Annotated in this window: 106 protein-coding genes (2 of these 106 running past the window's edge); 73 read left to right on the top strand and 33 right to left on the bottom strand. The window is 68.4% G+C overall.

Annotated elements, in window-relative coordinates:
• A protein-coding gene (locus Q0632_RS12550; protein WP_298930143.1) for an efflux RND transporter periplasmic adaptor subunit crosses the window boundary here: on the top strand, positions 1-602 show its 3' portion. Its footprint begins 559 nt before the window's first position; only the last 602 of its 1,161 coding nucleotides appear in the window; the start codon falls outside the window, past its left edge; its stop codon occupies positions 600-602.
• 15 nt (positions 603-617) lie between these two features.
• Complete coding sequence (locus Q0632_RS12555) at positions 618-3,725, top strand: efflux RND transporter permease subunit (RefSeq protein ID WP_298930700.1); 3,108 nt, start codon at positions 618-620, stop codon at positions 3,723-3,725.
• A gap of 21 nt (positions 3,726-3,746) precedes the next feature.
• Here the strand turns inward: Q0632_RS12555 and Q0632_RS12560 are convergent, their stop codons facing one another.
• Both Q0632_RS12560 and Q0632_RS12565 read right to left on the bottom strand, forming a co-directional pair.
• A complete protein-coding gene (locus tag Q0632_RS12560; protein ID WP_298930147.1) occupies positions 3,747-4,778 on the bottom strand; it encodes a pirin family protein in 1,032 nt (343 codons plus the stop codon).
• Positions 4,779-4,830: 52 nt separating this feature from the next.
• Positions 4,831-5,907: a DUF1989 domain-containing protein gene (locus tag Q0632_RS12565; protein WP_298930152.1), complete on the bottom strand. Its 1,077-nt coding sequence runs from the start codon at positions 5,905-5,907 to the stop codon at positions 4,831-4,833.
• Between the two features lie 187 nt (positions 5,908-6,094).
• On the opposite strand from Q0632_RS12565, the gene Q0632_RS12570 reads away from it, so the two are divergent.
• Both Q0632_RS12570 and Q0632_RS12575 read left to right on the top strand, forming a co-directional pair.
• Positions 6,095-6,871, top strand: a complete 777-nt coding sequence (locus tag Q0632_RS12570; protein ID WP_298930157.1) for a GntR family transcriptional regulator — start codon at positions 6,095-6,097, stop codon at positions 6,869-6,871.
• A 34-nt stretch (positions 6,872-6,905) separates the two neighbouring features.
• Positions 6,906-8,018 (top strand): BMP family ABC transporter substrate-binding protein, encoded by a 1,113-nt coding sequence (locus Q0632_RS12575; RefSeq protein WP_298930162.1) that lies wholly within the window; start codon positions 6,906-6,908, stop codon positions 8,016-8,018.
• 27 nt (positions 8,019-8,045) lie between these two features.
• Here the strand turns inward: Q0632_RS12575 and Q0632_RS12580 are convergent, their stop codons facing one another.
• Positions 8,046-8,522: a peptidylprolyl isomerase gene (locus Q0632_RS12580; RefSeq protein WP_298930167.1), complete on the bottom strand. Its 477-nt coding sequence runs from the start codon at positions 8,520-8,522 to the stop codon at positions 8,046-8,048.
• A gap of 66 nt (positions 8,523-8,588) precedes the next feature.
• Between Q0632_RS12580 and Q0632_RS12585 the strand changes: the two genes are divergently transcribed.
• The gene (locus Q0632_RS12585; RefSeq protein WP_298930171.1) at positions 8,589-9,404 is read left to right on the top strand and encodes a serine protease; all 816 of its coding nucleotides are present in this window, start codon (positions 8,589-8,591) and stop codon (positions 9,402-9,404) included.
• Positions 9,405-9,490: 86 nt separating this feature from the next.
• Positions 9,491-9,724, top strand: a complete 234-nt coding sequence (locus tag Q0632_RS12590) for a hypothetical protein (protein ID WP_298930178.1) — start codon at positions 9,491-9,493, stop codon at positions 9,722-9,724.
• 13 nt (positions 9,725-9,737) lie between these two features.
• Here the strand turns inward: Q0632_RS12590 and Q0632_RS12595 are convergent, their stop codons facing one another.
• Genes Q0632_RS12595 through Q0632_RS12620 form a run of 6 tightly spaced genes read right to left on the bottom strand, consistent with a single transcriptional unit; the run spans position 9,738 to position 17,033 of the window.
• Positions 9,738-12,149 (bottom strand): FAD-dependent oxidoreductase, encoded by a 2,412-nt coding sequence (locus Q0632_RS12595; protein WP_298930182.1) that lies wholly within the window; start codon positions 12,147-12,149, stop codon positions 9,738-9,740.
• 4 nt (positions 12,150-12,153) lie between these two features.
• Positions 12,154-13,011, bottom strand: a complete 858-nt coding sequence (locus tag Q0632_RS12600) for an EamA family transporter (protein ID WP_298930186.1) — start codon at positions 13,009-13,011, stop codon at positions 12,154-12,156.
• Positions 13,012-13,048: 37 nt separating this feature from the next.
• Complete coding sequence (locus Q0632_RS12605) at positions 13,049-13,600, bottom strand: phosphonate degradation HD-domain oxygenase (RefSeq protein ID WP_298930193.1); 552 nt, start codon at positions 13,598-13,600, stop codon at positions 13,049-13,051.
• A 16-nt stretch (positions 13,601-13,616) separates the two neighbouring features.
• A complete protein-coding gene (gene phnY / locus Q0632_RS12610) occupies positions 13,617-15,074 on the bottom strand; it encodes a phosphonoacetaldehyde dehydrogenase (protein ID WP_298930197.1) in 1,458 nt (485 codons plus the stop codon).
• A 14-nt stretch (positions 15,075-15,088) separates the two neighbouring features.
• A complete protein-coding gene (phnA, locus tag Q0632_RS12615) occupies positions 15,089-16,303 on the bottom strand; it encodes a phosphonoacetate hydrolase (protein WP_298930202.1) in 1,215 nt (404 codons plus the stop codon).
• Positions 16,287-17,033, bottom strand: a complete 747-nt coding sequence (locus tag Q0632_RS12620) for a phosphonate utilization associated transcriptional regulator (protein ID WP_298930206.1) — start codon at positions 17,031-17,033, stop codon at positions 16,287-16,289. The genes phnA and Q0632_RS12620 overlap by 17 nt, the downstream gene beginning before the upstream one ends.
• A gap of 189 nt (positions 17,034-17,222) precedes the next feature.
• Between Q0632_RS12620 and Q0632_RS12625 the strand changes: the two genes are divergently transcribed.
• The 10 genes from Q0632_RS12625 to Q0632_RS12670 are packed head-to-tail and all read left to right on the top strand — an operon-like array spanning position 17,223 to position 28,143.
• Entirely contained in the window at positions 17,223-18,260 is a 1,038-nt protein-coding gene (locus tag Q0632_RS12625) for a putative 2-aminoethylphosphonate ABC transporter substrate-binding protein (protein ID WP_298930209.1), read from the top strand.
• 55 nt (positions 18,261-18,315) lie between these two features.
• Positions 18,316-19,368 (top strand): putative 2-aminoethylphosphonate ABC transporter ATP-binding protein, encoded by a 1,053-nt coding sequence (locus Q0632_RS12630; protein WP_298930212.1) that lies wholly within the window; start codon positions 18,316-18,318, stop codon positions 19,366-19,368.
• 8 nt (positions 19,369-19,376) lie between these two features.
• The gene (locus tag Q0632_RS12635; RefSeq protein WP_298930215.1) at positions 19,377-21,089 is read left to right on the top strand and encodes a putative 2-aminoethylphosphonate ABC transporter permease subunit; all 1,713 of its coding nucleotides are present in this window, start codon (positions 19,377-19,379) and stop codon (positions 21,087-21,089) included.
• Positions 21,090-21,111: 22 nt separating this feature from the next.
• Positions 21,112-22,230: a 2-aminoethylphosphonate--pyruvate transaminase gene (locus tag Q0632_RS12640; RefSeq protein WP_298930218.1), complete on the top strand. Its 1,119-nt coding sequence runs from the start codon at positions 21,112-21,114 to the stop codon at positions 22,228-22,230.
• 22 nt (positions 22,231-22,252) lie between these two features.
• Entirely contained in the window at positions 22,253-23,608 is a 1,356-nt protein-coding gene (locus Q0632_RS12645; RefSeq protein ID WP_298930222.1) for a glutamine synthetase, read from the top strand.
• A 7-nt stretch (positions 23,609-23,615) separates the two neighbouring features.
• Complete coding sequence (locus Q0632_RS12650; RefSeq protein ID WP_298930225.1) at positions 23,616-24,119, top strand: GNAT family N-acetyltransferase; 504 nt, start codon at positions 23,616-23,618, stop codon at positions 24,117-24,119.
• Positions 24,116-25,249: an iron-containing alcohol dehydrogenase gene (locus Q0632_RS12655; protein ID WP_298930228.1), complete on the top strand. Its 1,134-nt coding sequence runs from the start codon at positions 24,116-24,118 to the stop codon at positions 25,247-25,249. Before Q0632_RS12650 ends, Q0632_RS12655 begins: the two co-directional genes overlap by 4 nt.
• Positions 25,250-25,307: 58 nt before the next feature.
• Entirely contained in the window at positions 25,308-26,117 is an 810-nt protein-coding gene (locus tag Q0632_RS12660; RefSeq protein ID WP_298930231.1) for a gamma-glutamyl-gamma-aminobutyrate hydrolase family protein, read from the top strand.
• Complete coding sequence (locus Q0632_RS12665; protein WP_298930234.1) at positions 26,114-27,487, top strand: aldehyde dehydrogenase family protein; 1,374 nt, start codon at positions 26,114-26,116, stop codon at positions 27,485-27,487. Before Q0632_RS12660 ends, Q0632_RS12665 begins: the two co-directional genes overlap by 4 nt.
• Positions 27,484-28,143 carry an HAD family phosphatase gene (locus Q0632_RS12670; RefSeq protein ID WP_298930237.1) on the top strand — a complete coding sequence of 220 codons (660 nt, stop codon included), beginning with the start codon at positions 27,484-27,486 and terminating at the stop codon, positions 28,141-28,143. Before Q0632_RS12665 ends, Q0632_RS12670 begins: the two co-directional genes overlap by 4 nt.
• 57 nt (positions 28,144-28,200) lie before the next feature.
• On the opposite strand, the gene Q0632_RS12675 is transcribed toward Q0632_RS12670, so the two are convergent.
• Positions 28,201-28,593: a hypothetical protein gene (locus tag Q0632_RS12675; protein ID WP_298930239.1), complete on the bottom strand. Its 393-nt coding sequence runs from the start codon at positions 28,591-28,593 to the stop codon at positions 28,201-28,203.
• Positions 28,594-28,805: 212 nt separating this feature from the next.
• Here Q0632_RS12675 and Q0632_RS12680 point away from each other — a divergent pair, with 212 nt between their 5' ends.
• From Q0632_RS12680 to Q0632_RS12785, 22 genes are all read left to right on the top strand, one after another.
• On the top strand, positions 28,806-29,687 hold the full coding sequence (locus Q0632_RS12680) for a gamma-glutamyl-gamma-aminobutyrate hydrolase family protein (protein WP_298930242.1): 882 nt from the start codon (positions 28,806-28,808) through the stop codon (positions 29,685-29,687).
• 69 nt (positions 29,688-29,756) lie between these two features.
• Positions 29,757-30,749, top strand: a complete 993-nt coding sequence (locus Q0632_RS12685; RefSeq protein WP_298930245.1) for a tripartite tricarboxylate transporter substrate binding protein — start codon at positions 29,757-29,759, stop codon at positions 30,747-30,749.
• A 2-nt stretch (positions 30,750-30,751) separates the two neighbouring features.
• On the top strand, positions 30,752-32,065 hold the full coding sequence (locus Q0632_RS12690) for an alpha/beta fold hydrolase (RefSeq protein WP_298930248.1): 1,314 nt from the start codon (positions 30,752-30,754) through the stop codon (positions 32,063-32,065).
• A gap of 28 nt (positions 32,066-32,093) precedes the next feature.
• Positions 32,094-32,990, top strand: coding sequence for a LysR family transcriptional regulator (locus tag Q0632_RS12695; protein ID WP_298930251.1), 897 nt, complete (start codon positions 32,094-32,096; stop codon positions 32,988-32,990).
• Positions 32,991-33,075: 85 nt separating this feature from the next.
• Positions 33,076-34,071, top strand: a complete 996-nt coding sequence (locus tag Q0632_RS12700) for a tripartite tricarboxylate transporter substrate binding protein (RefSeq protein ID WP_298930254.1) — start codon at positions 33,076-33,078, stop codon at positions 34,069-34,071.
• On the top strand, positions 34,068-35,000 hold the full coding sequence (locus tag Q0632_RS12705) for a succinylglutamate desuccinylase/aspartoacylase family protein (protein ID WP_298930257.1): 933 nt from the start codon (positions 34,068-34,070) through the stop codon (positions 34,998-35,000). Before Q0632_RS12700 ends, Q0632_RS12705 begins: the two co-directional genes overlap by 4 nt.
• Before the next feature lie 79 nt (positions 35,001-35,079).
• Complete coding sequence (gene atzF, locus Q0632_RS12710) at positions 35,080-36,804, top strand: allophanate hydrolase (protein WP_298930260.1); 1,725 nt, start codon at positions 35,080-35,082, stop codon at positions 36,802-36,804.
• 48 nt (positions 36,805-36,852) lie between these two features.
• Positions 36,853-37,851 (top strand): ABC transporter substrate-binding protein, encoded by a 999-nt coding sequence (locus Q0632_RS12715; protein WP_298930266.1) that lies wholly within the window; start codon positions 36,853-36,855, stop codon positions 37,849-37,851.
• Between the two features lie 5 nt (positions 37,852-37,856).
• Positions 37,857-38,711, top strand: a complete 855-nt coding sequence (locus Q0632_RS12720; RefSeq protein WP_298930269.1) for an ABC transporter permease — start codon at positions 37,857-37,859, stop codon at positions 38,709-38,711.
• Entirely contained in the window at positions 38,708-39,529 is an 822-nt protein-coding gene (locus Q0632_RS12725) for an ABC transporter ATP-binding protein (RefSeq protein ID WP_298930272.1), read from the top strand. Before Q0632_RS12720 ends, Q0632_RS12725 begins: the two co-directional genes overlap by 4 nt.
• Positions 39,529-39,744, top strand: a complete 216-nt coding sequence (locus tag Q0632_RS12730; protein WP_298930274.1) for an AtzG-like protein — start codon at positions 39,529-39,531, stop codon at positions 39,742-39,744. Before Q0632_RS12725 ends, Q0632_RS12730 begins: the two co-directional genes overlap by 1 nt.
• Before the next feature lie 6 nt (positions 39,745-39,750).
• Positions 39,751-41,145, top strand: coding sequence for an AtzE family amidohydrolase (locus Q0632_RS12735; protein WP_298930283.1), 1,395 nt, complete (start codon positions 39,751-39,753; stop codon positions 41,143-41,145).
• Complete coding sequence (gene hpxZ, locus Q0632_RS12740; protein ID WP_298930286.1) at positions 41,145-41,519, top strand: oxalurate catabolism protein HpxZ; 375 nt, start codon at positions 41,145-41,147, stop codon at positions 41,517-41,519. The genes Q0632_RS12735 and hpxZ overlap by 1 nt, the downstream gene beginning before the upstream one ends.
• A 10-nt stretch (positions 41,520-41,529) precedes the next feature.
• Entirely contained in the window at positions 41,530-42,522 is a 993-nt protein-coding gene (locus Q0632_RS12745) for a tripartite tricarboxylate transporter substrate binding protein (protein WP_298930291.1), read from the top strand.
• A gap of 50 nt (positions 42,523-42,572) precedes the next feature.
• Entirely contained in the window at positions 42,573-43,673 is a 1,101-nt protein-coding gene (locus tag Q0632_RS12750; protein ID WP_298930294.1) for a BMP family ABC transporter substrate-binding protein, read from the top strand.
• A 98-nt stretch (positions 43,674-43,771) separates the two neighbouring features.
• Complete coding sequence (locus tag Q0632_RS12755; RefSeq protein WP_298930297.1) at positions 43,772-44,863, top strand: ABC transporter permease; 1,092 nt, start codon at positions 43,772-43,774, stop codon at positions 44,861-44,863.
• On the top strand, positions 44,860-45,780 hold the full coding sequence (locus tag Q0632_RS12760; RefSeq protein ID WP_298930300.1) for an ABC transporter permease: 921 nt from the start codon (positions 44,860-44,862) through the stop codon (positions 45,778-45,780). Before Q0632_RS12755 ends, Q0632_RS12760 begins: the two co-directional genes overlap by 4 nt.
• Positions 45,781-45,791: 11 nt before the next feature.
• Positions 45,792-46,781 carry a formamidase gene (locus Q0632_RS12765; protein WP_298930303.1) on the top strand — a complete coding sequence of 330 codons (990 nt, stop codon included), beginning with the start codon at positions 45,792-45,794 and terminating at the stop codon, positions 46,779-46,781.
• Positions 46,782-46,783: 2 nt separating this feature from the next.
• On the top strand, positions 46,784-47,473 hold the full coding sequence (locus tag Q0632_RS12770) for a cysteine hydrolase family protein (RefSeq protein ID WP_298930306.1): 690 nt from the start codon (positions 46,784-46,786) through the stop codon (positions 47,471-47,473).
• 15 nt (positions 47,474-47,488) lie between these two features.
• A complete protein-coding gene (locus Q0632_RS12775) occupies positions 47,489-49,087 on the top strand; it encodes an ABC transporter ATP-binding protein (RefSeq protein ID WP_298930309.1) in 1,599 nt (532 codons plus the stop codon).
• A 10-nt stretch (positions 49,088-49,097) separates the two neighbouring features.
• Positions 49,098-49,778: a cysteine hydrolase family protein gene (locus Q0632_RS12780; protein ID WP_298930312.1), complete on the top strand. Its 681-nt coding sequence runs from the start codon at positions 49,098-49,100 to the stop codon at positions 49,776-49,778.
• Between the two features lie 12 nt (positions 49,779-49,790).
• Positions 49,791-50,507, top strand: coding sequence for a GntR family transcriptional regulator (locus Q0632_RS12785; protein ID WP_298930316.1), 717 nt, complete (start codon positions 49,791-49,793; stop codon positions 50,505-50,507).
• Positions 50,508-50,511: 4 nt separating this feature from the next.
• Here the strand turns inward: Q0632_RS12785 and Q0632_RS12790 are convergent, their stop codons facing one another.
• The 7 genes from Q0632_RS12790 to Q0632_RS12820 all read right to left on the bottom strand — a co-directional run bounded on the left by Q0632_RS12790 (position 50,512) and on the right by Q0632_RS12820 (position 57,385).
• Positions 50,512-51,609 (bottom strand): DUF535 family protein, encoded by a 1,098-nt coding sequence (locus tag Q0632_RS12790; protein WP_298930320.1) that lies wholly within the window; start codon positions 51,607-51,609, stop codon positions 50,512-50,514.
• A gap of 50 nt (positions 51,610-51,659) precedes the next feature.
• Complete coding sequence (locus tag Q0632_RS12795; RefSeq protein ID WP_298930323.1) at positions 51,660-52,919, bottom strand: FIST C-terminal domain-containing protein; 1,260 nt, start codon at positions 52,917-52,919, stop codon at positions 51,660-51,662.
• The gene (locus Q0632_RS12800; protein WP_298930326.1) at positions 52,916-53,506 is read right to left on the bottom strand and encodes a PhaM family polyhydroxyalkanoate granule multifunctional regulatory protein; all 591 of its coding nucleotides are present in this window, start codon (positions 53,504-53,506) and stop codon (positions 52,916-52,918) included. Before Q0632_RS12800 ends, Q0632_RS12795 begins: the two co-directional genes overlap by 4 nt.
• 65 nt (positions 53,507-53,571) lie before the next feature.
• Positions 53,572-54,039, bottom strand: coding sequence for a copper chaperone PCu(A)C (locus tag Q0632_RS12805; protein ID WP_298930329.1), 468 nt, complete (start codon positions 54,037-54,039; stop codon positions 53,572-53,574).
• A 31-nt stretch (positions 54,040-54,070) separates the two neighbouring features.
• On the bottom strand, positions 54,071-54,631 hold the full coding sequence (locus Q0632_RS12810) for a YcnI family protein (RefSeq protein WP_298930331.1): 561 nt from the start codon (positions 54,629-54,631) through the stop codon (positions 54,071-54,073).
• Positions 54,632-54,642: 11 nt separating this feature from the next.
• Positions 54,643-56,967: a TonB-dependent receptor gene (locus Q0632_RS12815; protein ID WP_298930334.1), complete on the bottom strand. Its 2,325-nt coding sequence runs from the start codon at positions 56,965-56,967 to the stop codon at positions 54,643-54,645.
• A 61-nt stretch (positions 56,968-57,028) separates the two neighbouring features.
• Positions 57,029-57,385 (bottom strand): DUF2946 family protein, encoded by a 357-nt coding sequence (locus Q0632_RS12820; RefSeq protein ID WP_298930337.1) that lies wholly within the window; start codon positions 57,383-57,385, stop codon positions 57,029-57,031.
• A gap of 100 nt (positions 57,386-57,485) precedes the next feature.
• Between Q0632_RS12820 and Q0632_RS12825 the strand changes: the two genes are divergently transcribed.
• Positions 57,486-58,109, top strand: a complete 624-nt coding sequence (locus Q0632_RS12825; protein WP_298930340.1) for a HupE/UreJ family protein — start codon at positions 57,486-57,488, stop codon at positions 58,107-58,109.
• Positions 58,110-58,113: 4 nt separating this feature from the next.
• Here Q0632_RS12825 and Q0632_RS12830 read toward each other — a convergent pair whose 3' ends face one another.
• Both Q0632_RS12830 and Q0632_RS12835 read right to left on the bottom strand, forming a co-directional pair.
• Entirely contained in the window at positions 58,114-58,908 is a 795-nt protein-coding gene (locus tag Q0632_RS12830; protein WP_298930343.1) for an enoyl-CoA hydratase/isomerase family protein, read from the bottom strand.
• Between the two features lie 25 nt (positions 58,909-58,933).
• The gene (locus tag Q0632_RS12835; protein ID WP_298930346.1) at positions 58,934-59,824 is read right to left on the bottom strand and encodes an amino acid ABC transporter substrate-binding protein; all 891 of its coding nucleotides are present in this window, start codon (positions 59,822-59,824) and stop codon (positions 58,934-58,936) included.
• A gap of 81 nt (positions 59,825-59,905) precedes the next feature.
• Between Q0632_RS12835 and Q0632_RS12840 the strand changes: the two genes are divergently transcribed.
• The 4 genes from Q0632_RS12840 (at position 59,906) to Q0632_RS12855 (ending at position 64,377) form a co-directional block, all read left to right on the top strand.
• The gene (locus Q0632_RS12840) at positions 59,906-60,322 is read left to right on the top strand and encodes a VOC family protein (protein ID WP_298930349.1); all 417 of its coding nucleotides are present in this window, start codon (positions 59,906-59,908) and stop codon (positions 60,320-60,322) included.
• Positions 60,323-60,419: 97 nt separating this feature from the next.
• On the top strand, positions 60,420-61,163 hold the full coding sequence (gene otsB / locus Q0632_RS12845; protein ID WP_298930352.1) for a trehalose-phosphatase: 744 nt from the start codon (positions 60,420-60,422) through the stop codon (positions 61,161-61,163).
• Positions 61,160-62,959: a glycoside hydrolase family 15 protein gene (locus Q0632_RS12850; RefSeq protein WP_298930355.1), complete on the top strand. Its 1,800-nt coding sequence runs from the start codon at positions 61,160-61,162 to the stop codon at positions 62,957-62,959. Before otsB ends, Q0632_RS12850 begins: the two co-directional genes overlap by 4 nt.
• Positions 62,959-64,377, top strand: a complete 1,419-nt coding sequence (locus Q0632_RS12855; RefSeq protein WP_298930357.1) for a trehalose-6-phosphate synthase — start codon at positions 62,959-62,961, stop codon at positions 64,375-64,377. Before Q0632_RS12850 ends, Q0632_RS12855 begins: the two co-directional genes overlap by 1 nt.
• 4 nt (positions 64,378-64,381) lie before the next feature.
• Here the strand turns inward: Q0632_RS12855 and Q0632_RS12860 are convergent, their stop codons facing one another.
• The 3 genes from Q0632_RS12860 to Q0632_RS12870 form a co-directional block, all read right to left on the bottom strand.
• Entirely contained in the window at positions 64,382-64,762 is a 381-nt protein-coding gene (locus tag Q0632_RS12860) for a hypothetical protein (protein ID WP_298930360.1), read from the bottom strand.
• An 85-nt stretch (positions 64,763-64,847) separates the two neighbouring features.
• Positions 64,848-66,734, bottom strand: coding sequence for a DUF4214 domain-containing protein (locus tag Q0632_RS12865; protein ID WP_298930363.1), 1,887 nt, complete (start codon positions 66,732-66,734; stop codon positions 64,848-64,850).
• A gap of 240 nt (positions 66,735-66,974) precedes the next feature.
• The gene (locus Q0632_RS12870) at positions 66,975-68,012 is read right to left on the bottom strand and encodes a fumarylacetoacetate hydrolase family protein (protein WP_298930366.1); all 1,038 of its coding nucleotides are present in this window, start codon (positions 68,010-68,012) and stop codon (positions 66,975-66,977) included.
• A 100-nt stretch (positions 68,013-68,112) separates the two neighbouring features.
• Between Q0632_RS12870 and Q0632_RS12875 the strand changes: the two genes are divergently transcribed.
• From Q0632_RS12875 to Q0632_RS12885, 3 genes are all read left to right on the top strand, one after another.
• On the top strand, positions 68,113-68,889 hold the full coding sequence (locus tag Q0632_RS12875; RefSeq protein WP_298930368.1) for an IclR family transcriptional regulator: 777 nt from the start codon (positions 68,113-68,115) through the stop codon (positions 68,887-68,889).
• Positions 68,886-69,908: a DUF3108 domain-containing protein gene (locus Q0632_RS12880; protein WP_298930372.1), complete on the top strand. Its 1,023-nt coding sequence runs from the start codon at positions 68,886-68,888 to the stop codon at positions 69,906-69,908. Before Q0632_RS12875 ends, Q0632_RS12880 begins: the two co-directional genes overlap by 4 nt.
• Positions 69,909-70,016: 108 nt before the next feature.
• Positions 70,017-70,289, top strand: coding sequence for a DUF3567 domain-containing protein (locus Q0632_RS12885; RefSeq protein ID WP_298930374.1), 273 nt, complete (start codon positions 70,017-70,019; stop codon positions 70,287-70,289).
• Between the two features lie 80 nt (positions 70,290-70,369).
• Here Q0632_RS12885 and Q0632_RS12890 read toward each other — a convergent pair whose 3' ends face one another.
• Positions 70,370-71,431, bottom strand: coding sequence for an AbrB family transcriptional regulator (locus Q0632_RS12890; protein WP_298930377.1), 1,062 nt, complete (start codon positions 71,429-71,431; stop codon positions 70,370-70,372).
• Between the two features lie 47 nt (positions 71,432-71,478).
• Between Q0632_RS12890 and Q0632_RS12895 the strand changes: the two genes are divergently transcribed.
• Complete coding sequence (locus tag Q0632_RS12895) at positions 71,479-72,201, top strand: ChaN family lipoprotein (RefSeq protein WP_298930380.1); 723 nt, start codon at positions 71,479-71,481, stop codon at positions 72,199-72,201.
• Between the two features lie 19 nt (positions 72,202-72,220).
• Here the strand turns inward: Q0632_RS12895 and Q0632_RS12900 are convergent, their stop codons facing one another.
• On the bottom strand, positions 72,221-73,552 hold the full coding sequence (locus Q0632_RS12900) for an aminotransferase class III-fold pyridoxal phosphate-dependent enzyme (protein ID WP_298930383.1): 1,332 nt from the start codon (positions 73,550-73,552) through the stop codon (positions 72,221-72,223).
• Between the two features lie 100 nt (positions 73,553-73,652).
• Between Q0632_RS12900 and purU the strand changes: the two genes are divergently transcribed.
• The 5 genes from purU to Q0632_RS12925 all read left to right on the top strand — a co-directional run bounded on the left by purU (position 73,653) and on the right by Q0632_RS12925 (position 81,557).
• On the top strand, positions 73,653-74,501 hold the full coding sequence (gene purU, locus Q0632_RS12905; RefSeq protein ID WP_298930386.1) for a formyltetrahydrofolate deformylase: 849 nt from the start codon (positions 73,653-73,655) through the stop codon (positions 74,499-74,501).
• Between the two features lie 97 nt (positions 74,502-74,598).
• Positions 74,599-75,468 (top strand): LysR substrate-binding domain-containing protein, encoded by an 870-nt coding sequence (locus Q0632_RS12910; protein WP_298930389.1) that lies wholly within the window; start codon positions 74,599-74,601, stop codon positions 75,466-75,468.
• Positions 75,469-75,549: 81 nt separating this feature from the next.
• Entirely contained in the window at positions 75,550-78,723 is a 3,174-nt protein-coding gene (locus Q0632_RS12915; protein ID WP_298930392.1) for a DUF3616 domain-containing protein, read from the top strand.
• 144 nt (positions 78,724-78,867) lie between these two features.
• Positions 78,868-80,931 carry an ATP-binding protein gene (locus Q0632_RS12920; protein WP_298930397.1) on the top strand — a complete coding sequence of 688 codons (2,064 nt, stop codon included), beginning with the start codon at positions 78,868-78,870 and terminating at the stop codon, positions 80,929-80,931.
• On the top strand, positions 80,931-81,557 hold the full coding sequence (locus tag Q0632_RS12925; RefSeq protein ID WP_298930399.1) for a response regulator: 627 nt from the start codon (positions 80,931-80,933) through the stop codon (positions 81,555-81,557). The genes Q0632_RS12920 and Q0632_RS12925 overlap by 1 nt, the downstream gene beginning before the upstream one ends.
• A gap of 31 nt (positions 81,558-81,588) precedes the next feature.
• Here Q0632_RS12925 and Q0632_RS12930 read toward each other — a convergent pair whose 3' ends face one another.
• A complete protein-coding gene (locus tag Q0632_RS12930) occupies positions 81,589-81,729 on the bottom strand; it encodes a hypothetical protein (protein ID WP_298930402.1) in 141 nt (46 codons plus the stop codon).
• Here Q0632_RS12930 and Q0632_RS12935 point away from each other — a divergent pair.
• On the top strand, positions 81,662-82,855 hold the full coding sequence (locus Q0632_RS12935; RefSeq protein WP_298930703.1) for an MltA domain-containing protein: 1,194 nt from the start codon (positions 81,662-81,664) through the stop codon (positions 82,853-82,855). The genes Q0632_RS12930 and Q0632_RS12935 overlap by 68 nt on opposite strands.
• Positions 82,843-83,172 carry a hypothetical protein gene (locus tag Q0632_RS12940; RefSeq protein ID WP_298930405.1) on the top strand — a complete coding sequence of 110 codons (330 nt, stop codon included), beginning with the start codon at positions 82,843-82,845 and terminating at the stop codon, positions 83,170-83,172. The genes Q0632_RS12935 and Q0632_RS12940 overlap by 13 nt, the downstream gene beginning before the upstream one ends.
• Here Q0632_RS12940 and Q0632_RS12945 read toward each other — a convergent pair.
• Positions 83,130-83,657 (bottom strand): Lrp/AsnC family transcriptional regulator, encoded by a 528-nt coding sequence (locus Q0632_RS12945; RefSeq protein ID WP_298930408.1) that lies wholly within the window; start codon positions 83,655-83,657, stop codon positions 83,130-83,132. The genes Q0632_RS12940 and Q0632_RS12945 overlap by 43 nt on opposite strands.
• A 185-nt stretch (positions 83,658-83,842) precedes the next feature.
• On the opposite strand from Q0632_RS12945, the gene Q0632_RS12950 reads away from it, so the two are divergent.
• The 5 genes from Q0632_RS12950 (at position 83,843) to Q0632_RS12970 (ending at position 93,528) form a co-directional block, all read left to right on the top strand.
• Positions 83,843-87,403: an indolepyruvate ferredoxin oxidoreductase family protein gene (locus Q0632_RS12950; protein WP_298930412.1), complete on the top strand. Its 3,561-nt coding sequence runs from the start codon at positions 83,843-83,845 to the stop codon at positions 87,401-87,403.
• A 155-nt stretch (positions 87,404-87,558) separates the two neighbouring features.
• The gene (gene yajC / locus Q0632_RS12955) at positions 87,559-87,891 is read left to right on the top strand and encodes a preprotein translocase subunit YajC (RefSeq protein ID WP_298930415.1); all 333 of its coding nucleotides are present in this window, start codon (positions 87,559-87,561) and stop codon (positions 87,889-87,891) included.
• A gap of 45 nt (positions 87,892-87,936) precedes the next feature.
• Positions 87,937-89,817, top strand: coding sequence for a protein translocase subunit SecD (gene secD, locus Q0632_RS12960; protein WP_298930418.1), 1,881 nt, complete (start codon positions 87,937-87,939; stop codon positions 89,815-89,817).
• A gap of 11 nt (positions 89,818-89,828) precedes the next feature.
• On the top strand, positions 89,829-90,782 hold the full coding sequence (gene secF / locus Q0632_RS12965) for a protein translocase subunit SecF (RefSeq protein WP_298930421.1): 954 nt from the start codon (positions 89,829-89,831) through the stop codon (positions 90,780-90,782).
• Between the two features lie 7 nt (positions 90,783-90,789).
• Complete coding sequence (locus Q0632_RS12970) at positions 90,790-93,528, top strand: DUF1631 family protein (RefSeq protein ID WP_298930424.1); 2,739 nt, start codon at positions 90,790-90,792, stop codon at positions 93,526-93,528.
• Positions 93,529-93,591: 63 nt separating this feature from the next.
• On the opposite strand, the gene Q0632_RS12975 is transcribed toward Q0632_RS12970, so the two are convergent.
• The 3 genes from Q0632_RS12975 to Q0632_RS12985 all read right to left on the bottom strand — a co-directional run bounded on the left by Q0632_RS12975 (position 93,592) and on the right by Q0632_RS12985 (position 96,551).
• Positions 93,592-94,077, bottom strand: a complete 486-nt coding sequence (locus Q0632_RS12975; protein ID WP_298930427.1) for a DUF494 domain-containing protein — start codon at positions 94,075-94,077, stop codon at positions 93,592-93,594.
• A gap of 77 nt (positions 94,078-94,154) precedes the next feature.
• On the bottom strand, positions 94,155-95,276 hold the full coding sequence (gene dprA / locus Q0632_RS12980; protein ID WP_298930430.1) for a DNA-processing protein DprA: 1,122 nt from the start codon (positions 95,274-95,276) through the stop codon (positions 94,155-94,157).
• A 27-nt stretch (positions 95,277-95,303) separates the two neighbouring features.
• Positions 95,304-96,551: a LysM peptidoglycan-binding domain-containing protein gene (locus Q0632_RS12985; protein ID WP_298930433.1), complete on the bottom strand. Its 1,248-nt coding sequence runs from the start codon at positions 96,549-96,551 to the stop codon at positions 95,304-95,306.
• Between the two features lie 167 nt (positions 96,552-96,718).
• Between Q0632_RS12985 and def the strand changes: the two genes are divergently transcribed.
• The 10 genes from def (at position 96,719) to Q0632_RS13035 (ending at position 105,161) form a co-directional block, all read left to right on the top strand.
• Entirely contained in the window at positions 96,719-97,231 is a 513-nt protein-coding gene (gene def, locus Q0632_RS12990; RefSeq protein WP_298930436.1) for a peptide deformylase, read from the top strand.
• 25 nt (positions 97,232-97,256) lie between these two features.
• Positions 97,257-97,745, top strand: a complete 489-nt coding sequence (locus Q0632_RS12995; RefSeq protein WP_298930439.1) for a hypothetical protein — start codon at positions 97,257-97,259, stop codon at positions 97,743-97,745.
• Positions 97,746-97,757: 12 nt separating this feature from the next.
• Positions 97,758-98,732 carry a methionyl-tRNA formyltransferase gene (gene fmt, locus Q0632_RS13000; protein ID WP_298930442.1) on the top strand — a complete coding sequence of 325 codons (975 nt, stop codon included), beginning with the start codon at positions 97,758-97,760 and terminating at the stop codon, positions 98,730-98,732.
• Complete coding sequence (locus tag Q0632_RS13005) at positions 98,732-99,466, top strand: AzlC family ABC transporter permease (RefSeq protein WP_298930445.1); 735 nt, start codon at positions 98,732-98,734, stop codon at positions 99,464-99,466. The genes fmt and Q0632_RS13005 overlap by 1 nt, the downstream gene beginning before the upstream one ends.
• Complete coding sequence (locus tag Q0632_RS13010; RefSeq protein ID WP_298930450.1) at positions 99,463-99,801, top strand: AzlD domain-containing protein; 339 nt, start codon at positions 99,463-99,465, stop codon at positions 99,799-99,801. The genes Q0632_RS13005 and Q0632_RS13010 overlap by 4 nt, the downstream gene beginning before the upstream one ends.
• A gap of 48 nt (positions 99,802-99,849) precedes the next feature.
• Positions 99,850-101,043 (top strand): phosphoglycerate kinase, encoded by a 1,194-nt coding sequence (locus Q0632_RS13015; protein ID WP_298930454.1) that lies wholly within the window; start codon positions 99,850-99,852, stop codon positions 101,041-101,043.
• Positions 101,044-101,122: 79 nt separating this feature from the next.
• The gene (gene pyk, locus Q0632_RS13020) at positions 101,123-102,556 is read left to right on the top strand and encodes a pyruvate kinase (RefSeq protein ID WP_298930457.1); all 1,434 of its coding nucleotides are present in this window, start codon (positions 101,123-101,125) and stop codon (positions 102,554-102,556) included.
• 98 nt (positions 102,557-102,654) lie between these two features.
• Positions 102,655-103,719 carry a class II fructose-bisphosphate aldolase gene (gene fba, locus Q0632_RS13025; protein ID WP_298930460.1) on the top strand — a complete coding sequence of 355 codons (1,065 nt, stop codon included), beginning with the start codon at positions 102,655-102,657 and terminating at the stop codon, positions 103,717-103,719.
• The gene (locus tag Q0632_RS13030) at positions 103,716-104,624 is read left to right on the top strand and encodes a phosphoribosylaminoimidazolesuccinocarboxamide synthase (protein WP_298930463.1); all 909 of its coding nucleotides are present in this window, start codon (positions 103,716-103,718) and stop codon (positions 104,622-104,624) included. The genes fba and Q0632_RS13030 overlap by 4 nt, the downstream gene beginning before the upstream one ends.
• Positions 104,625-104,729: 105 nt before the next feature.
• Entirely contained in the window at positions 104,730-105,161 is a 432-nt protein-coding gene (locus tag Q0632_RS13035; RefSeq protein WP_298930464.1) for a hypothetical protein, read from the top strand.
• 1 nt (position 105,162) lies between these two features.
• Here the strand turns inward: Q0632_RS13035 and trxA are convergent, their stop codons facing one another.
• Positions 105,163-106,062, bottom strand: a complete 900-nt coding sequence (gene trxA / locus Q0632_RS13040) for a thioredoxin (RefSeq protein ID WP_298930465.1) — start codon at positions 106,060-106,062, stop codon at positions 105,163-105,165.
• A 50-nt stretch (positions 106,063-106,112) separates the two neighbouring features.
• Here trxA and purE point away from each other — a divergent pair, with 50 nt between their 5' ends.
• Genes purE through Q0632_RS13060 form a run of 4 tightly spaced genes read left to right on the top strand, consistent with a single transcriptional unit; the run spans position 106,113 to position 109,779 of the window.
• A complete protein-coding gene (gene purE, locus Q0632_RS13045; RefSeq protein ID WP_298930466.1) occupies positions 106,113-106,607 on the top strand; it encodes a 5-(carboxyamino)imidazole ribonucleotide mutase in 495 nt (164 codons plus the stop codon).
• Positions 106,604-107,767 carry a 5-(carboxyamino)imidazole ribonucleotide synthase gene (locus tag Q0632_RS13050; protein ID WP_298930470.1) on the top strand — a complete coding sequence of 388 codons (1,164 nt, stop codon included), beginning with the start codon at positions 106,604-106,606 and terminating at the stop codon, positions 107,765-107,767. The genes purE and Q0632_RS13050 overlap by 4 nt, the downstream gene beginning before the upstream one ends.
• Positions 107,767-108,762: an L-threonylcarbamoyladenylate synthase gene (locus tag Q0632_RS13055; RefSeq protein WP_298930472.1), complete on the top strand. Its 996-nt coding sequence runs from the start codon at positions 107,767-107,769 to the stop codon at positions 108,760-108,762. The genes Q0632_RS13050 and Q0632_RS13055 overlap by 1 nt, the downstream gene beginning before the upstream one ends.
• A 57-nt stretch (positions 108,763-108,819) precedes the next feature.
• Positions 108,820-109,779 carry an SGNH/GDSL hydrolase family protein gene (locus Q0632_RS13060; protein WP_298930474.1) on the top strand — a complete coding sequence of 320 codons (960 nt, stop codon included), beginning with the start codon at positions 108,820-108,822 and terminating at the stop codon, positions 109,777-109,779.
• 82 nt (positions 109,780-109,861) lie between these two features.
• On the opposite strand, the gene Q0632_RS13065 is transcribed toward Q0632_RS13060, so the two are convergent.
• From Q0632_RS13065 to dacB, 3 genes are all read right to left on the bottom strand, one after another.
• The gene (locus tag Q0632_RS13065) at positions 109,862-111,169 is read right to left on the bottom strand and encodes a lipase family protein (protein WP_298930476.1); all 1,308 of its coding nucleotides are present in this window, start codon (positions 111,167-111,169) and stop codon (positions 109,862-109,864) included.
• 129 nt (positions 111,170-111,298) lie between these two features.
• Positions 111,299-111,565, bottom strand: a complete 267-nt coding sequence (locus tag Q0632_RS13070; RefSeq protein ID WP_298930479.1) for a SemiSWEET family sugar transporter — start codon at positions 111,563-111,565, stop codon at positions 111,299-111,301.
• A protein-coding gene (dacB, locus tag Q0632_RS13075; RefSeq protein ID WP_298930482.1) for a D-alanyl-D-alanine carboxypeptidase/D-alanyl-D-alanine-endopeptidase crosses the window boundary here: on the bottom strand, positions 111,562-112,261 show its 3' portion. It continues 698 nt past the right edge of the window; only the last 700 of its 1,398 coding nucleotides appear in the window; its start codon lies off the right edge, out of view — the gene reads right to left on this strand; its stop codon occupies positions 111,562-111,564. The genes Q0632_RS13070 and dacB overlap by 4 nt, the downstream gene beginning before the upstream one ends.

A 112,261-nucleotide genomic window follows, 5' to 3' on the forward strand; every position in this document is an offset into this window, starting at 1 on the left:
CCGGCATCATCTCGGCGCGCATGGCCACCGTGGGCGCGGTGGTGGGCAACGGCACGGAGCTGTTCCGCCTGATTCGCCAGGGCCGCCTGGAATGGCGCGCCGAAGTCACCTCCGCCGAACTGGGCCGCCTGACCGTGGGCACCCTGGCTGAGGTCACTGCCGCCAGCGGCGCGCGCCTGGCCGGGCGCGTGCGCACCATCGCCCCGACGGTGGATGCGCAGACCCGCGCCGCCCTGGTCTATGTGGACCTGACGGCGCTGCCGGGCCCGGCCTCGGGCAGTGCCCGCGCCGGCATGTTCGCGCGCGGCGAGTTCGATCTGGGCGCGGCCCCGGCCCTGACGGTGCCGCAGGCCGCCCTGGTGGTGCGCGACGGCTTCAGCTACGTCTACCGCATCAACCCCGACAGCCGCGTCAGCCAGGTCAAGGTGCAGACCGGCCGGCTGGCCGGCGACCGGGTCGAGATCAGCGGCGGCCTGGCGGCCGACGCGCGCCTGGTGGCCTCGGGCGGGGGCTTTCTCAACGACGGTGACCTGGTGCGCGTGGTTGAAGAGCAAAAACAAGCTGCAGCCCCCGCAAAGCCTGCTTCGGCCGCTAGCAAATAAGGAGCATTCAAGATGATGAATGTTTCCTCCTGGTCGATCAAGAACCCGATTCCCGCGGTGATGCTGTTCGTGCTGCTGACGTTCGGCGGCATGCTTTCGTTCAACGCGATGAAGGTGCAGAACTTTCCCGACATCGACCTGCCCACGGTGAGCGTGACGGCCAGCCTGCCCGGCGCGGCGCCCGGCCAGCTGGAAAACGACGTCGCCCGCAAGATCGAGGACGCCATCGCCACCACCCAGGGCCTCAAGCACATCTACACCAAGGTGCAGGACGGGGTGGTCACCATCACGGCGGAATTCCGGCTGGAAAAGCCCGTGCAGGAAGCGGTGGACGACGTGCGTTCGGCCGTGGCCCGCGTGCGCAGCGACCTGCCCGGCGACGTGCGTGAGCCCATCGTCACCAAGATGGACCTGGCGGCCCAGCCGGTGCTGGCCTTCACCATCTACTCGGCCCGCATGGACGAAGAGGCCCTGTCCTGGTTTGTCGACAACGACATCTCGCGCAAGCTGCTGGCGGTGCGCGGCGTCGGCGCCGTCACCCGCGTCGGCGGCGTCAGCCGCGAGATCCGCGTGGCGCTGGATCCCAACAAGCTGCAGGCCCTGGGCGCGACGGCCGCCGACATCTCGCGCCAGCTGCGCCAGGTGCAAAGCGAAAGCGCGGGCGGCCGCACCGACCTGGGCGGCAGCGAGCAGCCGGTGCGCACCCTGGCCACCGTCAAGACGGCGCAGGAGATCGGCGCGCTGGACGTGGCGCTGAGCAACGGCCGCCGCGTCAAGCTGTCGGAGGTTGCCACCGTCAGCGACACCACGGCCGAACGGCGCGCCGCCGCCCTGCTCAATGGCAAGACGGTGGTGGGCTTCGAGGTGGCACGCAGCAAGGGCGAGAGCGAGGTGACCGTGGGCGCGGCCGTGCATGCGGCGCTGGCCGAGCTCAAGCTCCAGCATCCCGACATCGAGCTGACCCAGGCCTTCGACTTCGTCACGCCGGTGCAAGAGGAGTACGAGGGCTCGCTGCACCTGCTGTACGAGGGCGCCGTCCTGGCGGTGCTGGTGGTCTGGCTGTTCCTGCGCGACTGGCGCGCCACCTTCGTCTCGGCCATCGCCCTGCCCATGTCGGTGATCCCGGCCTTCATCGGCATGTACCTGCTGGGTTTTTCCATCAACGTCATCACGCTGCTGGCCCTGTCCCTGGTGGTGGGCATCCTGGTGGACGATGCCATCGTCGAGGTGGAGAACATCGTGCGCCACCTGCGCATGGGCAAGAGCCCTTACGAGGCGGCGATGGAGGCGGCCGACGAGATCGGCCTGGCGGTGATCGCGACCACGTTCACCCTGATCGCGGTTTTCCTTCCGACGGCCTTCATGAGCGGCGTGGCCGGCAAGTTCTTCAAGCAGTTCGGCTGGACCGCTTCGCTGGCGGTGTTTGCCTCGCTGGTGGTGGCGCGCGTGCTCACGCCCATGATGGCGGCCTACATGCTCAAGCCCATTGTCGGCGGCGAGGGCGAAGACCCGCGCTGGATGAAGATCTACATGGTCTGCGTCAACTGGAGCATGAAGCACAGGGTCAAGACCATGGTCCTGTCCACCCTGTTCTTCTTCGGCTCGGTGGCCCTGATCCCGCTGCTGCCCACCGGTTTCATCCCGCCCGACGACAACTCGCAGACCCAGGTCTACCTGGAGCTGCCGCCCGGCTCGACCCTGGCGCAGACCCAGGCCCTGGCCGAACAGGCGCGCCAGCTGATCGTCAAGGTCGACCACATCAAGAGCGTCTACACCACCATCGGCGGCGGCAGCGCCGGCACCGACCCCTTCGCCTCCTCCGGCGCGGCCGAGGCGCGCAAGGCCACTCTGACCATCTTGCTGGCCGAGCGTGGCGACCGGCCGCGCAAGCAGGGCATCGAGAACCAGATCCGCGCGGCGCTCGAACCCCTGCCCGGCGTGCGCAGCAAGGTCGGCCTGGGCGGCTCGGGCGAGAAGTACATCCTGGTGCTCAGCGGCGAGGACCCGCAGGCCCTGCAGGCCGCGGCCATGGCCGTCGAGAAGGACCTGCGCACCATCCCCGGCCTGGGCAGCGTGGCCTCCACCGCCAGCCTGATCCGGCCGGAGATCGCGGTGCGGCCGGACTTCGCCAAGGCCGCCGACCAGGGCGTGACCAGTTCCGCCATCGGCGAGACCCTGCGCATCGCCACCGCAGGCGACTACGACATCGCCCTGCCCAAGCTGAACCTCTCGCAACGCCAGGTGCCCATCGTGGTCAAGCTGCAGGAAGACGCCCGCAAGGACCTGTCGGTGCTGGAGCGGCTGTCGGTGCCGGGCACCCACGGGCCGGTGATGCTGGGCCAGGTCGCCACGCTGGAGATCACCGGCGGGCCGGCGGTGATCGACCGCTACGACCGCTCACGCAACGTGAACTTCGAGATCGAGCTGTCGGGCCTGCCGCTGGGCGACGTGACGCAGATGGTGCAGCAGCTGCCGGCGGTGAAGAACCTGCCGGCCGGCGTGTTCGTGCGCGAGGTCGGCGACGCCGAGGTCATGGGCGAGCTGTTTGCCAGCTTCGGCCTGGCGATGCTCACCGGCGTGCTGTGCATCTACATCGTGCTGGTGCTGCTGTTCAAGGACTTCCTGCACCCGGTGACGATTCTGGCGGCCTTGCCGCTGTCGCTGGGCGGCGCCTTCGTCGGCCTGCTGATCGCGCAGAAGAGCTTTTCCATGCCGTCCCTGATCGGCCTGATCATGCTGATGGGCATTGCCACCAAGAACTCCATCCTGCTGGTCGAGTACGCCATCGTCGCGCGCCGCTACCTGGGCATGAGCCGCTTCGACGCGCTGCTCGACGCCTGCCACAAGCGGGCCCGTCCCATCATCATGACCACCATCGCCATGGGTGCGGGCATGCTGCCCATCGCCATTGGCTTCGGCACGGCCGACCCGAGCTTTCGCTCACCGATGTCGATCGCGGTGATCGGCGGCCTGATCACTTCAACGGTGCTGTCGCTGCTGGTGATCCCCGTGATCTTCACCTACCTGGACGACCTGGAGCAGTTCATCGGCCGCATGGTGGGCAAGCTGCGCCGCCATCCGCGGCCGGTCACGCCCAAGCCTGCGCCCGACACCCCAGCCTGAGACGGCGCGCGGCCTGGCCTCTCAGGTGGAGGCCGGGGCCTCGCGCTTGCCGCCCGGGTGTTCGGCAAAGCGGGCTGCATCCGCGCCATGCACCGGGGCGCTGTCCTGCCAGGGCCAGCCGCCGAACTGGGTGCGGCGGTAGTCCTGCATGGTCTGCGCGATCTCGGCCTGCGTGTTCATCACAAAGGGGCCGTACTGCACGACGGGCTCGGCGATGGGCTTGCCCTGCAACAGAAGAAACTCAGCGACCTCGGCGCCGTTGACCAGATCGACCGCCACATCAGCGCGCAGCGCGATGGCCACGGGGCCCATGAGCTGCTGGCCGCCAACGGTCGCAGTCGCGCCCTTGAAGAAGTACAGCGTGCGCTGCGTGCCTTCGCCGGCTGCGGCCGGCAGGGTCCATTGCGCGCCCGGCTCCATGCGCAGGGTCCAGATGGCGACGTCGGCTTCGGGCCGTGCAGCCCAGGAGTCGGGTGGCGGCGGCAGCGGCGCGCCTGCACCTGCGAGCTGGCCGGCCACGGTCGACACCACGGTCTTGCGGCCGGCGCTGTCGGTGGCCACCAGGCGCGGGATGTCCTGACCCCAGAACATGGTGAAGTGCGGCTGGGCCATCTTGTTGGCCTTGGGCAGGTTCAGCCAGATCTGAAACAGCTCCAGCGGATTGGGCGCGTTGTCGTCGAGCAGAGGAAACATCTCGGCATGGACCACGCCCTGGCCGGCGGTGAGCCACTGCGCATCGCCCTGGCCGAAGCGCGCCCTGGCGCCCAGCGAATCGGAGTGGTCGATCAGGCCCTTGCGCACCACGGTGACGGTCTCGAAGCCGCGGTGCGGGTGGGCGGGGAAGCCCGGCACGCTGTCGCCGTGGTACATGCTCCAGCCGTCCTTGCGGCTGAAGTCCTGGCCGATGGCGCGGCCGTCCAGCGGCGCGGCCGGGCCCATGGCGCCGTTGCCCTGCGGGTAGGCGTCGTCGTGGTAGGCGCAAAACAGGAAGGGGTCGGCGGTTTCCCAGGGGAAGCCGAGGGGCTGGACGGAGAGCACGGGGCTGTTGGACATGGAAGGCCTTTCTCTCCCGAAGATAAGGCCTGGCCGCCGTGCTTTCAAGCGGCTAAAGGAGGTAGCGCGTCTCCCACCAGCTGAAGAGAACGTCGCGCAGGGCCGCGCCCAGGTCCTCGCCGTAATAGCGCTGCAGGCCGGCGGCCAGCAGGCTGGCGTGCTCTTGCTCGCTCAGCGCCAGCTCCAGCGGGCTGATGCGCAAAGGCACATTGGTGAAGCTGGCCTGGTAGCCGGGGTCGCGGCGCAACGCGCGCTCGGTGCGGATGTTGGGCTGGCGGAAATCCGCAGGCGTGCGCTGGTTGCTGTAGCTGGCCAGGGGCGGCACGCTGGCCAGGTCGCGCTCGCTGGCGCTCCAGATCTGGGCCTTCAGCGGCTTGAGAGAGAAGTTGCTGGTGCGCATGACGTCGGCGCCGCAGACATTGGGCACGGCCAGCACGTCCATCAGGGCCAGCAGGTCGACATGGTCGCCTGCCACCGTGGTCTGGCGCGTGATCTGGCCGCGCCCTTCACGCACCTCGGTGGACATGAAGAGATTGAAGGAGTCGTGCACGTCGTCGGGTGTGAGGCCGTACTCGCGCTGGGCTTCGGCCTGGATGTCGTGGCAGTTGGTGTGCACCGGCATGCCGTAGCTCGACTCGTACAGGTAGGCGCTGCAGCGCGGGAACAGCACGTCGTTGCAGCGCGCCGTGTCCTCCAGGATGTACATCATGGCGCGCTCGCGCGGCGGCGCCGACCACAGGAAGTGGCCGGTGGTGGGCAGCAGGCCATGCACGGTGCGGGTGCGGCCGGTGTGCATGGCCTCCTTGTAGTCGTGCATGTTGAAGCAGTTGAAGTCGGCGCACTGGCCGCCCTCGACCTGCTCGATGCGCAGCAGCTGGCCTTTGAGGACTTCCAGTGCCTTGCCTGTGCCTGGTTCGATGACGTGCTCGGCCAGCAGCGCGCGCTGCGTGGCCAGGCCTTGCAGCTCGGGCGCGGGTGCGGCCGGGCGCGGCGGCGCCGGCAGCTCCCGCTCGGCCAGGGCGCGCCGCACCATGGCGATGCGGTCGGCCGCCGCGCCCTGTGCGATGGCCCTGTCCATCAGTTCGAGTTGCTGCTGATTGAGCAGCAGGGTGACGGTGGTCTGGGGCATGGGAAGTCCTTGTTCGCAATTCTTGTATACGTGATTGGCACAGGAACTACGCAAACTATGTGCCCAGTTTTTCCTGCGCTTCCTCCTGGAAATGCATGGATTTGGTGCAAGAACGGCCGAAAACCGCTGGCACGTCCCTTGCGAGATGTGCGGCCACAGGTATACGTCAACACAGACCCACGCACCCATGCCGCCGCGCACACCGTCCACGCCCGCCCAGAAAGCCGAGCTCGCTTTCAAGGCCATGCACCGCGCCATCCTCGAGCAGGCGCTGGTGCCCGGCACCCGGCTGCCGGAGGACCAGCTGTGCAGCCAGTTCGGCGTCAGCCGCACCCTGGTGCGCGCCGTCCTGGGGCGGCTGGCGGCGCAGGGCCTGGTGGACACGGGCAACAAGCGCACGGCCACGGTGGCCCAGCCCAGCCTGGAAGAAGCCCGTGCCGTGTTCGAGGTGCGGCGCGGCCTGGAGGCGCAGGCCGTGGCCCTGGTGATCGAGCGCTGGCAGCCTGCCATGGGCGCCGTGCTGGAAGGCCATGTGCGCGAGGAGGAGTTGGCCGCGCGTGAAGGCCGGGTGCCGGTCTCGGCCCGCCTGGCCGGTGAGTTCCACACCACCATCGCCCAGCTGACCGGCAACCCGCTGCTGCAACGCTACCTGTCGGAGGTGGTGACGCGCTGCTCCCTGGTGCTGGCCGTCTATGGCCGGCCGCACCAAGCCGATTGCGCCTGCACCGAGCACCACGCGCTGATCGAGGCGCTGCGCAGCCGCGATGCAGTGCGCGCCGCCAGCTTGATGGCGGAGCACATGGACAACATCGAACGCCGTGCCCTGCTGCCCCAGGTGGCGGCGGGCGATGGCGACCTGGCCAGTGTGCTGTCGCGCTATGCCGGCGCGGTTGCCAGCACCACTGCCGGCGTGCCGCTGAAGGTGCGCGTGCCGGCCGCCGCCAGGCGGCGTGCCGCCGGCTGATCCTTTCTTTCACCACAACGCAACGGAGCCCGCAATGAAGAACTTCTCCATCGACCGCCGCCAGTTCCTTGGCCATAGCGCACTGGGCGCGGCCGGCCTTGCCGCGGCTGGCCTGCCCCTGGCCTCACTGGCCCAGGGCAAACCCGTGACCGTCGGCATCATCTATGTCGGCCCGCGCGACGACTTCGGCTGGAACCAGGCGCATGCCGTCGGCGCCGCGGCGCTGCGCCAGCTGCCCAATGTGAAGGTGGTGGAGGAAGAGAACGTGCCCGAGACCACGGCCGTGCGCAAGACGCTGGAGGCCATGGTGCAGTCCGATGGCGCCTCCCTGGTGTTCGGCACCTCCTTCGGCTACTTCGATCCCTTCATGATCGAGTCGGCCAAGAAGTACCCCAAGGTCGAATTCCGCCACCCCACCTCGCTGTGGTCGGCCGACAAGCACCCCATGAACCTGGGCGGCTACTTCTGCTTCCTGGACCAGGCCCACTACGTCAACGGCATCGCCGCGGGCCTGTCCACCACCAGCAACAAGATCGGCTACGTCGCCGCCAAGCCCATCCCCATCGTGCTGCGCAACATCAACGCCTTCACCCTGGGCGTGCGCAAGGTCAACCCGCAGGCCACAGTGCAGCTGATCATCACCGGTGAATGGTCGATGTCGGTGCGCGAGGCCGAAGCGACGAATTCGCTGATCAACGCCGGTTGCGATGTCATCGCCTGCCACGTCGACAGCCCCAAGGTCATCATCGAGACGGCCGAGCGCAAGGGCATCAAGACCGTGGGCCACAACGCCAACCAGGCCAAACTGGCACCCAAGGGCTTCATCACCGGCGCCGAGAACAAGTGGGAGACGGTCTACAAGTCCTTTGCCGGCCAGATCGCCAAGGGCGAGAAACTGCCCAACACCTTTTTCGGCGGCTACGACAAGGACATGGTGGCCAGCACGCCCTTTGGCGCCGGCGCCAGCGACAAGGCGCGCAATGCCGCCACGGCTGCCATCGCCGAGCTCAAGGCCGGCAAGCCGATCTTTGTCGGCCCGATCAAGAGCAACACCGGCAAGGTCGTGGTCGACAAGAGCTACGGTCTGTACGACCCCTTCCTGGACCGCATCGACTTCCTGGTCGAAGGCGTGAACGGCAAGATCTGAGGCCGCGCCCGGCGCCCGGCCTTCGCCTCAGTGGTGGTGGCCGTGCTCGCCGTGCACGTGCTTGTGGGCGATCTCTTCGGCGCTGGCCGCGCGCACGCCCGTCACCTTCAGCGTGAAGCGAAGCTCGCGGCCGGCCAGCGGGTGGTTGCCGTCCAGGTGCACGGTCGCTCCCTTGATCTTCATGACGTGAAAGACGTGGGGATCGCCGGCATCGGTGCGGCCCTCGAGCTGGCCGCCGACCTTGACGCCGGGCGGGAACTCGCTCTTGGGAATGGTGCGCACCAGGGCCTCGTCGCGCTGGCCGAAGGCGTCCTCGGGCTGCAACTGGAGCGTGACCTGGAAGCCCGCCTCCTGGCCGTCCAGGGCCGCCTCGATCTTGGGCAAGGTGTTCTCATAGCCGCCGTGCAGGTAGACCATGGGGTCCTTGCTGGCTTCGATGAGCTTGCCGCTGGCCTCGGCGACCTTGTATTGCAGGGTGACGACGGTGTCTTTTTCGATCTTCATGCGCCCATTTTGCCGCGAACCCGGAACTAGGCGCCGAAGCCGCCGACCGGGCGGGCACAATGGGGCATGCACACAGGCGCCCCCACCCTGCAGGCGCCGCCACCCGCGCCCGCTTCGATTGCCGCACCGGTTGCGGCCCCGGCCCCGACCGCTCCAACCGAACCCTTGCTCTTGACGGCTGCGCGCGTCTGCACCTTTCTGGGCGACAGGCTGCTGACCAATGCCAGCGGCTTCTTTTTCCAGCGCGGCGAGCGGCTGTTCCTGGTGACCAGCCGGCACGTCATGCTGGACGAGCCGAGCAAGCATTTCCCTGACCGCATCGAGATCGAACTGCACATCGACGCGGCCAACATGGCGCGCTCGACCGGCTTTTCCATGCCGCTGTACCGCGACGGCAAGAGCCTTTGGCGCCAGGGCGAGGACAAGGCCGGCGAGATCGACGTGGCCATGCTGGAGATCCAGCGCACGGCCCTGCCCCGCAGCGCGGTCTACAGCGCGTTCACGCCGCAGCACCTGCACGACGGCGTGGCGCCGGTGGAGGTCGGCGCCTCGCTGCTGGTGGTGGGTTTTCCGCTGGGCTTTCACGACACCCTGCACCACATGCCCGTGGTGCGCCACGCGGTGGTTGCTTCCTCCTTCGGCCTGCGCTTCCAGGGCAAGGGCTATTTCCTCACCGATGCCCGGACCCACCGCGGCACCAGCGGCGCGCCGGTCGTGATGCGCGCCCCCCAGGGCACGGCGCAGGGAGGCCTGCCCTGGCTGTTGCTGGGCGTGCACTCGGCCCGGCTGGACGTGGGTTCGCGCGACCTGCAGCTCGATGAGGCCCTGGGCCTGAACTGCGCCTGGTACGCCGACATCCTGATGACCCTGAGCGAGCGCTGAGCACGTCGCGGTCTGTAGCCGAAAGCTGCAACCCGGCCTCGGTTTTGTCCTACAGAACGTTAGCGCTTGCTTGCTAGGCTTGACGCATGAAATCTGTGAAAGACAAAAGCCGCAACACCGCCGCGTCACCCAGCGCGGCGCCGCGGCAGGAATTCGAGGTGGCCTACTTCACCAAGGAGCTGGGCCGCCCGCTGCAGCGCAAGATGCTGGAACGCCAGTTGGCTGCGCTAGGTGAGGGGCACCAGGCGTCTGGCAGCCATGGCGAGGATGCCGGAACCGATGCGGTCCGCGTCCCGCCCCAGGCCGACCGCGCCGGCTGAACGGCGCGGCACATCAGCTGCGCGGCGGCCACTGGTCGTACAGGCGTGCGGCGACCCGCTCCCCCCACAGCTCCAGCTGCGCCGGCGTGCCCCGGTGCACCTGGTTGGCGGCGGCGCCGCGCACATAGCCCAGCGCCACGCAGGCACCGGCCAGCGGACTGAAGCCGCAGGAGCTGATGTCGCCGGCATTGCGGCCGTCCAGCAAGATGGTCTCGCCGCCCCAGGGCCAGGCCCCTACGTCCTCCAACACCAGGCTCACCAGCTTCTTGCGCAGGGGCTGGCCCTGCGCGGCCAGCAACGCCTGTTTGCCGGTGAAGTCCTGCGGCTTGTCCAGCTTGACGCTGAAAGCCAGGCCGGCCTCCCAGGGCGTTTCATCGGGGCCGAGCTCGGCCCCCCAGGCGCGCCGCGCCTGCTCGATTCGCAGTGCGTCCAGCGCGTAGTAGCCAGCGTCGCGCAGGCCCAGGTCCTGCCCGGCCTCATGCAGCGCCAGGTAGACATGGCGCGCCATCTCCACCGGCACATAGAGCTCGAAGCCGGGGCCGCCGACATAGCTCATGCGGGCGGCACGCACCCGGGCGAAGCCCAGGTCGATCTCGCGGGTCCAGGAAAACTTCAAGGCCTCGGGTGACAGGTCGTCGGGGCTGACCCGTGTCAGCAGTTCGCGGGCCTTGGGGCCCATCACAGACAACACACAGGTCATCGCCGACACATCGGTCAGCACGGCGTGCTCGGCTTCGCCGATGTGGCGGCTGATCCAGTCGTGGTCGCGCGTGGCCTGGGCAGAACCGGTGATGATGAGGAAGCGGTCCGCCGCCTGGCGGATCACGGTCAGGTCGCTTTCAAAGCCGCCGCGCGCGTTGAGCATGGCGGTGTAGACCATCTTGTCCACCGGCACGTCCATCTGGTTGGCGCACAGCCGCTGCAGCAAGGACAGGGCGTCGCGGCCTTGCAGCAGCAGCTTGGAAAACGAGCTCTGGTCGTACAGGGCCACGGCTTCGCGCGTGGCCTTCTGCTCGGCCTGCATCCAGGGCAACCAGCCGGGTGTGTCCAGGCTGTCTTCGGGGCGCGCGGCGCCGGCGGGTTTGAAGTAATTGGCGCGTTCCCAGCCGTTCTTGCTGCCGAACTCCGCGCGCTTGGCGGCCAGCAGGTCGTACAGCGGCGAGGTGCGCAGCGGCCGCGCCGTCTGCAGCTCCTGGCGCGGCCAGCGCATCGCATAGTGCAGGCCCAGGGTCTCGCCTGTGCGCTCGGCCAGTGCCCGGCGGTTGCCTGTGAAACTGCCGAAGCGGCGCACGTCCACGTCCCACAGATCGGTCGACGGCTCGCCACCGGTGATCCATTCGGCCATCAGGCGGCCGGCGCCGCCGCTGTTGGCGATGCCGGCCGAATTGAAGCCGGCGCAGACGAAATAGTTGCGCAGTTCCGGCGCCTCACCCAGGATGAAGTTGCCGTCGGGTGTGAAGCTCTCGGGCCCATTGAGCAGCATCTTGACCTCGGCTGTCTCCAGGCAGGGCGTGCGGTGCAGGGCGGCCGTCATCAGCGGCTCGAACTGGTCCCAGTCCTCGCCCAGCAGCTCGAACTGGAACGTGCTGGGGATGGGGTCCATCTTCCAGGGCTTGGCCTGGGGCTCGAAGCCGCCCATCACCAGGCCGCCGACTTCTTCCTTGTAGTAGATGTAGCCGTCCGGGTCACGCATCACCGGTAGCATGGGATGCACGCCGGGGATCTGGCCGGTGACGATGTAGAAATGCTCGGCCGAGTACAGCGGCACGTTGACGCCGGCCAGCTTGCCGAACTGCCGGGCCCACTGGCCGGCGCAGTTGACGATGACATTGCAGCGCACCTCGCCCTGGGCGGTGCGCACGCCCGCAGCGCGGCCCTTCTCGGTCAGCACGCCGCTGACCTCGATGCCCTCGGCGATTTTCACGCCGCGGTTGCGCGCGCCCTTGGCCAGGGACATGCACAGGTCGGCGGGATTGGCCTTGCCGTCGCCCGGCAGCCAGAGCGCGCCCTGCAGGTCGTCGGTGCGCATCACCGGCCATTTCTCGCCTGCCTCGCCCGGTGAAATCTCATGGCATTCCACGCCGAAGCTGCGCGCCATGGCCAGCTGCTTGCGCAGCACCTTCATGCGCTCGGGCGTGCGCGCCACGTTGACGCTGCCGCACTGCTTCCAGCCGGTGGCCAGGCCGGTCTCGGCCTCCAGCGTGGCGTACAGCTCGATGCCGTACTTGCTCATCTGGGTCATGGTCCGGTTGGGGCGCATCTGGCCGACCAGGCCGGCCGCGTGCCAGGTCGTGCCGCTGGTCAGCTTGCCCTGCTCCAGCAGCAGCACGTCGGTGCGGCCCAGCTTGGCCAGGTGGTAGGCCACCGAGCAGCCGGCAATGCCGCCGCCGACGATGACGATGTCAGCATGGGTCGGAAGTGTCATGGTGTCATCCCATTCTCAAGGCCATCACGCCCAGCACGATCACGCCCGTGCCCATGGCCCGGCGCACGGTGAAGGCTTCTTTCAAAAACCAGCTGCCCAGCAGGGCTGCGAACAGCACCGAGGTCTCGCGCAGGGCCGCCACGGTGGCGACCGGCGCGCGGCTCATGGCCCACAGGGCGATGCCGTAGGAGCCGAAGGATGCGACCGCCGCCCCGGCCGCCACCGGCAGGCGGGCGCGCGCATAGGGCCATGCCACCGCGCCGCCGCGGCGCATGAAGACGATGAGGGCAAAGGGCCAGCCGTCCAGCACGAACAGGGCTGCGACGTACTGCAGCGCATTGCCGCCGCCCGTGTAGGAGGCGCGTGAGCCCAGCGCGTCGACCACGGTGTAGACCGCGATGATCACGGCATTGCTCAGTGCAAAGCCCACGGCACGCGGCCGTTCCATGGCGTGGCGCGACAGGCCCAAGGCCAGCACGCCGCAGCTCACGGCCAGCACGCCGGCCCAGGCCAATGGGCTCAGGCGCTCGCCCAGCATCAGGCTGGACGACAGTGCCACGAGCAAGGGCGCGGTGCCACGCATCAGCGGATAGGTCAGGCCCAGGTCGCCGTGCTTGTAGGCGCCGGTCAGCGCGATGTAGTAGCCGATGTGGATGACCACCGAGGCGAGGATGTAAGGCCAGGCCGCCGCCGGCGGCCAGCCGGTGAGCAGCACCAGCGGAATCGCCAGCAGCGAGCCCACCAGGTGGATGACGGCCGTGTCCAGCGCCTTGTCGGGGCTGGACTTGACCAGCGCGTTCCAGCTGGCGTGCAGCAGCGCGCCGAACAGCACGGCCGCGACCAGGGTCCAGGTCAGGCCCATCGGCCTTGCGCAGCTGGCGGGCAGGCGCCGGCGCCCGTCATTGCGCCAGGGCGCAGCGGCGGGCGCGTGCCAGGTAGTGCGACAGCGGCGGCGTTGTCAGGCCGCCCTCCTTGGCCAGGTCGTCCCAGATGCGCACGCGCACGGCCTGGATGGCCCCGGGCTGGCCGATGAAGGTCTGTGCCTGGTCTTCGCTGAAGATGCCGCCTTGCAGCACCAGCGAGCGCTTGGAGTCGGTCGACAGGGCGTCGTAGTAGCCCGGATGGGTGGCGCACAGATAGCGCTTGGCGTCCACATGCAGGCGGATGGGGTCGGTGACGGCGGCGCCGAACAGGCCACGCAGAAAGGGCAGGGCCCGGTACTGGTGCAGGTCGTCCACGCCCTGCAGGGTGGGGTTGGCGCCGAAGTCGTGCAGCATGTGGCCCAGGTCGTGCAGCAAGGCGGCTGTCACCAGCTCGTCCTCAGCGTCCTCGTTCTCGGCAAGCATGGCCGACTGCAGTGCATGCGCGAGCTGTGTGACGGGCTCGCCGTCGTACTGTTCGCCGCCCCGGGTGAGGAACAGTTGCTCGATATCAGGAAGGCTCAGCGCCATGGCGACCTCTTGAAGTTCAGACCCAGGGCAGCGAATAGGTCTTGAGATTGGTGAAGCTTTTCATCGCTTCCTGCACCCCTTCCTTGTAGCCCAGGCCCGAGTCCTTGATGCCACCGAAGGGCGTGAGCTCCAGCCTGTAGCCCGGCACCTCGCGCACATTGACGCTGCCCACATGCAGCTCATTGATGAAGCGGGTGATGTAGTCCAGGCGGTTGGTGCACACCGAGCTGGACAGGCCGTAGGCCGTGCCGTTGGAGATGGCGATGGCCTCGTCAATGGTCTTGAAGCGGATGATGGGCGAGACCGGGCCGAAGGTCTCTTCCCGCGCCACCGTCATCTCCGGCATGACGTTGTCGATCACCGTGGGCGCGTACAGCGCGCCGCTGCGCTGGTTGCCCACCAGCAGGCGGGCGCCCTGGCCCACGGCCTCCTGCACGCGCTCCTCGAAGGAACGGGCCGCCGCCTCGTCGATCACCGTGCCCATCTCGTTGGCCTTGTCCATGGGGTCGCCGAACTTCCAGGCCCGGGTTTTCTCCACCACCTGCTCGGTGAAGCGGCCAGCGACGGCCTCGTGCACCAGCATGCGCTTGACGGCCGTGCAGCGCTGGCCGGAGTTCTTGTACGAGCCCTGCACCGCCAGTGTCGACGCTTCGTCGATGTCGGCGTCCTCCATCACGATGATGGGGTCATTGCCGCCCAGCTCCAGCACCACGCGGCGGTAGCCGGCTTTGGCGGCGATGTACTTTCCGATGGCGACGCCGCCGGTGAAGGTCACCAGATCGACCATCGGGTTGGTGATCAGCTCGTCGGCGATCTCGCGTGGGTCACCCGTCACCACGCTGAGCATCTCGGGCGGCAGGCCTGCCTCGTACAGGATGTCGGCGAACAGGATGGCCGAGAACGGCACCTTCTCCGAGGGCTTGAGCACCATGCGGTTGTTGGTGGCGATGGACGGCACGACCTTGTGCGCCACCTGGTTCATCGGGTGGTTGAAGGGTGTGATGGCGGTGATCACGCCCAGCAGGGGCGAGCGCTGGGTGTAGACGCGGCGCTTCTTGCCGTGCGGCGTCAGGTCGCAGCTGAAGATCTGGCCGTCGTCCCTGAGCGCCTCGGTGGCGCCGAACAGCAGCACGTCGGACACGCGGCCGGCCTCGTAGATGGCGTCCTTGATGCACAGGCCGGCTTCGGCGGTGATCAGGGCGGCCACTTCATGGAGGCGGTCGCGGATGATGGCGGCGGCCTTGTTGAGGATGGCGGCGCGCTCGTAGCGCGTCAGCTTGGGCTGGCAGGCATGGGCGATGGCGAAGGCCTCGCGCACCTCCTCCAGCGTGGCCTTGGGCACGCTGCCGATGGCCTGGCCGGTGTAGGGGTTGCCGACCTCGATCGCGCGTTCACGGCCGGCCCCGACCTTGCGGCCGGCGATGCGCATGGCGTCCAGGCCCTTGTCGCGGATGTAGCTGGAGATGTCACTCATGGCTTGTGCGTGGGTTACTGCGCGTAGTTGAGCGCCAGGTCGAAAGCGTCGAAGTTGCGCAGCCGCCGCTCGCCGTCCAGGCCGGGCAGCGGCCGGTTGACGATCAGGGGCACGCGCTGCTCGCTCATGCCGCCGTGCGAGCGCAGCGGCGCGTCCAGGCCCGACAGGTCGTGTTTGCTGGCCGAGGTGCCGATGACGGTGAAGCGCTCGGAGACGCAGACGATGTCGCCGATGCGGTCGGCCGGCAGCTCGAATTTCGCAGCAGCCTGCTCGCGGGTGAGCACGACCTCCATGCCGTTGCGCTCCTGCAGGCGGGTGACCAGGCCGGCCACGTCGCTGCCTGCCGGCAGGTAGATGGTCGCGAAGGAGCCGAGCGCGCCATGGTGAACCACATAGGGGTCGGTGATGGGCAGGATAACGCGCGCGACGCCCGTGCCCAGCGCCTTGTCGCACCAGTCCTGCAGGTAGATCACGTCGGGTGTGCCGTCCAGCGCCACCTTGGCGTTCATGCCATGGTCGGCGGTGAGCACGATCACGCAGCCCATCTCGTCGAGCTGGGCCAGATAGCCGTCCATCATGGTGTAGAACGCGTTGGCGCCGGGCGTGCCGGGCGCGTGCTTGTGCTGCACGTAGTCGGTGGTCGACAGGTACATCACGTCGGGGCGGCGCGTTTGCATCAGCTTGACGCCGGCGGCAAAGACGAACTCCGACAGATCGGCGCTGTACACGCTGGGCACGGGCTTGCCCACCAGGCCCAGCACATCGGCGATGCCGTTTTCTTCCAGCGTCACCTGGTCGGCCTTCTCGGAGGAAAAGCAGATGCCCTTCATCTTGTGGCCCAGCAGCTTGCGCAGCTTGTCCTTGGCGGTGACCACGGCCACCGACTTGCCGGCGTCGGCCAGTGCCGCCAGCAGGGTGGGCGCGCGCAGCCATTTCGGGTCGTTCATCATGACCTCGGTGCCGCTTTCCATGTCGAACAGGTAGTTGCCGCAGATGCCGTGCACGCTGGGCGGTGCGCCGGTGACGATGGACAGATTGTTCGGGTTGGTGAAGCTGGGCACCACGCAGTCGGCGGTCAGGCCCGCGCCCTTGGCCAGGGTGCGCTTGAGCCAGGGCATGTGGCCGGTGGCCACGGCCTGGGCCAGGTAGTCGGGCTCGCAGCCGTCGACGCAGACGACGACGGTGGGTGCGGCGGGCAGCTTGTAGCTGCGGTTATTGACGTTCAGCACGGTGGGTCTTTCCGGGTTTTGCGCCGCTAGCGGCGTCGTCTTTGGCGCGCGACTGGCGGCGCAGGTCGTTTTCGATCGTGCGGTCCTTGCTGTCCATCACATGGTCGAACATGGCGCGCCCGGCGGCGTCGGCATCGCCCGAGGCGATGGCCTTGAGGATCTGGCGGTGCTCGCTGGCCGAGATCGGCAGCAGCCAGCCGTCGGCCAGGTTCAGGCGGCGAAACAGCGACAGCTCCTTGATCAGCTTGCGGTAGATGGCGGTGAGCTTGCTGTTGCCGGCCATCTCCACCAGCCGGTCGTGGAACTTCAGGTTCAGCAGGTGGTAGTTGTAGGCGTCCGTGGCCTTGACGGCCTTTTCCATGGCGTCGACCAGGGCCTTGAGTTCCTTTTTCTGTGCGGGCGTGCTGTCGCGCGCCAGCTTGCGGCCCACCAGTTCGTCCATGGCCGCGCGCAGGTCGAAGATCTCCACTGCCTCATCGATCGGAATGTCGCGCACGAAGACACCCCGGTTCTTCTCGTTGCGCACCAGGCCGGCTTCCTCCAGCATGCGGAAGGCCTCGCGCACCGGGCCGCGCGACACACCCATTTTTTCCGCCAGCGTGGCCTCGATCAGCTTGCTGCCCGGCGCGTATTCGCCCTGCAGGATGGCGCGCTCGATTTCCTGCTGCACCACGGTGGTGAGCGAACTGGTCTGCAACAGCGCAATGGTGGGATGGGGCACCGCATTCATGCCCCGAATTAAAGCAGCATTCGCCAGATTGTCAACAATCTGCAAAAAACAATTGACAACAATTTGCGTGCGGATTTAAATGAAGTCAGACGCGTGAGGCGAGGGAGGTCGCAACAGACCAGTGCCATCGCGCCGTCATTTCCTGTTCCCGGCATCGACATCTTTTTTGTTCTGAAGAGGAGTTACCGAATGCGTCCGTCTCTTGCACTCAAATCCCTTGCCTTCGCCATCGCCGCCGTATGCGCCGGCGCGGCCTTCGCCCAGAAGACCCAGCTGCTGGTCTACACGGCGCTGGAGACCGACCAGCTCAAGGCCTACCAGGAGGGCTTCAACAAGTCCAACCCGGACATCGAGATCAAGTGGGTGCGCGACTCCACCGGCGTCATCACCGCCAAGCTGCTGGCCGAGAAGGCCAATCCGCAGGCCGACGCGGTGATGGGTGTGGCCGCTTCCAGCCTGGCGCTGCTCGACAGCCAGGGCATGCTCATTCCCTACGCGCCGCTCAACCTCGACGGCATCATGAGCCAGTACAAGGACAAGAAGACGCCGCCGGCCTGGTTCGGCATGGACGTCTGGGGCGCCACGATCTGCTTCAACACGGTCGAAGCCCAGAAGAAGAACATCCCCAAGCCGGAAACCTGGAAAGACCTGACCAAGCCGGTCTACAAGGGCCAGGTCGTCATGCCCAACCCGGCTTCCAGCGGCACCGGCTACTTCGATGTCACCGCCTGGCTCTCGCTGTTCGGCGACGACAAGGGCAAGGGCGGCGGCTGGAAGTACATGGACGGCCTGCACGAGAACATCGCCCAGTACACGCATTCGGGCTCCAAGCCCTGCAACATGGCGGCCTCCGGTGAGTTCGTGGTCGGCATCTCCTTCGAGTACCGCGGCAACGCCAACAAGGCCAAGGGCGCGCCCATCGACCTGGTGTTCCCCAAGGAAGGCCTGGGCTGGGACCTGGAAGCCTTCGCCATCCACAAGGGCACGAAGAAGCTGGAGGCCGCCAAGAAGCTGGCCGACTGGGCATCGAGCAAGGACGCGATGATGCTGTACGGCAAGAACTTCGCCATCACCGCCCAGCCCGGCCTGGCGCCGCCGCTGGCCAACGTGCCCAAGGACTACGAGGCCCGCCTGGTGAAGATGGACTTCAAGTGGGCCGCCGACAACCGCGAGCGCATCCTCGACGAGTGGACCAAGCGCTACAACTCCAAATCGGAAAAGCGCTGACCCGTCCTGAGCCGGCCGCGGCGCTGTGCGCCCGCGGCCTTTGCCGGTTGCCTGCATGACCCACGACCTGTATCTCGACCTGCGCGGCATCGCAAAGGAATTCGGCAGCTTCACGGCGCTGAAAAACATCAACCTGCAGATCCGCAAGGGCGAGTTCGTCTGCTTTCTCGGCCCCTCGGGCTGCGGCAAGACGACGCTGCTGCGCATCATCGCGGGCCTGGAGGTGCAGACGCGCGGCGACATCTTCCAGGACGGCAAGGACATCTCCACCCTGCCGCCCGCCCAGCGCGACTACGGCATCGTGTTCCAGAGCTACGCGCTGTTCCCCAACCTGAGCGTGGCTGACAACGTGGCCTACGGCCTGGTCAACCGCAAGACGCCCAAGGCGCAGGTCAGGCAGCGCGTGACCGAGCTGGTCAAGCTGGTCGGCCTGCCGGGCAGCGAGCCCAAATACCCGGGCCAGCTCTCGGGCGGCCAGCAACAGCGCATCGCCCTGGCGCGCGCGCTGGCGACCAGGCCCGGGCTGCTGCTGCTGGACGAGCCGCTGTCGGCGCTGGATGCGCTGGAGCGCGTGCGCCTGCGCGGCGAGATCCGCGCGCTGCAGCAGCAACTGGGCGTGACCACCATCATGGTCACGCACGATCAGGAGGAGGCGCTGTCGGTGGCCGACCGCATCGTCGTCATGAACCACGGCGTGATCGAGCAGGTGGGCACGCCCACCGAGGTCTACCGCGAACCGGCCTCGCCCTTTGTCGCCGATTTCGTCGGCAAGGCCAACGTCATCCAGGGCGAGGTCAGGGACGGCACCCTGCATGCGGGGGGCTTTCGCTTCGGCGGCTCCGGCGAGAACCGCTCCGTGCGCGTCTACCTGCGACCGGAAGACGTGCTGGCGCGGCCGATCGCCGAGGGTGATCCGCACGTGTTCGACGCCAGCATCGACAAGATCGACTTCCTCGGCTCTTACTGCCACGTCCATGTGAGCACGCCGACGGTCGCGCCCCAGGGGCTGATGGTCTATCTGTCGCTCAACTACCTGGCCGAGCACTCGCTGCAGGTGGGCTCGCCCCTGCGCCTGCGCCTGCTCGAAGAGCGCGTCAAGGTGTTCTGAGCAGGTTCATGACCGTCCTGTCGCAACCCGGCTCCGAGATCCGCCAGAAGGCGCACTGGAGCGACCGTCTCGCCTATGCCGCGCTGGCGGTGGTGGGCCTGGTGCTCATCGCCTTCCTGGCCTTTCCGCTGTTCGCCATCCTGAGCCAGTCGTTCCAGGGCAAGAACGGCGAGCCCGTCGGCCTGGCCAATTTCATCGCCTATGCCCGCACGCCGGACCTGCTGCAAAGTCTGTGGAACAGCGTCTGGGTGGCGGCCATGGTCACGGCCATCGTGGTGCCGCTGACATTCACCTTCGCCTACGCGATCACGCGCTCCTGCATGCGGTTCAAGGGGTTGTTCCGTGGCATCACCCTGATCCCGCTGCTGGCGCCTTCGCTGCTGTCGGCCATCTCGCTGATCTACTGGTTCGGCAACCAGGGCGCGCTCAAGAGCTGGATGCCGGCCCTGGGTCTGGACGGCATCTACGGCGCGCAGGGCATCGTCATCGCCGAATGCTTCGCGCTGTTCCCGCACACGCTGATGATCCTGGTGACGGCGCTGACGCTGGCCGATGCCCGCCTCTACGAAGCGGCCGACGCCATGGGCACGACGGCGGCGCGCAAGTTCTTCACCATCACCCTGCCCGGCGCCAAGTACGGCCTGATTTCGGCGGCGCTGGTGACCTTCACCCTGGTCGTCACCGACTTCGGCATCCCCAAGGTGGTGGGCGGCAACTTCAACATGCTGGCCACCGATGTCTTCAAGCTGGTCATCGGCCAGCAGGACTTCTCCAAGGGCGCGGTTGTCGCCATCTTGCTGCTGGCGCCGGCCGTGTTCACCTTCGGCATTGACTTCCTGATCCAGCGCAAGCAGACCGCCATGCTCGGCGCGCGCGCCGTGCCCTACCGGCCCAGCCCCTCGCGCGGCTTCGACGCCGCGATGACGGCTTACTGCGTGCTCATCGCGCTGTTGATGCTGGCGATGCTGGGCATGGCCATCTTCGCGTCCTTTGCCAGCTTCTGGCCGTACAACCTCACGCCCAGCTTCAAGCACTATGTGTACGGCCTGGTGGAAAACGAAGTGGGCGAGGGCTTCATCAACAGCATCAAGATGGCGGCCGGCACGGCGGTGTTCGGTACCGCCCTGGTCTTTGGCAGCGCCTACCTGCTCGAAAAGACCCGCGGCATGGCGCCGCTGCGCGCCTTCGTGCGGCTGATGGCCATGCTGCCGATGGCGGTTCCCGGCCTGGTCCTGGGCCTGGGCTACATCTTCTTTTTCAACCTGCCGGACAACCCGCTCAACGGCCTGTACCACACGCTCACCCTGCTCACGCTGTGCACCATCGTTCACTTCTACACGACGGGCCACCTGACCGCCATCACCGCGCTCAAGGCGCTGGACCCGGAGTTCGAAGCGGTGTCGGCCTCGCTCAAGGTGCCGTTTTTCAAGACCTTCTGGCGCGTCACCCTGCCGATCTGCACGCCGGCCCTGGTGGACATCGCCCGCTACTTTTTCATCAACGCCATGACAACGATCTCGGCCGTGGTGTTCCTGTATTCGCCGGAAACCAAGGTCGCCTCGATCGCCATCCTGAACATGGACGAGGCCGGCGAGCTGGGACCGGCCGCCGCCATGGCGGTGCTGATCCTGGGCATCTCCTCGGTCGCCACCGTGCTCTTCATGTTGCTGGGCAAATGGGTGGACAAGCGGACCCAGGCCTGGCGCACCACGACCCGTTGAACCCCGACTGACAGAGAACAACATGGACAGAGACAAGATCCTCCTGACGCCCGGCCCGCTGACCACCACGCTGCGTACCAAGCTCGCCATGCTGCGCGATTGGGGATCGTGGGACGCGGACTTCAACGCCGTCACGGCGCGCGTGCGCCAGAGTCTGCTCAAGATCATCCACGGCGAGGACAGCCACGTGGTGGTTCCGCTGCAGGGCAGCGGCACGTTCAGCGTGGAAGCGGCGGTGGCCACTGTCGTGCCGCGCGACGGCCATGTGTTGGTGCTGGACAACGGCGCCTACTGCAAGCGGGCCGCGCGCCTGACAACGCTGATGGGCCGCCGCTGCACGGTGCTGGACTTCGACGAGGCAGCCCCCGTCGATGCGGCGGCACTCGAAGCGGCACTGAAGGCCGACGCCAGCATCAGCCACGTGGTGCTGATCCATTGCGAGACCGGCGCCGGCGTGCACAACCCCCTGCAGGCGGTGGCCGATGTCTGCGAGCAGCACGGCAAGGGACTGATCGTCGACGCCATGAGTTCCTTCGCGGCCCTGCCCATCGATGCGCGCGCGGTTCGCTTCGACGCCCTGGTCGCCGCCAGCGGCAAGTGCCTGGAAGGCGTGCCCGGCATGGGATTTGTCTTTCTGCGCAAGGCCATCCTGGACGGCTGCGCCGGCCGCAGCCAGTCGCTGGCCATGGACCTGCACGACCAGTACGTCTACATGGAAAAGACCGGCCAGTGGCGCTTCACGCCGCCCACCCACGTGGTGGTGGCGCTGGCCGAAGCCATTGCCCAGTTCGAGGAAGAGGGCGGCCAGCCGGCGCGGCTGGCGCGTTACACCCGCAACTACCAGACGCTGGTCCACGGCATGGCCCGGCTGGGCTTCATGCCCTTCCTGGACCCGTCGGTGCAGGCGCCCATCATCGTCACCTTCCATGCCCCGGGCGATGCGCGCTACGACTTCAAGGCCTTCTACGCCGCCGCCCGCGCGCGCGGCTTCCTGCTCTACCCGGGCAAGCTCACACAGGTCGAAACTTTTCGCGTAGGCTGTATCGGCGCGATCGGCAGCGACGAAATGGAGCAGGCAGTCCACGCTGTTGCCCTCGCACTGGAAGACATGGGTATCGCCTCGGGCGAGCCCGCGATCTGAGCCCACCAACCTGAGGAAGACCATGGCCCCCAAAGTCCATCCAGCGCTCGCTGCCGTGCGCAAGTCCGGCGCCAACAAGGTCAAGGTGGCGGTCAGCGACATCGACGGCGTCCTGCGCGGCAAGTACCTGCACAAGGGCAAGTTCGAGGGCGCGGTCGATGGCGGCTTCGGCTTCTGCGACGTGGTGCTGGGCTGGGACATGACGGACACCTGCTACGACAACACTCAGGTGACGGGCTGGCAGCATGGCTTTCCCGATGCTCTGGCGCGGCTGGACCTGTCCACGCACCGCAAGGTGCCCTGGGACAAGGGCGTCGATTTCTTCCTGGGTGAGTTCGTCAACGCGGACGGCACGCCGCATGCGGTGTGCCCGCGCCAAACCCTCAAGCGCGTTCTCAAACGCGCCGAGAAGATGGGCTTCATGCCGATGACGGGGATGGAGTTCGAGTGGTTCAATTTCCTGGAGACGCCGCAGAGCTGGGCCGCCAAGAAGGGCGTGGGCCCGGAACAGCTCACGCCAGGCATGTTCGGCTATTCGCTGCTGCGCATGAACCAGAACCAGGGCTTCTTCAATGCGCTGATGGACGAGATGCAGGCCTTCGACGTGCCGATCGAAGGCCTGCACACCGAGACCGGTCCCGGCGTCTACGAAGTGGCCATAGCCTTTTCCGAAGCTCTGGCACAGGCCGACCGCGCCATCCTGTTCAAGACCGGCGCCAAGGAGATCGGCGCGCGCTTTGGCATCATGCCCAGCTTCATGGCCAAGCCCAACCAGCAGCTGCCCGGCTGCAGCGGCCACATCCACCAGAGCCTGTCGGACGGCAAGACCAATCTCTTCTACGACGCGAAGAGCCCGCGCAAGATGAGCAAGCTTTTCGAGAGCTACGTCGCCGGGCAGGTGGCCTGCATGATGGAGTTCGGGCCGATGATCTGGCCGACCATCAACAGCTACAAGCGCCTGGTTGACGGCTTCTGGGCGCCGGTCAAGCCGACCTGGGGCATGGACAACCGCACGGCGAGCTTTCGCGTCATTGCCGGCAGCCCGAAGGCGACGCGGCTGGAAACCCGCTGCCCCGGCGCGGACGTGAATCCCTACCTGGCCATGGCCGCCGTGATCGCGGCCGGCCTGCACGGGGTCGAGAAGGGCCTGAAGCTGGGCGCGCCCATCACCGGCACCAACGCCGGCGCTGAAAAAATTCCGCGCGCGCCGCGCACACTGATCGAAACCACCCGCATCTTCGAGAAGTCGGCGATCGCCCGCGACTGGCTGGGCGACACCTTCGTCGACCACTTTGCCGCCACCCGCGACTGGGAGTGGCGCCAGTGGCTGGACGGCGTGACCGACTGGGAGTTGAAGCGCTATTTCGAGATCATCTGAGGCCGACATGCAAGTGCGCCGCCTTGCCGCCAGCGATGCCCCGGCTTACCGGCCATTGCGGCTGCGCGCCTTGCGTGAGCACCCCGAGGCGTTCACCTCCAGCCACGAGGAAAACCTCAGCCTGCCACTGGCCGAGACCGAGAAGCGCCTGGCCTCGGCCACCATCAGCATGTGGGGCGCCTTCCAGGCCGGCGTGCTGTGCGGCGCCATCGGCCTGGAGCGCGAAACCCGCATCAAGAACCGCCACAAGGCCAGCCTGGTGGCCATGTATGTCGCGCCCGAACACGCCGGCCTGGGGGTGGGCCGCGCCCTGGTCGATGCCCTGGTCCGTGAAGCACGGACAGAGGGCCTGGAGCTGCTGGTGCTCACCGTCACCGCCGGCAATGCCAGCGCCACCCACCTGTACGAAAGCGCGGGCTTTCGCTCCTTCGGCATCGAGCCGCGCGCCATCAAGGTGGACGGCCAGGCTTTCGCCAAGAACCACATGTACCTTGAATTGAGCCCACGATGAGCATCAACAGCTTTGCCTTTCCCACCGCCATCCAGTTCGGGCCCGGCGCCCGCAAGAAGGTCGGTCCGCACCTGCTCCAGCAGGGCTTCAAGCGCCCGCTGATCGTCACCGACAAGGCGCTGGCCGCGCTGCCGGTGCTGGCCGAGTTCAAGACCCACCTGCAAGGCCTGGATGTGGCGGTTTTCGGCGGCGTCTTCGGCAACCCGACGGCCAGCCAGGCCATGGCTGGCTCGGAGGCGTTCAAGGCGCACAACGCCGACTGCGTGATCGGCTTTGGCGGCGGCGCCGCGCTGGACGTGGCCAAGGTGGTGGGCATCACCGCCACCCATGAAGGCCACATCATCGAATACGCCTGGGACCATCCCCAGGTGCGGCCCATCGCCAAGGAGTTGCCCTATTTCGTCGCCCTGCCCACCACCTCGGGCACGGGCTCCGAGGTCGGCCGCTCCTCGGTGATCAGCGAGGACGACAGCCACCTCAAGCGCATCATCTTCAGCGCCAAGGTGCTGGCCAAGGTGGTCTTTGCCGACCCGGAGCTGACCCAGGGTCTGCCGCCGCACGTGACGGCCGCCACAGGCATGGACGCGCTGACCCACAACATCGAGAGCTACCTGTCGCCGGCCTACCACCCGCTGTGTGACGGCATCGCGCTGGAAGGCACGCGCATCGCGGCGCGCGCCCTGCTGACCGCGGTCAAGGAGCCCGGCAACCTGCAGGCGCGCGGCGACATGATGATGGCCTCGATGATGGGCGCCATCGCCTTCCAGAAAGACCTGGGCGCGGTGCATTCCTGCGCCCATGCCCTGGGCGCTGTCTGCGACCTGCACCACGGCCTGGCCAACGCGCTGATGATCGATGCGGTGCTGGCATGGAATTACGAGGCCGTGCCGGCCAAGTTCGACGAGCTGGCCCATGTCTGCGGCGTGGCCGGCGGCGGCAAGGCCTTTGTGCCCTGGCTGCGCGAGCTCAAGGCCCAGGTGGGCATCGCCGGTGGCCTGAAGGCGCACGGCGTCAAGCCCGAGCACATGGCGCGCCTGGTGGAGATTGCCGTGGCCGACATCTGCCACCAGACCAATCCGCGGCCGGTGACGGCGGCGGACTTCCAGCGCCTGTTCGAGGCGGCAATGTAAAAATGTTGACCCCCACGCTTGATCACTTCGTGTACTGCGCTGCCCCCCGAGCGGGCGTATGCCCGCCTTGGGGCGGCCCAGCGGCGGCATGACCATGGACCGCCTGAAGATCGGCATCAGCGCCTGCTTCTTCCATCCCGACCCGGGACGCAAGGCCGCGCCCAGCAAGACCCTGCAGTTCATCGAGCAGTCCACTGCGCACTGGGTGATGTCGCAGGGCGCCCTGGCCTTCATGGTGCCTTCGCCCAGCGGCGAGACGGCGCGCGGCGACATCACGGTGGCCGACTACGTGCGGGCGCTCGACGGCCTGGTTCTGCACGGCGGGGCCGATGTCTGGCCCGGCAGTTACGGTGAGCAGCCGCTGCGCCCCGAGTGGGCCGGTGACCGGGTGCGCGACGCCTACGAGATTGCCCTGGTGCGTGCCTTCAGCGCAGCGGGCAAGCCGGTGTTCGGCATCTGCCGCGGCCTGCAGCTGATCAACGTGGCCCACGGCGGCACGCTCTACCAGGACATCAGCACGCAAAAGCCCGGGGCACGCGTGCACCGCGACGCTGATGCCTATGACCTGAACTTCCACCAGGTCGACATCCTGCCCGGCACCCGGCTGGCCGGCCTGCTGGGCGGCGCCGGCCGGCACAAGATCAACAGCGTCCACCACCAGGGCATCAAGGACCTGGCGCCCGGCTTTGCGGTGGAGGCGCTGTCGCCCGACGACGGTGTGGTCGAGGCCATCCGCCACACCGGCGGCGCCTGGGTCAGCGCCGTGCAATGGCATCCCGAGTTCCACCGCGCCGAGCTGGGCGTGGTCGATGATTCCCCCTTGTTGCAAGATTTTCTGGAAGCCGCGCAAGCGGCACGCTGCGCATGACCACACTCGCCGTCCACAACCCCGCCACCGGCGCCAAGATCACCGACCTGCCGGCTGACACCGCCGCCAGCGTGGCCGACAAGGCCGCCAAGGCGCGCGCCGCCCAGCCGGCCTGGGCTTCCATGCCGATCGCGCAGCGCATGGCCTGCATCGCCAAATTCCGCGAAGGCGTGGTGCGCGAACTGGAGTCGCTGGCCACGACCATGACGCGCGAGACTGGCAAACCCATCAAGATGTCGCGCAACGAGCTCAACGGCCTGCTGGGACGCATCGACTTCTTCCTGCAACAGGCCCAGGCTGCGACGGCCACCGAAACCGTCTTCGACGAAGGCGGCATGACCGAGCAGATCCAGCGTACGCCGCTGGGCGTGGTGGCCAACATCTCGGCCTGGAACTACCCCTGGTTCGTCGGCTGCAACGTCATCCTGCCGGCCCTGCTGACCGGCAACGCCGTGCTCTACAAGCCTTCCGAGTACGCCGCCATGACCGGCCTGGCCATCGCCCGCCTGTTGCACGAGGCCGGCGTGCCGCAGGACGTGATGGCTTGCCTGGTCGGCACTGGCGAGGTCGGCAGCGCCCTGCTGGCGCAAGACATCGATGGCGTCTTCTTCACCGGCTCGGTCGCCACCGGCCGCAAGATCGCCCAGGCCGTGGGCGGACGCTTCATCAAGCTGCAGCTGGAGCTGGGCGGCAAGGACCCCAGCTATGTCTGCGAGGATGCCGACCCCAAGGCGGCGGCCGAGTCGCTGGCCGACGGCGCCATGTACAACACCGGCCAGAGCTGCTGCTCGGTGGAACGCATCTATGTGCACGAGAAAATCCACGACGCCTTCGTCGCGGCCTTCGTCGAGGCGGTCAAGGGCTTGCAGGCCGGCGACCCGATGAGCGACTCCACCTACATCGGCGCCATTACCCGCGGGCCCCAACTCGATGTGCTCGATGCCCAGGTGGCCGATGCCAGGGCCAAGGGCGCAACCCTGTTGGTCGGCGGCCAGCGCGGCCCTGGCCCGGGCAACTGGTACCAGGCCACGGTGTTCTCCAACGTGAACCATGGCATGGAACTGATGAAGGAAGAAAGCTTTGGCCCTCTCATCGGCATCCAGAAGGTCAGCGGCGACGCGCAAGCGGTGCAGTTGATGAACGACACGCGCTACGGCCTGACGGCCGGCGTCTACACGCCGGACGGGCAACGCGCCCGTGCCCTGCTGGCCCAAGTCAAGGCCGGCAGTGTCTACTGGAATTGCTGCGACCGCGTCAGCCCGCGCCTGCCCTGGAGCGGCGTCGGCGACTCGGGCGTCGGTCTGACCCTGTCGGTGGACGGCATCGAGACCTTCACCCGGCCCAAGGCCTGGCATCTCAGAGCGGCATGAGACTCACGCTCTTCGATCTGGACCACACCTTGCTGTCGGGCGACAGCGATGTGCTGTGGTGCGACTACCTGATGGAGCGCGGCCTGCTGGACAAGCAGGAATTTGCGGCGCGCAACGCCGACATGGCGACGCGCTACAAGGCCGGCACCGTGGGCCTGCAGGAGTTCGCCGACTTCTATGTCGGCACGCTCGCAGGGCTGACGCTAGACCAGTGGGAGCCTGTGCGGCGCGAGTTCCTGGACCGCTGGATCGTGCCGCGCATTCCGCAGGGCGCGCGGGACCTGGTGCAAGAACACCTGGAGGCCGGCGACCTGGTTCTGATGACCACGGCCACCAACCGATTCATCACCGAGCTCACCGCTGCGCACTTTGGCATCGAACACCTGCTGGCGACCGAGGCCGAGCGCAGCGGCGCGGGCTTTAGCGGCCGCACCGAAGGCACGCTCAACATGCGCGAGGGCAAGGTCGCCCGCCTGCACGCCTGGCTGGCGGCGCGCGGCCAGGCGCTGCTGCAATTCAACAGCACGGCTTACAGCGATTCGATCAACGACCTGCCCTTGTTGCGGGCAGTCAAGCATCCGGTGATGGTCGACCCCGACCCCCAATTGGCCGCTATCGGCCGCGATGCCGGCTGGCCGATGCTTAGTCTGCACTAGCGGCGCAGCGTTGGAGAGACGCCGTGGCTGTCGAAGCGGCCACCGCTGCGCCGGGCTTCAGTTCAGCGGCATGGAATACGTGACGGCCACCTTTGGCTCGCCCGCGCGGTCCTTGCCCACGAAAAGAGTCACGCGCTGGCTCACCATCCCGGAGAGCAAGGCGCCGGCAAACGCACCAACAAGGTCCGCCGCCAGGTCCTTGCCCGAGAAGCCGTCCGGATGCTTTGTGCTCTTGTGGTTCGCATCGTAGAGTTCCTTGAGAATGCCTGGCACCAGGGCCATCCCTGTTCCCAGAGCGACCGAGTTCACGTCGGGCGCAATCCGCGCTGCGATTTGCTCACCGGCGATGCCCAGGGCGAAGGACACACCCAAATGCTTTGCCTTGTCGTCTTCCAGCGCATGCGCGCAGGGGGCGAGGGTTAGCAGGAGAGCCAGAGTTTTGAGCTTCAAGTGCATGGTAGGGCCGTTCAAGCAAGATATGAACCAGGAAAGTCGCGTGCGAGGTCACCGTCACCGGGAATTGCGGACCGGACGGGAGTTGCGCCGCCGCAATGGTATTCGACTTCCCCGCATGCGCCGGCCCCGCCCCCGAAGGCTCCAGTGACCCGGAATGCGGTGCTGTCCGACAGCGCAGGCCGCATGGCAGGCGAACAATGGTTCGCATGCCCGCACATCGCCTGAAGATCGGACTGTCGGCCTGCTTCTCGCACGCCGATCCGTCGCGCTCGCTGTTCACCAACAAGACCTTGCAGTACGTCGAGCAGTCCATCGCCCACTGGCTGATGTCGGCCGGCGCGATGGTGGTGATGGTGCCCTGCCCCACGGGCGAGACGGCGCGCGGCGACGTCAAGCTCTCGCACTACGCCGGCTGGCTCGATGGCGTGGTCATGCATGGCGGCGCCGATGTCTGGCCCGGCAGCTACGGCGAGGAGCCCTTGCGGGACGCCTGGATCGGCGACCGCATCCGCGACCTCTATGACCTGGCCCTGGTGGAGGCCTTCGCGCAGGAGGGGAAGCCCATCTTCGGCGTCTGCCGTGGCCTGCAGCTGATCAACGTGGCCTTCGGCGGCACGCTCTACCAGGACATCGCCACCCAGCACGACCACCCCGAGACGCTGCAGCATCGCGATGCCGAAACCTACGACCAGAACTTCCACGAAATCGACATTGTCCAAGGCTCGCGCCTGGGCGGGCTCTACCCCGGCGTGCAGCGCGCCCGCGTCAACAGCATCCACCATCAGGCGGTCAAGGGCTTGGCGCCGGAGTTTGATGTGGAAGCCTGGAGCGTGCCCGACCACATTCCCGAGGCGATCCGGCGGCGTGGTGGTGGCCGCAGCAAGGGCTACATCGCCGCCACCCAGTGGCACCCTGAGTTCTTGAAAGCCGGTGGCAACACGCTGGACGACATGCCCCTGCTGATGGACTTTCTGGCCGCCTGCAGCGCTGCCAAGGCGCGCACCCCGCCACCGCCGCGCAGCCTGCCCGGCCACATCCGTGACCGCGCCGCACGCCTGCTGCGCCAGGCCTTGCTGACCCGGCGCTGAGGTGGGCGCGCGCATGGCGCGCAAATTGCAGTCTGTTTTTCCTTGCTTGAATCCAAGGAGATTTTTGCCATGCGCTCGACCCGCCGCTTCTTCCTGCAAACCGTCGCCCTGCCGCTTGCTGCCTCCAGTGCCGGATTTGCCTTCGCCAAGGACCCCTTTCCCAGCCGGCCCATCAAGCTGCTCGTGGGTTTTGCCGCTGGTGGCCTGACCGATATCGCCGCGCGCGGTCTGGCGCAACGCATGAGCAAGACCCTGGGCCAGAACGTGCTGGTCGAGAACCGCCCGGGCGGCCAGACCATCATCGCCACGGTGGCGGGTGCCCGCGCGGAGCCGGACGGCTACACCCTGACCTTCGCCGGCACCAACGGCATGATCCTCAACCCGCTGCTTTACAACAACCTGCCGTACTCGCAGGCCGACTTCAAGTACCTGGGCTCCATGGGCCGCTCGCCCATGCTGCTGATCGTGCACAACGACCTGGGCGTGAACAACGTGCAGGAGTTCATCGCCCTGGCCAAGAAGAAGCCCGGCGACATCACCTGCGCCCATGCCGGCCACGGCGTCATCAACCACCTGGCGCTGCTGCACTTCCAGTCCAAGACCGGCACCAAATTCACCGACGTTCCCTACAAGGGCAGCGGCCCGGCCCTGATCGACCTGATGGCCGGCACGGTGCAGAGCACATTCGACTTCCCCACCTCCGCGCTGGGCGGCCTGCAGGCCGGCAAGTACAAGGCCCTGGCCGTCACCGCCGACAAGCGCCTGTCCAGCCTGCCCAACGTGCCGACCATGAAGGAGGCGGGCTTGCCCGGCTTCGAGCTCTACACCCGCATGATGATCTCCGGCCCGGCCAAGATGCCGGCGGACGTGGTGGCCACGCTGGAGAACGCCGTGCGCCTGGGCGCGCAGGACCCATCACTGGTGCAGCAGTTTGCCGACCAGGGCGTGACCGTGGAGTTCACCTCCTCGGCCGATCTCGAGAAGGTGGTGGTGCAGGAGTCTGCGCTGTGGCAGCAGGTGATCCAGTCCAACGCGATTCCCAAGACCGAGCTCAAGGGCTGAGCGTGGCGGCGGACAAGCCGACGCTGTCGATCACGCCGCACCGCGCGCTGATCGACGTCGAGCGCAGCATCCAGCTCGAGGGCTTCGCGCCCTACGCCTTCGTCACCGTGACGGCCGGCATGGACATGTGCGGCGCCCACTGGCGGTCGGAGTCCAGCTTTGTGGCTGGCCACGACGGCTGCCTCGACCTGCGAAGAGATGCTCCGGTGGCGGGTTCCTACGAGCGGCCCTCGGCCATGGGCGTGGTCTGGTCCATGGTCTGCACCGAGCCGCAAAAGCTCGTCTTCCCGCCCGACCGCACCGAGGCGCTGGCCGTGCGGTTGCATGCCGCGAGCGGTGGCGCCAGTGTGGAGGCCGGCTTCATCATGGAGTTTGCCGGCGAGGGTGTGACCCACCGCTGCGTGCGCGAAGAGGTCGATGGCATGACGGTGTCGGGCGAGCTGTTCACACCGGCCGGGCCGGGGCCGCATCCGCTGGTGATCTACATGAACGGCTCCTCGGGCGGCGTCAATGCGCCGCGGGCGGCCTTGTTCGCCTCGCGCGGCTACCAGTGCCTGGCGCTGGCCATCTTCAATTACGAGGGCCGGCCGCGTTACCTCAATGACATGCCGCTGGAATATTTTGAGCGCGCCTTGCAGTGGGCCCGCCGGACCCTGGTCCCGCGCGACGGCTTCGTCGCGCTGTCGGGCATCAGCCGCGGTGGCGAGACCGCGCTGCTGGTGGCATCCGAGTATCCGCAGCTGGTCAGCGCCGTCGTGGCCTACGTGCCATCGGCTGCCACGCACGGCGTGGTGAGCGCCGGCGCACCGGGGACCGGGCGCGATGCCCAGGTCTGGACGCGGGGTGGCCAGCCGCTGCCCCACCTGTGGCAGGACAACGCCCATGCCGACTGGGATGCGGCCTACGCCACGCAGCCTCCGTACCGCCAGACCCACGCCTTCCTGAGCGCCACGCGCGATGCGCAGGCGTTCGAGCGCGCGCGCATCCCGGTGGAACGCTTCCCCGGTCCGGCCATGCTGGTGAGCGCTTCAGACGATGGCTTCTGGCCCAGCACCGCTTACTCGGAAATGGTGGTGCGGAGCCGCCAGGCGCAGGGCTTGCCCACGCTGCACCATGTCTGCGAAGGCGCGGGCCACCACGTGCACTATCCCTGGCTGCCCGCCACCCTGATCAGCAAGCCACACGCCATGTCGGGCCTGTTGCTCGATGCCGGCGGCACGGCTGCGGCCAACGCGGCGGGCAACGCGCAGTCGTACCACGCTGTGCTGGCCTTCCTGGAAGAGGCGCGGTCCCTGCAGTCCGGTCAGGCCGGCTGAAGCGTCGCCCGGACTGCATACTGCGGACATGGACCACAAGTGGCTGGAAGATTTCGTCGTGCTCGCGCGCGAACGCAGCTTCTCCAAGGCGGCACTGGCCCGGCATGTGACGCAGCCTCAGTTTTCCCGACGCATCCGCGCGCTGGAAATGTGGGCCGGCGCCGAGCTGGTCAACCGCGCAGGCATCCCGCTCGCATTGACGCCTGCCGGTGAGGAGTTGCTGCCGGTGGCTCGGCGCACCGTGGGCAACCTGAGCGACACGCGCGCCCGCATCCGCCAGACCAGCCAGACCATGGACTGGGTGACGCTGGCCACCGGCCGCACGCTGTCGCGCACCACGGTCCCGGCCTGGATGACCAAAGTACGGCGCGAGACCAAGGGTCTGCGTCTGCGCATTGTCACGGGCTCCATCCATGAAGGCGCCACCCTGCTGGAGCAGGGCGGCGCCGATTTCCTGCTGGCATTCAGCCACCCCCGCTTGCCGCTTCTGCTGGACGACCAGCTGTTCGAAGGCATGGCCTTTGCCACCGACGAACTGGTGCCGGTCAGCGCGCCCCGCAACAACGGCAAGCCGGCGCACGACCTGCCGGGCACGGCCGGCAAGCCGGTGCATACCCTGGTCTATTCGCCCACATTGGCGCTGGCGCAGATCCTCCAGGACGGCCTGACGCGCATGCGCGCTGACTTGCACCTGTACCCGGTGACCGAATCGGACTTTGCCGAGTCCCTGCACGAGCAGGCCCTGGAGGGCGCCGGCCTGGCTTGGCTGCCGCGCGCGCTGGTGGCCAACGACCTGGCGGCCGGCAAGCTGGTGGCCGTGCGGGCGCAGGAGTTCAGCATCCGCTTCGAGATCCGCCTGTTCCGCCCGCGTCAGGCGCGCACCGCACTGGTGGACGGGATCTGGCGCATGAGCGCAGGCGGCTGAACGGCTCGCATGGGTGCATGCGTGATGCGCATGCCGCGGCGCGCGGCCTTGGACAGACTGGGCGCACCTCAACAGGAGCCCTTCGATGCCGACCATTTCACCATCCCTTCGCCGACTTCTCCTGGCCGCCGCCCTCGCGGCTGTCCTGCCCCTGCCGGTCCTGGCCCAGGCCTGGCCCATGGGCAAGCCCATCACCCTCCTGGTGGGCTATCCCGCTGGCGGCAGCGTCGACCTGGTGGCGCGCATCGTGGCCGAACCTCTGGCCAGGCGCCTGGGCACGCCGGTGGTCGTCGAGAACAACGCCGGTGCCGGCGGCACCATCGCCGCGCAGAAAGCGGTCAACGCCGCGCGCGACGGCTTCACCCTGCTGCTCGGATCGGGCAGCGAGATCTCGATCGCGCGCCTGTACAACACTGCCGTCAAGTACAACGGCGAAACCGACCTCAGCCACATCGGCATGATCGGCAGCACGCCCATGGTGTTCGTCGCTGGTCCGCAGGTCGGCGTCAAGACCATGGAAGAGGCCCTGGCCAAGGCCAGGCGCGAACCCAACAGACTCAACTTTGCCTCCTCCGGCGTCGGCACGCCGCTGCACGTCTCGGGCGAGCTGATCAACCTCAAGGCCGGTACGAGCCTGCGCCACGTGCCCTACCGCGGCGCGCCCCAGATGGTGCAGGACGTACTGGGTGGCAACATCGAGTTCGGCATGTTCGTGCTGTCCTCCGCCCTGCCGCACATCGAGGCCGGCAAGATGGTGGCCCTGGGCGTCACCACGCCGACGCGCTCGCGGGCCGCGCCGCAGATTCCCGCGCTGGCCGAGAACGCCCGGCTCAAGGGCTATGACATGAATGTCTGGTTCGGCCTGTTCGGGCCGGCCGGGCTGCCCGCCGCCACGACAGCTCGCCTGAACAAGGAACTCAACGAGGTGCTGCGCGACCAGGCCGTGTGGCAGAAGCTGCAAAAGGCCGGCGTCAGCAACGAGGGCGGCACGCCCCAACAGCTCAGTGCCTTCATCAAGACCGAGACGCAGCGCGTGCGCAGCGTGGTCACCCAGGCCGTGGCCACGGGGTCGTCGCAGTGACGCCGCCCGACCTCTCGGCCTGGGCCGCGGGTTCGGCGGACACGCCCTTCGTGCACGAGCGTGCCGGCGGCAGCCCCGGTCCGCAGGTGCTGGTGACGGCCCTGGTGCACGGCAACGAAATCTCCGGCGCCATCGCCGCCGGCGAACTGCTGGCCAGCGGTTGGCGCCCGGTATCGGGCCGCGTCACCGTGGCCTTCTGCAATACCGAGGCCTTCAGCCGCTTCGACGCGCAGGTGCCCGACGCCTCCCGCTTCGTGGACGAGGACATGAACCGCGTCTGGAGCCCGGACCGGCTGGACGGTGGCGGCACATCGGTGGAGCTTGCGCGCGCCCGCGCGCTGCGGCCTTTCGTGGACCGCTGCACCCACCTGCTGGACCTGCATTCCATGCATGAGCCTTGCGCGCCCCTGCTCATCACCGGCACCCTGCCGCGCAACATCGCATTCGCTCACGGTCTGCGCAGCGCCGGCCGCATCGTCATTGACCGGGGCCATGCGGACGGGACGCGCATGCGCGACTACGAGGGCGGCCCGGCGGGCGGCGGGCGCATCGCCCTGCTGCTGGAGGCCGGGCAGCACCTGGCGCCCGGCGCCGCCGTGGTGGCGCGCGACACGCTGGCCCGCTTTCTGGTGGCGGCGGGAAGCTGCGCCGTGGATGGCGTGCCGCAGGGATGGCTGCAGCCCGCCGCACCCGCCGCCGCGCCCGTCGTTGTCACGCACCAGGTGGTGGCGCGCGGCATGGACTTCCGCTTCCTGGGCTGCTTCAGCGGAGGCGAGGTCATCGCGCGCGCCGGCACGGCCATCGCGATGAACTGCGGCGAGCCGGTCCTCACGCCCTATGACGACTGCGTGCTGGTGATGCCGTCGCTGCGGCAGCTCCGCGCGGGCGTGACAACCGTGCGCCTGGGGCACGCGGCGCAAATGGACTGACGCACCCAAGGCCCGGGCGCCTGGCGGCGCTGGCACGCCCTTTGCATTGCAACTTGGATACAAGTTTGGATGCTCAAAGATGGTGCAAGCCGCAGTTTCCGCCGACGTCGTCTCTTCCGCTGCCGCCGCCCCCGTGCTGGGGCAGGCCTTGGCGGCCTGGATTGCGCGTGCGCCGGCTCCGCTGCGTGAGAGCGCCTCCGGTCCGCTGGACGGCCTGAGCTTTGCCGCCAAGGACAACATCGACGTTGCCGGCCTGCCGACCACGGCGGGTTGCCCGGCCTTTGCCTACGAGCCCCAGGCGCACGCCACCGTGGTGCGCAAGCTGCTCGGCGCCGGTGCGAGCCTGCATGGCAAGACCAATCTCGACCAGTTTGCCTGCGGCCTGAACGGCACGCGCTCGCCTTATGGCGCCGTGCCCAACGCCTTCAACCCGGCCTATGTCTCGGGCGGCTCCAGCTCCGGCTCGGCCTACGTGGTCGCGGCCGGCGAGGTGGACTTCGCCCTGGGCACGGACACGGCCGGCTCGGGCCGGGTGCCGGCCGGCTTGAACAACATCGTCGGCTTCAAGCCCAGCAAGGGTCTGATCAGCACCAGCGGCGTGCTGCCGGCGGCCCAGAGCGTGGACTGCGTCTCCATCTTCGCGCGCACCGTGGCCCTGGCGGCCCAGGTGCTGGAGGTGGCGGCTGGCTTCGACGACGCCGACCCCTATTCGCGCAAGCTGCAGATGGCCGACCGCGCCTTCCCGGCGGCCTTTCGTTTTGGTGTGCCTTCGCAACTGCAGTTTTTCGGTGATGCCCTGGCCGAGGCGGGCTTCCGGGATGCGGTCACGCGCCTGCGCGCCCTGGGCGGCACGCCGGTGCCGGTCAATTACGCCCCGCTGGCCGAGGCCGCGGCCCTGCTCTATGACAGCGCTCTGGTGGCCGAGCGCTACGTCGCCATCCGCGGTTTCTTCGACGGCCACGAAAACGAAGTGGTCGAGCCGGTGCGCAGCATCATCGCCAGCGGCTGGCAGTACACCGCCGCCGAGCTGTTCGAGGCGCAGACGCGCTTGCGCGCACTGGGCCAGCGCGCCGCCGCCATGTGGGACAGCATCGACGTGCTGCTGGTGCCCACGGCGCCCACCCACTACAGCATCGCCCAGATGCAGGCCGACCCGGTGGCGCTCAATCGCAACCTGGGCGTCTACACCAACTTCGTCAACCTGCTGGACTACGCCGCGCTGTCGGTGCCCAGCAGCATGCGGCCCGACGGCCTGCCCTTTGGCATCACCCTGGTCGCCCCGGCCGGCAGCGACTGGCAACTGGCTGAGCTGGGCCAGCGCTACCACCATGCCACCGGTCTGACCCAGGGCGCCACCGGCGCGCCGCTGCCCGCGCCCCAGCCTATCCCGGGTCTGCGGACCGAGCCCAGCGTGCGCGTCGCCGTGGTCGGCGCCCATCTGTCGGGAATGCCGCTCAATGGCCAGCTCACCGAGCGCGGCGCCACCCTGGTGGGCACGCAGCAGACGGCGCCCGACTACAAGTTCTTTGCCCTGCCAGGCACCACCCCGCCCAAGCCCGGCCTGCTGCGTGTGGCGCCCGGCACCGGTGCGCGCATCGCGCTGGAGATCTGGGAGATGCCGCTGCAGCACTACGGCTCGTTTGTCGCCTTGATCGCGGCGCCGCTGGGCATTGCCACGCTGGCGCTGGAGGGTGGCGGCAGCGTGCAGGGCTTTGTTTGCGAAGCGCAGGCCACTGCCGGCGCACAGGACATTTCGCATTTCGCCGGGTGGCGGGCCTATATCGCCTCACTCCAGAAGACCTGAGCCACCGCTGTCCCATCTCTGTTTCTTTCCCTTTCGCAGGAGCACCCCATGACCGACACCTTCAAGACCCCGTCCCGCCGCAAATTGCTGCAAGGCGGCGCCGCCGTCACCGCACTGGGCCTGTTGGGCGCCCCCGCCGTGCGGGCCCAGGCCGGTCCCAAGATCCGTATCGGTTACTGGCCGATCGCCGCCGGCCTGCCGTTCTACGCCGCGGTCGAACTGGGCTACTTCAAGGAAGCCGGTCTGAACGTCGAGGCCCTCAAGTTCGCGGGCGCCCAGCAGATCATGGAGGGCATGCTGTCCGACCGCTGCGACGGCAGCGCCAACGGCACGGGTTCGGCCAACATCGCCATCGGCGAGATCGCCCAGCCTGGCAGCTTCAAGATCTTCTGCTCCAACCCCAGCAACGTGAAGAACGTGCTCGACGAGGTCATCGTGCCGGCCAACAGCACGGCCAAGGTCATGGCCGACCTCAAGGGCAAGCGCGTGGGCTCCGGACCCGGCATCCAGAACGTGACCCTGGCCAAGACCGTGCTCGAGCGCGGCGGCGCCACCGGCGCCACCGTGGTGGAGCTGCCGATCGGCCAGCACGTCGCCGCCCTGGCCGCCGGCCAGCTCGATGGCTGCTACACGCTGGAGCCCACCGGCACCATCGGCCGCCTCAACGGCACGACCAAGGTACTGGAGGCCGGCGTCATCTCCAAATACGTGCTGGGCGACGCGATGGCGCCCTGGTTCGGCGGCTCCGCTTCCCTGACCTCGGCCTTCATCAAGGCCCATCCGGCCGAAGCCAAGAAGTTCATCACCGCTTACGGCAAGGGCGTGAGCTACGTGCGCACCAAGTCCGCCGAGGCGCGCCAGTACCTCAAGGGCTATACCGCCATCGAGGGCGCGCTCACCAGCGAGGTGCCGCTGGCCGCCTACATGATGTACGACGAGTTCAAGCCCGCCGACGTCGCCCACTTCCAGAAGTTCTTCGACCTGTTCTCCGAAAAAGGCATCTTCACCTCGCGCCTGATGGTGGATTCGATGCTCTACAAGGGCTGAACGCCATGGACGCCTCCACCCCCGTCACGGCAGCCGCCGCCCCAGCGGTGGCGGCGCCCAAACCATGGACGCCGCCGGCGGCCAATGCCACCGTGGCGCCGCGCGCGCCCGCCTACGACAAGATCCTGCCCTTCATCGGCCCGGTCGTGCTCTTCATCATCTGGGACCTGGCTGTGCGTGGCGGCTTCATCAAGGCCATCTTGCTGCCGCCGCCGCTGGACGCGCTGGGCACCCTGGTCAGCGGCCTGGCCGGCGGTCCCCTGCTCAAGGATTTCATGGTCACGGTCTGGCGCACGGTCCAGGCCTTCCTGATCGCCGCCGCCGTCGGCATGCCCCTGGGCGTGCTGCTGGGCAGCAACGAGAAGGCCTACCGCAGCGTGGAGTTCCTGATCGACTTCTTCCGCTCCACGCCCTCGTCGGCCCTGATCCCGCTGTTCCTGATGATCTTCGGCGTGTCGGACATCAACAAGGTGGCGATCGCCGCTTTCGGCGCCTTCCTCATCGTGGTGTTCAACAGCGCCTACGGCGTCATCAACGCGCGCAAGCAGCGGGTGATGGCGGCCAAGGTCATGGGCGCCACGCGCTGGCAGGTCTTCAAGGACGTGCTGATCTGGGAGAGCCTGCAGCCCAGCTTCGTCGGCCTGCGTTCGGCCGTGTCCATGGCCCTGGTCATCGTCATCGTCGCCGAGATGTTCATCGGCGCCGACAGCGGACTGGGCAACCGCATCATCAACTCGCAGCAGGTGATGAACGTCAAGGACATGTACGCCTCCATCCTGGCCGCAGGCGCCCTGGGCTATGCCCTGAATATTTTGTTTCTCGTTGCCGAACGCAAGATCGTGCATTGGAGCGGAAGATGAATGCAGTCCTCAATGGCCCGGTCTTCGCCGACGTCCCGGTGCCGGAATTCGTGCCCGGCCCGGCCGGCACCCACATCACGATCCGTGGCCTGACCAAGTACTTCGCCGGCTGGCCGCTGTACGAGAACTTCGACCTCGACATCCCCAAGCACAAGATCGTCTCGGTCTTTGGCCCCAACGGCTGCGGCAAGAGCACGCTGATCAACATGATCGCCGGGCTCATCCCCATCGACAGCGGCGAGATCCTGTTCGACGGCAAGTCGCTCAAGGACACCAAGATCGGCTACGTCTTCCAGAACTACCGCGAAGCGATGTTCCCCTGGATGCGCACCATCGACAACATCGCCTACCCGCTCAAGCTCGAGGGCAAGTCCAAGGCCGAGGTCGACCGGCGCATGGCCGAACTGGTGGCGTCCTTCGACGTCAAGTTCGACCTCAACCGCTTCCCCTACGAGCTGTCGGGCGGCCAGCAGCAGACCGCCTCCATCATGCGGGCGCTGGCGCCCAAGCCCGAGGTGCTGTTCCTGGACGAGCCCTTCTCGGCGCTGGACTTCGAGATGACGCTGTTCATCCGCGAGAAGCTGCAAGAGGTGTTCATGCAGACCGGCACCACCATGCTGCTGGTCTCGCATGACCTGGAAGAGGCGGTCTACCTGGCCGACCAGGTGCTGCTGCTGACCAAGCGGCCCACCCGGGTCGCCGAGATCCTGCCTTATGGCGACGCCCGGCCGCGCACGGTGGACACGCTGTCCGAGGCCAGCTTCATCACCACCAAGAAGAAAAGCCTGGAAATCTTCCAGCGCGAAGTGAGGCGCTGATGAACGAGACCCAGGTCCTGGCCTATGTGAAGGCGGCGGCAGTCGCGCTGGCCCTGCCGCTGGACGACGCGCAGGCCTTGCGCGTGGCAGCGCACTTCGCGCGCAGCGCCGCCATGGCGGCCCAGCTGGAGAACGAGGCGGGTCTGGGCGAGGCCGATGAGCCCGCCCAGGTTTATGTGCCAAAACCCTTTCCAGCCCCCGAGCAAAGGGCCTGATCAGCTATGAAAACAATAGCAGATCCGGCTCTTCTGGCCCATGCCATCGCCAGCGGCGAGCTGTCGGCGCTGGAGGCACTTGAGGCCTGCATCGAGCGCATCGAGGCAACGGATGGTCGCGTCAATGCCTTCACCGGCAAGTGCTATGAGCGCGCCCGCAGCGAGGCCAGCGCCATCGACGCGCGGCGCGCCCGCGGAGAGACCTTGCCGCCGCTGGCCGGCGTGCCCTATGCGGTGAAGAACCTGTTCGACATCGCCGGCGAGGTCACCCTGGCCGGCTCGAAAATCAACGGCGAGAACCCGCCAGCGCGCGAGGACGCCTTCCTGGTCCAGCGCATGCAAGCGGCCGGCGCGGTGCTGGTGGGCTCGCTCAACATGGACGAGTACGCCTACGGCTTCACCACCGAGAACACGCACTACGGTCCCTGCCACAACCCGCACGACCTGGCGTGCATCGCCGGCGGCTCCTCGGGCGGCTCGGGCGCGGCGCTGGCGGCCGGCCAGGTGCCCATCACCCTGGGCTCGGACACCAACGGCTCGATCCGCGTGCCCGCCTCCTTGTGCGGCGTCTGGGGCCTCAAGCCCACCTTCGGCCGGCTGTCGCGGCGCGGCAGCTACCCCTTCGTTCACAACATCGACCACCTCGGGCCTTTTGCCGGTTCGGCCCAGGGCCTGGCCCTGGCCTACGACGCGCTGCAGTCGCCCGACCCGCTGGACCCGGGCTGCCACGCGCAGTACGTGCAGCCTGTCATGCCCACGTTGGGCCGGGGCGTCGAAGGTCTGCGCATCGGCGTGCTCGACGGCTGGTTCGAGGACAACGCCACCGCGCCGGCGCGCTCCGTGGCCCAGGCCGCCGCCCGCGCCCTGGGCGCCAGTGCCAGCGTGCACTGGCCCGATGCGGCGCTGGCCCGTGCCGCCGCTTTCATCATCAGCGCGGCCGAGGGCGGCACGCTGCACCTGGCCGACCTGCGCAAGCGCGCCGCCGACTTCGAGCCGCTGTCGGTCGACCGCTTCATTGCCGGCGCGTTGCAGCCCGGGGCCTGGTATGTGCAGGCCCAGCGCTTTCGCCGTGCCTACCGCGACAAGGTCAATGCCCTGTTCGGGCAGTGGGACCTGCTGATCGCCCCGGCCACGCCGGTGCCGGCCACCGAGATCGGCACCGAATGGCTGGAGCTGGGCGGCCAGCAGTTCCCGGCGCGCGCGGCCATGGGTTTGATGACCCAGCCCATCTCCTTTGCCGGCTGCCCGGTGGCCGTCGCCCCGATGTGGCCCGAAGGAACGAAGGGCATGCCTTTGGGCGTGCAACTGATTGCCGCGCCCTGGCGCGAAGACCTGTGCCTGCGTGCCGCCGCGGTGCTGCAGCACGCCGGCCTGGCCCACTTGAAGGAAGCAAAGCTGTGATGGAGATCAACCTGCCCGAGGTGCTGGCCGAAATGACGGCGCAGTTCCAGCGCTATGAGAAGGCGCTGACCGGCAACGACGTGGCCGTGCTCGACGAGCTGTTCTGGGACAGTCCGCACACCCTGCGTTACGGCGCCACCGAAAACCTCTACGGCTACGACGAGATCCAGGCCTTCCGCGCCGGCCGGCCCTCGGCCGGGCTGGAGCGCACTCTGCTCAAGACGGTCATCACAACGTACGGCCGTGACTTCGCCACCGCCAACTGCGAGTTCCAGCGCGCCGGCAGCGCCAAGACCGGCCGCCAGAGTCAGACCTGGTTGCGCACACCGCAGGGCTGGCGCGTCGTCGCCGCCCACGTCAGCCTGCTGGGCTGAGGACCACGCCATGCACACACCCGATCGCACCCGCCGCCTGCTGCTGCAGTCGCTTGCCGCCACCGCGAGCGGCGCCTTGCCGTTCGCTGCCCGCGCCGCCGAGAACTGGCCCGCGCACGCCGCCAAGCTGGTCATCCCCTTCCCGGCCGGCGGCGCCACCGACTACGCGGCCCGCGCCATCGGCACGGCCCTGTCCCAGCTGTGGGGCCAGAGCGTGGTGTTCGACAACCGCGCGGGCGCGGGCTCGACCATCGGCACCGAGTTCGGCGCCAAGAGCGCGCCCGACGGCTACACCCTGGTGATGGGCATTCCGGCGGGCGTGAGCATCGCGCCCCACATCTATCCCAAGCTGGGCTACAAGCCGCTGGTCGACCTGCTGCCCGTGGCCGGCTTCGCCACCTCGCCCCTGGTCGTGGTCGTGCCGGCCAACTCGCCGTTCAAGAGCTTCGCCGAACTGGTGGCCCACGCCAAGGCCCATCCCGGCAAGCTCAGTTATGCCTCCAATGGCAGCGGCTCGCTGCCGCACCTGACCATGGAGTGGTTCCTGTCCAAGGCCGGCCTGCGCATGGCCCATGTGCCTTACCGCGGCAGCGCCCAGGCCCTGCCCGACCTGATCGCCGGGCGCACCGACGTCATGATGGACATCATCGTCTCGGCCCTGCCTCTGATCGAGGGCGGCAAGCTGCGCGTGCTGGCCGTCACCGGCGCGCAGGAGACCACGCGCCTGCCGGGCGTGCCCACCATCGCCGCCATGGGCTACCCGGGCTTTGCCTCCGACCAGTGGTACGGCCTGTTCGTGCCGGCCGGCACCGCGCCGGCCATCGTGCGCAAGATCGAGGCCGACATCCAGACCGTCAGCGCCGATTCGCGCACCCGCGCCCAGATGTGGCAGCGCGGCGCCGAGATCCGCTACCAGAGCGCCAAGCCCTTCGCCGACATGGTGCGCGCCGACTCGCAGCGCTGGGCCGCGATCGCCAAGGCCACCGACGCGCGCGCCGAGTGAGCACCACGCCTTTCTTCCCCACCCCCGACCACAACCCCCGGAGAGCTCCCATGAACAGTCTCAACCGCCGCGATTCCCTCAAGACCCTGGCCGCGCTCGGTGCCGCCGGGACCGTGCCCTTCGCCTTCGCGCAAAAGCCCATCACCGTGGGCGTGATCTACGTCGGCCCGCGCGACGACTACGGCTACAACCAGGCCCAGGCCGAAGCGGCTGCCGCGCTCAAGAAGATGCCGGGCGTCAAGGTGGTGGAAGAAGAGAACGTGCCCGAGACCGCGGCCGTGCAAAAGACCATGACCGGCATGATCGCGCAGGACGGCGCCTCCCTGGTCTTCCCCACCTCCTTCGGCTACTTCGACCCCCACATGCTGGCCGTGGCCGCCAAGTACCCCGACGCGCGCTTCGCCCATTGCGGTGGCATGTGGACCGAGGGCAAGCACCCCAAGAACACGGCCAGCTTCTTCGGCTACATCGACGAGTGCCAGTACCTCAACGGCGTCATTGCCGGCCACATGAGCAAGAGCGGCAAGATCGGCTTCATCGCCGCCAAGCCCATCCCGCAGGTGCTGCGCAACATCAACGCCTTCACCATGGGCGCGCGCTCGGTCAAGCCGGGCATCACCACCAGCGTGATCTTCACCGGTGACTGGTCGATGCCGGTCAAGGAAGCCGAGGCCACCAACAGCATGGCCGACCAGGGCGTGGACGTCTTCACCATGCACGTGGACGGCCCCAAGGTCATCGTCGAGACCGCCGCCAAGCGCGGCAAGATGGTCTGCGGCTACCACGCCAGCCAGGCCAAGCTGGCACCCCAGGCCTACCTGACCGGCGCCGAGTGGAACTGGCTGACCGCCTACACCACCTTCATCGACGCAGCCCGCGCCGGCAAGCCGCATCCGAACTTCGTGCGCGGCGGCCTCAAGGAAGGCTTCGTCAAGATGTCGGCCTACGGCCCGGCCGTGACCGACGCCGCCAAGAAGCAGGCCGACGGCATCAAGGCGCAGATGATCGCCGGCAAGTTCGACATCTTCAAGGGCCCGCTCAAGGACAACAAGGGCAAGGAAGTCATTGCCAGCGGCAAGAGCTTCAAGCAGACCGACCTGGATCTGGAAAAGATGAACTACCTGGTCGAAGGCGTCAACGGTTCGATCTGAATGACCCCCACGCTCCGCACTACGTGTCGTCGCTGCCCCCCGAGGGGGCCTTCGCGCCTTGGGGCGGCCCAGCGGCGCTCACATCCCGGAAGCTAACAATGCGTTCCACGCTTGCCAACATCCTGCTGCCGGTTGCAGCCATCGCGGCGGCGCTGCTGCTGTTCGGGCTGTTCATGAGTTTTTCCGGGGCCGACCCGGTGCAGGTCTGGCTGCTGCTGTTCAAGGGCGCCTTCGGCGACTGGTTCTCCTGGCAGAACACGCTGCAGCGGGCCGCGCCGCTGATGCTCACCGCCCTGTGCGTGGCCATTCCGGCGCGCGCCGGGCTGACGGTGATCGGCGGTGAGGGCGCCCTGGTGCTGGGCGGCCTGGCCTGCGCCTGGCTGGCCCAGGCCGTGGCCCTGCCGCAGAACATGGCCGGCACGGTGATCGTCTGCATCGCCGGCGCCATCGCCGGCGCGCTGTGGGTCGCCCTGGCCGGCTGGCTGCGCCAGTACCGCGGCATCAACGAGACCATCTCCAGCCTGCTACTGGCCTATGTCGCCATCGGCCTGTTCAAGCACATGGTGGAAGGGCCGCTGCGCGACCCCTCCAGCCTGAACAAGCCCTCGACCTTCGCTCTGGCCGAGGGCATGCGCATCGGCGGCATCGGCGGCTCCGACGTGCACTGGGGCCTTGTCATCGGCGTCATCGCCTGCATCGCGTCCGCCCTGTGGCTGCGCCTGACGCCTTCGGGCTTCTCGGTGCGCGTGGTTGGCGGCAACCCGCGTACGGCGCAGCTGGTGGGCCTGCCCGCCTCCCGCCTGATCCTGCTGGCCTGCGCCCTGGGTGGCGCGGCCGCCGGCCTGGCCGGCGCCGTGGAAGTGGCGGCGGTGCACACCAGCGCCAACGCCTCGCTCATCGCCGGCTACGGCTATGCCGGCATCCTGGTGGCCTTCATCGCCCGCCAGCATCCGCTGGCCGTGATCCCGGTGGCCATCCTGTTCGGCGGCTTCGGCGCGGCCGGCAGCTTGCTGCAGCGCCGCCTGGGCCTGCCCGATGCCTCGGTGTTGCTGCTGCAGGGCATCGCCTTCGTCCTGATCCTGGCCAGCGAGGCGCTGCGCGACGTCGACTGGAAGGCCGTCTGGGCCCGACTGGTCAAAACCGCGGGCCCCAGCCCCGCGCAAACCGCCATGGGAGACAAGATCGCATGACTGCTGACCAGTGGATCGCATTCCTTGCCGGTATCGGCGGCGGCGCCCTGCGCGTGGGCGCGCCCTTTCTCTTCGTCAGCCTGGGTGAATGCCTGACCGAGAAGTCCGGCCGCATCAACCTGGGCCTGGAGGGCGTGCTGGTGTTCTCGGCGATGGCGGCCTTCGGCGCCTCGTATCTGAGCGGCTCGGCCTGGGTCGGCGTGCTGGTGGCAGCGGCCACCGGCGCGGCGCTGGCGGCGCTGCACGGTGTGTTGTGCTCGCTGCCCCGCGTCAACGACATCGCCACCGGCATCGCCCTGATGCTGCTGGGCATGGGCCTGGCCTTCTACCTGGGCAAGCCGCTGATCCAGCCGCAGGCGCCACAGCTGCCCTCCATCGCCCTGGGCAACTGGAGCGATTCGGCCGCCGTGCGCTCGGCCCTGCAGATCAACGCCCTGGTGCCCATCGGCGTGGCCCTGGCCGTGGCCATGTGGTGGTTCTTCGCCAACACCCGCGCCGGCCTGCTGGTGCGCATGGCGGGCGACTCGGCCAACGCCACGCGGGCGCTGGGCTACTCGGTCTCGGGCATCCGCATCGCCGCGACGGCCGCTGGCGGCATGGTCGCCGGCCTGGGCGGCGCCTGCCTGACCCTGTTCTATCCGGGCAGCTGGAACGAGGGCATCTCCAGCGGCCAGGGTCTGATCGCGGTGGCGCTGGTGATCTTCGCGCGCTGGAGCCCGCTGCGCTGCGTCGGCGCGGCCCTGCTGTTCGGCGGCGCCGGTGCGGTCGGTCCAGCCCTGCAGTCGGCCGGCATCGGCTGGGGCTACCACCTGTTCAATGTCGTGCCCTATGTGCTCACCCTGCTGATCCTGGTGATCACCTGCAAGCCCGGCGTGGTGATCGCTGGCAGTCCGGGCGAGCTCTCGTCCACCCGCTGAAGGAGAAGCCCATGACCGGACTCGGCGGCCTGAACAAATCCAAGCACGGCGTGGGCATCGGCCTGGTGCAGCTGCAACTGCCCGTGGTCGACACACCGGCGCAACTGGCGGCACAGGCCCAGCGCATCTGTGACCTGGTGGGCAAGGCGCGGCGCAACCAGTCGGGCATGGACCTGGTGGTCTTCCCGGAGTACGCGCTGCACGGCCTGTCCATGAGCACGGCGCCCGAGCTGATGGTCAGCCTGGACGGTCCGGAAGTGGCCTCGTTCAAGCAGGCTTGCATCGAGCACAGGATCTGGGGCTGCTTTTCCATCATGGAGGCCAACCCCGGCGGCAACCCCTACAACAGCGGCCTGATCATCGACGACCAGGGCGCGGTCCAGCTGTACTACCGCAAGCTCCATCCCTGGGTGCCAGTTGAGCCCTGGGAGCCCGGCAACCTGGGCGTGCCTGTGTGCGACGGCCCCAACGGCAGCAAGCTGGCGCTCATCATCTGCCACGACGGCATGTTCCCCGAGATGGCGCGCGAAGCCGCTTACAAGGGCGCCGAGGTCATCCTGCGCACGGCAGGCTACACAGCACCCATCCGCCACGCCTGGAAGATCACCAACCAGGCCAACGCCTTTCAGAACCTGGCGGTCACGGCCAATGTCTGCATGTGCGGCAGCGACGGCACTTTCGACTCCATGGGCGAAGGCATGGTCTGCAACTTCGACGGCACGGTACTGGTCGAGGGCGGCGGGCGGCCCGACGAGATCATCACCTGCGAAGTTCGGCCCGACCTGGTGCGCGAAGCGCGCACCGGCTGGGGCGTGGAGAACAACATCTACCAGCTCTACCACCGCGGCTACGTGGCTGTGAAGGGTGGCGCGCAGGACTGTCCCTACACCTACATGCTGGACATGGCGGCCGGCACCTACAAGCTGCCCTGGGCGGTCGAAGTGACCGATGGCACGTCCTGCGGATTCGACGCGCCCACGCGCAGCTACAAGGAGGCCTGAGCATGGAACGCTTCGTCCAAGCCAACCCCTACGCCTGGCCGTACAACGGCGACCTGCGGCCGGCCAACACCGCCCTGGTGGTGATCGACATGCAGACCGACTTCTGCGGCCCCGGCGGCTACGTCGACAAGATGGGCTACGACATCGCGCTGACCCGCGCGCCCATCGAGCCGCTGAAAAAGCTGATGGCTGCCGTGCGCGAAGGCGGCTGGCACATCATCCACACCCGCGAAGGCCATCGCCCCGACCTGTCGGACCTGCCGGCCAACAAGCGCTGGCGGTCGCGCCAGATCGGCGCCGAACTTGTCGGAATAGGCGACATGGGGCCCATGGGCAGGGTGCTGGTGCGCGGCGAGCCGGGCTGGCAGATCATCCCCGAGCTGGCGCCGCTGCCCGGCGAGGTGGTGATCGACAAACCGGGCAAGGGCTCGTTCTGCGCCACCGACCTGGAGCTGATCCTGCGCACCCGCGGCATCGAGAACCTCATCCTGGCTGGCATCACGACCGACGTGTGCGTGCACACCACCATGCGCGAGGCCAACGACCGCGGCTTCGAATGCCTGCTGCTGTCGGACTGCACGGCCGCCACCGACCAGGGCAACCACCTGGCGGCGCTCAAGATGATCACCATGCAGGGCGGCGTGTTCGGCGCCCATGCCAGCTCGCGCGCACTGCTCGAGGCGTTTCAATGACAGGAGCCAACTGATATGCGCGTCGATCCCATGCCGGCGCCCACCGGCGCCATGGCGCTGGAAACCTATGGCCTGACCAAGCGCTTCGGCAGCTTCACCGCGCTGGACCACGTGACGATGAAGGTCGCGCCCGGCACCGTCCATGCGCTGCTGGGCGAGAACGGCGCCGGCAAGAGCACCCTGGTCAAGTGCCTGGCGGGTTTTCACCGGCCCGAGGAGGGCAGCATCGTCACCGACGGCCGCGAGCAGCACGTGGACAACCCTGTGGTGGCACGCACGCTGGGCATCGGCATGGTCTACCAGCACTTCACCCTGGCGCCGGGTATGACGGTGGCCGAGAACCTGCTGCTGGCCGGCGGCAAGACCCCGGCGCTGATCGACTGGAAGGCGCAGCGCGCCGACCTCGAGGCCTTTCTGCAGTCCACGCCCTTTCGCCTGGACCTGGATGCGCGGCCGCTGGACATGGCGGCCGGCGAGAAGCAGAAGCTGGAACTGCTCAAGCAGCTGTACCTCAAGCCGCGCCTGCTGATCCTGGACGAACCGACCTCGGTGCTGACGCCGCAGGAGGCCGACGAGGTGCTGGGCCATGTGCGCGACTTCGCCCGCGCCGGCCATTGCACCGTGCTGATCATCACCCACAAGTTCCGCGAGGTGATGGCCTATGCCGACAGCGTGACGGTGCTGCGCCGCGGCCAGGCCGTGCACCACACGGCCGTGCCCGACACCGACCCGGCCCGCCTGGCCCATGCCATGGTGGGCGCGGCCGCGCAGGCCGGTCCAGGCCAGGCTGCAGAAGAGAAAGCGGCTCCAGCAGCCGAAAAATCTGCGGTTGATGCTATTGAAACAGGAGCAAACGCTGCCCTCCAGGAACCCTCGCTCGACATCCGCCAGCTCTCGGTGATGGGCGACCGCGGCACCCTGGCCGTGCGTGAGCTGAGCCTGCAGGTGCGGCCCGGCGAGATCCTGGGCATCGCCGGCGTCTCGGGCAACGGCCAGCGTGAGCTGGTCGAGGCCCTGGTCGGCCAGCGGCCGCGCACCAGCGGTGCTGTGACCGTGATGGGCCAGCCCTATGCGGCGCGGCGCGAGGAGAACCACCGCCTCAAGCTGCGCAGCCTGCCGGAAGAGCCGCTGCGCAACGCCTGCGTCGGCGACCTCTCCGTGGCCGAGAACATGGCACTGCGCGATTTCGACCTGCCGCCGCTGTGCGCGGGCGGGCGCCTGCGCTTTGGCCACTGGCGCAGCCGGGCGCGCGGCTGGATCACCGACTACGGCGTCAAGACCCGCGGCGAGGACGCGCCCATCCGCAGCCTGTCAGGCGGCAACGTGCAGCGCGCCGTGCTGGCGCGCGAGCTGCACGGCGAGATCAATGTGCTGATCGCCGCCAATCCGGTGTTCGGCCTGGACTTCGCCGCCGTCAAGGAGATCCACAGCCGGCTGCGCGGCGTGGCCGCGGCCGGTGGCGCGGTGCTGCTGATCAGCGAAGACCTGGACGAGCTGATGGCGTTGGCCGACCGCATCGTGGTGATGAGCGAGGGCCGCGCCGTCTTTGAAACCCCTGCCGCCAGCGCCGAGCGCCATGTATTGGGCGCTCACATGGGCGGCGGCCACCACTAGAAGACTCCACATGCAGATCGCCGCCATCCCCTTCGACTACCCCTTCGAACTGCGCAAGAGCGCCCTGGTCATCATCGACATGCAGCGCGACTTCATCGAGCCCGGTGGCTTTGGCGAGACCCTGGGCAACGACGTCAACCTGCTGGCCGCCATCGTGCCGGCCTGCCAGGCGGTGCTGGCGGCCTGGCGCGCGGCCGGCGGCCTGGTGGTGCACACGCGCGAGGCCCATGCGGCCGACCTGTCGGACTGCCCGCCGGCCAAGCGCAACCGCGGCAATCCCAGCCTGCGCATCGGCGATGCCGGCCCCATGGGCCGCATCCTGGTCACGGGCGAGCCGGGCAACCAGATCATCCCTGCACTGGCGCCCGTGCCCGGCGAGATCGTGCTGGACAAGCCGGGCAAGGGCGCCTTCTACGCCACGCCGCTGCACCAGCTGCTGCAGCAGGCCGGCATCACGCACCTGGTCTTCATGGGCGTGACCACCGAGGTCTGCGTGCAGACCAGCATGCGCGAGGCCAACGACCGCGGCTACGACTGCCTGCTGCTGGAAGACTGCACCGAAAGCTATTTCCCGCAGTTCAAGCAGGCGGCGGTGGAGATGCTGCGGGCCCAGGGCGCGATCGTCGGCTGGACCGCCACCAGCGCCCAGCTCATCCCTGCGCTGGCGGCCCTGCCGGCAGCGCAAGGCTGATAGAGTTTGCCGGTGCACACCGCCAGCCGCACTGTCAAGGCGCTTGCCGCGCCTATCCACCGATCACGCGCGAGCGAGGTCTACGAACAGCTCAAGCGCGACATCGCCGAGTTCAAGCTGGTGCCCGGCGACCGCTTCACCGAGAACGAGCTGGGCGATCGCCTGGGTGTGTCGCGCACCCCGGTACGCCAGGCCTTGACGCGGCTGCAGCAGGAGGGCTATGTCGAGGTGCTGTTTCGCAGCGGGTGGCGCGTCCTGCCCTTTGACTTCGACCAGTTCGAGCAGCTCTACGACCTGCGCATGGTGCTGGAGACCACCGCGGCCCAGCGCCTGTGCACGGACGGCGAGCGCGTCGACCGCGAGCTGCTGGACCAGCTCATCGCCATCTGGCTGGTGCCGCCGGCCGAGCGCAGCAGCGACACCATGCAGGTGGCGCTGTGGGACGAGGCTTTCCATTGCGCGCTGGTGGCAGCGGCCGGCAATGCCGAAATGGCCCGCGTGCACCGCGACGTCACCGACCGCATCCGCATCATCCGCCGGCTGGACTTCACCAAGCAGGCCCGCATCGACGCCACCTACGACGAACACGCCAAGATCCTCAAGGCCATCCAGCGCAAGCGCGGCGACCAGGCCGCGATGCTGTTGCGCGCCCACATCGAGACCAGCCAGGCCGAGGTGCGCAAGATCACCCTGCACCAGGTCCACCTGGCGCGCCAGCCGCACGGCTAGGGCGCTACACCAGGTTGCCCGGCCCGGTCTGGAGCACGCGCGCGGGGATCATGTCGTCGTCGCTCTCGCCGAAACCGCTGTCCTCGACATCGTCGTCGGGGCTGCCGCTCTCGAGCGCCATGCTCTCGGTCAGGTGCGACAGGCGTGCCTCGCGATCGGGCCGCAGCAGCAGATCGCGAAACTGCAGGCGCAGCGCGTTGCGGGTGCGGATCCAGTAGTCGGCGCGGCGGGTCTGGCGCGCGCGCTTTTCCGGTGACAGGGCCGTCGCCTCCAGCTTCTCGTCCGAGTCCAGTGGCAGGATCATCCAGCCGGGCGGCCCCTTCTTGGCGTCGAAGTGCTCCCATAGCGCGTCGTAGCTGGCGTAGATGCGCAGGCCCGCGTCGCGGTAGCGCTTGCGGATCTGGTAGGTCCAGTCCTGCAGCTGGTGCGAGGCCGGGTCCAGGCCGACCAGGCGCAGGCCCCAGTAGCGCGCCAGCTCCTGGGCCACGCGCACCATCAGCACCGAGGGCTTCCAGCCGGCCAGGGCCTGGCTCAGCTCCTGCGGCGAGAAACGCGCCACCGGGTTGCGCTGGCCGCGCACGCCGCCGATCACCAGGCAGCCCACGCCGTCGATGCGAAAACGCGAAAAGCCCATGACCGCCGCATCCACTGCCTGGGCCTTTTGCTGCACATTGGCCGTGCGCTGCAGGGTCAGAGAAAGCACCAGCTCGCCTTCGGGGCTTTGCGGCGAGGCGCGGCGCAGTTGCAGGCGCATGTACTCGAAGCCGCGCGGTGCCGGCAACTCGGCCAGCACCAGCGGCCGGCCGGCGGTCAGGGTCTCGAAGGCGCCGTGCTTGAGAGCGGTTTCCAGCCAGTCGGCATGGTCGATCAGCTGCACCACGCGGTCGGTCACGCGGGTGTGGCGGTGCACGTAGGGGCGCACGGCACGCAGGTATTCGCCGGACATGTCACTGATGATCTGGCGCGACTGCATCTCGAAGACCACGCCCATCCAGTGGCGCATGGCCTTGCCATGCGCCAGGTTGGCCGTCAGGGTGCGCCACAGCAGGCGGGTGCGGGAGATGCCGCCACCCTGGCCGCCGCGTTGCAGGGACCAGAGCAAGCCATGCCAGATCCCTGGCACACGTTTTGAAGACGCGCGTGTCATGCGGGCTACCGGAACACAGTGAGGACGCCAGTGTAGCCGTACAGGTGGTCGCGGGCGATCTCGCCGCCGGCAAAAAAGCCCACCAGCGGCACGTCGCCCAGGGCCCGGCGCACGATCTGCAGCTCCGCGCTGGGGCCGCCGAAGTGCGGGCCGCCGCGGCCTGCGCAGCTAACGTAGATGGCGCCGGCGATGCGCCGCGCGACGTTGGGCGCGGCCTGCGCTTCGGGTGCGGCCAGGGCCACGGCCACCGGCAGCGGCAGTTCTTCGGGCTCGAGCTCCTCGCGGATCTCGGCGCAGATGCGCACCAGGTCGGCGCGGGCGGCCTGGGCGTCGCGCCGGCAGAAAGCCATGCGCATGCCCGGCTCCACCTTGTCGGCGATCGCCACCCCGCGGCGCGCCGGGTCCAGGCCGATGATGTGGCGCACCACCACGTCGGCGCCGAAGCTGCCGGTGCGGCCGACGGCATCGCTGGCGGCGTCGGTCAGTCCCACCAGGGTGGCGCGCAGCGCCGCCATCGCCTCCTGCGGCTGGTCCAGCGAGATCTTCAGGTCGGCCAGCAACACGTCCAGCGCCGGCTGGCCGTCCAGCCCGGTGATGACGTTGCCCTCGGCGGCGCTGACGATGCGTTGCGGCGCGATGGGCTGGCAGCCCTGGGTCACGCGCGAGACCAGGGCCACTTCCTCGCCGAAGGCCACGCCCGACAGGCCGCCGCGGAACACGCCGCTGGCCGCGCCCTGGCCGCGGATGTTGCCGTTGCCGCCGATGGCGAACTGCACCGCATCGCTGCGCCCGGAGGCCAGGCCGCCGAACAGGTAGCCGGTGGCGGTGCGGCCCGCCATCTCGCCGATCAGGTCGGCCAGTTCGGGCGTCGCCGCATCCGCATGGACCAGGGCCGTGTGGGGCTCGAAGCCCATGCCCTCGCCCACGCCCAGCGGCGCCACGCCGGAGAACACGCGGTACTGGTGGCCCGGCAGGGCGCACAGCATCACCGCCAGGGCCGGCTCATCGAAGTACTCGACGTTGCTCGACGCGATGCCCACGCCCACCGTGCCGGACCAGTCGGTGATCTCGGGCAGCTCGGCGCCCAGGTGCTCCAGGATGTCCTGGGCCTGGGGCGCGTAGTGGTCGGTGATGTACAGCAGTCCCAGCGTGGGGCTGGAGGCGTAATCGGGCAGGGCCATCTGCGCGCGCAGCTGGGCCAGCACCAGAGCGGCCGCCATCGGCCATTGCGGATGGGTGGCATGGCCGAAGGGAAACAGCTTCATGGCTTGCGTGCTGCCTTCTTGGCCGGCGTCTTGCGGGCCGCGACTGCGACGCCCCGCTTCGGGGCCTTGACGGCCTCCTTGGCAACGCCGGTGGCCACGTGTTTGGCGGTGTCGACGGGGGTCTTGCCGGCCACGTCCTTGAGCGCGCCGGCGGCGATCTCCTGGAACTGCTGGGTCAGTGCGCCCCACCACTGCAGCGGGTCGACCACGGACCCGGCCTGGCCGTCGCCGGCAGCAGTCTTGGTAGAAGCCTTGGCAGCGGGCTTCTCACCGGCCTTGAGCTTGAGCGCATTGGCCACGTCGGCCATGCTGAAGTTCATGCCCTTGAGCGTGGCCAGGGTCATCTTCTGGACCTCCAGCGCCTGGATGGTGGCGCCCAGGGCCTTGCCGTTCTGGTCCAGCCAGAAGTGCACGGCCTTGAGCTCCTCGATGCGCTTGTCCAGCTCCTCGACGTTGAGGGTGGGCGCGACCCAGTGGGACAGGTTGGGCATCTGCGGCAGGGTCTGCGACGCGCCTTTGGCGATGTTCTGCAGGAAGTCGAACCCGGGAACGAACTTGCCGAAGCCGAAATTCTCGTTGTCGCTCATGGCCGCGCCTCCGTGTTGACTCGCTGCTGACAGCTTACCCCAAGGAGCGCGCGGCGCCATGCCATTCAGTGCTTGTGCGGCCCCGCCGGTGCACTTGCCGCAACAGGCAGCACCAGATCGAGTCTGCTTTCCACGCCCCTGGCGTTGCGCAGGCGCAGGGTTAGCGGCACGCTGGCGTCCTTGGCCAGGGGCGCCTTCAGGTCCATCAGCATCACGTGGTAGCCGCCGGGCTTGAGCTCCACGGCCTGGCCGGCCGGCAGCTCCAGCTGCGCCACGGCGCGCATGCGCATCACGTCGCCGTCCATCTTCATCTCGTGCACCTCGCTCACGCCGGCCGCTGGCGAGGACACGCCCAGCAGCACCATGGGTTCGGCGGCGGTGAGTTTCATGAAGGCGCCCGTGCCCTTCTGGCCCTGGACGCTGGCGCGGGCCCAGGCGCCCTCGACCTTGACGGCAGGGGCCTGGGCCCAGGCGGTGGACGCCAGCAAGAGGGAGGCTGCGGCGAGCTTGCTCAGTTTGTGCAGGAGGGTCATGGTGTGGGCCTTGCTTTCGATGGTGAGAGTGTCAGTGCTGGTGGGCGCCGGCGCCAGTGCCGGGAAGAATCTCCAGCAGGGCGGCAGGGGACTTCAGGTCCGAGAGCTTCTGGCCCGGCTGTGGCTGCTCGACCCAGTCGATCCGGCCTTGCTCGCAGACCTGGCGCACCGGCCAGTACAGCGGGCCGGGCTGCTGCGGCACCGTGGCGACGAGCACGAACTCGTCGTAGTGGGCGCTGGCCAAAGCGTAGTCCGCGGTTCTGGCCGTCCAGGTGATGCGCACCACGTCCTCGGCCACTTCGCGCCCATGGCTCAGATAGGGCTGGGCCAGCTTCTCGCGCTGCAGCTCCAGCGTCCAGCCCGGCTTGGGCATGGGGCGCGCGCCGCGCACGCCGGCCGGGATCTCCACCGTGAACTGGCGGGTGGCCGAGGCGCCGCAGCCGTGGCCGACCTTGAAGCTGGCCTTGTAGCTGCTGCCGGCCGGCGCCACCTGGTAGTCCAGCACCACGTGCGCCTGTGCATTGCCAAACAGGGCCGCAGCTCCCGTCAACAGGACCTGGATTGCTCTCAATTTGATAGTCAGTTGCTGCATTTTTGTGCCTTTCAAAGATCGACCTTCAGTTCGGCCGTGTAGCTGCGCTGGGGGTAGGGGTGGAAATTCCAGTAGGTGGCGTTGTTCAGGTTGTCGATGCCGAAGGCGGCGCTGACATGGCGGTTGACCTGGTAGCGAGCGCGCAGGTCCATGCTGAAGTACTTGCTGACGCCCATGTAGGTGAAGCCGTTGACGTCGCTGTTGTCCAGCGTGCGGTACTGCTGGCCGCTGTAGCGCGCGCCCAGGCTGGTCGTCCATTGCGCGTCCCAGCGGTAGCTGGCCAGGGCGGACGCGCGCCACTTGGGGATGTTGGGCTGGCGCTTGCCGATGGTGTCGCCCGGCACGCTGACAAAGCCGGCGTTCTCCTTGATCACCGAGTCGGCATAGGTCAGGCTGCCGCTCAGATCGAGTCCGGCCAGCCAGATGCCGCTGCCGTTGTAGGCCAGTTCCAGGCCCTGCGTTGCGATACGCCCGACGTTCTGCACCCGGCTGACGTTGCGGTTGGCTGCGGCATCGAACGTGGTTTGGGCGTACAGCGCATCACGCGTGTCCTCGGCAAAGAAGGTCAGGCGCAGCAGGCCCTTGCCCAGGTCTTTCTCGGCGCTCAGTTCGCCGGTCCAGGACTTTTCCGGCTGCAAGTCCGGATCGTTGATGTACTGGGCGTTGGTGGTCGAGGTGCCGCCGTACAGTTCGCTCACGGTGGGCATGCGCACGGCCCGCCCGGCCGAGGCCTTGAGCACCGTGTCGGGCAACCACTGCCAGGACAGCGCCGCCTTGGGCGAGACGAAAAATTCCTCGCGCTCGCCCCACTGGGTGTTCACGCCCGCGCCGGGGATACGGGTGTGGCCATCGCTGGCCGTCCACCATTCGGCGCGGCCGCCCAGCACCGCCTTCCAGCGCGGCGCGAAGGCCCAGGCGTCCTGCGCATACAGGCTTTGCAGCAGGGCGCGGCCGCCGACGTCGCTGGCCACAGGGCCGGCGCCGTCGCTGAGGTAGTCGCCGGGGATGTTGGACGTGAGATAGGCCAGCTTGTAGCTGTCACGCTGCCAGCCGAAGTCCACTGCGTGCGCGCCCTGCGGGCCCTGGGGCCGCCAGATGCCCTTGAGCGCCAGGTTGTTCCAGCCCGTGCCCTGGCCGTCGGCGATGGTCCCGGCGCCGCCGCTGGCCGCCGCCGGCAAGCTGTTGGCCAGGCCGTTCTGGCGCTTCTCGTCCTTGCCGTAGCCGTACAGGCTGGCCGCCACCTCCCAGTCGAACACGCCCTTGCCGTGGCTCTTGACCGACAGGCCGTGCATGAAGTGCGTGAGACGTTCGTCGGTCAGCGCGAAGTCGCCGCCCGTCAAGGCGGCATAGGAGCGGCCATCGATGTTGATCGTGCCGCTGCTCACGCTCTGGCCTGCGGCATTGCGCAGGTAGGAGACCGGCCGGCCTTGCGACTCGTTTTGCCACAGGCCGAAGGTGTAGGCCGCGCGCACGACCGGCGAGAGGTCGTAGGCCAGCTTGGCCTTGATGTGGTCCTGCTGCGTGTGGTACTGCGTGCCCGTGCCCAGCACCCAGATGGGCGCATTGGCCGTGTTGCGCTCCGCCACGGCGCCGGTGACCGGCGTGCCGGCCGTCCCTGGCGTGCCCGTGCTGACCAGCCGGGTGGCGAAAGTCAGCGGCTGGCTCTGGCTGTCGCTGTGGTTGAAGTTGAGGAACCAGGCCCACTGGCCTTCGCTGCCGGCGCGGTTGCCCACCGAGGCGCTGGCCTGCCGGCTGCGGTACGTGGCGTCGGTGTTGTACAGCGCGAAGGGCTGTGAAACATAGCCGACCTTGCCATGGGCCTCGAACTGGGTGGGCATGCGCGTCACGTAGTCGACCACCGCGCCGACCGAGTTGCCCGGGTAGGCGGCGGAGAAGGGGCCGTACATCACATCGACCCGCTCGATTTCCTCGGGCGTGACCATGCCCCAGCGCGGCGGAAAGCCCAGGCCGCCGACGCCGTTGCCCAGGAAGTTGGACAAGAGGATGCCGTCGGCATAGACGGCTGATCGCGCGCTGTTGCCTGTGCCCGAGGCGCGGCTGGACAGGACGGCGTGGTTGTAGTCGCCGGTGTAGCGCTTGCGCACCAGCAGGCTGGGCAGGTACTTGAGCGCGTCCTCGCTGTCGTTGGCATTGATGGTCTGCTCGATCTGCTCGCGCGTGATGCCCTCCATGGTGGTGGGGATCTGCGTGGGCAGCGAGGTGGGCTGGCCGCCGGTGACGGTGACCACGCCCAGGGCGCGGGCCGGCGCGTCCTGCGCCAGGCCGGAAAAGGGGAACGCCATGGCCAGGGCCAGGGCGAGGCGGGTGCGGACCAAGAGAGCTCCTGCTTGCTACAAAAACAGCCTGAAGCCCCGTGAAACGGACTTCAGGCGCTATTTAAGTGATAGCAAACAGGGGTGGGCCGCGGCCCGGTGGCGGGACCGCGGTGCGCGCCGCGATGTGGGCGGCAGGGAGGGATTGCAGCGCCAGGCCCAGCGGCTGCGCCGCTGGCATGGCCGCGGCCACTGGCGCGGGCGCCACCGACGCGCACAGCGGGCAGTCCAGCGTGGGGCTGGGCTGGGACTGGCCGCCGTCGGCGTCCTTGAGCAGCAGCTTCATGGCGCCGGCGCCCGAGCAGATCAGCTCCATGGACTGGGGCTGGACCAGGGGTGAAGCCAGCGCCACGCCGATAGACAACGCGAACCAGGCCAGCACGAGGCGAGCGAGGAAGGAGGCGTTGCGCAGGGCTTGCATGGTCTGGATTATCGGCCAAGCGCCACCGGACCGCCGCCATCCGGCGTATGGCGATGGCGCCACGGCTTGGCGATAATCGTTGGCAAACCCTGGAGATGCCATGACCCAAGCTTCCCGTTCTCTTTCCATCCTGCGCAAGCTGCCGGCCGGCGCGCTGCTGCTGTGCCTGGCTGCGGCGGCCTACGCCCATCCGGGCCACGATGGACCCGGGATCGGTGGCTTCATGACCGGCGTGCAGCACCCTTTCGCCGGCCTGGACCACCTTTTGGCCATGCTGGCCGTGGGCATCTGGGCCGCCACCCAGGGCCGGCCCAGAGCCTGGGCCCTGCCTCTGGCCTTTGCGCTGCTGATGGCGGCCGGTGCCGCACTGGGCATGGCCGGCGTCAGTCTGCCGGCCATTGAGCCGGGCATTGCCGCTTCGGTGATCGTGCTGGGCCTGGCCCTCCTCAGCGCCTGGCGCGCGCCGGCTGCGGTGGCCCTGGGCCTGGTCGCAGTCTTTGGCGTGCTGCACGGCTTCGCCCACGGCGCCGAACTGCCGGCCAATGTCGATCCGCTGGCCTATGGTGCGGGCTTCCTCGTCGCGACCTTCGCGCTGCACGCCATGGGTGTGGCCATCGGCCTGTTGCAAGCGGCGCCGCGCGGTGCGCTGGCCCTGCGTGCCGGTGGCGCGGCGATCGCCGCGGCCGGCGCCTGGTTGCTGTTGGGCGCGCCCGCCCTGGTCTGAACGCTCAGAACTTGGGCGCGCGGCGCTCGCGCAAGGAGGCGACGCCTTCCTTCACATCGGGCCCGGCAAAGCCCATGAATTCCAGCGCCAGCGAGGTGTCGAAGGACGGGCCCGCCTGGCGCAGCCAGTTGTTCAGCGCGTACTTGGTCCAGCGGATCGCGCTTTGCGAGCCCAGGGCCAGAGCGTCGGCCACCTCGTAGGCCTTGGCCAGCAGCTCGCCTTCTTCCACCGCCAGCGACACCAGGCCGATGCGCTCGGCCTCCAGGCCGCTGACCGGCTCGCACAGCAGCAGGTGGTATTTGGCCTTGGCCATGCCGCACAGCAGGGGCCAGACGATGGCCGCGTGGTCGCCCGCCGCCACGCCCAGCCGGGTGTGGCCGTCGACGATCTTGGCGCTCTTGCTGGCGATCGAGATGTCGGCCAGCAGGCCCGCCACCAGGCCGGCGCCCACGGCCGGTCCGTGCAAGGCGCTGACGATGGGCTTGTCGCAGTTGATGATGTTGTAGACCAGGTCGCGCGCTTCCTTCCAGACCCGGCTGCGCACCTCGAAGTCGTCGGCCATGTCCTGCACCAAGGCCAGGTCGCCACCGCCGGAAAAGCCCAGGCCCTCGCCGCGCAGCACGGCGCAGCGCACCGTCTCGTCCTCGCCCACATCGCGCCAGATGGCGGCCAGCTCGCGGTGCCCCACGTGGCCGGCCGTCGGCAGTTTGCCGTTCAAGGCCTTCATCTGGATGTCCAGCACCGCGTCGTTGGGCCCGCGGCGGCTGATGGCAAGGGTCTGGTAGCGGCTGTAATCCATCGCGCCAGTTTAGGCCCAACAGACCCTAGCGCAGGCGGTCGAACTCCGCCTTCAGTGCCACCGACTTGGGCAGGTTCAGGCCCTGCGGCGCCGCGCGGCTGGGCTTGACGAACCAGGTCTCGTACAGCGCATCGGCCCGGCCCGAGCGCACGGCCAGGGCCATGGCCTGGTCGACCACCCGCTGCAGGCCGGCGTCGCGCGGCAGGGCGATGGCGATGGTCTCGCTGGCCAAGCTGTCGGGCAGCAGGACGAAGTTCTGCTTGTCGGCCTGGCGCGCCAGCACGCCCAGCAGCAGGATCTCGTCGCGCGCCCAGGCTTCGGCATTGCCCAGGCGCAGCTGGCTGAGCGCCGCATCGACCGTGACCACGCGCGAGGGCTGCAGCGCCACGCCGGTGCGCTGGGTGTAGGCCTTGAGCGCCGGCTCGGTGGTGGTGCGGCCCAGCACGGCCACATGCTTGTCCTTGAGATCGGCGGCCGACTTGTAGCCGTCCTTGGCGCGCACCAGCAGCTTGACGTCGGAGATGAAGATGGGTTGCGAGAAGCCCATGGTGGTGCGGCGCTCGGGCGTGTCGGAGACGCCGGCGCACATCAGGTCGACCGCACCGGTGCCCACCAGCCGGGGCAGCTGGTCGGTCGACACCGGCACCATGTTCAGCCGCAGCTTGTCCTTGCCCACCTCCTGGCGCAGGTGCTCGACGATCATCATGCAGTAATCGATGCTGTAGCCGGCCGGCCGGCCCTTGTCGTCCTTGAAGGAAAACGGCGGCGAGCCTTCGGAGTAGCCGATGTTGATCTGGCTGCGCTGGGCGATCCGCTTGAGCGCGTCCTGCTGCGCGCCGGCGGTGGCCGGCAGCAGGGCTGCGCAGGTCGCAGTCAGGGCAAGGGCCAAACCGGAAATTCTGGAATGCAGGGTCATGAAAAGCCTCCTGGCCCCATTCTTGGGCAGGCTCATCCATTGGGCAAGCGCACCTTGGATCGTCCGCGTTAAGCTTCCCCCATGAACAACAGCCTGTTTCATTTAGCCTTCAACGTCACAGATCTTGACGAGGCGCGCCGCTTCTATGGCGGCGTCCTGGGGTGCACCGAGGGCCGCAGCACCGCCACCTGGGTCGACTTCGACTTTTTCGGCCACCAGCTGTCCCTGCACCTTGGCCAGCCCTTCAAGACCGAGCGCACCGGCCACGTCGGCGAGCACCTGGTGCCCATGCCGCACTTCGGCCTGGTACTGGAACTGCCAACCTGGCAGGCGATGGCGCAGCGCCTGAAGGACGCCGGCACCGCCTTCGTGCTGGAACCGCAGGTCCGCTACCCGGGCGAGCCGGGCGAGCAATGGACCATGTTCTTCTGCGACCCCTTCGGCAACCCGATTGAGATCAAGGGCTTCGCCTCACTGGCCGCCCTGTACCAAAGCTGAGTCTGCTTTTGCCCATCGGGCTGTAGGCGGCGTCCTACCGCATCACGCGGGCCTCGCGTCTGGCGTCGGCCGGCAGTCCTTGCTACGGTCAGTGTCCATGACTCTCACGGACCTGCTCTGCCCCTCCTGTGCCCTGTTCCTGGATTTCGACGGCACCCTGGTGGACATCGCGCCGCAGCCTGAGGCCGTGGTCGTGCCCGCGCGCTTGCGCGCGACCTTGCAGGCCTTGCACAGCTATCTGGACGGCGCGGTGGCGGTGGTCAGCGGCCGCCCCATCAGCCAGATCGACAGCTTCCTGGCGCCGCTTGTGCTGCCGGCGGCAGGCGTGCACGGGGCCGAGCGGCGCGGCGCCGATGGCCAGACCGTGCACCTGCCCATCGTGGACATGCAGGAGGTGGAAGTGGTGGCGCGGGCGCTGGCGGCGCGCCATCCGGCGCTGCGGGTCGAGACCAAGCGCGGCTCGATCGCCCTGCACTACCGGCAGGCGCCGGAACTGGAAGGGCTTTGCCTGGACGCCATGCAGGCCGCGGTGGAGCAGACCCCTGGCCTGACCCTGCTGCGCGGCAAGATGGTGGCCGAGGCCAAGCCCGCCGGCGCCAGCAAGGACAAGGCGATCGAGGCCTTTTTGCGCGAGGCCCCGTTTGCCGGCCGCACGCCGCTGTTTGTCGGCGATGACATCACCGACGAGGTCGGCTTCGCCACCGTGCAGCGCCTGGGCGGCCTGGGCGTGAAGGTGGGTGAGGGCTCAACCACCGCCTGGCAGCGCCTGGCCAGCCCTGAGGCCATGCGCCTGGAACTGGAAAACGCCGTCGTCCTGCGCGGCGGAAAGGCCATCGCATGACACAAGCTGCGCCGGCGGCGCCCTCCCTGAACCTGGGCCTGATCGGTAACTGCGCCTACAGCGCGCTGATCGACGAGCGGGCCCGCATCGTCTGGTGCTGCCTGCCGCGCTTTGACGGCGACCCGGTCTTCAACACCTTGCTCGACCCCAGCGCCAACGGCAGCCTGTGGGCCTTCGAGCTGGAGGACTTTGCGCGCAGCGAGCAGGCCTACGAGCCCAACACCGCCATCTTGCGCACCCGGCTGTGGGACAGCCGCGGCCAGGGCATCGAGATCACGGACTTCGCGCCGCGCTTTTCCAGCCGCGACCGCATGTTCCGTCCCCTGACCCTGGTGCGGCGCCTGCGCGTGCTGTCCGGCACGCCGCGCATGCGGGTGCTGCTGCAGCCGCGCTTCGACTGGGGCCGCATCGTGCCCGACGTGACGCAGGGCAGCCACCACATCCGCTACGTGGGCGGGCGCGACGTGCTGCGCGTGACCACCGACGCGCCGCTGAACTACCTGCTAGCCCAGACCTGGTTCGTCATCGACCGGGCGATGGACTTCATCCTGGGGCCGGACGAGACCCTGATGGGCGGCATCGGCGAGACGGCGCGCGCCTTCGAGCAGGACACGGCCAGCTACTGGAAGGCCTGGACCCGCGCCCTGGCGCTGCCGCTGGAATGGCAGGAGGCGGTGATCCGCGCCGCCATCACGCTCAAGCTCTCGCTGTTCGAGGACACCGGCGCCATCGTCGCGGCCATGACCACCAGCATCCCGGAAGCGCCGGGCAGCGGGCGCAACTGGGACTACCGCTACTGCTGGCTGCGCGACGCCTTCTTCGTGGTGCGGGCCCTCAACAGCATTTCCGAGGTCGGCACCATGGAGGACTACCTGCGCTGGCTCAACAACGTGGTGGTGCGCTCCGGCGGCGGCCATATCCAGCCGCTGTACGGCATCGGCCAGGAGGAGCAGCTGCCCGAGGCCATCCTGGGCCACCTGCCCGGTTACCGCGGCCAGGGCCCGGTGCGGGTGGGCAACCAGGCGCAGGAGCATTTCCAGCACGACGTCTACGGCAACATCATCCTGGGCGCCGCGCAGGCCTTCCACGACCAGCGGCTGTTTCGCCGCGCCGGCCGCGCCGAGTTCGTCCACTTCGAGGCAGTGGGCGAGCAGGCCTTCCGGGTCTACGACCAGCCCGACGCCGGCATGTGGGAGCTGCGCACGCGCGCGCGCATCCACACCTCGTCGGCTCTCATGAGCTGGGCCGCCTGCGACCGCCTGGCCAAGGTGGCGGCATCCCTGCAGCTGCCCGAGCGCATCCGCTACTGGCGCGAGCGCGCCGACATGATCCGCGAGCGCATCCTGCGTGAAGCCTGGAGCGACGAGCGCCAGGCCTTTGCCGAGAGCTTCGGCGGGCGCGACCTGGACGCCAGTGTGCTGCTGATGGCGGAGGTCGGCTTCATCGACCCCAACGACGCGCGCTTCATCGCCACCATCGACGCGCTGGAAAAATCGCTGTGCGACGGCCCCTACATGCGGCGCTACGAGGCGCCGGACGACTTCGGCAAGCCCGAGACGGCCTTCAACATCTGCACCTTCTGGCGCATCGACGCTCTCGCGCGCATTGGCCGCAAGGCCCAGGCGCGCGAGATCTTCGAGGTGATGCTCAAGAGCCGCAATCCGCTGGGCCTGCTGTCCGAGGACACGCACCCGGTCACCGGCGAGATGTGGGGCAACTTCCCGCAGACCTATTCCATGGTCGGCCTGATCAACGCCGCTGTGCGTCTGTCGGCCCCCTGGGATTCGGTGATCTGATGTCACGGCTCGTCGTTGTTTCCAACCGCGTTGCCGACCCGCGCAAGACCGCGGCCGGCGGCCTGGCCGTGGCGCTGGCCGAGGTGTTGAGCAACACCGGCGGCCTGTGGTTCGGCTGGAGCGGCAAGGTGGTCGAGGCGGCCGACGGCGGCCTGCCCGGCGAGGGCGAGGTCCACAGCCACCAGGCTGGGCCGGTCAAGCTGGTGACGGTGGATCTGTGCCGCGAGGACCACGACGCCTTCTACCTGGGCTACTCCAACGGCGTGCTGTGGCCGGTCTTCCATTACCGCCTGGACCTGGCGGACTTCGATGCCGGCTACATCGCCGGCTACCGGCGCGTCAACCAGCTGTTCGCGCGCAAGCTGCTACCCCTGCTGCAGCCCGATGACGTGCTGTGGATCCACGACTACCACCTGATCCCGCTGGCGGCGGAGCTGCGCGCGCTGGGCTGCACCAACCGCATCGGCTTTTTTCTGCACATCCCGTTGCCGCCGCCACTGATCCTGGCGGCCATCCCCGGCCATGACTGGCTGGTGCGCGGCCTGTGCTCGTACGACCTGGTGGGTTTCCAGAGCAGCGCCGACCACGAGCACTTTTGCCGCTACATCGAGGCCGAGGCCGGCGCGCAGGACCTGGGCGAGGGCCGCTGGCGCGTCTTCAACCGCACGCTGCATGCAGGGGCTTACCCGATCGGCATCGATGTCGAGGAGTTCACCGCCCTGGCCGACGCCCCGGAAGGCCGCGAGATGCACGAGCGCATGAAGAAAGAATACTCGCGCCGCAAGCTGCTGGTGGGGGTGGACCGGCTGGACTATTCGAAAGGCCTGCCGCAGCGCATGCGGGCCTTCCGCCAGCTGCTCACGGCCTACCCGGAGACGCGCAACAGCGCCACGCTGATCCAGATCGCCTCGCCCAGCCGCGAGGACGTCAGCGCCTACAGCGACATCCTGCACGAGCTGGAAAGCCTGTGCGGCTCGATCAACGGCAACTTCGGCGAGCTCGACTGGATGCCGGTGCGCTACATGCACCGCACGGTGGCGCGCGCCCGACTGCCCGGCCTGTACCGCGCCAGCGCTGTGGCCCTGGTGACGCCGCTGCGCGATGGCATGAACCTGGTGGCCAAGGAGTTCGTGGTGGCGCAGGACCCGCTGGACCCCGGCGTGCTGGTGCTGTCGCGTTTTGCCGGCGCCGCCGAACAGCTGAAGGACGCGCTGCTGGTCAATCCCTACGACGCCGAGGCCACGGCCGCGGCCATCCATCTGGCCCTGGTGATGCCGCTGGAAGAGCGCCGCGCGCGCCACCAGACCATGCTGGAGAATTGCCGCCGCTACGACGTGCACTGGTGGTGCGACAGCTTCCTGGGCACCTTGCGCCAGGCCCAGGCCGAGGAGCGCGGCACGCCCTGGCTGCGGCTGTAGCAGCTCAGTCGATGGTGGGGTCCAGAAGCCACTCCATGGCGACCTCGTAGTCGAAGAACGCCCGGATCCGCCGGAACCCGTGGTTGCCCGCCAGCATGCTGAAAAAGCGCGCATGGTCGAAACGCTCACGCGGGCACAGGATGGCCGTCTTGTGCAGGAAGGTCCCACCGTAGCGCAGCAGCGAGCCGGCCAGCTCGAGCTGGTCGTCCGGCGAGAGCTGGCCGCTGGTGTCGCGCATGTCCACCATCAGGCAGTAGTCGTCCAGCCGCAGCGCAGCCTCGGCGATTCCGGCCAGCAGTTTCTTGCCCGCCTCGAGGTCGGCGCGGCCATCGGAGCGCACCCGCAGGAAATCGGGAGAACGGACGATCTGGATGTTGGATGGCATGTCGCTATGCTGGACAGCCGCGGGCCGGCATGCCATGGGACGAAAGCCCTAGACCTGGAGCGCTGCGATGCTCTGGCCGTACCGTTCAGAGCGTGTAGACCATGCCGTTCTGGATGCTGCCGATCAGGGCCGCCTGGTTTTCCGGCGATTCAGAGAAACCCACCAGCACGTTGGCCCGGGTGTTGGCGCCGCTGGCCAGGTTGCCGGTGTGGAAAGCCAGGCCGCCCTCGTCGGGCGCGCGGTGCAGCACGTTCTGGTACAGCTGGGTGACGAAGCGCGCGTTGTCCAGGTTGCCGTAGGTGGTCTGGAATTCCGGGCTGGCGATGAAGTTGGCCGCCACCTGGGCGATGTCCAGGCCGTTGTCCAGCGCGGTCATCTGGTAGCCCAGGCCGCCCTGGTCGGGCGTGCGGTTGAAGGCCGCCTGGTAGAGCCGGTAGGCCATGCCGCCGTTGCCGTCGGTGTCCAGGGCGATGCCGCCGCCAGTGAAAGCGATGCGCTCGATGCCGGCCAGGGTGGTGGTGTTGGAGGCGTCGGACCTGGACGTCACGGTCCAGCCTGAGCCGCTGCTCTGCACTGTCCAGGCGCTGAGCGCATGCTCGAAGAGCGCCGTGTCGCGGCCGGTGCCGCCGTCCAGCGTGTTGTGCCCACCTCCCCCGGCCAGCATGTCGTTACCCGCGCCGCCGTTGAGCGTGTCGTTGCCGGCCCGGCCGACCAGGGAGTCACTGCCGCTGCCGCCGGTCAGCTGGTCGCCGCCTGACGCAGCGAACACCGAGACGCGTGCGCCGACGGCGGCCGTGAAGGCGACGTCGGCGCTCTGCATCTTCAACGCCACCGAACCCGATTGCGCCAGCGGCAGGCCATGGCCGTCGTCCGATTGCGCGGACTGGCCGCCGCGCCACTCCATGAACAGGCGCACCCGGCCCATGGCGTTGCTGAGGAATTCGCCGGTGGTGCCGATGCGGCTGAGGGCCAGGTCGTTGGCCTCGTCCCGGAAATCGTTGACTGCGTCGTCCAGTTCGGCCAGGTCGGCGTTGCCGCCTTCCACGGTGATGTTGTCGATGGCGTGGAAGACGCGGTCGGACAGCCGCGTGACCATGCCCTTGATGCTCAGGCCGCTCTGGATGGCGTCGTAACCGGCCATGAGCGTGTTGAACAGAGGGGTGGGCATCTGCGGCCGCACCACGTTTTCGACGATGTGGTCGCTGAGCGCCTCGCTGGCGCCGTCGTACAACGCGCCCAGGCCCTGGCCGGCGAGGAAGCGGGCGGTGTCCGCCAAGCTGGGGCCGCTGCCTGGCAGGCTCCAGCTGCCACCATCGTCCAGTGCATAAACCGGCGAACTGACGCTCACGCTGTTGCCGCCGCTTCCGGCCTGCCCGCCCCAGGAGGCCGGCGTGGGCACCGAGCCGGTGTAGCCGGCCGGCGCGGGCGCCGGACTGGGCGCAGGAGCGGGCGTGCCTGCGTCGCCGCCCCCGCTGTTGGTGAGGACCTGCTTGAGCACGTCGTACATGGTGGCCGAAGACGAGAAGCCATTGAGCCAAGCCTGGGTGGCGGAGATGTCCGAGGACGTCACGCCGCCCATGTTGAGGAGAGCGCCGATGGTCTCCGGGCCAAAGGCGGACTTGACATCGGCAATGGTCACGCTTTGCAGCACGTCGCGGTACTGCTCGATCACCGCCAGCGCGTCGGCCGAGCCGTTCAAGACCAGGCCGCTGCCGTCCGGCGCCACGGGCGAGGGTGCGGGGGCCGGCGCGGCCGGCGCCGGGGCAGGCACGGGAGGCGCCGGAGGTGGCGGCGGGGTCTCGGATTTCTGGGTCAGGGCCGCCAGCAGGGCGTTGTTCTGCGCCGCCGTGCCGGTGTAGCCGGACGCGGTGCCCAGCCCCAGGTTCTGGAAGACCTGCGCGCGGGCGGCGACGGAGGGGAGTGCGGCGCCGATGCCGGTATAGAACTCATACAGGGTGGTGGGCGATGCCATGGCGCGCTCCTACTGGACAGTTGGTCTGCCCATGCTAGGCCCGATGCGCCAGCGCTACATCCCCCGAAAAGGGGGTATGACCCAGCCCAAACCCTTGGCTCTTTCAACGGGCTCTAGCGTTGGCCGCAACCGCTCAGAGCGTGTAGACCATGCCGTTCTGGGTGCTGCCGATCAGGCCGCCCGGTTTTCGCATGATGGTGGCCCAGACAGGCCTTGCCTGCCAGCGATGGAGGGCGCTGCTCAGGCCTTGAGCGGCACGATGGTCTGGTCGATGGCGCCGAAGATGCTCTGGCCGTCCTTGCCCTTCATCTCGATGCGGATGGTGTCGCCGAATTGCATGAACTCCGTACTGGGCTTGCCGTCCTGGATGGTCTCGATGGCGCGCTTCTCGGCGATGCAGCTGTAGCCCTTGGGCCAGTCGGTCTTGCCGTTGGCGCCGGTCACGCCCTTGTTGCTCACCGTGCCGGAGCCGACGATGCTGCCGGCGCGCACGTTGCGCGTCTTGCAGACGTGGGCGATCAGCTGGCCGAAGTGGAAGGTCATCTCCGGGCCGGCCTCGCACATGCCGACCTTGCGGCCGTTCCAGCTGCTTTGCAAGGTGTTGGCCAGGCGCCCGCCCTCCCATGCATCGCCCAGTTCGTCGGGCGTGACGGCCACAGGGCTGAAGGCCGTGGCCGGCTTGCTCTGGAAGAAGCCGAAGCCCTTGGCCAGTTCGGCCGGGATCAGGTTGCGCAAGGACACGTCGTTGGCCAGCAGCACCAGGCGGATGCCGTCCAGCGCCTGCTCGGGCGACGTGCCCATGGCGACGTCGCCGGTGATGACGGCGATCTCGGCCTCGAAGTCGATGCCGAAGGCCTCGCTGGGCACGACCACGTCGTCGCAGGGGCCGATGAAGTCGTCGCTGCCGCCCTGGTACATCAGCGGGTCTTCGTAGAAAGTCTGGGGCACCTCGCTGCTGCGCGCCGCGCGCACCAGCTCCACATGGTTGATGTAGGCCGAGCCGTCGACCCACTGGTAGGCGCGCGGCAGCGGTGCCATGCACTGGGCCGGATCGAAGGGAAAGGCGTGGCGCGCCCTGGACGGGGACGAGGCGCCGTCGCCAGCGCGGTTCAAGGCCTCGTACAGGTCCTGCAGCTGCGGCGAAATGAAGCCCCAGTCGTCCAGCGCCTGCTGCAATTTGCCCGCAATGCCGGTCGCATAATGGGCCGTGCTCAGGTCACGCGAGACCACGACCAGCTGGCCATCGCGCGAACCATCCTTGTACGTCGCAAGCTTCATGGGAATTGCCTCGGATCAGGGCTTGCGCTACAGTCCGCCGGACCATTACGCATTGTGAAATGAATTTACCTAATCGTAATTCTAGCGGAAGTCCCCTCCCATGACGAAAGAACGCGCCGGCATCCAGTCGGTGGAAGTCGGCTTCGGCCTGCTCGATGTGCTGGCCAAGGCGCCGGGGCCGCTGATGCTGCGTGACCTGGCCGCCGCCGCCGGCATGAGCGCGGCCAAGGCGCACCGCTACCTGGTCAGCTTCCAGCGGCTGGAACTGGTCGCGCAGGACGAGGGCACGCGCTACGACCTGGGGCCGGCCGCGCTCAAGCTGGGCCTGGCCTCGCTGTCGCGGCTGGACGCGATGCGGCTGGCGCGCGCGCGCATCGCCGCCCTGAGGCAGGACATAGGCCATACCCTGGCCCTGGCGGTCTGGGGCAACCACGGCCCGACCATCGTGCACTGGGAAGAGTCGCCGCAGGCGGTGACGGTGAACCTGCGCCTGGGCGACGTCATGCCGCTGCTGTCATCCGCCACCGGGCGCTGCTTTGCGGCCCATGCCTCGCGCGAAGCCATCGCCTCCATGCTCAAGGACGAGATCGCCCGCGCCCAGAAGCAGGGCCGCAGCGATGTGCCCTTGTCGCTGGCCCAGGCCCGTGCGGTGTTCGACGAGGTGCGCCAGCGTGGCGCGGCCCGCGTGGTCGACGTGTTGCTGCCGGGCATCGTGGGCTTTTGCGCGCCGGTGTTCGACTCCGATGGCCACATGGTGCTGGGCATGGTGGCCCTGGGCCCCAATGGCATTTTCGATGCGGCATGGGGCGGCGCGGTCGATGCGCCGTTGCGCGCGGCGGCGTCCCAGCTCTCCAGCGATCTGGGCCACGCGGGATGAACTCCGGGCTGCGGTGGCGTCCGTTCGCGGCGCTGACCGCGGCAGTCACCGCCGCGCACCTGCTGGTCCTGCGCGCCGTGCCCGACGCCTTGCGGCCCGCCGATGCCCCGGTGCTGCGCCTGGTCACCCGCAGCATCGAGGCTCCGGCACCGCCCTCCATCGCCGTACCAGAGGAAAAGCGGCCCGTAGCCCCCGTCAAACGGGCGCTGGCAGCTACAAAATCAATAGCGTCAGGAGCCTCCCCGCCGGCAGCAGCCACGCCGCAGGAAGCGCCGGCAACGCCGGTGCCGGTGGCGGCCGACGCCCTGCCACCGCCCGAAGCCGCAGCGCCGGCAGCGGGCGCTGCGCCACTGCGCGAGCGCACGGCGCCAGCCAGCGTCTTTGCCGTGCCTGGCTCGGTGCAGCTGCGCTACGCCGTCACGGCCCAGGCGCGCGGCGGCCTGTGGCAGGGCAAGGCACTGCTGGTTTGGCGCCACGACGGCAGCCAGTACGACAGCCGGCTGGAGATCAGCACCTTGCTGCTGCCCACCCGCGTGCAGCGCAGCACCGGCCGCATCGATGCCAGCGGCCTGGCGCCGCTGCGCTTTTCGGACAAGGCGCGCAGCGAGGAGGCCGCGCATTTCGAGCGCGACAGGGGCCGCATCGTCTTTAGCAGCAACCGGCCCGAAGCGCCCCTGCTGGCCGGCGCGCAGGACCGCCTGAGCGTGATGCTGCAACTGGGCGCCATGCTGGCCGGCGAACCGGCGAAGTACCCCGTCGCCACCACCATCGAAATCCAGACCGCCGGCACGCGCGATGCGGAGCTCTGGCTCTTCACCGTGCAGGAGAGCGAAGAGCTGCAATTGCCCGGCGGCCCACTGGCTGCCGTCAAGCTGCTGCGCAACCCGCGCAAGGAGTTCGACCAGACGGTGGAACTGTGGCTGGCTCCCGCCATGGACTACGTGCCCGTGCGCCTGCGTCTGACGCAAGCCAATGGCGATTGGCTGGACCTGCAGTGGTCGGCCACCGACAGGTTTTAGACATCCTTTGGCCTACTGTGGGTTCCATACGAGGTCCGGAATGGCGAACCGGTCCACCTTGAAACCGGTTCGAACGTTGCTATCTGTAGCAGCAGAAGGATGTACACAATGCAAATGCTCTATGACTCCGACTCGTTTGTCGTCGTGCACATGCAGGCCAATGAACCTGTGGACGGCGAACCGGCACCTCGCCTGGCCCGGCATGGCTTCGAGATCGTCGACAAGCGCTCCAACAAGGAGGTCTATCTCGACGGCACCTGGGCCGAGGCCTTCCAGCGCCAGATCACCGCCTGGCAGGCCAACACACCCACGCAGGAAGAAGTCGAAGAAACATTGGGCGGCTACGCCGAACTGGCGCAAAACCCGCTCGTGATGCACTGAATGGCCCCCACGCCAACTCACTACGTGTAGTTGTCTGCCCCCCGAGGGGGCCTCCGCGGCTAGGGGCGGCCCGTCGCCGCTCATGGCTGTCGTAAGTAGAACCTGCGGTAGAGCGGCTCGACCAGCACCAGCACGGCCACCAGGCGGCAGACCTGGAAAGCGGTGACCACCGGCACCCCCAGTTGCAGCACCTTGGCGGTGATGGCCATCTCGGCGATCCCGCCGGGTGAGGTGCCCAGGATCAGCGTGGCCGGATGCAGGCCCGTAAGCCACGCCAGCAGGCTCGCGAAGCCCGCGCACAGCGCGATCATCACCACCGTCCCCACCGCCACCGATGCCAGCCAGCGCGGCGCCGTGTGGACGAACTCGGCGCGAAAGCGCACACCCAGGCTGACACCGATCACCAGCTGCGCCGCATTGGTCAGCCACTGCGGCACGGCCGACAGCTCGGTGCCCGTCATCGTCAAGCCCATGGCCACCAGCAGGGCGCCCATGAACCAGGGATTGGCGCGGCCGGTCTTGTCCATCAGCCAAGCGCCTGCGCCCGTGGCCAGGGCCAGCAGGGCCAGGCCGGGCCACTGCACCTGGCGCGGGCCGGGCAGGGTGGCGTCCAGGCCGTGCAGGCCGCTGTAGGTGAAGGCAAAGGGGATCAGCAAGGTGACGATCAGCAGGCGCAGGCTGTGGGCCGCGGCAACCAGGTCGGTGCGGCCGCCCACGCGCTCGGCCAGCAAGGTCATCTCGGAAGCGCCGCCGATGGCGCCGGCGAAGTAGCTGGTGGCACGGCGCTCCTGGTCGGTGCCCGGCATGCGCCCTTCCAGGCTGCGCTGCAGCCAGCGGCCGGACAGCCAGCCCAGGCCCAGCGCCCAGGCGACGGCCAGGGCGATCGCCCACCACAGCGTGCCCACCAGGGCCGTCACCTGCGGCGTGAAGTACAGGCCCAGCGCGGTACCGATGGTCCATTGGCCGGCATTGCGCAGCGGGCCCCAGCTTTGCGTGGGCGCACCCAGCACCGAGGCCAGAGCGGTGGCGACCAGCGGACCAATCATCCAGGGCAGCGGTGTCTGGAGCCAGACGCACAACAGCGCGGCGGCCAGGGCCAGCGCCAGCGTGAGGGCCGTGCGTGCGGCGAAGTGAAAGGTCATGCGAAAGGGACGGGCATCGCGCGGGCGCGAGCCGCTAGTATCCCCGCATGCACCGCGCCGCCGCTGTCATCCTGCTGTCGCTGCTGCTCGCCGCCTGCGCCATCCAGCCAGCGACCGAGCCGGTCGATGTGTTGCTGCTGGGCGAGCAGCATGACGCGCCTTCGCACCAGGAGCAGCATCGCCAGGCCGTCCAGGCGCTGGCCGACCAGGGCGCGCTGGCGGCGCTGGCGCTGGAGATGGCCGAGCAAGGCCGGTCCACCGCGGGCCTGGCGCGCGATGCCACCCCGGCTGCGGTGCAGGCCGCGCTGCAATGGAACGACAAGGCCTGGCCCTGGGCTGCCTATGGGCCGGCGGTGCTGGCGGCGGTGCGCGCCGGCGTGCCGGTGCTGGGCGCCAATCTGCCACGCAGCAGCATGCGCACCGCCATGGGCGACGCCACACTGGACCGCTTACTCTCGCCTGCCGCGCTGCAGGCCCAGCAGACGGAGATTCGCAGCGGCCACTGCGGCCTGCTGCCCGAAACCCAGATCCTGCCGATGACGCGCATCCAGCTGGCCCGCGACCGCACCATGGCCCAGGTGCTGGCGCAGGCCGCCGTGCCCGGCAAGACCGTGGTGCTGCTGGCCGGCGCAGGCCATGTGGAGCCAGCCCTGGGCGTGCCCCAGCACCTGAGCGCCACGCTGCGCGTGCGCGCGCAACGCTGGCCGGCGCAGCCGCCCCAGAAGGACTATTGCGAGGAGCTGCGCCGCCAGATGGCGCCGGCGAAGTGAGGTCGCCGGCGCCTGCGGTTCAGGCGTGCTTCTTGATCGAGTCCGCCAGCGTGTTGACCAGTGTGTCGATGTGCGACTTCTCGACGATGTAGGGCGGCGCGATCACCAGCACATCGCCGGCCGGGCGCACCAGCGCGCCCTTGTGGAAGCAGTCGATGAAGATGTCGTAGGCGCGCTTGCCCGGCGTGCCGGCAATGGGGGCGAGTTCCACCGCCGCGGCCAGGCCCAGGCTGCGGATGCCGATCACGTTGGGCAGGCCCTTGAAGGTGGAATGGAAGGCGTCGCCCAGCACCTTGCCCATTTCGCCGGCGCGCTGGAACAGGTTCTCCTGCTTGAACAGGTCCAGGGTGGCAATCGCCGCGGCGCAGGACACCGGGTGGCCTGAGTAGGTGTAGCCGTGGAAGAACTCGATGACGTGCTCGGGCGCGTCGGTCTTCATCATGGCGTCGTACAGCTTGTCGCGGCAGATCACGCCGCCCAGCGGAATCACGCCGTTGGTCACGGCCTTGGCGAAGTTGAGCATGTCGGGCACCACGCCGTAGTAGTCGGCGCCGAAGTTCGTGCCCATGCGGCCAAAGCCGGTGATGACCTCGTCGAAGATCAGCAGGATGCCGTGCTTGTCGCAGATCTCGCGCAGGCGCTTCAGATAGCCCTTGGGCGGCAGGTACCAGCCGGCGCTACCGGCCACCGGCTCGACGATGATGGCCGCCACATTGGACGGGTCGTGCAGCGGCAGGATGCGGGTTTCCAGCTCGCTGAGGTAGTCCTCCTTGGACTCCGGTTCCTGGTTGTGGATGTAGGCGTTGGCCGGGTCGTGGATGAAGCGCATGTGGTCCACGCGCGGCAGCAGCGAGGTGCCGAACACCTTGCGGTTGGCCGGGATGCCGCCCACGCTCATGCCGCCGAAGCCCACGCCGTGGTAACCCTTCTCGCGGCCGATGAAGATGTTGCGGTGGCCCTCGCCGCGGGCGCGGTGGTAGGCCAGGGCCACCTTCATCGAGGTGTCGGCCGCTTCCGAGCCGGAGTTGCAGAACAGCACCTTGTTGAGGTCGCCGGGCGCCATCGCGGCGATCATCTCGGCGGCCTTGAAGGCCTTGTCGTTGCTGACCTGGAAGGCGGTGGCGTAATCCAGCGTGTCCAGCTGCTTCTTGATCGCCTCGTTGATCGTCGCGCGGCGGTGGCCGGCGCCCACGCACCACAGGCTGGAGATGCCGTCGATGACCTTGCGGCCGTCGTGCGTGGTGAACTCCATGCCGTCGGCGCCGACGAAGACGCGCGGGTCCTTCTTGAAGCCGCGGTTGGGGGTGAAGGGCAACCACTGGTTGTCCATGTTGAAGTCGTTGAAGGCCATGGCGGGGCTCCTGCTATGCAAAGGCGCAAAAGCCTATTCTGGCACCGCCGGGAAACCCGCCGCGGCAGTCAACAACGCCGCCTGCGACAATTCGAGGGCTATGACCAACGCCTACATCCTGACCCTGTCCTGTCCCGACCGGCCCGGCATCGTGCATGCCGTGTCGGGTTTCCTGCTGGAACGCGGCGGCAACATCGAAGAAGCCGCCCAGTACAACGACCACGGCACCGGTCTGTTCTTCATGCGGGTGCAGTTCGCCTGCGGCCAGCTGACGTTCGAGGATCTCAAGGCGCAGCTGCAGTTCTTTGCCGAGCCCTTGCAGATGGTCTGGCAACTGCACGCCACCGACCAGCCCATGCGCACCGTCATCCTGGTCAGCAAGGAAGGCCACTGCCTGAATGACCTGCTGTTCCGCTGGAAGAGCGGCCTGCTGCCGGTGCAGATCACGGCCATCATCTCCAACCACCGCGAGTTCTACCAGCTGGCGGCCAGCTACAACGTGCCCTTCCACCACATCCCGGTGACGGCGGCGACCAAGGCCCAGGCCGAGGCCAAGCAGTTCGAGATCATCCAGGCCGAGGGCGCCGAGCTGGTGGTGCTGGCGCGCTACATGCAGGTGCTGTCGGACGACCTGTGCCGCAAGCTCTCGGGCAAGGCCATCAACATCCACCACAGCTTTCTGCCCAGCTTCAAGGGCGCCAAGCCTTACTACCAGGCGCACGACCGCGGCGTCAAGCTGATCGGCGCCACCGCCCACTACGTGACGGCCGACCTGGACGAAGGCCCCATCATCGAGCAGGACGTGGCCCGCGCCGACCACAGCAAGACGGTGGAAGGCCTGACGGCCATGGGCCGCGACACCGAGAGCCAGGTGCTGGCCCGCGCCGTCAAGTGGCACAGCGAGCACCGGGTGCTGCTCAATGGCCATAAAACCGTCATATTCAAATGACCCCCCGAAGCGCCTACGGCGCCTCCCCCCAAGGGGGGCGCCACCAGCGGCCCGGCAAAGCCGGATCCGCGGTGGCCCACTGAAAGACGTCGGCATCATGACGGCGAGGATTCCGCCGATCCAGTGCCTGCTCACTTTCGAGACGCTGGCCCGGCTGCGCTCGGTCACGCTGGCGGCCGACGAGTTGCATGTGACGCCCAGCGCGGTGAGCCACCGTGTCCGCCAGCTCGAGCAGATCATCGGCACCAAGCTGTTCGGCCGCGCCGACTTTTCCCTGACCACCGAGGGCAGCGAGTACCTGGCCCATGTGCGCGAGGGCCTGGCCAGCCTGGAGCGCTTTCCGGGGCGCGATGGCGTCGGCACCAAACGCAAGCTGCGGGTGGCGGTGACGCCGACCTTCTCGCGCTCGGTGCTGATGCCGCGGCTGCGCGGCTTCATCGAGGCCTATCCCGAGATCGACCTGATGCTGCAGGTCTCCATCCCCCTGCTGGACGTGGTGGCCGAGGACGCCGACCTGGTGGTGCGCTTTGGCACGGGCCGCTACGCCGACATGGAGCACCTGTGCCTGATGACCGACGAGGTCACGCCGCTGGCCTCGCCGGCCTACCTGCGCGAGAACGGGCCCTTCGACAGCATCGAGGAATTGCAGGCGGCCAAGCTGATCAAGAGCCCGCTGGAGCCCTGGCGCACCTGGTTCCTGGCCCATGGCGTGGACGCCGGAGAGCCGGGTGAAGGCTCGTCCTTCAACGACATCGGCCTGATGTGCGACGCCGCGGCCCAGGGTCTGGGCATCGCCCTGGTGCGCCTGAAGCTGGGCCAGCCCTGGCTGGACAACGGCTCGCTCGAGCGGATCTCGCCGCGCAACGTGCCCAGCCCGCATGCCCACTACCTGTGCTGGCGCACCGGCGCCATGGACCGCTGGGAGTGCGCGGCCTTTGCCGACTGGCTGAAGAAAAGCCTGGGCTAGGCCGGCGCGGCCACGCCCGCGTTGTTATCAAGTTGTCACGGAAGCTGCAGATGATGGGCGGTTTATCTGCCCGCACAGCCCATGACCACAAGCTTCGACCCCGCATCCCCGTCCTTCACCGCCGCCCGCATTTCCGCCCTGTACGTGGCCCTTCTGGGCCGGGCCGCCGACAAGCAGGGCCTGGCTTTCTGGAGCGAAAAGCTCAACGCCGGAATGGGGCTGGACGGCCTGGTCAACGCCATGCTGGCCAGCACCGAAGCGCAGGCGCGCTTTGGCGGCGCGCAGGGCCAGGACCTGATCGCCGCGATCTACCGCGGGGCATTCAACCGCGAGCCCGAGGCGGCCGGCCTGCAATACTGGTCGGCGCTGCTGGCGGGCAAGGGCGGCGACGCCGGCGCTTTCGTCAACGCCATGCTGGCGCCCTTGATGGCCAACACGCCGGGCAACACCGACCAGCAGGCTTTCGCCAACCGCGTCGAGGCGGCGCTGTACTTCACGCAAACCACCACGCAGCCGGTGACGGCGCAATCGGCGCGCAGCGCCATCCAGAACGTCACCGCCGACCCCGCCACCCTGGCCTCGTCCATGAAGGCCACCGACCAGGGTCCGGCAGCGGCAGGCGGCGGCGGTGGCGGCAGCCCCGTCGAAACGCATGGCACGGCGCCGCTGGACTTTCTGCCCAATGCGGGCAGCACCGGCGGTTCGTCCGATGCCTCCACCGCCTTGGCGCTGGGCGGCAACACCATGCTGGTGGCTGACGACGAAGCCAGCGTGCTGCGCGTGTACTCGCGCGACGGCGGAGCGGCGATCAAGGAAATCTCGTACGCTGCCTACCTGGGGACCGGTGGCGAAACCGACCTGGAAGCGTCGGCACGCATCGGCGACACCCTGTACTTCGTGGGCTCGCATGGCAACAACAAGAGCGGCGCCGACCAGAACAGCCGCGAAGCGATCTTCTCCGCCACCGTCTCGGGCAATGGCGCGGCCACCACGCTGGCCTTCACCGGGAAGTACCTGGCGCTGGAGACCGACCTGGTGGCCTGGGACCACGGCAACACGCACGCCAAGGGCGTGGACTATTTCGGCTTCCAGGCCAGCGCCGCAGCGGGTGCGCCGGAGCGCGACGCCGGACTCAGTATCGAAGGGATGACGTTTGCACCCGGCAACAGCGCCCTGTGGCTGGCGTTGCGCGCACCGGCCACCGGCGGCGCGGCGCTGCACAAGGCGCTGATCGTGCCGGTGAGCAACATCGATGCCGTGCTTGCCGGCACCGCCGCACCGGTTTTCGGTACGGCCATCGAGCTGGACCTGGGCGGCCGTGGCATCCGCAGCATCGACAAGAATGGGGCGGGCCAGTACCTGATCGTGGCCGGCCCGACCGGCGCTGCCAGTGCCGACGTCGCCAACGACTTCCGTCTCTACACCTGGGACGGCAGTAGCGATGCCCAGGGCCAGGCCCTGCACCTGGTGCAGCGCAGCGCCAACCTGGACGCGCTGCTGGCCGGCACCGGCGGCTCTTTCGAGACCATCGTCGAGGTGCCCGACAACCTGGGCGACGGCAGCTGGGTGCAGTTGCTGCAGGACAACGGCGACACCGTCTGGTCCAACCAGACGCAGGTGTCCAAGGACCTGGCGCCGGGCCTGCAGCATTTCAACGGCAACTGGGTGCAGCTCGGTGGCACGGCCGCCGCCGACACCGCTGCGCCGCTGCTGGTGCGCAGCACGCCGGCCGACAACGCCACCGGCGTCGCCGCCGCCGGGACCGTGGTGCTCACTTTCAATGAAGCCGTGCATGCGGGCAGCGGCAACTGGCTGCTCAAGTCCGGCGTGACCACGTTGGCCACGCTGGCGGCCAACGATGCGCGCCTGTCCTGGGACTACAACACCGTCAGCTTCAATGGCTCGGCCCTGCTGGCCGCCGGCCAGTCGTACACGCTGGAAATCGCCTCCGGCGCTGTGGTCGACGCGGCAGGCAATGCCTTCGCCGGCCTGGCCGGCGCAGCCGCCATCGACTTTGGCACCGCGTCGGGCGCCACCGCGCTCGCGGCGGGCGACATCGCCTTCGCCGGCTACAACACCGACGCCGGCACGGACGCCTTCAGCTTCGTCCTGCTCAAGAGCGTGACGGCCGGCACGGCCGTGCGCTTCACCGACAAGGAGTGGACCGGCAGCGCCTTCAACAGCGGAGAGGGCGACCTGTTGTGGACGGCCGCCAGCACGCTGTCCGCCGGCACGCTGGTGACGATCCAGCCCGACCTGGGCAAGCCGCTGGCCAGCACCGGCACGCTCACTGGCAGCGGCGGCGGCCTGGGCAAGACCGGCGAGCAGATGTTCGCCATCACCGGCACCGTCGCCGCGCCCGGCAGCTTCCTGGCCGCCCTGGGCATGGGCGCGCCCAACGGCGGCCTGGCGGCCAGCGGCGCCGACCTGGACAAGACCTCCTTCGTGCCAGCCGGCCTGACGCTGGGCGGCAACGCGGTGAATCTGCCTTTCGTCAATGCGAAGTACACGGGCACGCTGACCGGCACAGCCGATGAACTGCGCGCCGCGCTCAACACTGCGTCCAATTGGACCGACCTGGGCGCCGCCACGCCGGCGACCGTGACCGGCAACCAGCTGCAACTGGGCTACGCCAGCCTGACCGTGCAGCCGGCCACCACCGTGCTGACCGCCGGCGACCTGGTCTTCCTGGGCATCAATACGGACAGCACCGACGCCTTTGCCTTCATGGTCACCAAGGCCCTGACGGCCGGCACGCAGATTGGCTTCACCGACCGCGACCACGTGACGGCAACGGGCATCCCCGCCAGCGGCGAATCGGCCTACATCTGGACCGCCGACCAGGCTTATGCCGCCGGTACTGTCATCACCATCCAGCCCGACGTGGCGGGCACCTCCAACCCCATCGCATCGCATGGCAGCACGCTGGGCAAGGGCGGCGGGCTGAGCGCTTCGGGCGAGACCCTTTTGGCCTTCCAGGGCAGCATTGCCGGCCTGGCAACCGGCGCTGCCGGCGCGGTCACTGTCGTCAGCTTCCTGGGCGGCATCAACGCCGGCGGCGCGGCGGCCGGCGATGCGCCCGCCGGCATCACGCTGCAGACGTTCGCCCTGGACGACGCGGTTTACACCGGCAGCCGCAGCGCTGCGGACATCGCAGCGTTCAGGGCCTTGGCACTGGATGCGGCGAATTGGTCGTCCAGCGACACGGTGCCGGTGACGCTGACCGGCACGCCGGCGGTCAACTTCTTTGCCTGAGCCCCTGGTTTAGGGGAGATCGGCCCCTGGCCCCCGGCCGCAGGACGAAGCGCGCTCTTTTTTCGATAGCAAACGCCGTCCCGTGGCGGCGGGCTTGGCGCGCGGTTCGGCGGGTGGACGGGCAGCCCGCTACAGTGCCATCCCATGCGCACAACCCCCAGCGCCCCTGGCACCCCGGCCCAGCGGCGCCTTTCTTCCACACCCTTGCGCTGGTCCCTGTGGACCTTGCTGCTGGCGCTGGTCGCCTCACTGCTGGTCACCCTGGTCTGGCTGGCCGGCCGCTACGAGGCCAGCCAGGTGCAAAGCAAGCTCGAGCGCGACACCGGCGACGCCCTGGGCGACATCCGCTCGGCCCTGACGCGCAACGTCCAGACTCTGCAGGCCCTGCAGGCGGGCACGCCCACGCCGGCCAGCTGGTCGGCCGAGGCGCAGCGTCTGCTGCGCGAACACCGCGAGTGGATCCGGCTGGAATGGCGCGACCCGCAGCTGGCGACGCTGGCCGCTGCCGACACGCCGTTTCGCACGCCGGTGTTCGCCCGCCTGGGCCGCACCAATGCGCAGGCCGACGTGGCTCTGGCCTGCGCCAACGCGCGGCGCATCAGCGGCTCGGGCTATTCGGCCAGCTACTTCCTGCCGCAAAGCGACGGCCTGGGCCTGGAGGTGATGGAGCTGTGCCTGCCGCTGGTGACGGCCGGTCAGCTGCAGGGCTACGCCGTCGCCACCTATTCGCTGGCCGAGATCCTGGCGGACCTGGTGGGCCCGCAGCTCACGCGCAGCCAGGAGGTCTCGCTCACCGAGGCCGACGGCACGCGGCTGGCCATGCATGGCGCGGCGCGGCGCGGCAGCCGCATCTTCACCTCGCAGCAGCTGCTGGACCTGCCTGGCAACACCATGGTGCTGCGCATGGACAGCTGGCGTGCCGCGCCCGACCTGTTTCCCAACGTGCTGACGGCCCTGGTCACGCTGATGTCGATCGCGCTGGTGTCGGTGCTGGCCATGCTGGGCAAGGACATGCGGCTGCGCCAGCGGGTCGAGCACGACCTGGCCGAGGCCCTGGCCTTTCGCAAGGCGATGGAGGATTCGCTGGTGACCGGCCTGCGCGCGCGCGACCTGGAGGGCCGCATCACCTACGTCAATCCGGCCTTTTGCGAGATGGTGGGCTTCACGCCCGAAGAGCTGATGGGCCATGCCACGCCCGCGCCCTATTGGCCGCCCGAACTGGCCGGCGAGTACCAGAAGCGCCAGGCCGTGCGCCTGGCCGGCGAGCATGCGCCGCCGCGCGAGGGCTTCGAATCGATCTTCATGCGCAAGGACGGCTCGCGCTTCCCGGTGCTGATCATCGAGGCGCCGCTGATCAACGCGCAGGGCATGCAGACCGGCTGGATGAGCGCCTTCCTCGACATGAGCGAGCAGCGCCGCGTGGAGGAGATCTCGCGCGCCAGCCAGGAGCGGCTGCAGGCCACGGCGCGCCTGGCCACGGTGGGCGAGATGGCCTCGCTCTTGAGCCATGAGCTGAACCAGCCGCTGGCTGCGATCTCCAGCTATGCCACCGGCTCCATCAACTTGCTGCGCGCCGACGCGGCGGCCGACTCGGGCATCGGCCTGGCCATGCAGCGCATCGTCGAACAGGCCGAGCGCGCCGGCAAGGTGATCAAGAGCGTGCACGACTTCGTGCGTCGCCGCGACCAGGAGCGCGAGCCTGTCACCCCGCAGGCGCTGATCGACGCCATCATGCCGCTGGTGGGCCTGCAGGCGCGCAAGCTTGGCGTGGGGGTCAACACCCGCGTGCAAGACGGCCTGCCGCCGGTGCTGTGCGACCGCACCATGGTCGAACAGGTGTTGCTCAATCTCGCGCGCAACGCCATGCAGGCCATGGACCAGGCCCATGTGCGCACGCCCTCGCTGGTGATCCAGGTGCGGCGCGCGCCGGGGCCGGGCAGCGGCGGCAAGGACTGGCTGGAGTTCTCGGTGGCTGACCGCGGGCCCGGTATTGCGCCGGAGGTGCAGCAGCAGCTGTTCACGCCTTTTTTCACCACCAAGGCCGAGGGCATGGGCCTGGGCCTGTCGCTGTGCCGCACGGTGGTGGAGCAGCATGGAGGGTTTCTCGGCTTCGAGCCCAACACGCCGCAGGGTACGATTTTCAGATTCACGCTGCCGGTCCATGCCGCCAGCACCCCGTCCAGCGCCCTTTCCTCCCCCACCGCCTGATGCAACCTGCCTTCAACGCCACCGTGTTCATCGTCGACGATGACGCCAGCGTGCGCGAGGCCCTGGCCTGGCTGCTGCGCTCGCGCCACCTGCCCAGCGAGAGCTTCGCCGGCGGCGACGAATTCGAGGCCATGCTCGGGCGCGGCTTCACGCCGTCCCAGCCCTGCTGCCTGCTGCTGGACGTGCGCATGCCCGGCGTCAGCGGGCTGGCGCTGTTCGACAAGCTGGCCGCGCGCGGCCTGGTCGAGGTGATGCCGGTGATCTTTCTGACCGGCCATGCCGACGTGCCGACGGCGGTGGACCTGGTCAAGCGCGGCGCCTTCGACTTCTGCGAGAAGCCGTTTTCCGACAACGCCCTGGTCGACCGCATCGAGCAGGCGCTGGCGTGCTCGGCGCAGGTGCTGGCAGGGGTGCAGCAGCGCCAGCGCCTGCAGTCGCGCCTGGGCGAACTGACCGACCGCGAACGCGACGTGATGCAGCTGGTGGTGGGCGGCCTGCCCAACAAGCTGATCGCCGACCAGTTGGACATCAGCGTGCGCACGGTGGAGGTCCACCGGGCCCGCGTGTTCGACAAGATGGATGTCAAATCGGCCGTTGAGCTGGCCAATTTGCTACGAAATCTGTAGCGTTACAGGTCCATTTGCCGGGGTCTGGAGGCTATTTTCCCTCTGAATCGGGGCTCTCGGGCGGCGGCGCGGCGGCCAGCTCTCCCTTGTTGCGGCCCGAGAACATCGTCCACCAGACGATGAGCACGAGCAGCACCAGCGCGAGCAAGGCTTCAAGCAGAATCAGCAGCATGAACTATTTCCCGGTGTTGGCGGCCATTGTAGGAATGCTTGCCGGCTGCAGCAGCGTGCGGCTGGACGAAGCGCCCGCCCCCGCACCGCCGGTGGCAGCACCTGCAGCGCCATCCACCGTGCCGCTGCCATCCGCCATCACCCAGGGAAAGAGCCGCTGGCAGCCGGTCGCCTGGAGCGCCTTGCCAGGCTTCAACGACGACGCCCTGCACGAGGCCTGGAATGCCTGGCTCAAGAGCTGCGAGCGGCCCGGCCCGGCCTTTGCGGCGCTGTGCCCGCAGGTGCGCCAGCTGTCCATCGCCACAGCCGCCGAACAGCGCGCCTGGATGCTTCAGGCCTTGCAACCCTACCGCGTCGAGCCGCTGCAGGGCTCGGCCGATGGCCTGCTCACCGCCTACTACGAGCCCTTGCTCGACGCCAGCCGCCGGCAGAGCGCCAGCAACGGCGTGCCGCTGTACGGACTGCCGGCTGGCTATGGCCAGAAGAAGCCCTGGTACAGCCGCCAGGAGATCGACACCCTGCCCGAAGCGCGTGCTGCATTGCGCGGCCGTGAGATCGCCTGGATGGCCGATCCGCTGGATGCGCTGGCGCTGCAGATCCAGGGCTCCGGGCGCATGCGCATCAGCGAAGCCGACGGCAGCGTGCGCACGGTGCGGCTGGCCTTTGCCGGCAGCAACGACCATCCCTACCGCAGCGTGGGCGGCTGGCTGCTGCAGCAGGGGGCTCTGCGCGACGCCTCCTGGCAGGGCATCAAGGCCTGGGCCCAGCAGAACCCGCAGCGCGTCAACGAGATGCTGTGGAGCAACCCGCGCACCGTGTTCTTCCGCGAAGAGCCCTTGAGCGAGCTGGATGCCGGCTTCGGCCCGCGCGGCGCGCAAGGTGTGGCGCTCACGCCGGGCCGCTCGATCGCGGTCGACAAGGACAGCATCCCTTACGGCACGCCGGTCTGGCTGGCCTCGCCGGGACCGGTGCTGGGCCTGCAGCGGCTGGTGCTGGCACAGGACACGGGCAGCGCCATCACCGGCGCGGTGCGGGCCGATTACTTCGTCGGTTGGGGCCCGCAGGCGGGCGAGCTGGCCGGCCGCCTCAAGCAGTCCTTGCAGCTGTGGGTGCTATGGCCGCGCTGAAGACCCTGGTCCCCGCCGCCGCGTTGGCCCTGCTGGTGGCGGGCTGCGCCGGCTGGCCTGCGCAGGAGACGCGGCCGCGCTACACCTGCGAGCACGGCATGGCGTTTGTCGTGCGTTTTGTCGATGACACGGCGGTGCTCGATGGCGGGCCGCAGGGCCGTGACCTGCTGCTGCGCGATGCCGGCGGCCTGACACCGCAGCAGCAGGTCTACAGCAGCCCGCGCATGCGCGCCGAGTTCGGCCTGGGTGCCAGCGGGCGCGAGGCCAGGCTGCACTACCCCTTGCTGCCGCTGACGGTGCGCTGCGTGCGCGACTGAGCAGGCGCTGGCGCACCCAGGTGCGCCAGCGGCAGAGCGCTGCTGGCCTTGACCTCGCCCAGCGAGAAGCTGGTGTGCAGGTCCTTCACATTGGGCAGGTTGATCAGCACCTTGCGGGCGAACTGCGAGAAGCTGTCGAGGTCGCGTGACACGACCTGCAGCTCGAAGGTGCCGGCGCCGCTGATGTAGTGGCAGGCCACGATCTCGGGGATCTGGCGGATGGCCTCTTCCATCTCGCGCGTCAGTTCGCCGGTGTTGCGGTTGGCGTCCAGGCGCACGAAGGCCAGCACGCCCAGGCCGATCTTGTGGCGGTCGATCTCGGCGTGGTAGCCCTTGATGAAACCGGCCTCCTCCAGCGCCCGCACGCGGCGCCAGCAGGGCGCGGCCGACAGGCCTACGCGCTGCGCCAGCTCGGCGTTGGTCAGGCGGGCGTCGGCCTGCAGCTCGTTCAGGATCAAAAGATCAAACTTGTCGAGTGTTTCCATGAATGCCTGTTTTGAGAAAGATCCTTTCTCATCCTAGGCGAATTCGGGCATGGAAAGCAAAGACTTATCTGCGGTACGGGCATACACTTTGCATTCCCTTAGAGGAGGCGCCCTAGCCGGGCAAGCCATCGCGCCAGGCCATCAGGCCGGCATTTCCCAGGCAGTCTTTGGAGACAAGACCACCCATGAACGCACCGCTACCCGACCACATCCGCAAGGCCCTGGAGACCGTCACGCTGGATGACAAGTACTCACTGGACTACGGGCGGGCCTTCATGAGCGGGGTGCAGGCGCTGGTCAAGCTGCCCATGCTGCAGCGCCTGCGCGATGCGCAGCAGGGCAAGAACACGGCCGGCTTCATCAGCGGCTACCGCGGCTCGCCGCTGGGCGGCTATGACCAGGCGCTGTGGAAGGCCAGCAAGTACCTGAAGGCGCAGAACATCGTCTTCCAGCCCGGCGTCAACGAGGAGCTGGCCGCCACGGCGCTGTGGGGCACGCAGCAGCTGGGCTTCACGCCCCAGGAGACGCACAAGTTCGATGGTGTGTTCGGCATCTGGTACGGCAAGGGCCCGGGCGTGGACCGCTGCTCCGACGTCTTCAAGCACGCCAACATGGCGGGCACCACGCCCTGGGGCGGCGTCATCGCCGTGGCCGGCGACGACCACGTGGCCAAGAGTTCCACCGCTGCCCACCAGAGCGACCACATCTTCAAGGCCTGCGGCCTGCCGGTGTTCTTCCCGGCCACGGTGCAGGAAATCCTCGACCTGGGCATCCATGCCTTCGCCATGAGCCGCTTCTCCGGCGTCTGGGCCAGCATGAAGACCATCCAGGAGATCGTCGAGTCCAGCGCCACGGCCATGATCGATCCCGAGCGCATCGACATCAAGATCCCGACGGATTTCCAGATGCCGCCCGGTGGCCTGCACATCCGCTGGCCCGACACCGCGCTGGAACAGGAAGCCCGCCTGTTCGACTACAAGTGGTACGCCGCCCTGGCCTACATCCGCGCCAATCGCCTGAACTACAACGTGATCGAAGGCCCGAACGACCGCTTCGGCCTGATCGCCAGCGGCAAGGCCTACAACGACACCCGCCAGGCCTTGCTGGACCTGGGCCTGGACGATGCCAGCTGCCGCCAGCTGGGCATCCGCCTGCACAAGGTGGGCGTGGTCTGGCCGCTGGAAGCCCAGGGCACGCGCGAATTTGCCACCGGCCTGCGCGAGATCCTGGTGGTGGAAGAAAAGCGCCAGGTCATCGAATACCAGGTGAAGGAAGAGCTGTACAACTGGCGGCCCGATGTGCGGCCCAACGTGATCGGCAAGTTCAACGAGGTCGAGGGCGACTTCTCCGGCGGCGAATGGTCCATGCCCAATCCCACGGCCCACACCCTGCTGCGCGCCAACGCCGACCTGTCGCCAGCCCTGATCGCCCGCGCCATCGCCCATCGCCTGAAAAAGCTCGGCCTGGACGGCGCCATGGCCGCGCGCATCGACGCCCAGCTGGCCATCCTGGAGGCCAAGGAGCGCTCCATGCAGGTGCTGGAAGTCAAGGGCGAGCGCCAGCCATGGTTCTGCTCGGGCTGCCCGCACAACACCTCGACGGTGGTGCCCGAGGGCTCGCGCGCCATGGCCGGCATCGGCTGCCACTTCATGGCCACCTGGATGGACCGCGCCACCGTGGGCTTCACCCAGATGGGCGGCGAGGGCGTGCCCTGGGTCGGCCAGCAGCCTTTCAGCAAAGAGAAGCATGTCTTCGCCAACCTGGGCGATGGCACCTACTTCCACAGCGGCTCGCTGGCGATCCGCCAGTCCATCGCCGCCGGCGTCAACATCACCTACAAGCTGCTGTACAACGACGCCGTCGCCATGACCGGCGGCCAGCAGGTGGGTGAGCGGCCCGAGGGCCATTCGGTGGTCCAGATCGCCCACAGCCTGGTGGCCGAGGGCGTGGCCAGGCTGGTGGTGGTGACCGACGAGCCGGAGAAATACACGGTGGCCAAGCTGCCGCCGGGCATTGAAGTCAAACACCGTGACGAACTGGACCGCGTGCAGCGCGAGTTCCGCGAGATCCCTGGAACCACGGCCATCATTTATGACCAGACCTGCGCCACAGAGAAGCGCCGTCGCCGCAAGCGCGGCGCCATGGTCGACCCGGCCGTGCGGGTGGTCATCAACGACCTGGTCTGCGAAGGCTGCGGCGACTGCAGCGTGCGGAGCAACTGCCTGTCGGTGGAGCCGCTGGAGACCGAGTTCGGCCGCAAGCGCACCATCAACCAGAGCAGCTGCAACAAGGACACCAGCTGCCTCAAGGGTTTTTGCCCCAGCTTCGTCACCGTCGAGGGTGGGCAGCTGAAAAAGAAGGCCAAGGACAAGGCGGTCTCGCCCTTCTCGCTGGGCGCGCTGCCCGAGCCGCAGCTGCCGGCCATAGCTGGCGCCTACGGCATCGTGGTGGCCGGCGTTGGCGGCACCGGCGTCATCACCATTGGCCAGCTACTGGGCATGGCCGGCCACATCGAGGGCAAGGGCATCGTCACCCAGGACGCGGCCGGCCTGGCGCAAAAGGGCGGCGCCACCTGGAGCCATGTGCTGGTCGGCGAGCGCGCCGAGGACATCCGCACCACCCGGGTGAGCATGGCCGGTGCCGACCTGATCATCGGCTGTGACCCCATCGTCACCGCCGGCAAGGAGACGGTGCTGCGCATGCGCGAGGGCCGCACCCACGTGGCGCTCAATTCGCACAGCACGCCCACCGCCGCCTTCGTCACGAACGCCAACTGGGCCAATCCGGCCGATGCCTGTGTGGCGGCGATCGCCGACGCGGTCGGCCCGCAAGGCATAGGCGCCTTCAATGCCGATGCGGCTGCCACCAGGCTGATGGGCGACAGCATCTACACCAACCCGATGATGCTGGGCTACGCCTGGCAAAAGGGCTGGATCCCGCTGGGCCTGGAGTCGCTGATGCGGGCCATCGAGCTCAACGCGGTGGCGGTGGACAACAACAAGGCGGCCTTCGAGTGGGGCCGGCGCGCCGCCCACGACTGGGCCTCGGTGGAGCAGCACCTGGCCCCGGCCCAGGTGGTGGAGTTCAAGAAGCGCGAGACCCTGGACACCCTGGTGGCCCGTCGCGTCGAGTTCCTCTCGGCCTACCAGGATGCCGCTTATGCGCGCAGCTACCGGGACTTCGTCGAGAAGGTCCGGTTGGCCGAGCAGCCCCTGGGCAAGACCGCGCTGGCCGAGTCGGTGGCGCGTTACCTGTTCAAGCTGATGGCCTACAAGGACGAGTACGAGGTGGCGCGCCTGCATACCGAGACCGGTTTCCAGGAGCGCATTGCCGCCATGTTTGAGGGTGACTACAAGATCAACTTTCACCTTGCGCCGCCCATGACCGCCAGGCGCAACGAGAAGGGCGAACTGCAGAAAAAGAAGTTCGGCCCAACCATGTCGGTGGCTTTTCGCGTGCTGGCCAGGCTCAAGGGCCTGCGCGGCACGGCCTTCGACCTGTTTGGCCGGACCGAAGAGCGGCGCAGCGAGCGGGCCCTGATCGCCCGCTACCGGCAAAGCATTGAGCATGTGCTCACATCGCTGGACGCCGGCAAGCACGCACTGGCCCTGGAGATCGCCCGCCTGCCCGAGCAGATCAAGGGCTTCGGCCACGTCAAGGAGCGCAACCTGGCTGCCGCCAGCCAACGCTGGGACGTCCTGTTGGCGCAGTGGGACGCGCCCGCGCAGCAACGCCAGGCCGCGTGAGGGCGCTTGTCCGGGCCCGCGCTGCACCCTTTTGCAGCGCGGGGTTACAGCGGGCGGCGCGAGGGCCCCGGCATACAATCCGTTTCTTCGGCCGGCGACAGGCATGCTTCATGCTGTCCGCCGCCGGCGCATCCCTGTTCTGTTCTGGAGACAACGTGTTCATTTCTTCCGCTTTTGCCCAAACCGCACCCGCTGCCGCCGCGGGCGGCGACATGCAGTCGTCTCTGATGAGCATGCTGCCGCTGGTCCTGATGTTTGTGGTGCTGTATTTCGTGATGATCCGGCCGCAGATGAAGCGCCAGAAGGAACACCGCAGCATGATCGAGGCGCTGGCCAAGGGCGATGAAGTGGCGACCTCGGGTGGCCTGATCGGCCGGGTCACCAAGCTGGGCGACAGCTACGTCAGCGTGGAAGTCGCCAACGGCGTGGAAGTCCAGCTGCAGCGCAGCGCCGTCGTCCAGGTCCTGCCCAAGGGCACCGTCAAATAATCCAAAGACAGGGGTGCCGCGCACCCGTGTTTTCAGCTTGTTGCTATGAACCGATACCCGGTCTGGAAGTACGCGATCATCGTCATCGCGCTGCTGGTGGGGGCGATCTACACCCTGCCCAATTTCTTTGGTGAAGCGCCGGCGGTGCAGGTCTCCTCGGCCAAGTCCACCATCAAGGTCGACGCCATCACGCAGGCGCGCGTCGAACAGGCGCTGGCCGCCGCGGCGGTCAAGCCCGAGGCGATCACGCTGGACGCCAACTCTGTCAAGGTGCGCCTGGACAGCAGCGACACCCAGCTCAAGGCCAAGGATGCGATCCAGAAGGCGCTGACGCCCGATCCGGCCGATCCCGGCTATGTGGTGGCGCTGAACCTGTTGTCGGGTTCGCCCAAGTGGCTGTCGGCATTGCGGGCCGCCCCCATGTACCTGGGCCTGGACTTGCGCGGCGGTGTCCACTTCATGCTGCAGGTGGACATGCAGGCGGCGCTGACCAAGAAGGCCGAATCGCTGGCCGGCGACCTGCGCAGCCTGCTGCGCGAAGGCAATGTCCGCCACGGCGGCATCGCCCGCAATGGCCAGGCCATCGAAGTGCGGTTCCGCGACAGCCAGACGCTGGAAGCGGCCAAGAAGGTGCTGGCCGACCAGTTCCCGGACCTGCAGGCCGCAGAGGTGGCCGAGGGCACGGACTACAAGCTGACGGCGACGATCAAGCCGGAAGCGGCGCGCCGCATCCAGGAGCAGGCGCTCAAGCAGAACATGGTCACCCTGCACAACCGGATCAACGAGCTGGGCGTGGCCGAGCCGGTGATCCAGCAGCAGGGCCTGGACCGCATCGTGGTGCAGCTGCCCGGGGTGCAGGACACGGCCAAGGCCAAGGACATCCTGGGCCGCACCGCGACCCTGGAAATGCGCCTGGTCGACGAAAGCTCGGAAGCGCGATCGGCCGAACTGGGCACCGGCCCCGTGCCCTTTGGCGCCGAGCGCTACCTCGAGCGCGACGGCCGGGCCGTCATCCTCAAGAAGCAGGTCATCCTCACCGGCGACAGCCTGACCGATGCCCAGCCCGGCTTCGATTCGCAGAACCAGCAGCCCAAGGTCGATCTGACCGTGGACGCCAAGGGCGGCCGCATCATGCGCGACGTCAGCCGCGAGAACCTGAAAAAGCGCATGGCCATCCTGCTGTTCGAAAAGGGCAAGGGCGAGGTCCTGACCGCGCCCGTGATCCAGGGCGAACTGGGCAACCGCTTCCAGATCTCCGGCTCGATGACGGTCAGCGAAGCCAGCGACCTGGCCCTGTTGCTGCGCGCCGGCTCGCTGGCCGCGCCGATGGAGATCGTCGAGGAGCGCACCATTGGCCCCAGCCTGGGCGCCGAGAACATCCAGAAGGGCTTTTACAGCGTGGCCGCGGGCTTCGCGGTGATCTGCGTCTTCATGGGCCTGTACTACATGCTGTTCGGCGTGTTCTCCGGTATCGCCCTGGCCGTCAACCTGCTGCTGCTGGTGGCGGTGCTGTCGATGCTGCAGGCCACCCTGACCTTGCCGGGCATGGCGGCCATGGCCCTGGCGCTGGGCATGGCCATCGACTCGAACGTGCTGATCAACGAGCGGGTGCGCGAGGAATTGCGCAACGGTGCCTCGCCGCAGGCAGCCATCCATGCCGGTTATGACCGCGCCTGGGCCACCATCCTGGACTCGAACATCACCACGCTGATCGCCGGCATCGCCTTGCTGGCCTTCGGCTCCGGGCCGGTGCGCGGTTTTGCCGTGGTCCATTGCATCGGCATCCTGACCTCCATGTTCTCCGCCGTGTTCTTTTCGCGTGGCCTGGTCAACCTCTGGTATGGTCGGCAAAAGAAGCTCAAGGCCGTGTCGATCGGCACAGTCTGGCGCCCCGAAACGGGCAGCGCCATCACCAAGACTGAGTGAGGAGAACAAGAATGGAATTCTTCAAGATCCGTCGCGACATCCCGTTCATGAAGAACGCGTTGGTGTTCAACGTGATTTCCTTCCTGACCTTCGCGGCAGCCGTTTTCTTCCTGTTCCAGCGCGGCCTGCACCTGTCGGTGGAGTTCACCGGCGGCACGGTGATGGAAGTGAGCTATTCCCAACCGGCGGACGTGGAGCGTGTCCGTACCACGGTGGCCGGCCTGGGTTTTGCCGACGTGCAGGTGCAGAACTTCGGTACCTCGCGCGACGTCATCATCCGGCTGCCGGCGCAAAAGGGTGTGAGTTCGGCGCAACAGAGCGATAAGGTTCTGGCGGCGCTCAAGGCCACCCAGCCCGATGTCGCACTGCGCCGCACCGAGTTCGTCGGCCCGCAGGTGGGCGAGGAGCTTGCCACCGACGGCCTGAAGGCGCTGGCCATGGTGGTGGTGGGCATCATGATCTACTTGGCATTCCGCTTCGAGTGGAAGTTCGCCGTGGCGGCGATCATCGCCAACCTGCACGACGTCATCATCATCCTGGGCTTCTTCGCCTTCTTCCAGTGGGAGTTCTCACTGGCGGTGCTGGCGGCGGTGCTGGCCGTGCTGGGCTACTCAGTCAACGAGTCGGTGGTGATCTTCGACCGGATCCGCGAGAATTTCCGCCGCTACCGCAAGATGAACACGGTGGAGATCATCGACAACGCCATCACCTCGACGATCAGCCGGACCATCATCACCCACGGTGCGACCCAGATCATGGTGCTGTCCATGCTGTTCTTCGGCGGCCCCACGCTGCATTATTTTGCGATGGCCCTGACCATCGGCATCTGCTTTGGCATCTATTCCTCCGTCTTCGTGGCCGCCGCCATCGCCATGTGGCTGGGCGTCAAGCGCGAAGACCTGGTGAAGGCCTCGGGCAAGAAGCAAGAGGATCCGAACGACCCCAACGCCGGCGCCACCGTCTGAGGACAAGGTGGCAACGCAACGTCCCCACGCTTCCGTGCCCTTGGCGCGCCAGGCGCGTGAGCGGTTCGTTGGTTACGCCGAAGGCGTGTTGCCCGCGCTGTCGGACGCCGTCCGCCTGCGCCTGATCGAGCTGGTCGATGCCGCCGGCAGCACCCGCGAGATGCAGGACCGGCGCGATGCCATGCTCGATTTCGAGCGTGTGCGCGGCGCCTGGGTGGCTGGCACGCACAAGGCCTGGCGCAATGCCGTCATCCCACCCACGGTCACGGCGCGCGTGCGCCTGGATGCGGCCAGCCTGGAGCTGATCGGCGACGACGTCGTCGAAAAGAAGATCCTGTCGTCGCGGTTGGCCATGGCCATCGCCGAAAAGGCCACCTGGGAGCTCAACGACCTGCGCCTGCGCCTGCAGGAACTCGAAGGCGGCGAGGAGCAGGCGAGCGAGGACGTGTTGCGGCCCGAAGCCGTTGCACAACTGCTGGTCGAGCAATGGGGCGTGGTGGGCCTGCCGCGCCAGAGCTGGGCCCTGGTGCAGGATGTGATCCAGCAGCACGTGGTGGCGCGGCTGCTCGAGGCCTACAAGCAGACCAATGAATTCCTGATCCAGCAGGGCGTGATGCCCGACATCGACCTGGCCAGCCGCGTCAAGCGCGGTGCTGCGGCCGCGGCCCGCAAGCCTGGCGCTGGCGGCAAGCAGCCACCACCCGGCGAGGGCACCCAGGCCGGCGGCGAGAGCGGGCTGGGCGGCGCCAGTGGCCCAAGCGGGTTTGGCGGCAGCGACCACGGCGGCGCCTATGGCCAGGGTGGCAGCGGCTACGGCGGTGACGGCTATGGCGGCGATGCCGGCGCCTATGGCGCTTATGGCGGCCAGGGTGGTGGCGGCCCGGCCGGCTATGGCGGTCAGGGCGGTTACAGCGGTCTGGGCGGCGGTTCCGCAGGCCCAGGCGGCCAAGGCGGTGGCCGTGGTGCCGGTGGCGGTGGCAGGGCCACAGGCTTCGGCGGACCTGGCGGCGCCCAAGGTGGCGGCCATGCCGGCCAGGGCAATGGCGGCGGTGCGGGCGGCCGGGCCAGCGGCTACGGTGGCCCAGGTGGCGCTGCCAGTGGCCGCGGCCCGGGGTATGGCGCGCAAGGCGGCCACTCCGTCCGAGGCGACATGGGTGGCGCGCACCATGGCCATGCGGGCGCGGGCGGCGTGGCCGACGAAACCCGCTTGATGACTTCCAGCACCCCGCTGGCCAGGGCGCGCATGCGGGCCACTGGCGTGATCGGCCAGCTCAAGCGGCTGCTGACCGAGCGGGTGGCCGGTTTCGACCCCGAGCATGTGACGCGGCCCTCGCCTGCGCTGGCCGAGGCCATCTCTCACCACACCCAGGTGCAGACGCAGATCCATGGCCAGCCGCGCGAAGGATCGTCGACGGTCAGCGAAGTCATCGTCTATGACGATGCGGCCGTGGAGAAGGTCGCAATCGACTTGCGCCAGCGCAGCGGCGAACTCAAGAAAAAGGCCGCAACTTCGACCGAGAAGGCGACGATCGAAATCGTGGCTCTGATGTTCCAGAGCATCCTGGCCGAGGAGCGCATCCCGCCGGCGGTGCGGGTCTGGTTCGCGCGGCTGCAGATGCCCGTGCTGCGGGTGGCCATTGCCGAGCCCGAGTTCTTCGGCACGCTGCAGCATCCGGCGCGCCAGCTGATCGACCGCATGGGATCCTGCGTGATGGGTTTCGACGCCAGCTCCATCGGCGGCAGCGCGCTCGAAAACGAGATCAAGCGCGTGGTCCAGGTGATCGAGCAGTATCCGGAAACCGGCCGGCGCGTGTTCCAGCTGGTCTACGACGAGTTCCAGAAGTTCCTCTCCCGTTTCCTCACCGAGAAGGGTGCCACGCAGCGGCTGGTCAGCGTGGCCCAGCAGGTCGAGCAGAAGGAGACGATGACCATCCAGTACACGATCGAGATGCGCAGCATGCTCAACAACATGCCGGTGCGCGAGGAGATCCGCGAGTTCCTGTTCAAGGTCTGGGCCGAGGTGCTGGCCGTGGCGGCGGTCAAGAACGGCCCCCAGCACGAGGAAACCATCGCCTTGAAGAAGTCGGCGGCCGACCTGGTCTGGGCCGCCAGCGCCAAGCCCAACCGCAATGACCGGGCGCGGGTGATCCAGGACCTGCCCAAGCTGCTGCAGCGCCTGCGCCAGGGCATGACCCTGATGGGTGTGCAGGGCGCGGCGCAGGAAACCCATATCAAGATCATCGGCGACACACTGGCCGATGCCTTCCTGTCCAAGACCGAGGCGATCCCGCAGGCCCACATCGAGCAGATGGCCAAGCGGCTGGCCCACCTGGAAGACTTCGTCGCCGACGACCCGGCCACCGACCTGCCGCTCGATGCCGACAGCATCGAGCTGATGCTGGGTATCGACGCCTCGTCGATCGAAGTGGTGGCCGACGGCGGTTCCAAGCCCAGCGACGCCATGCTGGCCTGGGCCCAGGAGCTGCAGCTGGGCAACTGGTTCACCATCGACCACAACGGCAAGACCAGCCATGTGCAGTACGTGTGGCGCAGCGACCGCAAGCAGTTGCACCTGTTCGCCACCAGCGACGGCAAGAGCTTCCTGGTGCAGGCGCGGCGCCTGGCCTCCTACCTGCAGGCCGGCCTGTTGCTTCCCACCGAAGAAGAAGCGCTCACCGTGCGCGCCACGCGCGACGCGCTGGCCAAGCTCGACGCCAATCCCGAGCGCCTGCTCAGCGTGAGCTGAACTCCAAGCAAAAAGGGCCGCTGTCGCGGCCCTTTTTGCTTGGAGCGTGTGCCCTTGGCGCCTTCAGTGCGCGATGCGGTCCTCGGTGTCGTCGCAGAGTTCGTCGAGCACCAGCGCATCGGGCTCGGCGCCAAAACTCCAGTACACCATCAGGACGATGATCTTCAGGTCGTCCAGTGGCACCGGCCCGCCGGGCGCGGCCATGGCACGGTCGACGACGATCTCGCGCATCGCCGCCGGCAGCACGCCCGAGGATTCAAGAAAGGAAATGAAGCCCAGGCATTGCGGGCCCAAGTGGTCCTGCTCAGCGATCGAATAGATTCGCATGCTGCCTGGCGATTGCAGGGGGGCCGGGGCCTCATCCGCTTCGGGCAGGCCGGGCTCGGTGTTTTGCGCCGCGAGGTTCAGGCCGTCGAGCCAGACCAGGGCCGCGCTGATTTCCTCTGCTTCGAAGCCGTGGGCGCTGAGTTTGCGGCCCAGTTGCTGCAGTTCGGGGCACGCATCGCCTCGCCAGTAGTTTTCGTAAACGTACACCAGCACTTCAAACATGGCCCCAATATAGCCCAGAACCCGTCGGCTGGAAGTGCCAGATGGCGGCCTGTTGCGCCGCCGCGTCGGCGCTGGTTTCAGCCGGCGTCCAGGCGCTGGAACAGGCCGCCGGCCAAGCGCGCCAGCCGGCCTTCCAGCTCCAGCGCGAGCAGCTGGGCCTGCAGGCTGGCCGGCGCGATGCCGGTGCGCGCCACCAGGGCGTCCAGCCCGACCGGGTCATGGCCAAGGGCCTCCAGCAGAGCCCCTTCGAATGGCGCCACGGATGCTTGGCCGTCCAATGGCGCTGCCTGGGCCAGCGCGCCGGCACCCAGTTCGTCGAGCACGTCCTGCGCTGTCTCGACCAGCTTGGCGCCCTGCTTGAGCAGCTCATGGCAGCCGCGCGACTGCGTGGAATGGATGGAGCCGGGGATGGCAAACACCTCGCGGCCCTGTTCCGCAGCCATCCGCGCGGTGATGAGCGAGCCGGACTTCAGCGCAGCCTCGACCACCAGGGTGCCCTGGCTCAGGGCGGCGATGATGCGGTTGCGGCGCGGGAAGTTGGCGGCCAGGGGATGGGTGCCCAGCGGGTATTCGCTGACCAGCAGGCCGCGCTGGGCGATGCGGTGGGCCAGGTCCAGGTGCTGGCGCGGGTAGACCCGGTCCAGCCCGGTGCCGACCACCGCGATGGTTGCCAGCTGGCCCGGTGCGGCGCCCTCCAGCGCCCCTTCATGGGCCGCGCCGTCCACGCCCAGGGCCAGGCCCGACACCACCGTCAGGCCGGTCTGGGCAAAGCTGCGGGCGAAATTCCGAGCGTTCAGGGCGCCCTGCGCCGTCGGGTTGCGGCTGCCGACCACGGCGATGGCGGCGGGCCAGTTGTCGCGCTCATCCCCCATCAGGTAGAGCATCAGCGGTGGGTCTTCGGTCTGCAGCAGGCCTGCGGGATAGACGCTGTCGGCCAGGGTCAGGATGCGGCGCCGGCCATTGGGCGGCGCCTGCGCCAGCCATTGCAGGGCGACGTCCACCTGGGCGTCGAGTTCGTCCGGCGCCGTCTGCACGGCCAGGGCCTGCGCAGGGCTGACGATGGCCCGCAGCGCCGGCGTGTCCTGTTCAAAGATGTGCTGCGGCAGGCCAAAGGCGGCGAGCAGCCGGCGCGCGGCGCCGTTGCCGACACCGGGTGAGAGCGCCAGCCGCAGCCAGGCAGCGAGTTCCTGGCGCTCCATGGCAGGGCAAGCGCCTTGCCTGGCGCCTCAGCGCGGGTTGACGACCCGGTCGCCGGCTTTGACTTCGTCGGTGACTTCGAGCACCAGCGCGTACGACAGCCGCTCGAACGGCCGGAAGACCATCAGCAGGCCGCTGCGCTCGTCGGGCATCTTGAGCACCTGGGGGCGCTCGCCCGGCTGGGTGCGGTCGCGGATCTGCGCGCCTTCGCGCAGGATCGCCAGCACATGGCCGCTCTCGATGCCGTCGGCCGTGCCCTTGTTGATCGTGACCACCTGGCTCTGGCCGGCGAAGGCCACGGCGCTGCCGTACATGGACACGATGGTGCCGCCTTCCACCCGCTGGGCGGGCGCGCGCGGCACATAGCTATGGAGCTGGCGCGGCGGCTCTGGCAGCAGGCGGTCGCCGACGCGGATCTCCTCGCGCACCGAGACGATGTCGATGGTGGCGGGCACAGGCATGTTCTGCGTGTCGCCATTGGGCATCAGGACCGGCTGGGCGGTCTCGCTGCGCACCAGCACCGCCTTGCCCAGGTACTGGGCTTCGTAACCGAGCACGGCCTTGGTGACCGGGTCAAACAGCGGCCGGGCATCGCGGAAGACGCGGTATTCCTCGTCGCGGGGGCCCCCGGTCTTGAGCAGCGGGGTCTCGGCCAGGCCGCGTGCATAGGCCCGGTCGCCCCGGCTGATCAGCACGCGGCTGTCGTTCATGCCGACGATGCGCGGTGCCAGTTGCAGGGTGAGCTCGTCGACGATCACCGGCTCGGCCAGGAAAGGCTCGATCAGGTGCGGTTGCAGGGTCGGCAGGGACACGTCGCTGAGCACCTGGATGCGGTTGCGCGGCGAGACCCGCACCGTGTCGGTCGGCGGAGTGTCCAGCGCGCCGGAGGCCGAGCGCACGCGCAGGGTGGCGCGGCCGTCCTTTTTCTCCAGCGACAGCTGCTGGCCGGGGTAGATGCGGTGCGGGTTGCGCACTTCCTGCAGGTTCATGCCCCACAGCTCGGGCCAGCGCCACGGCGTCCTGAGAAAGACGCCGGCGATGGCCCACAGGGTGTCGCCCGACTTGACCGTGTAGTTGTCCGGCGCATTGGGCGCCAGCTCGCTCAGGGGCACGCCGGCCTGGGCGACCTGGGTGGCTGTTGCCCGCTGGTCCGGCGTGATCGGATAATTCTGCGCCTGGGCCGGCAGCGCCAGCAGGCTGCCGGCCACGGCCGCCAGGACCGCCCACGCCGTCAGCGGCTGCGGATGCGGGCCTGAAGCTGCCTTGGATTGCGCCATGATGGATGTTCCCCTTGTAGGTGCTTCCAGCCGGGCCGCGGCCCATGGAAGTCTTGACAATTTACTGGCAATTTTGGCCCCAAGCCCTTGATTGGGCAACGTTTATAGCTTCGCGCTCCTGCCGGGAAAGGCAAAAGTGGCGAAAATACCGACACTGAGACCTCGATATGGCTGTCCTTCCTATTCTTTGTTACCCCGATCCCAGGCTGCATACAGTTGCCCGGCCCGTGCAGGCCGTCGATGCCCGCATCCAGACCCTCGTTGCCGACATGCTGGCGACCATGTACGACGCCCAGGGCATCGGCCTGGCGGCGACCCAGGTCGACGTCCATGAGCGGGTGGTCGTGATCGACGTGTCCGAGGAGCACAACCAGCCCCTGGTGCTGGTCAACCCGGAAATCACCTGGGCCAGTCCTGAGACCCAGATCAACGACGAGGGCTGCCTGTCGGTGCCCGGAATCTACGACGGCGTCGAGCGCGCTTCGGCCATCAAGGTCACGGCGCTCGACGGCGAAGGGCGCTCGCGCACCCTCGAGGCCGAAGGCTTGCTGGCGGTGTGCATCCAGCACGAGATGGACCACCTGCTGGGCAAGGTCTTTGTCGAATACCTGTCGCCGCTCAAGCGCAACCGCATCAAGACCAAGATGCTCAAGGCCCGCCGCGACACGGCCAAGGCCTGAGCCTTTTTTCCGGAAGGACCGCACCATGCGCAAGCTGTTTGCCCTTTGCCTGGCCGTGCTGTTGGCCGGCTGTGCCGGCGGCTTTGTCCACCGTTTCGAGGTGCCGCCGGGCACCCCGCGCGAGGCCGTGATCGCCCGGCTGGGCACGCCGACCCGCGCCGTGCCGCTGGCCAATGGCGAGCGCCTGCAGTACTCGCTGCAGCCCTTTGGCCGCGCCACCTGGATGGTCGATTTCGACGCCTCGGGCAAGGCGCTGGGCTCGCGCCAGGTGCTGACGGAAGCCAATTTCCACCGCATCGAGGTCGGCAAGTGGACACTCGCCGACGTCGAGCGCGAGTTCGGCCCGCCAGCCACGGTGGACCGCGTGGGAAGCTGGAACGGCCCGGTCCTGACCTGGCGCTGGTACGACAGCGTCGGTGCTGAGATGCTCTACCACGTCTACCTCGACCCGCAGGGTGTGGTGCAGCGCGCCCATCCCACCATGGAGTTGTTCAGCGTGCGCGAGCGACGCTAGGGCTCCACCACGATGCGCGTCATCTTCGCGGGCACGCCGGAATTCGCCGGCACCGCCCTCCAGCACCTGCACGCCGCAGGCTTCGACATTCCCCTGGTCCTGAGCCAGCCTGACCGACCGGCCGGCCGCGGCATGCAATTGCAGGCCTCGCCGGTCAAGCAGTTCGCGCTGGCGCATGGCATCGCGGTGGCACAGCCGCGCAGCCTGCGCCTGGACGGCAAGTACCCGCAGGACGCGGCCGCGGCGCAGGCCGCCATCGAAGCGGCCCGGGCCGATGTGATGGTGGTCGCCGCCTACGGCCTGATCCTGCCGCAGTGGACGCTGCGGGCCCCACGGCTTGGCTGCCTGAACATCCACGCCTCGCTGCTGCCGCGCTGGCGCGGCGCCGCGCCCATCCACCGCGCCATCGAGGCCGGCGACAGCCAGACCGGCATCACCATCATGCAGATGGACGCCGGCCTGGACACCGGCGACATGCTGCTGGTCGAGCGCATGGCCATCGCGGCCAAGGACACCACGGCCACGCTGCACGACAGGCTGGCTGTGCTGGGCGGCCGCCTGGTCGTGGAGGCGCTGGAGCTGGCGGCCTGCGGCGGCTTTCACCCCGTGCCCCAGCCGGCCGAGGGCGTCAACTATGCCCACAAGATCGAGAAGGCCGAGGCCGCGGTCGACTGGTCGCTGCCGGCGGCGCTGATCGAGCGCCGCATCCGCGCCTTCGACCCTTTTCCCGGCGCCACCGGCCGCCTGGGCGCCGACGTCCTGAAGCTGTGGCGCTCTGAAATCGATAGCATCTCAGGTCCAGCGGACGGTAGCTGCGGGCAGATTTTGTCAGTGGATGGGGCTGGTGTGCGGGTCGCCTGCGGTGACGGCGTGCTGCGCCTGACCGAGTTGCAGCGCGCCGGCGGCAAGCGCCTGCCGGTGGCCGATTTCCTGCGCGGCTTCACGCTGGCGCCGGGCATGGCCTTCGACGCACCGGCCGCAGCCTGATGTTTTTCCTGCGCAGCGTCCACGGCCATCCCGAGTTCCGCAGCGGCGCGCGCGACATGGCATCTCTGGCGCCGGGCATCGCCGCCTGGGGCCTGATGACGGGCGTGGCCATGGTCAAGGCCGGCATGAGCACGGTGGAAGCGCTGGCCATGACCTTCCTGGTCTATGCCGGCAGCGCGCAACTCGCGGCCATCCCGCTGATCGTCGCCGGCGCGCCGTTGTGGGTGATCGTGGCCACGGGCTTTTGCGTCAATCTGCGCTTCGTGGTCTTCAGCCTGCACCTGCGGCCCTACCTGATGCACATGCCGCGCTGGCGCCGCCTGGCCAACGGCTACCTCACGGCCGACCTGAGCTACGCCCTGTTCACCAAGCGCTTCCCGCAACCCCCCGCCGATGCCGCCGGCCAGGCGCAGCAGGAGGCCTATCTGGCGGGCAACTACTTCGTCACCTGGTGCGCCTGGATGGGGTTGAGCGTGGTGGGTATCGCGCTGGCCAACCTCATCCCCACCTCCTGGGGCCTGGGTTTTGCCGGCGTGCTGTGCCTGGTGGGCATCCTGTGCTCGCTGGCCAACACGCCGCTGCGCGCGCTGTCGGCCGCGATCGCCGGTGCCGCCGCAGTCGCCACCTATGCCCTGCCGCTCAAGCTCAATGTCGTGGCCTCCATCCTGGTGGCGGTGGCGGCCTGCTATTGGTTGGAGCAGAAGATGCCGGCGCGTCCGGAGGTTGAGCAATGACCCGCGTGACCGATGGCTGGACCCTGGCCGTGATCCTGGGCCTGGCCTGCATGACCGTGCTCACGCGCTGCTTCTTCTTCATCCTGGACAAGCCCTGGTCGCTGCCGGACTGGGCGCACCGCGCCCTGCAGTACGCGCCGGTCGCGGCGCTGGCCGGCGTGGTCATTCCCGAAGTGGTGATGGCCAACGGCCATCTGGTGTCGACCTGGCAGGACGCGCGCCTGTTCGCCGGCCTGGCGGGCGTGGCCGTCTACTTCTGGCGCAGGAGCGTGCTGCTGACCCTGATCCTGGGCATGGCGGTCTATCTGCCGCTGCACCTGGGGCTGGGCTGGTAGCCCTCCGTAAAATCGCGAGTTCTTCTTCCCCGCAACCCGGAACCCGCCATGAACGTCCTGCGCTTCTCCGATCTCTGTGCCCAAGGCAAGGCCGCCGGCCAACGCGTCTTCATCCGTGCCGACCTCAACGTGCCGCAGGACGACGCCGGCAACATCACCGAGGACACGCGGGTGCGCGCCTCCATCCCCTGCATCCGCCTGGCGCTGGATGCCGGCGCTGCGGTGATGGTCACCTCGCACCTGGGCCGCCCCACCGAGGGCGAGTTCAAACCCGCCGATTCGCTGGCGCCGGTGGCGCGCCGCCTGTCCGAGCTGCTGGGCCGCGACGTGCCCGTCATCTCCAACTGGGTCAACGGCGTGCAGGTCCAGAGCGGCGCCGTGGTGCTGCTGGAGAACTGCCGCGTCAACAAGGGCGAGAAGAAAAACGATCCCGTGCTGGCAAAGAAGATGGCGGCGCTGTGCGACATCTTCGTGCACGACGCCTTCGGCACGGCGCACCGCGCCGAAGCCTCGACCTACGGCATTGCCCAGTTCGCGCCGGTGGCCTGCGCCGGCCCGCTGCTGGCGGCCGAGATCGACGCCATCAGCAAGGCCCTGGCCAACCCGAAGCGGCCGCTGGCGGCCATCGTCGCCGGCTCCAAGGTCTCGACCAAGCTCACCATCCTGGAAGCGCTGGCCCGAAACGTCGACCAGCTGATCGTCGGCGGCGGCATCGCCAACACCTTCATGCTGGCGGCCGGCCTGAAGATCGGCAAGAGCCTGGCCGAGCCCGACCTGGTGGGCCAGGCCAGGGCCGTGATCGAGGCCATGAAGGCGCGCGGCGCCGAGGTGCCCATCCCCACCGACGTGGTCACTGCCAAGGAATTCAAGGCCGATGCCAAGGCCACGGTCAAGCGCGCCACCGAGGTGGAGGACGACGATCTGATCCTGGACATCGGCCCGGAGACCGCAGCCAGGCTGGCCGAGCAGCTCATGGCCGCCGGCACCATCGTCTGGAACGGCCCGGTCGGCGTGTTCGAATTCGACGCCTTCGCCAACGGTACGCAGACCATCGCCCGCGCCATCGCCGCATCCAGTGCCTTCAGCATCGCCGGTGGCGGCGACACCCTGGCGGCCATCGCCAAGTACGGCATCGAGCAGCAGGTGGGCTATATCTCCACCGGCGGCGGCGCCTTTCTCGAGGTGCTGGAAGGTAAAACCCTGCCGGCCTTCGAGATCTTGCAGCAACGCGCCAAAGGCTGAGCACCCGCTTTCGTACCTGACATGTAACCCGATCTGGGCCAGAATCCGAAACTTAATTACATAAAACGGAGACAAGCCAATGGCCACTCGCGGCACCAAGATCGTTGCCACCCTCGGACCTGCTTCCAGCGACCCTGCTCTGCTGGAACAGATGATCCGCGCCGGCGTCAACTGTGTGCGGCTGAACTTCAGCCATGGCACGGCGCAGGACCACATCGACCGTGCCGCCCTGGTGCGCGCCGCCGCCCAGCGCGCCGGCCGCGAGGTGGCCATCATGGCTGACCTGCAGGGCCCGAAGATCCGCGTCGGCAAGTTCGCCGAAGGCAAGGTCATGCTCGAGACGGGCATGAAGTTCGTGCTCGACGCGTCGCGCACCGAACCGGGCGACCTGCAGGGCGTGGGGCTGGACTACAAGGAGCTGCCGCGCGACGTCAAGGCCGGCGACACCTTGCTGCTCAACGACGGATTGATCGTCATGACCGTGGACAAGGTCCTGGGCGAGGAGGTCCACACCACCGTCAAGATCGGCGGCGTGCTGTCCAACAACAAGGGCATCAACAAGCAGGGCGGCGGCCTGACGGCGCCGGCCCTGACGGCCAAGGACATGGAGGACATCCGCACCGCGATGAGCTTCCAGGCCGACTACGTGGCGGTGAGCTTTCCGCAGAATGCCAGCGACATGGAGATGGCGCGCCAGCTGTGCAACGTGGCCGGCGCCGAGTACCGCCACAAGCCCGGCCTGATCGCCAAGATCGAGCGGGCCGAGGCCATCCCCAACCTGGAGGCCATCTGCAGGGCCAGCGACGGCATCATGGTGGCGCGCGGCGACCTGGCCATCGAGGTCGGCAACGCCGCCGTGCCTGCCCTGCAAAAGCGCATGATCCGCATGGCCCGCGCGCTGGACAAGGTGGTCATCACCGCCACCCACATGATGGAGTCGATGATCACCAACCCGGTGCCCACGCGCGCCGAGGTCAGCGACGTCGCCAACGCCGTGCTCGATGGCACGGATGCGGTCATGACATCGGCCGAAACCGCCGCCGGCAAGTACCCGCTGGAGACCATCATCGAGATGGCCAACATCTGCTCGGAGGCGGAAAAGGCCGAGGACGTGAAGCTCGACGCCGACTTCACCGACATGGCCTTCTCGCGCATCGACCAGTCGATCGCCATGGGCGCCCTGTTCACCGCCCACCACCTGGGCTGCAAGGCCATCGTGGCGCTGACCGATTCGGGCTCCACCGCCCTGTGGATGAGCCGTCACCGCATCCACATCCCGATCTATGCGCTCACGCCCAAGCTGTCGACCCAGCGCCGCATGGCCCTGTACCGCAATGTGCGGCCGCTGCTGATGGACCAGAGCGTCGAGCGCGACACCGCCCTGGCCGACGCCGAGGCCCACCTCAAGCGCCGCGGCATCGTCGGCAGCGGCGATATCTACGCCATCACCTGCGGTGAACCCATGGGCGCCCCGGGCGGCACCAACATGCTCAAGATCGTCCGCGCCACGTGAGCCCACAGCAGCCTGGCACGGGCAGGTAAAATCGGGGGAGTTACCGCGTGCCTGCCTGCGGCCGCGCCCCGGCTTTTTCATCTCCTCGGACCACTGCCATGCCCCTCGTTTCCATGCGCCAGCTGCTGGACCATGCCGCCGTCAACGGCTATGGCATCCCGGCCTTCAACGTCAACAACCTCGAGCAGGTCCAGGCCGTGATGGAAGCGGCCCGGGAAACCGGCGCGCCGGTCATCCTGCAGGCCAGCGCCGGCGCCCGCAAATACGCCGGCGAGCCCTTCATCAAGCACCTGATCCAGGCGGCCGTCGAGGCCTACCCCGAGATCCCGCTGGTCATGCACCAGGACCACGGCAGCACGCCCCAGGTCTGCCAGGGCGCGATCAACCTGGGCTTCGGCTCGGTGATGATGGACGGGTCGCTGCGCGAAGACGCCAAGACCCCGGCCGACTTCGCCTACAACGTGCGCGTCACGCGCGAAGTGGTGGACATGGCGCACAAGGTCGGCGTCACCGTCGAAGGCGAACTGGGCTGCCTGGGCAACCTGGAAACCGGCGAAGCCGGTGAGGAAGACGGCGTCGGCGCCGAGGGCAAGCTGGACCACAGCCAGATGCTGACCGACCCCGAAGAGGCCGCCCAGTTCGTCAAGGCCACCCAGCTGGACGCCCTGGCCATCGCGATCGGCACCAGCCACGGCGCCTACAAGTTCAGCCGCCCGCCCACCGGCGACATCCTGGCCATCAGCCGCGTCAAGGAAATCCACAAGCGCATCCCCAACACCCACCTGGTGATGCATGGTTCGTCCTCCGTGCCGCAGGAGCTGCTGGCCCTGATCAACCAGTACGGCGGCAAGATGAAGGAAACCTACGGCGTACCGGTGGCCGAAATCCAGGAAGCCATCAAGCACGGCGTGCGCAAGATCAACATCGACACCGACATCCGCCTGGCCATGACCGGCGCGGTGCGCAAGTTCCTGGCCGAGAACCCCGACAAGTTCGATGCCCGCGAATGGCTCAAGCCCGCGCGCGAGGCCGCCAAGCAGGTCTGCAAGCAGCGCTACATCGAGTTCGGCTGCGAAGGCCAGGCTGGCAAGATCAAGGGCGACAGCCTGCAGGTCGTCGCCGCCAGGTACGCCAAGGGCGAACTGGCGCAGGTCGTCCATTGAGCACCGCCCTGCACACCTCGGCGCTGACCTCGCTGCCGCTGCTGGCGCGGGGCAAGGTGCGCGACAACTACGCCGTCGGCACGGACCGCATCCTGATGGTGGCCAGCGACAGGCTGTCGGCCTTCGACGTCATCATGGGCGAGCCCATCCCCGGCAAGGGCGAGCTGCTCACGCAGATGGCGCTGTTCTGGTTCGGCAAGCTGGGCCACCTGTGTCCCAACCACCTGACCGGCGAGCTGCCCGAGAGCGTGGTCAGTGCGGCCGAAGCGCCGCAGGTGGTGGGCCGCTCCATGCTGGTCCAGCGCCTCAAGCCCATCCCGGTCGAAGCCGTGGTGCGCGGCTACCTGGCCGGCAGCGGCTGGAAGGAGTACCAGGACTCGCAGTCGGTCTGCGGCGTGCCACTGCCGCCGGGACTGCAAAACGCCAGCAAGCTGCCCGAACCCATCTTCACGCCGGCGGCCAAGGCCGAGATGGGCGAGCACGATGAGAACATCAGCTACGAGCAGGTGGTCAAGATCGTCGGCCCTGAGCTGGCCGCCCAGATCCGCGACATCAGCATCGCCATCTACAAGGAAGCGGCGGCCATTGCCCTGACCAAGGGCATGATCATTGCCGATACCAAGTTCGAATTCGGCCTCGATCCCGCTGGCCGTCTGGTGCTGATGGACGAGGTGCTGACACCCGACTCCTCGCGCTACTGGCCGGTAGAAGGCTATGACGAGGCTTTTGCCCAGGGCGCCAATCCGCCCAGCTACGACAAGCAGTTCGTGCGCGACTGGCTCGAGCAGGTGCGCATCAACGGCAAGCCCTGGGACAAGACGCCGCCGTCGCCGCGCCTGCCGCAGGAAGTCATCGACAAGACCGCGGCCAAGTACCGCGAAGCCCTGCAACGCCTGACGGCCTGAGGCCAGGGCCCGCGGCAAACACATGGTTGCGTTTTGCGCGGCGCGTGGACCCCACGCCGCCGCGCATCGGCCTATGCTGGGCGCTCCATCCCCAGGAGCTCGTTCATGAACCGCATCCACACCGCCCTGGCCTGCGCGCTCGCGCTGGCCGCTTCCGTCCCCGCCTTCGCGCAGAGCGCCAGTGAAGGCAGCTGCATCCTGGCCGGCCGCCTGGGCGATACCGGCTGGGCGCCGCGAATGCAGGGCGTGGAGTTGCTGGGCCAGGATGGCAAGGCCATCGCCTCGGCCGACAAGGCTGCTCTGGCCTCGGTCAAGCAGGCCAGGCTGTCGGCGCCGGCCCTGTTGTCCCAGTGCGATGGCAGCAAGGAGCTGGTCCTTGGCCCGGACAGCCCCGGCCCCAAGGCTGCCGTGCCGGCCGTCGGCCCGGGCGTTGTGGCGGTGCAGGCTGTGAGCTTTCCCAAGCTGCGCCGCGGCGGCGAGCTGGTGGAGCTGCGGATCAGCGCGCCGGCCGAGCGGGTGACGCTGCTGACGCGCTAACTCAGCTCAGAATCACGCTGGACAGGCGGCGACGGTAGCTGGCCACCGTCGGATCGTCCGGCGGAATCTGGCCTTCCGCCACCTTGGGCTTGGGCGGCTCCATGATGTCCAGGATGGCGATGTAGGTCTTGCGCGCCAGGTCCTCGTCCCAGGCCTTGTCGCGCATCAGGATTTCCAGCAATTCGTCCATGGCCTCGGTCCAGCGCTGCTGCGCCGCCAGCAACTGGGCCTTGGCGAAGCGCGCCACGAAATCCCGCTTGTTGGCCCCGATCTGGGCATCGAATTTGGCTGTGGACCCCGTCAAATCTGCCTGCTCTGCTGCGAAATCCATAGCATTCATCAGGCGCTGCAGCGAGTCCAGCCGGCGCACGCCGACGGCCTTGGCGATCACCGGGGCGAAAGCCACCTTGGCGGCATCGTCCTGGCCGGACAGCAACAGGGCCTTGACGTAATCGAAGCGCGCGTCGTCGTCGTCGGGGCTGGCAGCGAGCTTGTCCTGCAGCTGCTGCAGCTGGCCGGCGGCGTCCAGCGGAGCGGGCTCTTCCTTAATGGCTTCTTCTTCCTGCGGCTCGGCGGCCGGCGGCAGGTGTTTGTCCAGGAATTCCTTGAGCTTGCCCTCGGGCTGGGCACCCATGAAGCCGTCCACCGGCTGGCCGTTGACCAGCAGGATGCAGGTGGGAATGCTGCGCACGCCGAAGGCGGCGGCCAACTGCTGCTCCTGGTCGGAGTCGATCTTCACCAGCTTGAAGCGGCCGCCATACTCGGTCTCGAGCTTTTCCAGCAGCGGGCCGATCACCTTGCAGGGCCCGCACCAGGGCGCCCAGAAGTCGACCAGCACGGGCACGGTCTGCGAGGCGGCGATGACCTCGGTTTCGAAGTTCTCTAGGGTGACGTCCATCATTCGGGAAAGCTTTCGCGTGAAACCTTAAAATTCAACCTTTGGGAGCGGCAATGAGCGCGATACAGGTTGGCGTTGTGATGGGGTCCAGCAGTGACTGGGACACCATGCAGCATGCGGTGGACATTCTCCAGGAATTCGGCATCCCCCACGAGGCCAAGGTCGTCTCGGCGCACCGCATGCCCGACGAAATGTTCGCCTATGCCCAGGCGGCGGCCGGCCGGGGCCTCAAGGCCATCATCGCCGGCGCCGGCGGCGCGGCCCATCTGCCGGGCATGCTGGCGGCCAAGACCACGGTGCCGGTGCTGGGCGTGCCAGTGGCCAGCCGCCACCTGCAGGGCGTGGATTCGCTGCACAGCATCGTGCAGATGCCCAAGGGCATTCCGGTCGCCACCTTCGCCATCGGCACGGCCGGCGCAGCCAATGCGGCCCTGTTTGCCGTCGCCCTGCTGGCCAATGAAAACCCCGAGCTGCGGGCCCGGCTGGAGGCCTTCCGCGCCAAGCAGACCGAAACCGCCCGCAACATGACCCTGCCGCCCACAGCATGAGCCTGACCGCCATTCCACCGGGCGCCACTTTGGGCGTCATGGGCGGCGGCCAGCTGGGCCGCATGTTCGTCCACGCCGCCCAGCAAATGGGCTACTTCACGGCGGTGCTGGACCCGGACGAGGCCAGTCCCGCCGGCCGCGTCAGCCACCACCACATCCGCACCGCCTACCTCGACCCGCAGGGCCTGGACCAACTGGCCCAGGTGGCTGCCGCCATCACCACCGAGTTCGAGAACGTGCCGGCGCCGGCCCTGGCCGCCCTGGCCCAGCGCCGCCCGGTCGCCCCCGGCGCGGATGCCGTGGCCATCGCCCAGGACCGGGCCCAGGAAAAGGCCCACTTCGGCCGCTGCGGCGTGGCCTGCGCGCCCTATGCGCTGATCGAGTCGGCGCAGCAGCTGGCCGATGTGCCGCCGGACCTGCTGCCCGGCATCCTCAAGACCAGCCGGCTGGGCTACGACGGCAAGGGCCAGCAGCGCGTCAAGACGCGCGAGGAGCTGGCCCGGGCCTGGGAGGCCACCGGCCAGGTGGCCTGCGTGCTGGAAAAAATGCTGCCGCTGGCGGCCGAATGCTCGGTGCTGGTGGCGCGGGGCGCTGACGGCGCCATGGTGCATCTGCCGGCGCAGCTGAACCAGCACCGTGACGGCATCCTTGCCGTCACCGAGGTGTTCGAGGGAAATCTGCCGCCAGAGCGCGCCAAACAGGCGATAGACGCTACTAAATCCATAGCGCAAGGCCTGGACTATGTGGGCGTGCTGTGCGTGGAATTCTTTGTCCTGGCCGACGGCGCGCTGGTGGTCAACGAAATGGCGCCCCGGCCGCACAACAGCGGCCACTGGAGCATGGACGGCAGCGATGTGTCGCAGTTCGACCTGCAGGTGCGCACCCTGGCAGGCCTGCCCCTGGTGCAGCCGCGCCAGCACAGCCCGGCCATCATGCTCAATCTGCTGGGCGATCTGTGGTTGCGCCATGGTGATGTGGAGGTGACACCGCCCTGGGACCAGGTGCTGGCCCTGCCCGGCACCCACCTGCACCTGTATGGCAAGCTGCGCGCCCCCAGGGGCCGCAAGATGGGCCACCTGAACATCACCGGTGCCAGCATCGAGGCCGTGCGCGCCACGGCGCTGCAAGCCTGCGCCCTGCTGGGCATCGAGCCTTTCTGATGGTGTTGGACGGCCGGTCTCCCGCCGCCATCGACGAGGCCGTGCGCCTGCTGACCGAGGGCGGTCTGGTGGCTTTCCCGACCGAGACGGTCTATGGCCTGGGGGCGGACGCCGCCAGCGACACGGCGGTGGCGAAGATCTTTGCCGCCAAGGGCCGGCCCAGCGACCATCCGCTGATCGTCCATGTGCACGAAGCCGCGGCGGCATCGCTGTTTGCATCCGATGTGCCCGATTTCGCTGGCCGCCTGATGCAGGCCTTCTGGCCCGGCCCGCTCACGCTCATCCTGCCGCGGCGGGATGGCATGGCGGCGGCCGCCGCCGGCGGCCAGGCCTCGGTCGGCCTGCGTTGCCCCTCCCATCCGGTCGCCCAGGCCCTGCTGCGCGCCTGCGCCGCGGCCCAGCCGCCGGTGCGCGGCCTGGCCGCGCCCAGCGCCAACCGCTTCGGCCGGGTCAGCCCCACCACCGCTGCCCACGTGCAGTCCGAGTTCGGCCCGGAGCTGCCGGTGATCGATGGCGGCGCCTGCGAAGTGGGGATCGAGTCGACCATCGTCGACTGCACGCGCGGTGTGCCGGTGCTGCTGCGCCCCGGCGTGCTCACGCGCGACCAGGTCGAGGCCGCCTGCGGCCAGCGCCTGCGCGCGCCGGGCGAGCTCGCTGGCCAGGCGCCGCGCGCCTCGGGCACGCTGGAGTCGCACTACGCGCCCAACGCCAAAGTGCGGCTGATGGACGCGAAGGCGTTGCAGACCGCGCTGGACCTGCTGGGCGCCGAGGCGGCCGGCATCGCCACCTATTCGCGCGCCATCCTGCAGTCGCGCTCGCCCGCCATCGTGCGCCGGCGCATGCCCGACGACGCGGCGGAAACTGCCCGCCAGCTGTTCGCCGTGCTGCGCGACTTCGATGTCCAGAGCATGCGGCTGATCTGGGTGGAGACGCCGCCGGACACGCCCGAGTGGGAAGGCGTGCGCGACCGCCTGCAGCGGGCTGCGGCCGGCTGAGCCTGGCCGCGGCCAGCCCCTCGTTAAACTACCTGCAAGCTAATTCTGGAGATCTTCATGGCTTTCAACCGGTTGCGCCGCGCCCTCGTGCTGGCGATGTGCGCTTCGTCGGCGCTGCTGGCGTCCTGCGGCGGCGGCGGCGACGACGTGGTGTCGCAGCTGACCCCGACACGCATCATCGGTTTTGGCGACGGCTTCAGCGACGTCGGCCAGTCCGGCAGCCGCTACTCCATCAATGACGGCACGGTCAACGTCTGGTCGGAGTACCTGGCCTCGGCCTATGCCCGTCCACTGCGGCCCGCTTCCGCAGGCGGCTTGTCGTACGCAGTGGGCAATGCCCGCGTGAGCGCCAAGCCCGATGCCGCCGGCAAGAGCAGCACGCCGACGGTCAAGGAACAGGTCGACACCTTTCTGGCCAGCCAGACCATCGGCGCGGACGACATGATCATCGTCGGCGCCGGCATCGCCGACATCGTCACCGAGTTCATGCTGGTCAGGTCCGGTGCCCAGTCCAGCGACCAGATGCTGGCCAATGTCGGCCAGGCCGGCCGCGACCTGGGCGCGCAGGTGCGCCGCCTGGTGCAGGCCGGCGCCAAGCACGTCGTCGTGGCCGGCACCTACAACCTGAGCCGCTCGCCCCTGGCTGCGCAGACGGGCCAGGGCTCGGCGCTGGACCACGGCAGCCAGCGCTTCAATGACCAGATGCTGATCTCCATCGTCGACCTCGGCGCCAACGTGCTGTACGTGGACGCCGCGCTGTACCTGAACCTGGTGACCTCCTCGCCCGGCTCGTACAGCCTGGACAATGTGGGCTCCATCGCCTGCATCTCGGCCGACCCCGGCCCGGGCATCGGCATCGGCAACGGCCAGGTCAACTCCGCGCTGTGCAACAACAACACCTTGCTGCCCGGCATTGACCCTGGCCGCTATCTGTTTGCCGACGCCCTCTATCTGAGCCCGGTTGGCGCGCGCTTGTTTGGCGACTACGCATTCCAGCAGGTGCGCAAGCGCTGGTAATCCGCTACGGAACCACTACGTTCCAGACAAAACAAGGGCCCCGAGGGGCCCTTGTCCGTTTAGGGCGGCTGTGCCGCAGGGATCACTTCGCCGCGTCGAAGACGGCGCGGGCGGCGGCGTGGCAGAAGGGCGGCTCATAGCTGCCGTGGTAGGCGCCGTAGTAGGTGGCGAAGGCTGCGCTGCTGGGGTCGGTGGGCGCCTGGCCGTTGATGCCGTAGGTGGCGCGGATCATAGTGTCGACATCGACCGAGCTGACATTGCCCAGGCCGCGGCTGGCAAAGCCCGCCTGGGCCACGTTCATGTGCACTGCCGGCGGCACCGTCGGATCGCCCGCGCCGCCGCACAGCAGGGTGCGCGCCTTCGGGTTCCAGGCCAGCAGGTCGTTCTTCTGCGCAGCCTGGTACAGGGCGTTGTTCGGGTTGGTCTGGCTGTCGGCGATGAAAGCCGCCTGGAACAGCGCGTCGCGCGCCTGGTCGGGCGTGCCACCGGGCAGGGCGCCTGAAGTGACCAGGGTCGTGTAATTGAGCGTGGGGCTGGGCAGCAGGTTCTCGATGCCGGCGGCATAAGGCGCCTTGAAGGCCTGGGCCACGCTGGCGTAGATGCCGCCGTAGATCTTCTGGTACGAGGTGACGATGTAGGGCACGAAGAACTGGTAGCCGGCGATGGCCGCGGGGAGCTTGAACGAGCCTGACAGGTTGTAGGGCCCGGCCAGGTGGGCACCGGCCACCAGATTGAACTCCCCGGCGTTGTCGCGCTCGATGGCGCGGTGCGCGGCCGCCGACGCGTGGCCGCCCTGCGAATAGCCGGTGACCATCACCTTGCCCGACAGCGGAGCGCTCTGGATGGCGGCCGCGCTGCGGGCGGCGCGCAGCGAGTCGATCACCACGCTGGCCTCGGAGTCGGCATGCAGGTAGGGGTGGTAGGCATAGCTGGACCTGGCGAAGCCCAGGTAGTCGGAGGCCACCACCGCATAGCCCTGGGCCGCGTACATGGCCGCCAGCAGGAAGGTCTCGCTGTCGGCCGGATTGGCCAGGGTGCGGGGCTTCTGGACGTCCGTGCCTTTGGCATAGGCGAGCAGCGGCGCCGCGGTGGCGGCGCAGGCGCCCACCGGCAGCAGCAGCACGCCCGAGGCATTGGTCCTCTCGCCATGGACGCCGATGGTCTGGTAATTGAGCGCGCTCACGCGCACGTCGCATTTGGCCTTGCCCGTGAGCGCCTGCAGGCCAGTGGACGCGGTGCTCGCATCGAGCTGGGCCGCGGTCATGGTGGTCAGGGCCTGGGGCGCCTCCAGCAGCACGCCGCGGGCGATCTCGTCGCCGCCACCGCCGCCGCAGGCCGCCAACAAGGCTGCTGCCGCCACCACTGTGAGAGGCCGGGTCTGTCTGCGCATGCTTGTCTCCTTTGGAATAGAACGAACGTTCTTTTTTGGAGAAATCATCGTAGCGATGCGGCGCTGGAGCGGGGGTCGCGCGCCCAGGGGTTTTCCCGCGCTGGGTCGCCTTGGCGACCCAGCGCAAGCTCAGCGGTAGCGCAGCTTCATGCCCAGGATGGCCAGGGCCAGCGCCAGGGTGACGGCATTGGCCGCGACGATGGGCCAGGCCGACAGCAGCAGGCCATAGACCAGCCACAGCGCGACACCGACGGTGAAGACCGAGTACATGCCCAGCGAGATGCCGCTGACGTCGCGGCTGCGAAAAGTCAGCCAGGCCTGCGGCACGAAGCTGGCGGTGGTCAGCATGGCGGCGAGATAGCCGATCCACTCGGGCCAGTTGCTCAATGCTGTCATTGGTCGCGTGCCGTCCAGTCGATCATGGCTTCGATCACCGGCCGCAGGCCGCTGGCATTGGCATGGTTGGCGATGGCCACCAGCACATAGCGCCGGCCGCTGGCGCCGTCCACATAGCCGGCCACGCCCGAGACGTCGCGCAGGCTGCCGGTCTTCAGGTGGGCCCGGCCCGCCACGGTGCCGCGGGTGCGGCGCAGCGTGCCGTCGGTGCCCGAGATCGGCAGCGAAGACACCAGCTCGGGCATCAGCGGCGAGGCCCAGGCGTACTGCAGCAGGCGCGCCAGTTGCGCCGCCGTGATGCGCTCCTCGCGCGACAGGCCCGAGCCGTTGTCGAACACCGGCGGTTCGGCGTCCAGGCGCTCGCGCCACCACTGGCGCAGCAGCTCGCGCGAGCCTTCCAGCGTGCCGCTGCCCTTGCGCTGCAGGCTGAGCGTGAGGAACAGCTGCTGGGCCATCACGTTGTTGCTGAACTTGTTGATGTCGCGCACGACCTCCGTGAGCGTGGGTGACTGCACTTCGAAGGCTGGCTTGAGCTGGGCCGGCACCCGGCCGTCGCGCACCTGGCCGGCCAGCTTGCCGCCCATGTCCAGCCACAGGCCAGCCACGGCGCGGGCCGCATAGCCGCGCGGGTCGGCGTAGGCCACGGGCCAGCTGCGCTCGCCGCAGGACTGCGGGTAGGCGCCGGCCAGGCGGATG

Origin of the sequence: uncultured Ramlibacter sp., from assembly GCF_936925435.1 — a bacterium.
Taxonomy (GTDB): Bacteria; Pseudomonadota; Gammaproteobacteria; order Burkholderiales; family Burkholderiaceae_C; genus Ramlibacter.

Bases quoted from the DNA above. Each gene is read 5' to 3' on its own strand.
- Q0632_RS12555 (WP_298930700.1), top strand. From the start codon at position 618: ATGAATGTTTCCTCCTGGTCGATCAAGAACCCGATTCCCGCGGTGATG.
- Q0632_RS12560 (WP_298930147.1), bottom strand. From the start codon at position 4,778: ATGTCCAACAGCCCCGTGCTCTCCGTCCAGCCCCTCGGCTTCCCCTGG.
- Q0632_RS12565 (WP_298930152.1), bottom strand. From the start codon at position 5,907: ATGCCCCAGACCACCGTCACCCTGCTGCTCAATCAGCAGCAACTCGAA.
- Q0632_RS12570 (WP_298930157.1), top strand. From the start codon at position 6,095: ATGCCGCCGCGCACACCGTCCACGCCCGCCCAGAAAGCCGAGCTCGCT.
- Q0632_RS12575 (WP_298930162.1), top strand. From the start codon at position 6,906: ATGAAGAACTTCTCCATCGACCGCCGCCAGTTCCTTGGCCATAGCGCA.
- Q0632_RS12580 (WP_298930167.1), bottom strand. From the start codon at position 8,522: ATGAAGATCGAAAAAGACACCGTCGTCACCCTGCAATACAAGGTCGCC.
- Q0632_RS12585 (WP_298930171.1), top strand. From the start codon at position 8,589: ATGCACACAGGCGCCCCCACCCTGCAGGCGCCGCCACCCGCGCCCGCT.
- Q0632_RS12590 (WP_298930178.1), top strand. From the start codon at position 9,491: ATGAAATCTGTGAAAGACAAAAGCCGCAACACCGCCGCGTCACCCAGC.
- Q0632_RS12595 (WP_298930182.1), bottom strand. From the start codon at position 12,149: ATGACACTTCCGACCCATGCTGACATCGTCATCGTCGGCGGCGGCATT.
- Q0632_RS12600 (WP_298930186.1), bottom strand. From the start codon at position 13,011: ATGGGCCTGACCTGGACCCTGGTCGCGGCCGTGCTGTTCGGCGCGCTG.
- Q0632_RS12605 (WP_298930193.1), bottom strand. From the start codon at position 13,600: ATGGCGCTGAGCCTTCCTGATATCGAGCAACTGTTCCTCACCCGGGGC.
- phnY (WP_298930197.1), bottom strand. From the start codon at position 15,074: ATGAGTGACATCTCCAGCTACATCCGCGACAAGGGCCTGGACGCCATG.
- Q0632_RS12620 (WP_298930206.1), bottom strand. From the start codon at position 17,033: ATGAATGCGGTGCCCCATCCCACCATTGCGCTGTTGCAGACCAGTTCG.
- Q0632_RS12625 (WP_298930209.1), top strand. From the start codon at position 17,223: ATGCGTCCGTCTCTTGCACTCAAATCCCTTGCCTTCGCCATCGCCGCC.
- Q0632_RS12630 (WP_298930212.1), top strand. From the start codon at position 18,316: ATGACCCACGACCTGTATCTCGACCTGCGCGGCATCGCAAAGGAATTC.
- Q0632_RS12635 (WP_298930215.1), top strand. From the start codon at position 19,377: ATGACCGTCCTGTCGCAACCCGGCTCCGAGATCCGCCAGAAGGCGCAC.
- Q0632_RS12640 (WP_298930218.1), top strand. From the start codon at position 21,112: ATGGACAGAGACAAGATCCTCCTGACGCCCGGCCCGCTGACCACCACG.
- Q0632_RS12645 (WP_298930222.1), top strand. From the start codon at position 22,253: ATGGCCCCCAAAGTCCATCCAGCGCTCGCTGCCGTGCGCAAGTCCGGC.
- Q0632_RS12650 (WP_298930225.1), top strand. From the start codon at position 23,616: ATGCAAGTGCGCCGCCTTGCCGCCAGCGATGCCCCGGCTTACCGGCCA.
- Q0632_RS12655 (WP_298930228.1), top strand. From the start codon at position 24,116: ATGAGCATCAACAGCTTTGCCTTTCCCACCGCCATCCAGTTCGGGCCC.
- Q0632_RS12660 (WP_298930231.1), top strand. From the start codon at position 25,308: ATGCCCGCCTTGGGGCGGCCCAGCGGCGGCATGACCATGGACCGCCTG.
- Q0632_RS12665 (WP_298930234.1), top strand. From the start codon at position 26,114: ATGACCACACTCGCCGTCCACAACCCCGCCACCGGCGCCAAGATCACC.
- Q0632_RS12670 (WP_298930237.1), top strand. From the start codon at position 27,484: ATGAGACTCACGCTCTTCGATCTGGACCACACCTTGCTGTCGGGCGAC.
- Q0632_RS12680 (WP_298930242.1), top strand. From the start codon at position 28,806: ATGCCCGCACATCGCCTGAAGATCGGACTGTCGGCCTGCTTCTCGCAC.
- Q0632_RS12685 (WP_298930245.1), top strand. From the start codon at position 29,757: ATGCGCTCGACCCGCCGCTTCTTCCTGCAAACCGTCGCCCTGCCGCTT.
- Q0632_RS12695 (WP_298930251.1), top strand. From the start codon at position 32,094: ATGGACCACAAGTGGCTGGAAGATTTCGTCGTGCTCGCGCGCGAACGC.
- Q0632_RS12700 (WP_298930254.1), top strand. From the start codon at position 33,076: ATGCCGACCATTTCACCATCCCTTCGCCGACTTCTCCTGGCCGCCGCC.
- atzF (WP_298930260.1), top strand. From the start codon at position 35,080: ATGGTGCAAGCCGCAGTTTCCGCCGACGTCGTCTCTTCCGCTGCCGCC.
- Q0632_RS12715 (WP_298930266.1), top strand. From the start codon at position 36,853: ATGACCGACACCTTCAAGACCCCGTCCCGCCGCAAATTGCTGCAAGGC.
- Q0632_RS12720 (WP_298930269.1), top strand. From the start codon at position 37,857: ATGGACGCCTCCACCCCCGTCACGGCAGCCGCCGCCCCAGCGGTGGCG.
- Q0632_RS12725 (WP_298930272.1), top strand. From the start codon at position 38,708: ATGAATGCAGTCCTCAATGGCCCGGTCTTCGCCGACGTCCCGGTGCCG.
- Q0632_RS12730 (WP_298930274.1), top strand. From the start codon at position 39,529: ATGAACGAGACCCAGGTCCTGGCCTATGTGAAGGCGGCGGCAGTCGCG.
- Q0632_RS12735 (WP_298930283.1), top strand. From the start codon at position 39,751: ATGAAAACAATAGCAGATCCGGCTCTTCTGGCCCATGCCATCGCCAGC.
- hpxZ (WP_298930286.1), top strand. From the start codon at position 41,145: ATGGAGATCAACCTGCCCGAGGTGCTGGCCGAAATGACGGCGCAGTTC.
- Q0632_RS12745 (WP_298930291.1), top strand. From the start codon at position 41,530: ATGCACACACCCGATCGCACCCGCCGCCTGCTGCTGCAGTCGCTTGCC.
- Q0632_RS12750 (WP_298930294.1), top strand. From the start codon at position 42,573: ATGAACAGTCTCAACCGCCGCGATTCCCTCAAGACCCTGGCCGCGCTC.
- Q0632_RS12755 (WP_298930297.1), top strand. From the start codon at position 43,772: ATGCGTTCCACGCTTGCCAACATCCTGCTGCCGGTTGCAGCCATCGCG.
- Q0632_RS12760 (WP_298930300.1), top strand. From the start codon at position 44,860: ATGACTGCTGACCAGTGGATCGCATTCCTTGCCGGTATCGGCGGCGGC.
- Q0632_RS12765 (WP_298930303.1), top strand. From the start codon at position 45,792: ATGACCGGACTCGGCGGCCTGAACAAATCCAAGCACGGCGTGGGCATC.
- Q0632_RS12770 (WP_298930306.1), top strand. From the start codon at position 46,784: ATGGAACGCTTCGTCCAAGCCAACCCCTACGCCTGGCCGTACAACGGC.
- Q0632_RS12775 (WP_298930309.1), top strand. From the start codon at position 47,489: ATGCGCGTCGATCCCATGCCGGCGCCCACCGGCGCCATGGCGCTGGAA.
- Q0632_RS12780 (WP_298930312.1), top strand. From the start codon at position 49,098: ATGCAGATCGCCGCCATCCCCTTCGACTACCCCTTCGAACTGCGCAAG.
- Q0632_RS12795 (WP_298930323.1), bottom strand. From the start codon at position 52,919: ATGAAGCTGTTTCCCTTCGGCCATGCCACCCATCCGCAATGGCCGATG.
- Q0632_RS12800 (WP_298930326.1), bottom strand. From the start codon at position 53,506: ATGAGCGACAACGAGAATTTCGGCTTCGGCAAGTTCGTTCCCGGGTTC.
- Q0632_RS12805 (WP_298930329.1), bottom strand. From the start codon at position 54,039: ATGACCCTCCTGCACAAACTGAGCAAGCTCGCCGCAGCCTCCCTCTTG.
- Q0632_RS12810 (WP_298930331.1), bottom strand. From the start codon at position 54,631: ATGCAGCAACTGACTATCAAATTGAGAGCAATCCAGGTCCTGTTGACG.
- Q0632_RS12820 (WP_298930337.1), bottom strand. From the start codon at position 57,385: ATGCAAGCCCTGCGCAACGCCTCCTTCCTCGCTCGCCTCGTGCTGGCC.
- Q0632_RS12825 (WP_298930340.1), top strand. From the start codon at position 57,486: ATGACCCAAGCTTCCCGTTCTCTTTCCATCCTGCGCAAGCTGCCGGCC.
- Q0632_RS12830 (WP_298930343.1), bottom strand. From the start codon at position 58,908: ATGGATTACAGCCGCTACCAGACCCTTGCCATCAGCCGCCGCGGGCCC.
- Q0632_RS12835 (WP_298930346.1), bottom strand. From the start codon at position 59,824: ATGACCCTGCATTCCAGAATTTCCGGTTTGGCCCTTGCCCTGACTGCG.
- Q0632_RS12840 (WP_298930349.1), top strand. From the start codon at position 59,906: ATGAACAACAGCCTGTTTCATTTAGCCTTCAACGTCACAGATCTTGAC.
- otsB (WP_298930352.1), top strand. From the start codon at position 60,420: ATGACTCTCACGGACCTGCTCTGCCCCTCCTGTGCCCTGTTCCTGGAT.
- Q0632_RS12850 (WP_298930355.1), top strand. From the start codon at position 61,160: ATGACACAAGCTGCGCCGGCGGCGCCCTCCCTGAACCTGGGCCTGATC.
- Q0632_RS12855 (WP_298930357.1), top strand. From the start codon at position 62,959: ATGTCACGGCTCGTCGTTGTTTCCAACCGCGTTGCCGACCCGCGCAAG.
- Q0632_RS12860 (WP_298930360.1), bottom strand. From the start codon at position 64,762: ATGCCATCCAACATCCAGATCGTCCGTTCTCCCGATTTCCTGCGGGTG.
- Q0632_RS12865 (WP_298930363.1), bottom strand. From the start codon at position 66,734: ATGGCATCGCCCACCACCCTGTATGAGTTCTATACCGGCATCGGCGCC.
- Q0632_RS12870 (WP_298930366.1), bottom strand. From the start codon at position 68,012: ATGAAGCTTGCGACGTACAAGGATGGTTCGCGCGATGGCCAGCTGGTC.
- Q0632_RS12875 (WP_298930368.1), top strand. From the start codon at position 68,113: ATGACGAAAGAACGCGCCGGCATCCAGTCGGTGGAAGTCGGCTTCGGC.
- Q0632_RS12880 (WP_298930372.1), top strand. From the start codon at position 68,886: ATGAACTCCGGGCTGCGGTGGCGTCCGTTCGCGGCGCTGACCGCGGCA.
- Q0632_RS12885 (WP_298930374.1), top strand. From the start codon at position 70,017: ATGCAAATGCTCTATGACTCCGACTCGTTTGTCGTCGTGCACATGCAG.
- Q0632_RS12890 (WP_298930377.1), bottom strand. From the start codon at position 71,431: ATGACCTTTCACTTCGCCGCACGCACGGCCCTCACGCTGGCGCTGGCC.
- Q0632_RS12895 (WP_298930380.1), top strand. From the start codon at position 71,479: ATGCACCGCGCCGCCGCTGTCATCCTGCTGTCGCTGCTGCTCGCCGCC.
- Q0632_RS12900 (WP_298930383.1), bottom strand. From the start codon at position 73,552: ATGGCCTTCAACGACTTCAACATGGACAACCAGTGGTTGCCCTTCACC.
- purU (WP_298930386.1), top strand. From the start codon at position 73,653: ATGACCAACGCCTACATCCTGACCCTGTCCTGTCCCGACCGGCCCGGC.
- Q0632_RS12910 (WP_298930389.1), top strand. From the start codon at position 74,599: ATGACGGCGAGGATTCCGCCGATCCAGTGCCTGCTCACTTTCGAGACG.
- Q0632_RS12915 (WP_298930392.1), top strand. From the start codon at position 75,550: ATGACCACAAGCTTCGACCCCGCATCCCCGTCCTTCACCGCCGCCCGC.
- Q0632_RS12920 (WP_298930397.1), top strand. From the start codon at position 78,868: ATGCGCACAACCCCCAGCGCCCCTGGCACCCCGGCCCAGCGGCGCCTT.
- Q0632_RS12925 (WP_298930399.1), top strand. From the start codon at position 80,931: ATGCAACCTGCCTTCAACGCCACCGTGTTCATCGTCGACGATGACGCC.
- Q0632_RS12930 (WP_298930402.1), bottom strand. From the start codon at position 81,729: ATGCTGCTGATTCTGCTTGAAGCCTTGCTCGCGCTGGTGCTGCTCGTG.
- Q0632_RS12940 (WP_298930405.1), top strand. From the start codon at position 82,843: ATGGCCGCGCTGAAGACCCTGGTCCCCGCCGCCGCGTTGGCCCTGCTG.
- Q0632_RS12945 (WP_298930408.1), bottom strand. From the start codon at position 83,657: ATGGAAACACTCGACAAGTTTGATCTTTTGATCCTGAACGAGCTGCAG.
- Q0632_RS12950 (WP_298930412.1), top strand. From the start codon at position 83,843: ATGAACGCACCGCTACCCGACCACATCCGCAAGGCCCTGGAGACCGTC.
- secD (WP_298930418.1), top strand. From the start codon at position 87,937: ATGAACCGATACCCGGTCTGGAAGTACGCGATCATCGTCATCGCGCTG.
- secF (WP_298930421.1), top strand. From the start codon at position 89,829: ATGGAATTCTTCAAGATCCGTCGCGACATCCCGTTCATGAAGAACGCG.
- Q0632_RS12975 (WP_298930427.1), bottom strand. From the start codon at position 94,077: ATGTTTGAAGTGCTGGTGTACGTTTACGAAAACTACTGGCGAGGCGAT.
- dprA (WP_298930430.1), bottom strand. From the start codon at position 95,276: ATGGAGCGCCAGGAACTCGCTGCCTGGCTGCGGCTGGCGCTCTCACCC.
- Q0632_RS12985 (WP_298930433.1), bottom strand. From the start codon at position 96,551: ATGGCGCAATCCAAGGCAGCTTCAGGCCCGCATCCGCAGCCGCTGACG.
- def (WP_298930436.1), top strand. From the start codon at position 96,719: ATGGCTGTCCTTCCTATTCTTTGTTACCCCGATCCCAGGCTGCATACA.
- Q0632_RS12995 (WP_298930439.1), top strand. From the start codon at position 97,257: ATGCGCAAGCTGTTTGCCCTTTGCCTGGCCGTGCTGTTGGCCGGCTGT.
- fmt (WP_298930442.1), top strand. From the start codon at position 97,758: ATGCGCGTCATCTTCGCGGGCACGCCGGAATTCGCCGGCACCGCCCTC.
- Q0632_RS13005 (WP_298930445.1), top strand. From the start codon at position 98,732: ATGTTTTTCCTGCGCAGCGTCCACGGCCATCCCGAGTTCCGCAGCGGC.
- Q0632_RS13010 (WP_298930450.1), top strand. From the start codon at position 99,463: ATGACCCGCGTGACCGATGGCTGGACCCTGGCCGTGATCCTGGGCCTG.
- Q0632_RS13015 (WP_298930454.1), top strand. From the start codon at position 99,850: ATGAACGTCCTGCGCTTCTCCGATCTCTGTGCCCAAGGCAAGGCCGCC.
- pyk (WP_298930457.1), top strand. From the start codon at position 101,123: ATGGCCACTCGCGGCACCAAGATCGTTGCCACCCTCGGACCTGCTTCC.
- fba (WP_298930460.1), top strand. From the start codon at position 102,655: ATGCCCCTCGTTTCCATGCGCCAGCTGCTGGACCATGCCGCCGTCAAC.
- Q0632_RS13035 (WP_298930464.1), top strand. From the start codon at position 104,730: ATGAACCGCATCCACACCGCCCTGGCCTGCGCGCTCGCGCTGGCCGCT.
- trxA (WP_298930465.1), bottom strand. From the start codon at position 106,062: ATGATGGACGTCACCCTAGAGAACTTCGAAACCGAGGTCATCGCCGCC.
- purE (WP_298930466.1), top strand. From the start codon at position 106,113: ATGAGCGCGATACAGGTTGGCGTTGTGATGGGGTCCAGCAGTGACTGG.
- Q0632_RS13050 (WP_298930470.1), top strand. From the start codon at position 106,604: ATGAGCCTGACCGCCATTCCACCGGGCGCCACTTTGGGCGTCATGGGC.
- Q0632_RS13055 (WP_298930472.1), top strand. From the start codon at position 107,767: ATGGTGTTGGACGGCCGGTCTCCCGCCGCCATCGACGAGGCCGTGCGC.
- Q0632_RS13060 (WP_298930474.1), top strand. From the start codon at position 108,820: ATGGCTTTCAACCGGTTGCGCCGCGCCCTCGTGCTGGCGATGTGCGCT.
- Q0632_RS13065 (WP_298930476.1), bottom strand. From the start codon at position 111,169: ATGCGCAGACAGACCCGGCCTCTCACAGTGGTGGCGGCAGCAGCCTTG.
- Q0632_RS13070 (WP_298930479.1), bottom strand. From the start codon at position 111,565: ATGACAGCATTGAGCAACTGGCCCGAGTGGATCGGCTATCTCGCCGCC.